Raw genomic sequence first — 115,343 nt, 5'->3', positions numbered from 1 at the left:
AATGCACCCTGGCGTGCCTCGATACGCCGCCCCAGCTCCCAGTACCACATGCCATTCATCGCCAGGTGCAGCCAGCCGAAGTGGATGAACATCGGTGTGATCAACCGCCACCACTGCCCTGCCTCCATGCTGTCCAGCCAGGGCACGAAATACAGGTATTGGCCCTGTATGGAGTAGTCCTGGAACGTCAGCCAACTCACGCTGACAGGGTTATCGCCCAGCGACGTAATGCCCGCCACGATCAGGGTGAGCAATAGCATCAGCGCCGTCATCGGACTGCTACGCAACTGCCTGACCACACCTGCGCCAGCGGGCCGTTTCTGCAGGGGCGGCAGATCGTCCGGCTCGCCGCCCTGCGGATAGCGCGCATAGAGCTCGCGCACGCCGCCTGCCAGTTGTTCATCAGGTACCCAGAGCACCTGCTCGCCGGACTCTTCGCTGACCCGGTGCGGCACCTGCAGCCTGCGCAGCAGGGTGACAAAACCACTCAGGTCTTCATTCAAGGGCCGGCGTAACGCCGCCACTCTGCTCATCGTGGTGCCTCCGGCGGGTCGACATCGACCCAAACGAACTTGTCTGGCTCGATCCGGCTTTCCTGGTCGAGCCGGTAGGCCACCAGTTTGCCGGCCATTACCGCGCTGTAGTCCAGGCAGGCCAGGTTCGGGTGAATGGGGGATGGTGTGCCGCGGCGCCAGTAATGACCGACAAACAGCATCGGCTCGTCGAGGCCGTATTGCAGCAGGCGGCCCCGGTCCGCCGGGGACAAGGGCGTGCGCGCTACGTCGGCCGGCAAGCCGTCGGGCTGGAACACCACGTCACCATAGGTTTGCGGGTTATCCGCCCAGAACTTGGTGCGGAAGAAGGCGCGGGTAAAACCCTCCTCGCTGGTCAGCGTCAGGCCTTGTGGCAGGCGCATGTCCGTACCACGCAACAGGCGTTCGAAAACGCGATTGGCAAAGCTGCCCGGCACGGCCGAGGCTTTGACGAAGGGCTCATCGATGCGTCCATCCGGGTGCGTGACGCGCAGCGCTGTGATCAAGTCATGGTCCCAGCAGGCATGCACCACACGAAAACGCCCGGCATCGATGAACAACGGCAACTCGTAGAACCAGTTGAGAAAATCATGCCAGTCCGCCGGGTGGCTGGCGAACTGCGCTAACGTCTGCTGCAACAGCCGCTCGTGACGTGGCGTGTGCTCGCGAACGAACTGCTTGTCACTGGATGTGGGCGCCGGCGTGCTCCAGCCCAGGGCGTTGTATTCGTGGTTACCCATGATGCACAGCGCTTGCCCGGCCGCGACCATGTCGTGCACCAGATGCAGCGATTCGCGGATATGCGGGCCACGGTCGATCAGGTCACCGAGAAACAGCGCCATGCGCGTCGGATGACGCCAGACACCCGCATGGCGCCGATAGCCCATTTGTTCGAGCAGACGCGCCAGCGTATGGGCACAACCGTGCACATCGCCAATCAGGTCATAGCCGCGAGCCGGGTCCATACTCACACCGTTCTCAATCGTGACTCCACTGCCGGCCATTCCAGCCGAGCTTGGTTCGACAGGCCTCGTAGTAGTTGTGTTCCAGCGGATGAATCAGGCGCAGCTTCTGCGGTTTCTTCGACACGGTAATGGTGTCGCCAGGCGCGCAGGTGAAGTGGTTCTGCCCGTCGCAGGAAATCAGCGGGTACACCGGCAGATCGTCGGCCACCACGACCTTCAACTCACTGTTGCCATCGACCACGATCGGCCTGCTGGAAAGCGTGTGTGGGTACATCGGCACGATGACGATGGCATCCAGGCGCGGATGCATGATCGGTCCGCCGGCAGACAACGAATAGGCTGTGGAACCGGTCGGCGTGGCGATGATCAGGCCGTCGGCCTTCTGGCTGCAGACGAAATGCCCGTCGATATACAGTTCGAACTCGATCATCTTGGTCGACTTGCCAGGGTGCAGCACCACGTCGTTGAGCGCGTCGCCCTGGCCGATGGGCTCCCCATGACGACGGACCTCGGCCTGGAGCAGAAAGCGACTCTCTTCGATGAACTTGCCTTCGAGTACCTCGGCGACCCTCACCTCCAGCTCATCCGGCTTGATATCGGTGAGAAAGCCCAGGCTGCCACGGTTGATGCCGAGCACCGGTATCTTGTGACGTGCCAGCGCACGGGCCGCGCCCAGCATGCTGCCGTCGCCGCCGACCACGATCACCAGATCACAGACTTCACCCAGGATCTTGCGCGAGGAGGTCTGCAGACCATGCCCCGGCAGCACTTCGGCGATGGTGTCCTCGAGGATCACGTGCAAATGCCGCGCGATCAGAAAGTTCTTCAGACGGCGGATGGTATCGAGAACGTGGGGGCTGCCCAGGCGACCGATGATGCCGATATTGCGGAATTGCTCCATGGGGCGCTCTGCAACGGGAGGAATTGCCAGGATTATGGGCGAAACGGCTATACAGCAGCAAACCGCGCTCAGCTATGCTCGGCACATGGACGGCCAGTTCCCCGATGACCTGCTTGGCCAATTGCGCATCCCAGCGGTGCGGGACCTTGCCTGGGTGCTGCTCTCACCTGGCCTGCTCGATGCTCAAAACCTGCCCGTACGCCACCCACTCACAGCCAGCGAGTGGTCCACACAGCCTCACCAACTCCATGACTGGCTATTGCGGCAGGAACACGATAGCAGCCATCTGCACGCCTGGCTGGCCGAGGGTAGCAATCGACGCCTCGGCCGCTACTACGAACGGCTTTGGCAATTTGCCCTGTGCCAGGCTCCGGGTGTCGAGTTGCTCACGGCCAACCTGCCGATCCGCGAAAACGGCCACACGCTCGGTGAGCTCGACCTGGTGGTGCGTGACGGGCAAGGAACCCATCATCTGGAGCTGGCAATCAAGCTCTACCTGGGACCGCAACAGACAGCCGGCTGTGATCCACAGAACTGGATGGGGCCAGGGAGCCAGGATCGCCTCGGCCTTAAGCTGCAGCATCTGCGTCAGCATCAATTGCCACTCTCAGCCAGCCCGCAGGCGCGCACGGCACTGATCGGGATCTCCGAGGATGACGTGCAAGCCAACCTCTGGATGGCCGGCTACCTGTTCTACCCCTGGCCAACCCACTGCGCAGCGCCTCTGGGCAGCAATCCTCAGCATCTGTCCGGGCAATGGCTGCATCACCGTGACTGGCCTGCCTTTTATTCGGAGCACGGCACAGGCCACTGGCAGCCCTTGCCGCGCAGCGCCTGGCTGGCAAAAGCACGCTTGGATAACAGTCGGATCTGGGACAACGTACAACTGACGGAATGGTTGGCAGCCCTCAGTGAAGAGGCTCCCGCTCAGTTGATGGTCAGGCTGGAACGAACCAGCGCGGGCGACTGGCTGGAGGCGGAGCGCATCTTTCTGGTCAATGATCAGTGGCCGCAACCAGCAACTGCGACCTCAGCAATACGCGAACGTGGCTGACACTCAGCCACTGCGCTCGGTGCGCCCACCTGAGCGCGCCAGATAGCCAGGCCCGCTCTCGCAGAGCAATCCGTCACGCTGGATAGCCGGCAGCGCATCGACACCATCACGTAAGGCATAGGCACTGAAGCCCAACTGGGACAGCAGAAACACCGCACTGGCGCTTCTTTTCCCGCTGTCGCAATAGCACAGGTACGTGCGCGCCTTGTCCAGCAACCGGGTTTTCAGGCGCAACAGGTGCAACGGCATGTTCAGCGCCTGCAAGGCATGGGAACGCTCGTACTCTTCTTGCAGGCGCACATCGAGCCACTGCGCACCACTCGACAGCATGCGGGCAGCTTCACCGAAGGACACCTCATCGACTACCGGCGCCTTGAGCAGGGAAAAGAAATCCTGACGGTCGAGACGCAGCACCACGCCAGCTTCGATCAGGGTGACGCTGGCATTTCGCGGTTGATCGGAGAGCAGGGCCTCCTCGCCGAAACAGGCACCGACCTCCAGCTCGGCCAGTACCTGGCGATCACTGTCCATTCCTCGAATGACTTCGGCACGACCGCTCTTGAGAAAATAGCAGCAGTCACCGCCCTGCCCCTCCACCAGCACCCGACTTCCGGCGGGCAAGTCGATTGGATGCAAACGCTCGAGCATGGCGCGCACGTTGCCGGGCGGCACCTTGCTGAACAGCGGATTTTCCAACAGGCGGGCCAGCCATTCCGTGTCCTCTCCGTTACCGCCCAGCTCTACCAGAAGATCCTGATAGGCCAGGCGCCAGGTCACGAGGCGCCCGAGCAACGCGCTGTCCAGCGCCAAAACGCTGACATCACTTACCGCCAGCGCTTCCTGCTGGCGTGGCAGGCTGGGTGAGAGTGGATGGCAGCTGGCAGCGGTGCCCGCATGCAGACGCTCCTCGCTACCATCGGCCGAGCGCAGCAGGAGTTCACCGGATAACAGGTAATAGGTCGTGCGCCCCTGATCACCCTGGCGAAACAACAGCTGTCCGCCCAACAGAGGCAGCGGCACCAACTGGCTGCGCAACTCACGCCATTGCTGTTCGGACAAGACATTAAGTGGAGTAAAGCTACGCAACTGCTCGGGATTCAGCGGCTCACTCATCAGAACCTGTCCTTATCATTATTTCTGCTGGCTTCACTGCTCATGACACGGCCAATACCTGCAACTGCCCGGCCAGGGCTCGACGCCCCTGCAGGCCACCGGTATGCAGAAACAGCAGGCGCGTGCTGCGGGCAAAGTAACCGGCCTCAACCTCCGTGCGCAATGCCAGCAACGCTTTCGCGGTGTAAACAGATTCCAGTGGCACACCGGACTCCGCCTCTGTCGCCAGAATGAAACGCGCCAATTCGGCGTCCAGCCGGGCAAAGCCGCCTCGACTGGCATCCAGCAAGCGATAGCCCGTCATGGCCTGCGCGCCCAACAATTCAGCCAGGTTGCGCTCGACCCCATGCCCAACCGGTACGGCCAATGCTCCGTGTACCATCCGTTGCCCCCCTTCAGCCAGAACCAGGCCAGCCAAGGTGGTACCCGTTCCTGCAGCCAGCCACCAGCCGTCGTAGTCATTCCAGCCCAGTTGTGGCAACTGCTCTCGGGCCATCTCGACTATCAAGGCACAGGCCTGCGCTGCCGCCAGGCTGCAACCGCCTTCGTCGACCGGATACAAGTGCGGGTAACGGGCCAGCCAAGGTTGCCAGAAGTCAGCCTGATGACGAGCCCGATAGCCGCCATAGCCAAGCCAGTGCACGTGCATGCCGAATGCCTGCAAGTCACGAACGGTTGGGGTGTCCTGCGCCTCACCTCGCAGCAACCCCACCGTCTCGAACGAGAAACGCTGCCCCGCAGCCGCCAGCGCATGCAGATGATTGGAGTGCGGCCCACCCAGGCTGATCAACCCTTTCGAGCCCGCTAACTCAGCAGCCTGAAAATGCGGCAAGAGCTTGAACCACTTGTTGCCGGATAGCAGGGGATCGAGCAGGTCCAGGCGCAGTACCGCGACTTCGATGCCAGTGCTATTGAGCCAGCCAAGACGCAGGGGTTGCAGGGGCGCACAAGGCGCCCACTGCGGCACATTCACCGTCATTGGTTGACGGTGCGCAGGCGGCTACCTGTCTTGTGCCGGGCGCAGCAATTGGAGTCGCCGAGAATAAAGCGGCTGGGCGTTTCCACCCGATCGATGGGGGTCGCGCAGCGCTCACCGGACGGCAAAACAGCCTCGCAGACCGGCTGCTGATAATGCGCGAGCCACTGACGATACTGAGCCTCGGTGACAAAGCACTTGGCCGCCGCATAGCTCAGCGGATTGTCCTGATAGCGGGCAATATCCTGCAGCGGAATCGTCAGGTGTCCTGCGCCGGGGTGATACACCACGAACACCACGCCAAGCTTGGACAGGCGCTCGAGGATCTGCTCGCCTCCCTGGCTGGCAAACTCGTCGCGCTCACGTTGCACTCGCTCAAGCTCACGCTGCGAGCCGACTTCCTGCTCGGCGCGGTAGGCCAGCTCCATATCGCGGATTGCAACCTGCTCCTTGAGCTCAGCCACGGCAGCAGCCACCTTGGCCTGCAGTTCACCCTCGAACTGGGCACGCAGAATATCCGTCTCGGTTCGCGAATGCCGCTCCAGTGCACGCAACTGCTGGGTCATGTCTTCACGGTTTTTCTGGTAGTTGGCGCCCTGCTCGACCAGTTGCTTCTTGAGGGTAGCGTTCAATTCTTCCTGCTGACGCAGGGCGTGCTGCAGTTTGTGAATCTCGACCTGCGCCCCACGTTGCTGCTCGGCAATTCCCAGTTTGAGACGTGCCACTTCCTCTTCGTACTGCTTGCCCAATGTACTGATACGCAGGCGCTGCTGCTTGATCAGTTGAGCTGTCTTGAGCCTATGCTCCTGATCCTTCTGCTCTGCGAGCTTTTCGTTTGCAGCTCGCGCGGGGTCAGGCGCCTGCCATGTTTCCTCCGCGACCATCTGCAGACGCTCAGGCATCACCACGGAGGCCGAGTCATCCTCCACCAACATACCCAGGGCATTGCGCCTGACCGCATCACGCAACAGCACCAGATCGTTCTTTCCTGGTGCCAGGCTGGGGTCCCACAGGTGCATCTGGTGCCAGGAGACCGGACACTGACTGCGGCATGCCAGGCGAATCGGCCCGGCGCCCATGTCCGGACCACGCCCTGCGTTGTCTGCCAGATGCCGTAGTGGCAGATTCCAGCCTGAGTCGGCGGCACCCTTTTCATCGAAATCCAGGTAGAAGAACACCACAGCGCGGATCATCAGCCGCGGATTGATCAGCAGATACGCCATGCGCATCTGTTCGTCAGCAAACTCCGGCATGCTAACCACGCCATCGAGCAAGGCTTCGAATTCGGGGAAGAACATCTCCTTGCAGATGCCGCGTTCATTGAAGAACATCACGGCTTCGACCATCTGCGGTTTGTTCTGCATGCTTGTGTATTCCTCGCAGGCACAGGATGACAGTCGCTGCATAGCGGGCAGAGCCCGCCTGCACTTATCACCTGTGGCCCTGCTCAAGGCGTGCCGGACAAGCCGAACCGACAATCACGAGCAGGCCCCTGGACAGGTGCCATCCATTGTTTGGCCAAGTCTAGGGGAAAAAGCGAAGCGGGCAATGTGACTGGGTTGGCAGACGACCTGCCGCTGGCGCCAGATGCGCCAACGGCAGGGTCAAACTGTGATGCGGTTTTGCGCTATGCCGTGAGTCAGGCAGGTTTGGCTGTCAGAAAAGGTGCCAGACGCCGGCCCATTTCCTCGCCGAGTGCCTGCAGGCCGCTCATGGGGCGGACCATCACTTCGAACTCGACGATCTTGCCCGCATCGTCGAAACGGATCATGTCGATGCCTTTGAGCTCTCGCTCGCCGACCCGGGCGCTGAACTCCAGGACCAGGTTGAGACCATCATCGCTGACCAGCTCACGGTGGTAGACGAAGTCCTCGAAGACCTTGACCACGGTATTGAGAATCAGATTGACCGTTTGCGCGCCTGGGTAGGGAGTGTGCGCCATCGGCGAGCGGAAGACCGCCTGCGGGTGCAGCAGCTCACTCAACTGGCTCAGGTCGCCGGCAGCAACCATCTGGTGCCAGCTTTCAACGCTCGCGGCCACGGCCGGCGCGAGTTGCTTGGATGTGCTCATGGCAATTTCCTTGTTTTTATCAGCCCAAAGAAAACGCCCCGCACGAGGCGGGGCGCAGGTGATTCAAATTTCCGCAGCGAGGCGTGAGCCCTGGTTGATCGCGCGTTTGGCATCCAGCTCGGCGGCCACATCCGCGCCACCGATCAGGTGCACGCTTTGCCCGGCGGCAACCAGGCCGTCCTGCAACTCACGCAATGGGTCCTGGCCCGCGCAGACGATCACGGTATCCACCGGCAACACCTGCGGCTCGCCCTCGCCAATACGAATGTGCAGGCCGGCGTCATCGACCTTGAGGTACTCGACCGAATTGAGCATCTGCACATTCTTGTTCTTCAGGCCGGTGCGGTGGATCCAGCCGGTGGTCTTGCCCAGACCGTCGCCGACCTTCGAGGTCTTGCGCTGCAGCAGGAACACCTGACGCGCCGCCGGGTGCGGATGCGCCTGGATGCCGGCGATACCGCCACGGGCTTCCAGATCGGCATCGATGCCCCACTCCTTCCAGAACTCGTCGCGGTTGAGGCTGGTCGCTTCGCCCTGATGGGTGACGAACTCGGAGACGTCGAAACCGATACCACCAGCGCCGATGACCGCAACCTTCTGGCCGACCGGCTTGCGCTGCAGGATGGCATCCAGATAACTGATCACCTTGGCGTTTTCGATACCTGGGATCGCCGGCGTGCGCGGAGCGATACCGGTGGCCAGGATGATCTCGTCATAGCCGCCCTTGGCCAGGTCATCAGCCGAGACACGGGTATTCAGGCGCAGGTCGACACCGGTGGTTTCCAGCTTGCGCTTGAAGTATCGCAGAGTCTCGTAGAACTCCTCCTTGCCCGGTACGCGCTTGGCCACGTTGAACTGGCCGCCGATTTCGCTGGCCGAGTCGAACAGGGTCACGCTATGACCACGCTCCGCCGCGACGGTGGCAGCAGACAGGCCAGCAGGGCCGGCACCGACCACGGCGACCTTCTTCACCTTGGCGGTGGGGATGTAGTTCAGCTCGGTCTCGTGGCAGGCACGCGGGTTGACCAGGCAACTGGTGAGCTTGCCGCCGAAGGTGTGGTCCAGGCAGGCCTGGTTGCAACCGATGCAGGTGTTGATTTCATCGGCGCGGCCTTCGGCTGCCTTATTGACGAAGTCCGGATCGGCGAGGAATGGTCGGGCCATGGACACCATGTCCGCGTCCCCCTCGGCCAGCACCTGTTCGGCAACTTCCGGGGTGTTGATGCGGTTGGTGGTGATCAGCGGAATGCTCACTTCACCCTTGAGCTTGGCGGTCACCTTGGTGAACGCAGCACGCGGCACCTTGGTGGCAATGGTCGGGATACGTGCTTCGTGCCAACCGATACCGGTATTGATGATGGTGGCGCCGGCTTTCTCAATGGCCTTGGCCAGCAGGACGATTTCGTCCCAGGTGCTGCCACCTTCGACCAGGTCGAGCATCGACAGACGATAAATAATGATGAAGTTCGGACCGACCGCCTCCCGTACACGGCGGACGATTTCCACCGGCAGGCGCATGCGGTTTTCGTAGCTGCCGCCCCAACGGTCGGTGCGGTGATTGGTGTGGGCAGCGAGGAACTGATTGATGAAGTAGCCCTCGGACCCCATGATCTCGACGCCGTCGTACTCGGCCTGTTGGGCCAGGACGGAGCAGGTGACAAAGTCCTGAATCTGCTTCTCGATGCCGTCCTCGTCCAGCTCACGCGGTTTGAATGGATTGATCGGCGCCTGGATCGCACTCGGCGCAACCGACTTCGGGCTGTAGGCATAGCGACCGGCGTGGAGGATCTGCATGGCGATCTTGCCGCCAGCTTCGTGTACCGCGCGGGTGACGATCTTGTGGTTCTCGGCTTCCTCGGCGGTGGTCAGCTTGGCCGCACCGGAATAGACGCCACCTTCCACGTTCGGGCCGATGCCGCCGGTGACCATCAGGCCGACACCACCACGGGCACGCTCGGCGAAGTAAGCCGCCATGCGCTCGAAGCCGCCCGGTTTCTCTTCCAGGCCGGTATGCATCGAGCCCATCAGGGTGCGGTTCTTCAGGGTGGTGAAGCCGAGGTCGAGCGGAGCCAGCAGATGCGGGTATTGAGCAGACATGGATCTCTCCAGAGCAGACATGCAATTCACGGGACGCCGTAGCCTCAACAGGACCACGATCAGTTATGGGGCAGACGATAAAGAGCAGTCGGCTGCGGCTCAATGATCGAAACTAACAACTTATTGATCAAAAGTAGCAGCACGACTTGGCATTGCCGATCGACTCCCCTACCCTGAGCAACGAACCCAATGACACGTCCGGTTATGCGCAAACTGCTTATCCTGCTTCTCGCCGCTGCCTTTATCGGCGCCGGTACAGCCTATGCCTTCTGGCTCCGCGAAATGCCGGTCAGCCATTACCTGTCCGACCTGGGTAGCACAATCAGCGAGCCGGGCAATGCGCCAGGCGATACTGGCAACCTGCTCGCCCTGAATCCCGCATTATTTCCCAGCGATTATCAGGATCCGGAACGCCTGCGCCTGAAGCTGTCCAGCGCACTGGACAATGCTCGTGCCCAAGGGTTACTCACCAACGACACCCTGGTCGCCCTCCCTGAACATATCGGTACGTGGCTGATGCTGCGTAACGAGAAACCAGAGATCTATCGCGCTCGTTCACTTAGCGAGGCGCAACCGCTGCTGATCCTGAGCAACCCTGTGGCCTTACTACGCACGTGGCTGTTCAGCGATAAAACGTTGCCATTGAGTGACCTGATACTGCGAATGAAAGCGCGGCAGGCTGCAGCCGATTACCAGCAACTGTTCAGCAGCCTGGCTGCGGAATACCGCGTCACCCTGCAGGCCGGCTCGATCCTGCTTCCAGAGCCCAGCCTCAAGAATGGCAAGTTGCACACGGGCTATGGCGCGCTACGCAATGTCGGCATGGTCTTTAAACCCGACGGCACATTGGCCAGCCCACTGCTAGCCCTGCCCTGGCCGGTGACGACCGATAGCGAGCAGACAACGGTACAACTGGGGGAACGACACCTTCTGCTGACGCATCAAGGTATCCAACTCGATATAGCAGGACACAGGGCGCTGGCCGCATCGTTCCTGCAAGGTCGGTTGTGGCCATTACCACTCGAGCAGCACACGTTCCAACTGACGCCAGATAACGATCCGCGCAGCCAGACCGTGCTCGTCAATCGCTGGTTGAGCGAGGGGTGAAGGCTCCACGTGTTCGCCTGGGTGACCTATCCGTAGGGTTTATCCATGGCCTGGCCGACGCCATCAGAGAAGCGGGACAGAATCCCACGCCGCTGCTCGATCAGTTCGGTCTTGATGCAGCACGCCTGGCCGAACCACAAGGCCGCTTGTCGATACCCCGCTACATGCGCCTCGGTCATGCGGCTATCCAGCTCTGTGGCAATCCGGCACTGGGCTTGGCCATGGGCCGACTCAGTCACCTGGGGCAGCTCGGCCTCGCCGGCGTTACCGCAGCCCAAGCGCCTACTGTCCGTGAAGCAGCACGCTGCCTGACTCGCTTCGAACTGCTCTATGCCCGCAACTACCGGGGGCAATCGAGCTTTCATGAAGACAGCCGTGGGGCCTGGTTGCGCTTCTACTCGATCAGCCCTTACAACGCCTACAACCGGTTTGTCGTCGATGCAGTATTGGCCGGCTGGTATCGCCACCTGAGCCAGTTGAGTGGCGGCCCTGTCGTGGTGGAAAAGGTCGAAGTCGAATTCGCCGCCCCCGTCTATGCCGACCGCTACAGCGAGCTATTCGACTGCCCGGTAGAGTTTTCCGCAGCGGCCAATCAATTGCGCCTAAGTCAGCCAACGCTTGGCCGTCGAAGTCAGCAGCACTGCCCGAGCACCTGGCAGCAGCTACTTGGCCTATGCGAGGTTGAGCTTGAACAGCTGACCCGCACACGCAGCCTGCGCGAGCGTATTACGCGCCTGCTAGGGCCTCTTCTGCATGGACAGGAACCGGACCTGGAAGAGATCGCCACACGCCTGCAACTGCCCGTATGGACACTGCGGCGCAAGCTGGCGGAAGAAGGGACGCAGTACCGAGCGATTCTCAACGATACCCGGCGTGATCTGGCGATGGCATATATCAGGGATACTGAACTGGCGTTCAGCGAAATTGCATACTTACTGGGTTTTGCCTCGGCAGAGGCTTTTCAGCGGGCCTTCAAGCGCTGGAGTGGGCAGACTCCTGGAGAGTTCCGCCGCCACCAGCGCCTACAGGCCTAAAGGACTTCACAGCTCTGTAGCATCTTCGGCCGGCTCGGCCGGGTCACGCTCAACTGCGTGGAACTCAAGTAACTCTTCAACGTAATCGTCCATAAGGTTTCCTCCTGTTATGACGTTATGGCCTACCTAATGACCACGACAGTAGCCTGAAGATTCCCTATGACAGGCGTATGACACGGGAAATTGCTCCCGACAGCCCATTACGCGCCTTCCCAAGTCCATTCATGCCAGCACTGGGCCGTGCATCCATGACCGTACATTCACAGCCTGAAGCAGCTTGGTCTGGCACATTAGGTCACTATAATCCTTGGCCCGGTCTATGGAGATCAACATGGCAGCCATTCATATCAAGTCCCCTGCTCTCAACTTTCGGGCGGGCAAGCGCGCGATCGCACACATCCGCGAAAATGGTCTGCGGCCTGAGGATGTCGGGATTCTGCCTGGCGCTGCAGGTGGGCCCAAAGGGCTTGGGATCCAAGGGCTGGACATGGCGCTGTTCGGAGACTGGCTTCCACGTGCGCCTCGTGTACGAACTCTGATTGGTGCATCGATTGGCTCCTGGCGCTTTGCCAGCGCTTGCCTGCCAGATGCGAGCGCGGGTATTCGCCGCCTGGGCGAGCTCTATACCAGCCAACGCTTTGCCAAAAATGTAAGCATGACCGAAGTCTCCCGCAGCTGTGTGCAACTGCTCGAGGAGCTTCTGCAGGGGCAAGATGCAACGATCCTGGATAATCCGCTCTATCGCCTGAACATCGTCGTAGTCAGGAGTCACGGCCTATTGCAGCAGGATAAAAAAGGACATCTGGGGCTCGGTCTGTCTTCTGTGATCGGTAACAACTTGCTGAGTAGACAGCGGCTGGGCAAGCACTTCGATCGGGTGATTCTGCACGATGCCCGGCAAGCCCCTCCACTCAATGAACTGACAGACTTCAGCTCAGAATTTCATACCCTCAACACACTCAATCTTCGCCAAGCGCTGCTGGCCTCAGGTTCGATTCCGATGGTGATGGAAGCTATCCGGGAGATACCAGGATTGACCCCAGGTGCCTACCGCGATGGCGGGCTGCTCGACTATCACCTGGACCTTCCCTACAAAACGGATGGGATCGTTCTTTATCCACACTTCACCGATAAAGTGGTCCCTGGATGGTTCGACAAAGGCCTTCCCTGGCGCCGAGGTGATCAGCAACGCCTGCAGGATGTCGTACTGCTCTCCCCCTCCAGCAGCTACTTGTCCGGCCTCCCCCACGGGAAGTTGCCAGACAGAAGCGATTTCAAACGCTACCTGGGCAATGACAACGGACGCGAGCAGTACTGGAACAAAGCAATGGACGAAAGCCAGAGACTGGGAGACGAGTTTCTCGAACTGGCTGATACCGATCGTCTCGTAGAGCGTCTGCAACCCCTTTGATAGCCATATCAAGATAGGTAGAGCTGGTAAACTTCGCCGCTTTGGTTGCCTGTCGCAACCGTCTGCAGAGCCCCAAAGATCGTGGAATTGTTCAAAGAGTTCATCTTCGAGTCGGCACATCGGTTGCCGCATGTCCCCGAGGGTCACAAGTGTGGCCGCCTACATGGCCACTCCTTCCGAGTGGCAATCTATATCGAAGGCGATGTCGATCCACATACCGGCTGGATTCGCGACTTCTCTGAGATCAAGACCATCTTCAAACCTATCTATGATCAGCTTGATCATAACTATCTGAATGACATCCCAGGTCTTGAAAACCCGACTAGTGAAAACCTGGCGAAATGGCTATGGCAGCAAGTCAAACCGCTCTTGCCGGAGCTATCCCGTATTCGTATTCATGAGACCTGCACAAGCGGCTGTGAATACCGAGGGGATTGAATCCGATTGTCTAGTCCTGAAATAGGTTTACACCGTTTCAGCTAGATTTGCGGCACCTAGAGCGCCCGATGCACCGCATCGGGCGTTTTGTATTTCAGGGCCCTATGCGGCCGCTCCGTGTTGTAGATTCTGACGGCCTCGCTGACCATTAACCTGGCCTGCTCCAAGTCATTGGGGCTTCGCTGCAGTAGTTCGTTCTTCAGGATTCCATTCACCCGCTCTGCAAGCGCGTTCTGATAGCAGTCGTAGCCATCGGTCATCGAACACCGCACGCCATGGCGCTTGTGCAGCTCCTGATAAAGCGCCGAGCAATATTGGACTCCACGATCAGAGTGATGGATGAGCCCATGGTTAGTGCGGCGACCGCGCAAGGCGTGTCGAAAGGCAACGGCCACAGACTCGGCATGCAAGCCCTCGTGAACGTGATGACCGACGATCTTCCGTGAGTAAGCATCAGTGACCAAGCTCAGATACAAAGGACCACTGCGCGCCGGCAGATACGTAATATCCGCCACCCACACATGCTCGGGCGCTGCCGCTGTAACTTGATCGGGCCCCGGCTTCAGCCGGTTCGGATGCCGATAGAAACGATGAAAGCTATGCGTGGTCTTGTGATACGCGCGCTTGGGTAAAACCAGCAGGCGACGCTCACCCAGGATCGAAAATAGCCGGTCACGACCTACCTTCAGGCTGTCATTGGGCTGGTTGTGCAGAAGATGATGCAACTTACGCGTGCCGATCCGCGGCTGGCGCACCCTTATGAAACTGACGTACTGAGCGACCTGTTCACCCTGCCTATGGCGCTGGTCAGCAACACGGTTGCGCTTGTAGTAAGCCTGGCGGCTGATGGAAAGAAACTGGCAAGCCCTGACAACGGTCAGCCCTTGGATTTGCTCTTGCGAGAGGACTTGCCGGGTCGCTTTTTTACGATCGAAACACCGTAATCCTTCTTCAACACATCGACCACAGCCTCAAAGAACTGGGCCTTCTGGCTCATGAGCTGCAATTGCTGCTCTAGCTCCTTGATGCGTTGCTCAGGCGTCAGGTCTTTGGGATCGGTCACAGCTTCACTCCTATCGGCTCGAATCGATGCCCCCTGGCTCCAATCCTGCCGACCATGCTTACGCAACCATACCAAAATGGTAGACCTGCCCTGGATGCCATACCGTGCCTGCGCCTGTTTGTAAGTCAGCTCGCCCTTTTCGACCTGATCAACCACAGCCAATTTAAAAGTCAGCGAGTAATCACGCTGCGTACGCTTAACACCTTGCTCCATCGAGCTCTCCAGATTCTCGGGATAAAGGTGTAAACCTTATTCAGGACGGGACAATCCGATGGATAATAAAAAGCCACCCTAGGGTGGCTTTTTATTTGCTCTGTTTATTCGAGCGTAGGTTCCGCTCCTGCAAGGGTTGAGAGAGGCTTATCCCTCTTCAGTGCTTCCAGCTTGCTCACCAATTTTTCCGTCGCGCAAAGCCAAACCCCCAACCCGATTACTCGGATTGGGGGTTTGGGGATAGGAGCTTGACGATGACCTACTCTCACATGGGGAAACCCCACACTACCATCGGCGATGCGTCGTTTCACTACTGAGTTCGGGATGGGATCAGGTGGTTCCAACGCTCTATGGTCGTCAAGCAATTCGGTTGCTGTATCGGTGTTTAGTCGCTACAGCGAATTGGGTATGTGATGTGGTGGTATTGCGTGTTCAGGCAAATTTTCGGTTTGTTTGTCGACTTCAACCATCGAGCACACAAACAGCAAATTGTTTGGGTGTTATATGGTCAAGCCTCACGGGCAATTAGTATTGGTTAGCTCAACGCCTCACAGCGCTTACACACCCAACCTATCAACGTCGTAGTCTTCGACGGCCCTTTAGGGAGCTCAAGGCTCCAGTGAGATCTCATCTTGAGGCAAGTTTCCCGCTTAGATGCTTTCAGCGGTTATCTTTTCCGAACATAGCTACCCGGCAATGCCACTGGCGTGACAACCGGAACACCAGAGGTTCGTCCACTCCGGTCCTCTCGTACTAGGAGCAGCCCCTCTCAAATCTCAAACGTCCACGGCAGATAGGGACCGAACTGTCTCACGACGTTCTAAACCCAGCTCGCGTACCACTTTAAATGGCGAACAGCCATACCCTTGGGACCGGCTTCAGCCCCAGGATGTGATGAGCCGACATCGAGGTGCCAAACACCGCCGTCGATATGAACTCTTGGGCGGTATCAGCCTGTTATCCCCGGAGTACCTTTTATCCGTTGAGCGATGGCCCTTCCATACAGAACCACCGGATCACTAAGACCTACTTTCGTACCTGCTCGACGTGTCTGTCTCGCAGTCAAGCGCGCTTTTGCCTTTATACTCTACGACCGATTTCCGACCGGTCTGAGCGCACCTTCGTACTCCTCCGTTACTCTTTAGGAGGAGACCGCCCCAGTCAAACTACCCACCATACACTGTCCTCGATCCGGATAACGGACCAGAGTTAGAACCTCAAAGTTGCCAGGGTGGTATTTCAAGGTTGGCTCCACGCAAACTGGCGTTCACGCTTCAAAGCCTCCCACCTATCCTACACAAGCAAATTCAAAGTCCAGTGCAAAGCTATAGTAAAGGTTCACGGGGTCTTTCCGTCTAGCCGCGGATACACTGCATCTTCACAGCGATTTCAATTTCACTGAGTCTCGGGTGGAGACAGCGCCGCCATCGTTACGCCATTCGTGCAGGTCGGAACTTACCCGACAAGGAATTTCGCTACCTTAGGACCGTTATAGTTACGGCCGCCGTTTACCGGGGCTTCGATCAAGAGCTTCGCTTGCGCTAACCCCATCAATTAACCTTCCGGCACCGGGCAGGCGTCACACCCTATACGTCCACTTTCGTGTTTGCAGAGTGCTGTGTTTTTAATAAACAGTCGCAGCGGCCTGGTATCTTCGACCGGCATGAGCTTACGGAGCAAGTCCTTCACCCTCACCGGCGCACCTTCTCCCGAAGTTACGGTGCCATTTTGCCTAGTTCCTTCACCCGAGTTCTCTCAAGCGCCTTGGTATTCTCTACCCAACCACCTGTGTCGGTTTGGGGTACGGTTCCTAGTTACCTGAAGCTTAGAGGCTTTTCCTGGAAGCATGGCATCAACCACTTCACGCTCTAAAAGAGCGCTCGTCATCAGCTCTCGGCATTAAGACCCCGGATTTACCTAAGATCTCTGCCTACCACCTTAAACACGGACAACCAACGCCGTGCTGGCCTAGCCTTCTCCGTCCCCCCATCGCAGTAACTAGAAGTACAGGAATATTAACCTGTTTCCCATCGACTACGCATTTCTGCCTCGCCTTAGGGACCGACTAACCCTGCGTCGATTAACGTTGCGCAGGAAACCTTGGTCTTTCGGCGTGCGAGTTTTTCACTCGCATTGTCGTTACTCATGTCAGCATTCGCACTTCTGATACCTCCAGCCAGCTTCTCAACTGACCTTCACAGGCTTACAGAACGCTCCTCTACCGCATCACTTACGTGATACCCGTAGCTTCGGTGTATGGTTTGAGCCCCGTTACATCTTCCGCGCAGGCCGACTCGACTAGTGAGCTATTACGCTTTCTTTAAAGGGTGGCTGCTTCTAAGCCAACCTCCTAGCTGTCTAAGCCTTCCCACATCGTTTCCCACTTAACCATAACTTTGGGACCTTAGCTGACGGTCTGGGTTGTTTCCCTTTTCACGACGGACGTTAGCACCCGCCGTGTGTCTCCCATGCTCGGCACTTGTAGGTATTCGGAGTTTGCATCGGTTTGGTAAGTCGGGATGACCCCCTAGCCGAAACAGTGCTCTACCCCCTACAGTGATACATGAGGCGCTACCTAAATAGCTTTCGAGGAGAACCAGCTATCTCCGAGCTTGATTAGCCTTTCACTCCGATCCACAGGTCATCCGCTAACTTTTCAACGGTAGTCGGTTCGGTCCTCCAGTTAGTGTTACCCAACCTTCAACCTGCCCATGGATAGATCGCCCGGTTTCGGGTCTATACCCAGCGACTAAACGCCCTATTAAGACTCGCTTTCGCTACGCCTCCCCTATTCGGTTAAGCTTGCCACTGAATATAAGTCGCTGACCCATTATACAAAAGGTACGCAGTCACCCAACAAAGTAGGCTCCCACTGCTTGTACGCATACGGTTTCAGGATCTATTTCACTCCCCTCTCCGGGGTTCTTTTCGCCTTTCCCTCACGGTACTAGTTCACTATCGGTCAGTCAGTAGTATTTAGCCTTGGAGGATGGTCCCCCCATATTCAGACAAAGTTTCTCGTGCTCCGTCCTACTCGATTTCATTGATAAGAGATTTTCGCGTACAGGGCTATCACCCACTATGGCCGCACTTTCCAGAGCGTTCCGCTAATCTCAAATCAACTTAAGGGCTAGTCCCCGTTCGCTCGCCACTACTAAGGGAATCTCGGTTGATTTCTTTTCCTCAGGGTACTTAGATGTTTCAGTTCCCCTGGTTCGCCTCTTGCACCTATGTATTCAGTACAAGATAACCATCTTATGATGGCTGGGTTCCCCCATTCAGAGATCTCCGGATCAAAGTCTGTTTGCCGACTCCCCGAAGCTTTTCGCAGGCTACCACGTCTTTCATCGCCTCTGACTGCCAAGGCATCCACCGTATGCGCTTCTTCACTTGACCATATAACCCCAAGCAATCTGGTTACTGTCTCAAACGTGAAGACGACATTCGCCGAAAATTTGCAATATAGAGAACACGCAAATTTTACCTTGACTTGAATAACTACCAGTGAAAGTAATTATCCAGTCTACTTCTATCACATACCCAAATTTTTAAAGAACAGTTCTGGCGCAAAGACCAGAACTCAACACCCCAACCCCTACGGGCAGATGCTCAGTTCTGAGCTTTCAACGATTATCGAGTTAATGGTGGAGCCAAGGAGGATCGAACTCCTGACCTCCTGCGTGCAAAGCAGGCGCTCTCCCAGCTGAGCTATGGCCCCATTTACGGACTTGGCCACATCCCTTGACAATTGGTGGGTCTGGGCAGATTCGAACTGCCGACCTCACCCTTATCAGGGGTGCGCTCTAACCAACTGAGCTACAGACCCAATCGTCTAACTCTCGGGTGTAAACCCAATCGCTTTTCGCAAGTGAATCAAGCAATTCGTGTGGGAGCTTATGATAAAGCTGATGTCGTCGATTAAGGAGGTGATCCAGCCGCAGGTTCCCCTACGGCTACCTTGTTACGACTTCACCCCAGTCATGAATCACTCCGTGGTAACCGTCCCCCTTGCGGTTAGACTAGCTACTTCTGGAGCAACCCACTCCCATGGTGTGACGGGCGGTGTGTACAAGGCCCGGGAACGTATTCACCGTGACATTCTGATTCACGATTACTAGCGATTCCGACTTCACGCAGTCGAGTTGCAGACTGCGATCCGGACTACGATCGGTTTTATGGGATTAGCTCCACCTCGCGGCTTGGCAACCCTTTGTACCGACCATTGTAGCACGTGTGTAGCCCTGGCCGTAAGGGCCATGATGACTTGACGTCATCCCCACCTTCCTCCGGTTTGTCACCGGCAGTCTCCTTAGAGTGCCCACCATAACGTGCTGGTAACTAAGGACAAGGGTTGCGCTCGTTACGGGACTTAACCCAACATCTCACGACACGAGCTGACGACAGCCATGCAGCACCTGTGTCTGAGTTCCCGAAGGCACCAATCTATCTCTAGAAAGTTCTCAGCATGTCAAGGCCAGGTAAGGTTCTTCGCGTTGCTTCGAATTAAACCACATGCTCCACCGCTTGTGCGGGCCCCCGTCAATTCATTTGAGTTTTAACCTTGCGGCCGTACTCCCCAGGCGGTCGACTTAATGCGTTAGCTGCGCCACTAAGATCTCAAGGATCCCAACGGCTAGTCGACATCGTTTACGGCGTGGACTACCAGGGTATCTAATCCTGTTTGCTCCCCACGCTTTCGCACCTCAGTGTCAGTATCAGTCCAGGTAGTCGCCTTCGCCACTGGTGTTCCTTCCTATATCTACGCATTTCACCGCTACACAGGAAATTCCACTACCCTCTACCGTACTCTAGCTCAGTAGTTTTGGATGCAGTTCCCAGGTTGAGCCCAGGGCTTTCACATTCAACTTGCTGAACCACCTACGCGCGCTTTACGCCCAGTAATTCCGATTAACGCTTGCACCCTTCGTATTACCGCGGCTGCTGGCACGAAGTTAGCCGGTGCTTATTCTGTCGGTAACGTCAAAATTGCAACGTATTAGGTTACAACCCTTCCTCCCAACTTAAAGTGCTTTACAATCCGAAGACCTTCTTCACACACGCGGCATGGCTGGATCAGGCTTTCGCCCATTGTCCAATATTCCCCACTGCTGCCTCCCGTAGGAGTCTGGACCGTGTCTCAGTTCCAGTGTGACTGATCATCCTCTCAGACCAGTTACGGATCGTCGCCTTGGTGAGCCTTTACCCCACCAACTAGCTAATCCGACCTAGGCTCATCTGATAGCGCAAGGCCCGAAGGTCCCCTGCTTTCTCCCGTAGGACGTATGCGGTATTAGCGTTCCTTTCGGAACGTTATCCCCCACTACCAGGCAGATTCCTAGGCATTACTCACCCGTCCGCCGCTAAATCAGAGAGCAAGCTCTCTTCATCCGCTCGACTTGCATGTGTTAGGCCTGCCGCCAGCGTTCAATCTGAGCCATGATCAAACTCTTCAGTTCAATACTGCTTGGGTTTTGAGAAAACCCTAAACTTGGCTCAGCAATCGCAAATAAACTCTCGAATTCACGAGTGTTACTTGTGTTGCTGACAATCATTTGACTATCAGTCTTACATCACAAGCACCCACACGAATTGCTTGATTCAAGTTGTTAAAGAGCGTTTCGATCAAGCCTTTCGTCTCAACCGAGGCCGCGCATTCTACAGCAGCCTTTCAATCTGTCAAGCTGTTTTTGAAGAATTTTTCGTTTCTTCTCAACCACTTGCGCTTCGGATCAGCAGAGCCTCTCGTCAGCGGGAGGCGCATTCTACAGCGTTACAAACCGCTGTCAACACCTCCTTTCCAGCATCTTCAGTCGCTTCCGACTGAAGCGCTGACAGGTCTAAACCACCACCCTGTCAGCCCGGCGCATTCTACTTGAATCCGCCACCGTTGCAACCTTTATTTTCGTCTAACTTCTTGTTTATCAAGGAGTTTTTCGATCCGGCTGCACCGGAAGTGGTGCGCATTATAGGGGACCAAAATTTAACGTCAACCCTTAAATGACAGGTTTTTGCCATATCAGTCAGAAAACCTTCATCAAGCCTGCATAGTCCACCCTTCCACAGCCATGGCAGCCTGGCGCAATGCCTCTGAGCGAGTAGGGTGCGGGTGGCAGATGAGGGCAACGTCCGCAGAAGACGCAGCAAACTCCATCGCCACGCAATACTCGCCAATCATCTCGCTCACGCTAGGCCCGATCATGTGAACGCCCAGGATTTCATCGGTGCGTTCGTCTGCCAGGACCTTAACGAACCCATCCGTCTCATGATTGATCTTGGCTCGACTGTTCGCCGTAAACGGGAACTTGCCGACTTTATAAGAGCGTCCTTCAGCTTTGAGCTGCTCTTCACCCTTACCCACGCAGGCCACCTCAGGCTTGGTATAGATGACGCTAGGGATCACATCGTAATTGACCTCCACCCCTTTGCCCGCGATTCGCTCTATACAAGCAATCGCCTCCTCTTCCGCCTTATGGGCAAGCATCGGCCCTGAGGTCACATCACCAATGATCCAGACTCCATCAGCCGCGCTGCGCGAGCGATGGTTTTCCAGAACGCCTCTGGCATTCGGCTCAAGCCCAACGCTTTCCAATCCGAGCCCTTCTATATAAGGGCGCCGACCGATCGCTACCAGGACGTAGTCAGCCTGAAGCGATTCCACTGCGCCGCCACCAGCGGGCTCGATGGAAAGCTCCACTCCGTCCTCACCAACTGCAGCGCCTGAAACCTTGCTCCCGAGCTTGAATGTCACACCTTGCTTGGAGAGTGAACGCTGTAGCGCCTTGCCGGTTTCCTGATCCAGGCCCGGGCAAATGCGATCCAGGTATTCGACGACCGTGACCTGGCTACCCAAACGCCGCCATACCGAGCCCAACTCCAGACCAATGACGCCGGCTCCAATAACCACCAGATGACGGGGGACCTCCGGCAATGAGAGCGCCCCAGTCGAATCGATAATGCGCTGGTTATCGATGGTCACCCCTGGTAACGAGGTGGGCTGTGATCCGGTTGCGATAACAATGTCCTTGGCCTGCAGCTCGACAACAGCCCCATCAGCCGCCGTCACCACAACACGCCCCAGACCATCAATGCGACCCCAGCCCTTGATCCAGTCAACCTTGTTCTTGCGGAACAGGAACTCGATGCCCTTGGTAAGGGAGGCAACGCTTTCATCCTTCTGCTTCATCATCTGCGCAAGGTTGAGTGATGGCTTGACCTCGATCCCAAGATCCGCAAATTCCTTGCCTGCCGCCGCTTCGTATAACTCCGAAGCATGTAGCAGCGCCTTGGAAGGCATACAGCCAACATTGAGGCAGGTGCCACCGAGCGTTTCTCGCCCTTCGACACATGCGACCTTGAGTCCTAGCTGACCAGCGCGAATGGCAGCGTTATAGCCGCCCGGGCCACCACCGATGATCACAACGTCATAAGCACTCATCTAATCCCTCCTCATTCAGGGAAGCTTGGCGACAACAGGTGCCACGGCAGCACCCGCGCGACGCAATAAATGAAAGGCCGTGAAAGCAGACAGGGCAAAAATCACATGCAGTAGCACCATAGGCCATGCCGAACCGTCCTGCTGCATGCTCAGCAGCAGGCCAGCGCAGGTAGCCCCGAGCATTTGCGCAAACCCCATCAGGCCCGCAGCGAGTCCCGCGCGGTAGGCGTTGGGCATTACCGCTCCCGCTACCGAAGCGGGTAGCACCATCCCGCCACCTAGCGTAACCAGAACCTGCGGCAGGGACAGACCAATAATCGACAGGCCGAACACCTTGTAGATAGCTAGCGTCAGCAGCCCGCCAGTGGCCACGAAGATCACACCGATCCCAACGATCCGCTCCGGTCCCAGTTTGATGATATTGCGTCGGGTAAATACCGCCCCGGCGATCAGGCCGGAAACGATCAGGCCGAAGGTAGCCCCGTATTCCATCGCGCTCAGATGCAGCAGCTGCATATAGGTGAAAGAGGATCCCGAGATGATCGTGAACATCGCCCCATAGGTCAGCAATAGCGCCGCAGCGAAAGCCCTGCTCGAGCGCGACCGAAGCAGGTCGATGTAACTGCCCGCCAGGTGTTTCAGTTGCCCTGCCTGAGGATCGAGTTGGCGATTGCTTTCCTTATAAAGGATGCAAACCACCACCAACGCGCCCGTCCCGATAAAGAGCGCTGTCATGACCGGCGCCTGCCACCCGCCATATGCAGTGAGCAAGCCACCTATCACGGGCGAGATGGCGATGGCGAACAGCATGCCGATCACCGTCAGTGCCAACGCGGGAGCCGCTTGGGCCTGCCAGACATCCCGCACGATGGCCCGCGCCAGCACAAGTGCCGCACAGGCGCCAAGCCCCTGCAGAACGCGAGCTGCGATGAACTCATTCATGCTGTGGGCAAACAGCATCCACACGGTGGCTAATAGATAAGTCAGCAAGCCTGCAATCAACACCGGACGCCGACCGATACGGTCTGACAGCGGCCCCAGCACCAGCTGCCCCAAACCAAATGCCGCCACGAATGCCGACAGGGCTATCAAGCTGCTGCCAGGGGCCGCTACAAAAGCGGCTTCGATGGCCCCCAGGCTGGGAATGATCAATTGCGTCGAGATTTCACCTAGCGCCGTGAGAACGACCAGAAGCAGCAGCAAGCTTCTGGATGGGGCTGGATAAACAGGCATGAGCGGCTCCGTTCAATCAGGGCTGGACTTAACATTTCAACCGTAATATATAATTGAATTACGATCATAATCAAACGAATTCACCACCGTACAAGGACACCCTGATGACAAGCATTAACCGAGAAGAAAAACTCAACGCCTGGATCGCTGCAGAAAAGGCCCGCCGCAGCACGCTTGCTGCTCCCGGTACCTTGACCCTGGCCGAGGTCAGCGCGCTGTCCCCGCAGGAATTCTTCGACGGGATCGGCAGTGGTCAGCTGCCTTGCCCGCCCATTGGCGAGCTGCTCGACTTCGTGCCCATCGAATGGACACCTGGCACATTCACCTTCCAGGGCACACCCGACACCCGCCACTACAATCCGCTGGGCAGCGTGCATGGTGGCTACGCCGCCACGCTGCTGGACTCCTGCATGGGTTGCGCCGTGCACACGCTGCTCAAACCGGGCCAGGGCTACACGACCACGGACCTGCGCATCAGTTATGTACGCGCCTTGCACGCCAAGGTCGGCCCGATTCGTGCCGAAGGACGCATCGTCCATCTGGGCCGCAGTACGGCACTGGCCGAAGGCCGCATTTATGACGTTGATGACCGTCTGTACGCCGTGGGCTCCACCACATGCCTGATTCTTGACATGCGCCAGTGAGAGAACGCGCGCCATCCATGATGGCGCGCATCAGCACATTCTTATTCAGTTAAATTACAACCAACATCTATACGATCATTTAAATTACACATATCATTTTAACCGACAGGACCCGTCCTGCCCTCGTCACCTGAAGGATTAATCGCCATGACCTCTATTGTGATAGCCGGATTTGCCCGCTCGCCTTTCCAGTTCGCCAAGAAAGGGGCACTGATCAATATTCGCCCTGACGACCTCGCCGCTCAGGTTTTGAAAGGGCTGGTCGGAAAGCTGGACCTCGATCCCGCCGAGATAGAAGACGTGATCATGGGCTGCGCCTATCCCGAAGCCGAACAAGGTATGAACATCGCCCGCATTGCCAGTTTCCGTGCCGGCTTTCCGGAAACCCTGGGGGGCGCCACGGTCAACCGCTTCTGTGGGTCATCGATGACGGCGGTGCATTTCGCTGCCGGGCAGATCATGCTCGGGGCCGGCGAGGCCTTCATCTGTGCAGGTATAGAATCCATGACCCGCGTGCCCATGGGCGGTTTCAATATCTCGCCCAACCCGAGCCTGATGAGCACCTTTGCGCAGGTCTACATGGCCATGGGGCATACCGCGGAAGAAGTGGCCAAGCGCTTCTCGGTCAGCCGGGAAGAACAGGAAGCCATGGCGGTTGAATCCCATGCCAAGGCCGCCCGCGCGCGTGAACAAGGGCTGTTCGTCGACGAAATCATCACCATCGAAACTCCGGATGGCCGTGTCGAAGAAGACGGCTGTATCCGTCCCGGTACCAATGCCGAAGCCCTGGCAGGACTCAAGCCTGCATTCGGCGGCAGCGTGACCGCTGCAACCTCCTCGCCGCTGACCGACGGCAGCGCTGCGGTGCTGGTGTGCACCGAAGAATTTGCCCGCAGTCGCAACCTGGAAATCTTCGCGCGAATCAAGGCCGTCGCAGTCGGGGGTTGTGCACCAGACATCATGGGCATGGGGCCAGTGGTCGCCACCCGCAAGGTGCTGGAACGTGCCGGCCTGAACATCGGCGACATCGACCTGGTGGAAATCAACGAGGCTTTCGCTAGCCAGTCGATTGCCTGCGTACGCGAACTGGGCCTGGACATGGCCAAGGTCAACCTCGACGGTGGCGCGCTTGCCTTGGGTCACCCGCTGGGTGCAACAGGCGCACGCATTACCGGCAAGGCCGCGTCATTGCTCAAACGCACCGGTGGTCGCTATGCCATTGCCACCCAATGCATTGCCGGTGGCCAGGGCGTTGCCACGCTGTTGGAAGCGGTCGACAAATGAACAGCCAGCCGTCGTTGATGAACAGCCATCCGCACCGCCTTGCCGTGTTGCTGCCGATGATCGCCCTGCTCGCCCTTGCCGGTTGTAATAGCAAGGCCGACAGCGCCGCGAACACGACGACAACATCGCCGCGACTGGTGCTCGCGGCCCAGGTGGAACCCGCCGCACAACACGCGGCGGTGTACACCGGCGTGGTGGCTGCGCGAACCGAGAGCAACCTGGGTTTTCGCGTTGCTGGCAAAGTGATCGAACGCAAGGTCGACCCCGGCATGCGGGTGGCACGCGGTGATACCCTGCTGGTTCTGGATATCGAAGATTTCGAGCTGGCCCTGCGTGCGGCGAACAACCGCGTACAGGCCGCTCGGGCCGAGTTGAATCAGGCCCGGGATGATGCCCAGCGCTATCAGCGCCTGGTCAGTAGCGGTGCCATCTCGAAACAGATCTTCGACCAGTCAGCGACCCGGCGGCGCATTGCCGAGGCCGACCTGGCAGCTGCCAGTTCCGATGCCAACCAGGTGAAAAACCGGCGCAGTTATTCGGTTCTCAAGGCCGATGCCGATGGTGTGGTTACCGAGGTACGTGTTGACCGCGGCCAGGTCGTGGGTGAAGGCCAGGTGGTTGCCCGACTTGCCCATGACGGCGCCCGCGAGGCAGTGATCGACATCCCTGAAACCCAGCGCAAACTGGCCAGCAATCCTGCCCAGGCAGCGTTGTTCAGCTCACCTGCGGTCAGCGTTCCCGCCCGACTGCGCGAACTATCCGCAGCAGCCGACCCAGCCACTCGCACCTTCCGTGCCCGCTACATTCTCGACGGCGCCAGCGAGCCCTTCCCCATCGGCTCGACCATTACCCTGCGCCTGGCCAGCGATGCTGCCGCGCAGCAGGTCCGCGTGCCGCTCGGCGCGCTGTACGACGCTGGCCAGGGAAGCGGTGTCTGGTTGATCGACGACGAGGAGCATGTCCGCTTCAAGCCCGTGCAGGTGGTGCGACTGGAACAGGAGCATGCCCTGCTCAGCGCTGGCGTGAGCAGCGGCCAGCGCGTCGTCGCCCTTGGCGCGCACCTGCTGCATGAAGGCGACCCGGTTCGACTGCAGCCAGGCCAGGCACTTGCCCTGGCCAACGCTGCGCAAGGAAAACCCTGACATGCGCGGCCTCAATCTCTCCGAAATCGCGGTACGCAACCCAGCCGTCACGCTGTTCCTGATCATCGCCGTGCTGGCCTCGGGCATCTTCGCTTTCGGCAAGCTGGGACGCGCCGAAGATCCATCTTTCACCGTCAAGGTCATGACCGTGACCGCCGCCTGGCCCGGTGCCACGGCCAGGGAAATGCAGGAGCAGGTGGCCGATCGCCTGGAAAAACGCCTGCAGGAACTCGACTACTACGACCGCGTCGAGACCATTGCCCAGCCAGGCTTCGTCTCGATGAAGGTGTTGTTTCTCGACTCCACCCCACCCAGTGCCATCCAGGACGTGTTCTACCAGACCCGCAAGAAACTCAGCGATGAAGCCAGCCGGCTGCCCCAAGGCGTGGCCGGCCCCTTCTTCAACGATGAATACTCCGATGTGTACTTCGCCCTCTATGCACTGGAGGCTGAACAACTGCCGCACCGGCAATTGGTGAACATGGCCGAAGACCTGCGCCAGGGCTTCCTGCGTCTGCCCGGCGTGAAGAAGGTCAACATCCTCGGTGAACAAGCCCAGCGCGTGTTCGTCGAGTTTTCCTATGAACGCCTGGCCACCCTGGGCATCAAGCCCGAACAGATCTTCGACGCGCTGGCCAAGCAAAACAGTGTCGCGCCGTCCGGCTTTGTCGAAACCAGCGGACCACGCGCCTACATCCGTCTCGACGGTGCCTTCGACAGCCTCGAACAGATCGAGAACGTCCCCGTGGCGGCCAACGGCAAAGTCCTGCGCATCGCCGATGTCGCCAGCGTGCGTCGCGGCTACGAAGACCCGCCCACCTACCGTATCCGCCACCAGGGCACGCCAGCACTGATGCTCGGCGTGATCATGGAGAAACACTTCAACGGCCTCGACCTCGACAAGGCACTCCAGGACGAGGAGGCCCGCATCCACGCCCAGCTGCCACTGGGCGTGACCCTCGATAAAGTTGCCGATCAGGCCAGCAAGATTCGCCTGGCGGTGAACGAGTTCATGATCAAGTTCTTCGTCGCCCTGGCCGTGGTCATGTTCATCAGCCTGCTGGCCCTGGGCTTTCGCGTCGGCGTGGTGGTCGCTGCAGCCGTGCCGCTGACCCTGTCGATCGTCTTCGTGATCATGCTGATGAGCGGCCGCGAATTCGACCGCATCACCCTCGGCGCGCTGATCCTGTCCCTTGGCCTGCTGGTGGACGACGCCATCATCGCCATCGAGATGATGGTGGTGAAACTGGAGGAAGGCCTCGACCGCATTTCCGCCGCCACCTATGCCTGGAACTCGACCGCCGCGCCGATGCTCACCGGCACCCTGGTGACCATCATCGGCTTCCTGCCGGTGGGGTTCGCCAAATCCGGCGCCGGCGAGTACGCCGGCAATATCTTCTGGATCGTCGGCTTCGCCCTGATCGCCTCCTGGCTGGTGGCCGTGGTGTTCACGCCCTACCTGGGGGTGAAGCTGCTGCCAGCGATCAAACCGGTCGCTGGCGGGCATGACGCGATCTACGCCAGCGCCGGCTATGCGCGGCTGCGGCGGATAGTTGAAGCCTGCGTGCGTCATCGCTACCTGGTTACCGGCCTCGTGATCGGCGCCTTCGTGCTGTGCATCCTCGGCATGGGCGTGGTGAAGAAGCAGTTCTTCCCCAACTCCGATCGCTCCGAGCTGATGCTCGAGGTCTACATGCCGCCCGGCAGTGCCTTCAAGGCCACCGAAGCGGTGGTCGAACAACTGGAGCACGCGCTGCAGCAGGAACAGCAGGCAAAGGTGGTGGATGCCTATATCGGTGGTGGCCCGCCGCGTTTCTTCCTCTCGCTCAACCCCGAGCTGCCCGACCCGGCATTTGCCAAGCTGGTGATCCAGACCGATAGTGCAAAAGACCGTGAAGCCCTCAAGTTGCGCATGCGTGAGCGCATCGCCGCCGGTGAATTTCCTGCCGCGCGGGTACGGGTAACCCAACTGCTATTCGGCCCGCCCGTGCCCTTCCCGGTGGTGTTCCGCCTCTCGGGTCCGGATGTCGACGTGCTACGCACCATCGCCGCAGACGTACGTACCGTCGTCGATGCCAACCCACTCACCCGCGACACGTTCATCGACTGGGGCGAACGCAGCAGCGGCTACCGCCTGGTACTCGATCAGGATCGCCTGCGTCTGCTCGGCTTTACCCCGGCCGAAGTGAAATCCCAGGTCAACGCCCTGCTCAGCGGCAACCCGATCACTCAGGTTCGCGAAGGCACCCGCAGCGTCTCGGTGATGGTCCGCGCCCTTGGCGTGCAGCGTGAACAGCTGGGCAGCATCGATGACCTGACCATCACCAACGCCGCCGGCCTGTCCGTGCCGCTGCAACAGGTGGGACACTTCCTGCCGGTGATGGAGGACCCCATCCTCAAGCGCCGCAACCGCGAAATCACCTTCGAGGTACGTGCCGATATCGTCGATGGGACCCAGCCGCCGGACGCCGAACTGTCCGCCTATGCCGACCTGCAACCGCTGATCGCCGCGCTGCCGGCTGGTTATCACCTCGCCATCGGCGGCCCGGTGGAAGAAAGCGGCAAGGCCAACAAGGCACTCGCTGTGCTGTTCCCGATCATGATCCTGCTGATGCTGGTGGTGATCATGTTCCAGGTACGCTCGTTCGGTGTGATGTTCATGGTCTTCGCCACGGCGCCGCTTGGCCTGATCGGCGCGGTGCCGACCCTGCTGCTGTTCAACCAGCCGTTCGGCTTCAACGCCATCCTCGCGCTGATCGGCATTGGCGGCATCCTGATGCGCAACACACTGATCTTTACCGACCAGATCCACCAGAACCAGGACCACGGCATGCCGATACGCGAAGCGATCATCGAAGCCACCGTGCGCCGTGCCCGCCCGGTGATCCTCACCGCGATGGCCGCAGCCCTGGCGTTCATCCCGCTGACCTTCTCGGTGTTCTGGTCATCGCTGGCCTACGTACTGATCGGCGGCGTGCTGGTGGGGACCGTGCTCACCCTGTTGTTCCTGCCCGCCCTGTGCACCCTGGTGCTTGCCCGCAAGAAGCAGCCCGGCACTTTCACAGAGCAGGCGAGTCTCAGCCCATAAGCAGGTAAGATGACGGCCAGCATTCCAACTTTCTCGAAGGAGCTCAGCCATGCGCTACTCGGAAGACCACAAAGCCAAGACCCATCAACGCATCATCGAGGAGGCAGCACGCCTGTTTCGCCAGGATGGCGTCGGGGCGACGGGTCTGCAGCCGCTGATGAAAACCCTGGGGCTGACCCATGGTGGTTTCTATGCCCACTTCAAGTCCAAGGACGAGTTGGTGGAAAAGGCGCTGGGCCATGCCGTGGAGCGCCTGAATACATCACTCGCGATTCAGTCGCAGTCGTTGCCGGCCTTCATCAAGTACTACCTGTCCTCGGCACACCGTGCCGACCCGGGTACCGGCTGCCCACTGACCACCCTGTGCGCCGAGCTGGGGCAACGGGGCCAGCCCAGCGAAATCACCGATTCGATGGTCAACAACAGGCTGGCCATGATCGAAGCTGCCCTGCCGGAAGACGAGCATGCCGACGAGCAGGCCGTACTGATGTTCTCGGCCATGGTCGGCGCCCTGCTCCTGTCCCGCAGCGTCAGCGACCCGGCCCTGTCCGACCGCCTGCTGAAAACCACGCGTAAGCTGCTGATCGAGCAAGCCGAGGCCAGCGCCGAAGCCTGAAGCCACAGGATGTACACCAAAGCCCTTGCCCTTACCGACAAGGGCTTTTTTGTGGCTGCGTGCCCGTAGATGAGGCAAGTGCCTGCATAGGATATCGACCCATGGGCAACCTCAGAGCCGGTACACACGGCAAACTCTACAGTCGAGTTATTGAGTGTCGCGGCATGATGAAGAACTCACTGGCCGCTCTATCTCGCAGATCTTCCCGCCACGCCTAAGCTAATTCCCAAAAAGTATTTATTTTTTGTTTTTTAGATCGTTTAGCTTCTCCCCACCGGACAACCGGAGCGTGTCATCCACTCATTACGACCCGTGATCCGGCCACCTTGGATGGCCATCGCCCGCCTGGAGCACTGCCATGATCCACACCCTTTTTGCGCGTCGCCTGCTTGCCGCCTTGACCCTCGGTAGTCTGGCGTTGACCGCGCAGGCTGCCGACTTCACTGTTGCTTACCAAACCACCGTGGATCCGGCGAAAGTAGCCCAGGCCGATGGCGCCTATGAGAAAGCCAGCAACGCCAAGATCGACTGGCGCAAATTCGACGGTGGTGCCGAAGTCATCACCGCCGTGGCCTCCGGCGATGTACAGATCGGCTACGTAGGTTCCAGCCCGCTGGCCGCTGCTGCCACCCGGCAACTGCCTGTGCAAACCTTCCTGATTGCCACCCAGATCGGCGCCGCCGAAGCATTGGTCGCCCGGTACGGCAGCGGTATCAGCAAACCCGAAGACCTGATCGGCAAGAAAGTCGCCGTGCCCTTCGTCTCCACCGGCCACTACAGCCTGCTCGCCGCGCTCAAGCACTGGAATATCGACCCAACCAACGTACAGATTCTCAACCTCGCACCGCCAGCCATCATCGCCGCCTGGAAGCGTGGCGATATCGACGCCACTTACGTGTGGGACCCAGCCCTTGGCGTCGCCAAGGAAAACGGCAAGGTGCTGATCACCTCCGGTGAGCTGGGCAAACTTGGCGCCCCGACCTTCGACGCCTGGATCGTGCGCAAGGACTTCGCGCAGAAGCACCCGGAAGCCGTACGTGCCTTCGCCAAGGTCACCCTGGATGCCTACGCCGACTACCGCAAGGATCCGCAAGCCTGGCTGGCGAATCAGGACAACATCGCCAAGGTAGCCAAACTGTCAGGCGCCAAGGCCGAAGACATTCCCCTGCTGCTGCAAGGAAACGTTTTCCCGCTGGCCGCCGATCAGGTCACCGCCCTCGGCGCACCGACGACCCAGGCCATCACCGACACCGCCACCTTCCTCAAGGAGCAGGGCAAGGTTGATAGCGTGCTGCCGGACTACACCAGCTACGTCAGCAACCAGTACATCACCAACTGATCGAGCATCGGGCCCTCACCTGCTCGCAGGTGAGGTTCGAGGGCGGGCAAGGACGCCCGATCTCGTCACCACCTGAACCGCGCCGCAAACAGACGCGCACAGGCAATCAGCAGAGAGCGACATGGCCTTATTAGAACTGGAGCGCATCAGCGCACAGTACCCCGGCACGGCCGAGCCGGTACTGACCGACATATCCCTGAGCCTTGGGCCACAGCAACTGCTGGTGGCCCTTGGCCCTTCCGGCAGCGGCAAGACCACCCTGCTCAACCTCATCGCCGGCTTCGTCGCTCCCAGCGCTGGCAGCATCACCCTTGACCGCCACCCCGTAAGCGGCCCCAGCGCCGAGCGCGGCGTGGTGTTCCAGGATGATGCCCTGCTGCCCTGGCAGAACGTGCTCGACAACGTCGCCTTCGGCCTGCAACTGGCTGGCGTGGAGCGCGGCAAACGTGAGGCCCGTGCCCGCGAGCTGCTGAGTCTGGTCGACCTGGCCGGCTTCGAAAAACGCCGTATATGGGAATTGTCTGGCGGACAGAAACAGCGTGTCGGCCTGGCCCGCGCACTGGCCGCCGACCCGCGCGTGCTGCTGATGGACGAACCCTTTGGCGCACTCGACACCTTCACCCGCGAGCAAATGCAGGAACTGTTGCTGCAAGTGTGGCAACGCACGGACAAGCCGGTATTCCTGATCACCCATGACATCGAGGAAGCGGTCTTTCTCGCCACAGACCTGGTGCTGCTTTCGCCCAATCCGGGACGCATCAGCGAGCGCCTGCACCTGGACTTCGGCCGCCGCTATGCCGCCGGCGAAAGCGCCCGAGCGATCAAGTCCGACCCTCGCTTCATCGAAACCCGCGAGCATGTCCTGGCGGAAGTCTTTGCCGAACGCCAGAGGAGACGCGCATGAGCAGCCTGGAAATTCCCTTGGCACAACCGGCACCCCAAACCAACGCGCCGCGCAAAGCCAAGCGCGAGGTGAGCCTGACCCTGATCAGCAGCCTGACCATCGGCAGCCTGCTGTTCATCTGGTGGGCGGTGACCACTGCTGGCCTGATCGAAGCGCTGTTCCTGCCCAGCCCGCAAGCCGTGGCCACACGTGGCTGGCAACTGCTGACCGAAGGCTACATGGGCAGCAGCCTGTGGCAGCATCTCGGCGCCAGCCTGGAGCGCATCGGCCTGGGCCTGGTGGCGGCGGTATTGACCGCCATTCCGCTGGGCATCGCCATCGGCCGCAACCGCATCGCCCGCGGCATCTTCGATCCGCTGATCGAGTTCTACCGGCCGATCCCGCCACTCGCCTACCTGCCGCTGATCGTCATCTGGTGCGGCATTGGCGAGTTGTCCAAAGTGCTGCTGATCTACCTGGCGATCTTCGCCCCTATCGTCATCGCCACGGCGACCGGGGTGCGCAATGTCGACCCGACCAAACTGCGGGCAGCGCAGTCGCTTGGCGCCACCCCGAGCCAACTGATTCGCCATGTGATTCTGCCCAGTGCCCTGCCCGACATCCTCACAGGCGTGCGCATCGGCCTGGGCGTCGGCTGGTCGACCCTGGTCGCCGCCGAACTGATCGCCGCCACCAGCGGCCTCGGTTTCATGGTGCAGTCGGCCGCGCAGTTTCTGGTCACCGATGTGGTGATCCTCGGCATCCTGGTGATTGCTCTGATCGCCGTGGCGCTGGAACTGAGCCTGCGCGCCCTGCAACGCAAACTGGTGCCCTGGAACGGGCAAAGCCACTGAGCCATAACCTGTAGGAGCCTGAGGCGCACCTAGCGGGGCACGCCTAGTGGGACACGCCCAGCCCTGGCTCCTTAACGTCTTCGCGAGACCTCTGCCATGAGCCTGCACATCACACCCTTGAGCCCGTCCATTGGTGCCCTGATCGGCGGCATCGACCTGCGCCAGCCGCTGTCCGATGCCGACCAGCAGGCCATCGACCAGGCCCTGCTCGCCCATCAGGTGCTGTTCTTTCGCGCCCAGCCGATTAACCCGCAGCAGCAGGCCGCATTCGCCGCTCACTTCGGCGACCTGCATATCCACCCGATCTACCCCAACGTACCCGAGCAGCCTGAAGTGCTGGTACTCGATACCGCCGTTACCGATGTCGCCGATAACGCCATCTGGCACACCGACGTGACGTTCCTGCCGACCCCGGCGCTCGGCGCTGTGCTGGCCGCCAAGCAATTGCCCGCCTATGGTGGCGACACCCTGTGGGCCAGCAGCAGTGCAGCTTACGAAGCGCTCTCCAAGCCGCTGCAAACATTGCTCGACGGCCTGACCGCGACCCACGACTTCACCCGTTCCTTTCCACTGGAACGCTTCGGCAATACCGAAGCAGACCTGGCGCGTTACCACGAGGTGCAGCGCAAGAATCCGCCCCTGTCGCACCCGGTGGTGCGTACCCACCCGATCACTGGGCGTAAGGGATTGTTCGTCAACGAGGGGTTCACCAGCCGCATCAACGAACTGCAACCGGCGGAAAGCGATGCGCTGCTGCGCTTCCTGTTCGCCCACGCCACCCGCCCCGAGTTCACCATTCGCTGGCGCTGGCAAGAAAACGACGTGGCGTTCTGGGATAACCGCATCACTCAGCACTATGCGGTGGACGACTACCGCCCCGCGCGGCGCGTGATGCACCGCGCGACCATTCTGGGCGATGCGCCCTTCTGAGTGACGCCCGCAAAGTGCGTCATGCGCACTGGAGAGCAATGCCTCGCCCTGAGGACGGCCCGATCAAGCGTCCTTGGCGGGTGACGCCTCTTCGAAACGGCTGACCCGACGCAGGCTCTTGAAGCCCCACATCCAACCGCCTACCACACCCAGGGTGCACAGGCTGCCCAGCACTGCCGCCGGCACGGCGCCGAGCCAGGCGGCGCTGGTGCCAGCGCGGAACTCACCCAATTCGTTGGAGGAGCCGATGAACAGCATGTTCACCGCATTCACCCGGCCCCGCATGGCGTCCGGGGTGGAGAACTGCACCAGCGACGAGCGAATGTACATGCTCACCATATCGGCCCCACCCGCTACCAACAGCGCCGCGAACGACACCCAGAACAGCGTCGACAGGGCAAACACCAGATTGGCCACGCCGAAGATCGCCACAGCAATGAACATCACCATGCCGACATTGCGGTTGAACGGGCGCAGGCTCAGGTAAAGGCCGACGCCGACCTCACCGATGGCCATCGCACTGCGCAACAGGCCCAGACCGGCAGGCCCCACTTCGAGCACTTCCTGCGCGTAGATCGGCAACAGCGCCACCACACCGCCCAGCAATACGGCGAACAGATCCAGGGAAATGGTGCCGAGAATGATCGGCCGGCTGCGAATGAAGTGAATGCCTGCGGTAAAGCGCTTCCAGGCAGTGGCCTCCAGCGCCTGCATCTTCTCGGCATAGCGCACCGGCACCAGCGGCAGCATCAGCACACCGGCAAGGAAGCAGAACAGGCATACCGCATAGGTCAGCCCACCGCCGCCCAGCGCATAAAGGCCACCGCCAAGCACCGGCCCGGCAATGGTCGAGGCCCGTACGATCATACTGTTGGCCGCAATGGCAGCCGCCAACTGCTCGCGGGGGACGATCTGCGGCAACAGGCTGGACAAGGCCGGCCCGGTGAATGCACGCCCACAACCGTAGAGCACCAGCACACCGTAGATGGCCGTCACCGGCCCGTGGGTCAACGACAGCCACAGCAATGCGGCGGCGCAAAACGCCTCCAGCAGCCAGCTCAACGCCAGAATTCGCTTGCGGTCGTAGCGATCGATCAGGTCACCGGCCGGCATCAGCAACAGCAACATCGGGATGAACTGCGCCAGGCCAACATAGGCCAGCGACAGCGCATCGCGCGTCATGTCATACACCTGCCAGGCCACCACCACGGCCAGAATCTGTACGGCAAACATGGCCAATACGCGGCTGACAAGAAAAGCCAGGAAACCGGGCTGACGATAAACGGACGTGCTGGGCACTGCGGAGCTGGCGGACACGAGGATGGCCTTGAGATGGAGGCGGCATGCAGGATGCCGAAGACTGCGGGTTGGCAAATTTACCGGATACCAGGCACTGCCGGCAAACCGGGAATGCGGCAATTGCCCCTACTTTTGCGCACCGTTAATCTCGAACGCGTCCATCTACCCCGAATCGAAAATCAGGTACACGAATGTTGCCCTCCAGAATTCCCTTTGGGCTTAGCCAGGAACAGTTCCGGCAACGCTATCAGCGTTGCCTGGGTCGGGCCTCGGCGCATCTGATCCAGCAACTGCGCGAACTCATTACGCGCCCAGTTCCATCCACTATCAATGCGGCTCAGGTCCAGATATTCCTTGAGGAGGAAGGGCAGCGAAGGCCCAGCATATGGGTGTACTTCCAAGGTGAAAACAACAAGGTAGACCCGGCGGATCAGTCCATCTTCCCTGGTCGCTCACTGGAAATTTCAACAGGCCTAGTACGGATGGACGCGTTCGACGAGCACTACTTCTCTGATCCTGAGTTCGCCGGCACCGATCTGATCGCGAACATTCTGAAAGCCTGGTTCGCCGAGTGTTGGTGGAAAGCAGGGGGTTGGAGCTACGCCGTACCAGCAACCGTCTGGGTACATGACAGCCTGGGAGACGGGCAAAGCATCGAACTCTCCGAGCCGCGCTAAACAACCTTGATTGCACAGCTTGCCAATACCCCAGAGGCTTATGCTCATGAGGACGGTTGCGCCCCACACGGTTTGAATTAGGATATCCGCTTACATTCAACTAGTTGCCGCGACCTCCTCGTACGGTTTGCTCCAGACGCCCCCCACTCGATCAATCGACACGCCCATGCCTAGACATCTTTTCCCCCTTTTCCTTCTGCTGCTCTGGAGCCCGCAGGGGCTGGCCGAAGATTGCGAGAGCGGCGCCGCCAACATGGCCGAGGTGCGCGCCTGCCTCGATCGCCAGAACGAAAATGAGGTCCAGTCGGCCTACTCTGTTCTCCTGAGCAAAGTGAAAGTCCATGCTCCCGAGTCAGCCTCGGCACTGGAAACTGCCCAGGCAAGCTGGCAGCAGTTCGCTGGAGACTCCTGCAACTTCTACTCTGCATTCAACGCCGAGGACTCGAACCCAGCAGACCTGCAAGTAAACTGCTGGGCCGATTTCTCCAAGGCACGCGTCAAGGTTCTCAATGCCTGGGAACACCAACTCGACAAGCGTCAGCAATAAGTACCTGCACACCGAGTTCCCTGCCTGCCAATCGTGTTGTCGATGGGCAGGGATGCCCGCACCATGTGACGAGCTGGGCCATCGCCGTATCACCAAGCCGTCTGCAGGCCTTGCAGCCATAGCACCTGCCCCTTTCGAAGCGAATACCTGATGCCTATCCCGACAGTCGATGCCAACTACCGCTTCATTGCTGCATACCAAGAGGTAAATGCCCGCGTGGCCCAGCGGCAACACGCCCTGGCGCTGTATGTAACGCTAATCGTCAGCCTGCTTGCCGCGCTTGTAGCGTTGCGCCCGTCAACATCGGAACATCCAGCGCCTATCGAATGGTTGATCCTGGGCTTTCCTGTTGCGGCCATCTGCTTCGCCTTCCTGAATTACAAAGCAGAGCGCGCGATTACCAACTTGCGGACGTTTCTCTCCACATTGGAGCGACTGGGTGATGCCAATGAACATTTACCCAGCTATAACACGGACCCCAAATGGTCCTACAGCGCCAACAAGGCCCGCCGCTTCCATGATTACGCTGCCGCAGTACTGGTAGCAGGAGGTAATCTCGTGGGACTTGGCGCGGCCCACTCCATTTACCCACAGCGCATCGCCGCGGAACCGGTCTTCATCTATGTCGCCGTGGTGCTTGCCATAGGTTCATTCGTGGTGGTTCTGCTCACCCCGAAATGGCGCTACTCACCCGGAAACGCATAATTGGTCCGCAGGGATAAGCATTGAAACGCGCGCTTGTCGTTCAACGCTCTGAATTGCCAGCTGCACGGCTGATCGAATAGCTACCCCACGGTAATCACCACATGCCTATCGTTCGTCCCTTCGAGGCCTCCGAATGGCCCCTCTACAAGACGCTGCGTCTGCGCGCCCTTGTCGAGAGCCCTGATGCGTTTGGCAGCACATTCGCCGTAGAGGCTTTGCGCACCGACGAGCAGTGGGCAGAACGGCTCACGATAGCCAGCACGTCGGGGCAAGACCTCCCGCTTATTGCGCTATCCAACGGTGAGCCCGCCGGCCTGACATGGGCCAAAGTGGAGGCAGCCAACCCGACAAACGTCAACCTGTTCCAGATGTGGGTCGCACCCGAGCATCGCGGCCAGGGCATTGGCCGAATGCTCCTGGACGCGGCCATCCACTGGGCCCGACAGAGGTCGTCAGCCTGGCTGAGCCTTGGCGTCACCTGCGCGGACACGCCGGCCTTGTATCTCTACCGCAACGCTGGCTTCGTCATCGTCGGCGCGCCGGAGCCGCTTCGTGATGGCGCTGAGCTTCAGGTGCAGAACATGAGGCTGGCGCTCACTCCAGGCTAGAAAACCACGCACAAAACAAAGCCCCTGCTCCTCGCAGAACAGGGGCCTTGTTCATGGCCGTCTTAGCGTCGCTGGGCGAGCCGCTGCACGGTACTTACCAGCAGATCGACTTCCGCTACCGTGTTGTAGAACGCCAGCGATGGCCGCACCGTGGCTTCGACGCCAAAGCGCCGCAGAATCGGCTGCGCGCAGTGGTGGCCAGAGCGTACGGCGATACCCTCGCGGTTGAGGGCCGCGCCGACTTCCTCGGTACGATAGCCAGCCAGCACAAAGGACAGCACGCTGGCCTTGTGTGCAGCCGTGCCAATCAGGCGCAGGCCGGGGATGCCCTGCAGCCCACGGGTGGCATATACCAGCAGGTCATGCTCGTAGCGGTAGATGTTTTCCAGGCCGATACGCTCGACATAGTCCAGCGCCGCACCCAATCCCACCGCGTCGGCAATGTTGCCGGTCCCGGCCTCGAAACGCGCCGGAGCAGGTTGGTAGACCGTCTTCTCGAAGGTGACATCGGCAATCATGTTGCCACCACCCTGCCAGGGCGGCAGCGTGTCGAGCAGGTCCTTCTTGCCGTAGACCACGCCGATTCCGGTCGGGCCGAACACCTTGTGCCCGGAGAACACGAAGAAGTCCGCATCCAGCGCCTGCACATTGACGCGCATGTGCGACACCGATTGCGCACCGTCCACCAGCACCCGTGCACCCACCGCATGCGCCAGGGCGATGACCTCGTTGACCGGGGTTACGGTGCCCAGGGCATTGGAAACCTGGGTGATGGACACCAGCTTGGTGCGCGAGCAGAGTAGCTTGGCGTACTCCTCCAGAATGATCTGCCCGGTATCGTCCACCGGAATCACGCGGATCTTCGCGCCGACTTCAGCAGCCAACTGCTGCCACGGCACGATATTGGCGTGATGCTCCAGCTGCGAAACGATGATCTCGTCGCCAGCGCCGATGTACTTGCGGCCGAAGGTGTTGGCCACCAGGTTGATACCTTCGGTTGCACCACGCACGAAAATGATCTCATCCACCGAGCGTGCCCCGAGGAAGCGTGCGGCTTTGCTGCGCGCCCCTTCGTAGGCATCGGTCGCCCGTGCCGCCAGTTCATGCGCGGCGCGGTGGATGTTGGAGTTCTCATGCTCGTAGAAGTAGCTCAGGCGCTCGATCACCGCCTTCGGTTTCTGCGTGGTAGCCGCGTTGTCGAACCACACCAGCGGCTTGCCATTGACGCGCTCGGCGAGAATCGGGAAATCCCGACGCACCGCCTGTACATCGAAGCCGCTTTGCGCCTGGCTCTGCCCACCTGGCTCGGGGGCCTTCTCCAGGCGCGGCGCCGCATTGTGCTCGAGAAAGTAAAAGTGACCGCTGCCCTGCCCACTCTGCGCTGCCGGCGCAGGTGCCGAAGAGCGGCTGATGATCGATTGCACGATCGCCCCCAGCTCATCGCCTCCCGGCAAGCCATAAGGCTGGGCATCCACGCGATTTTCCCGGGCACGAGCCGGCTCGCCATCCACCTGCGGCGCTGCAGTGCTCGTGGAACTGGGCGCGAAGCTGTCGTCCACGTAGTAGTACGGAGAAGAGGCAGGTGCCCCGCCGCCCGCTGGCGCCAAGGTGGCCGCACCGGGATACACCTGCGGGATCGCCGCGGTGTAGGCCTGGGGCGAGCCGAGGTCCAGACCATCCAGGGTGCCGGCTGGCGGTGTTGCCGTCAGTGGCGCCTCATGGGCGGTCAGGGTCGGCGTGGCAACAGCGGGTGCCGAAACCGGAAAGCGCTCAGGGCCTCCACCCGGCAGGCTGGCGAACAACTGGTTGGCCAGTTGCGCGAGCGCGCCGACATCAGGCAATCCGGCCGGCGACCCTGCGGACGGCGTTCCAGCGCCCGGCAATCCCTGCGGGTCACTTGCCTGCGGATTACTTGTAAGTGTCTGGATAGTCATGGTACTTGCCGACCTCCACGTCATCGAGCACTGCCAGGGCGTCTTCGGTCAGTACCGCCAGCGAGCAGTACAGCGAGATCAGGTAGGAGGCGATGGCATTGCGGTTGATACCCATGAAGCGGACCGACAAGCCCGGGCTCTGCTCGCCAGCCACGCCCGGCTGGTACAGGCCGATCACGCCCTGGCGCTTGTCGCCCACGCGCAGCAGGAGGATCTTGGTCTTGCCGTCTTCGTCGATTGGCAGTTTGTCCGACGGGATCAGCGGCAGGCCGCGCCAGGTGAGGAACTGCGAGCCGAACAGGCTGATGGTGGGCGGCGGCACGCCACGACGGGTGCACTCGCGGCCGAAGGCGGCGATGGCCAGCGGGTGGGCGAGGAAGAAGGCTGGCTCCTTCCAGACCTTGGTGATCAGCTCATCGAGGTCGTCCGGGGTCGGCGCGCCGGTGAGCGTGGAAATGCGCTGGGTCGAATCGACGCTGGCCAGCAGGCCGTATTCGGGGTTGTTGATCAGCTCGTTTTCCTGACGTTCCTTGATGGTCTCGATAGTCAGGCGCAGTTGCTCACGGATCTGGTCGTGCGGGCTGCTGTAGAGGTCGGAAACGCGGGTGTGCACGTCGAGGATGGTGCTGACCGCGTTGAGGAAGTATTCCCGCGGGTGTTCTTCGTAATCGACGAAGGTCTGTGGCAGTACGGCCTCGTCGCGCTGCGAACACGCGACCTGCACATTGAGCGGGTTTTTCACCTTGTTGAGACGGAAGATACCTGCTTCTACCGGCGTCCATTGCAGCAGATGGACCAGCCAACGCGGGGTGATGGTGGAAAGTTGCGGTACGGTTTTTGTCGCGTTGGCCAGTTGGCGGGCGGCATTGTCGCCAAGCGCCAGACGAGCGTCCTGATTGTCAGCCATTAATCGATCCCCAAGATAAAGTTTCAGGCCAGACGGGTACGAGCGGCCACACCGTAGAGCCCCGGACACTATGTGTTCGGGTCTCCAGGCATCTGCCAGATCGACACGCTGGTTGTTTTCGTAGAGCCGGTTACTACCGGGCCGCCAGGTTCATCAGAACGATTACCCGGCGTTGCCTGGCTGGTGTTGCAGGGTGGCCTGGCTGACATTGCTTCCCGCAGGCACGCTGCGGGTCAGCCAGACGTTTCCACCGATGGTGGACCCTTTACCGATGGTGATGCGCCCGAGGATGGTGGCCCCGGCGTAGATCACCACGTCGTCTTCAACGATCGGGTGACGAACCTGGCCCTTGTGCAACTGGCCGGTTTCATCGGAGGTGAAGCGTTTCGCACCGAGCGTCACCGCCTGGTAGATGCGCACGTGATCGCCGATTACCGCTGTTTCACCGATCACCACACCGGTGCCGTGATCGATGAAGAAACTCTTGCCGATTTGTGCGCCCGGATGGATGTCGATCCCGGTGGCCGAATGCGCCAGCTCCGCGATGATCCGCGCCACCAGCGGCAATCCGGCGTTGTACAGATGGTGGGCCAAACGGTGATGAATGATCGCCACGACACCGGGATAGCACAGCAATACCTCATCAACACTGCGCGCCGCCGGGTCACCGTGATAGGCCGCCAGCACATCGGTATCGAGCAACTGGCGCAGGGCTGGCAGTTCCTGGGCAAAGGCCTGAACGATCTGCACCGCCCGCCCCTGGATATCCGCCTCGGTCTCGCCCCGTTGCCGGGCCACGTAACGCAGCTCCAGGCGGGCCTGAACCAGCAACGCATTGAAGGCGGCGTCCAGGGTATGGCCAACATAGAAATCTTCGCTTTCCTCGCGCAGATCGTTCGGCCCCAGGCGCATCGGGAACAGTGCACTGGCCAGTTGTTCGACGATCACCTCGATCGAGCTGCGCGATGGCAGCTCGCGGCCACCCAGCTCCCGTGAGCGCCCAGTCTTCTGCCGCCACTCGCTGCGGGCACTGCGCAATCCCTCGACGATCTGGCCAAGCTGCCAATTGATCGGATTGCGTTCGCCACCTGGCTTCCCATCACTCATCACTTTCATCCGGCTATGGCGCCCATCTTCGGCAGCACGTCCTGGCATCCGAGCCTGGCACTGCGTACTCACGGCAACCGTTGGCTATGGCAACGCTGAGCGGCCCGCTTGTTTCCAGCGCAAACCGCTTGCATGGGGGGTTAATCGTATGACCATAAATGATCCGCAAATATGTCGATCAGTCCTGTACCCAGGGTAGACCCCAAAGCTTCCAACCGCCCTGCTCGCCCCGCTGCTGCTGGGCATCGAGATCGCCTTCGAAGCCTTCCAGAACATTGAACACCTGGGAAAAGCCGGCCTTGGTCGCCGCCTCGGCGGCTGCCGCGGAGCGCTTGCCGCTGCGGCACAGGAGGACCAGCACGGCATCGCGACCAGCCTTGTTCTCCAGCTCACGCAAGAAGCGCGGGTTCTTGATCATCGCCGGACCGGTTTGCCAGGCCACATGCAGGCTATCTGGCACATGGCCGACGAACTTCAGTTCCTCGGCAGTGCGCACATCCACCAATGTGACCGCACCGGCCTGCACCAGCGCCCAGGCCTCGGGGGGGTAGAGGCTGCCAGCGTATGGCGTGGCAGCGTCCTGACCGCGACTGCGAGCGCGTTCCAACAGCTCTTCGGAACTGCTTTCGAGCACGGCGCGCAGGTTGTTCGGACGTTGTGTGGGATGGGCAACAAGGGCAGCGGGGGCAAGGGCAGGCATGAGGTGTCCTCTAGTTGGCTAGTCGGGGGCCGGCAGAAATCTGCTGTGCCGCATGCAAGCCACTCTATGCCTGTCGCATATTCCAAAAAAATAATTAATTCTTTTATTTATCAAACTTTATGGAATAAGAGATCATTTAACACCGAACACCTGTAAGGCCTCGGCGAAGCGTTGACCGCAGAGATAGCATCAGGACTCTGACCCCTGATAAAAGAATGGCCCGGTGCTGGTGAACAGCGCTAACAACCCCCCAGCACGAGCAGCCCAAATGGCGCTTGCCCTGCAACGAACGCCTGAGCGCGCTTCATCTCTTCAACCAGCGCGCGTTTGCGCCTGGATGCCGGCCAACTCACGCAGGTAGGACCAGGGATAAATCCCCCGCTCATGGCCATCGTCGAAACGCAATTGCACGCCATAGCCCTGTGCCTGAATGTCCGTCAGGCGTACTCCGGCGGCGACCAAATCGATGCGCTGTTGCAGGCGCCCCGCTCGGCATTGCGAGCACGGGCAGGCTGCGCGAAGCTGCCCATGGCTGAGCTGCTGCATGTGGCCATCGGGCCACTCCACCCGCAATACGGCCTCGGCAATGCTGTTACGCAAGGCGCGCGGGGCAACGTTCATCGCGCGGTACCCTGCAACTGAGCCAAGGCGATACGCACGGATTTGCGCACTTCGGGATCGCTGTCGTTTTCCACGGCCTGCAACGCTGGCAAGGCCGCAGGGTCTGCCAGTTCGCCCAGCGCCAGGGCCGCTTCCTTGCGCAGGTTGCTGATGCTGTGGCCGAGCAGTTCGATCAGCCCGGCAAGACCACCCGAGAAACGCAGTTTGCCCAATGCACGGGCGGCACGCAGGCGCACCTGCCAGTAGCTGTCCTCCAGCGCGGCCACCAGCGCCGGGCCGGCGTCAATATGGCCGACCTTGCCCAGGGTCGTGGCGGCCTCCTCGCGCACCTGCCATTCGCGATCACGCAGTGCGGCCTGCAATGCCCGCAGCACACTGGCGTCGCTGGCCAGGCCGAGGGCACCGGTGGCAGCGCGGCGCACTTCGGTATCCGCATCATCGCTGGCCAGGCGCGCCAGTGCCGGCAACGCGTCGGCCTGTTTCAACCAGCCGAGGATGCCGACTGCCTCGCGCCGGACGAAGGCATCGGGATCGCTCAAGGCCTGCAGCGCAACGGGTGCGCCATCGGGCAGGCGCAACTCGCGCAAGGCCCGCAGGGCGCTGGCGCGGACGAAGGCGTCGGCGTGCGTGGCCCAGGGCAGTACCACGCGCCCGGCTTCAGCGGTTTTCAGTTCACTGAGGCTCTGTGCGGCAGCCGAACGTACACGCACATCGGCATCGGCCAACGCGGCGCAGAGGCCGTTGACCACCTCGCCCTCTTCCCAGGCTTCGAGCAGGCGCGCGGCCTCGGCGCGGACATCGGCAGACAGGTCATTGGCCAGGGTATGCACCAGCCAAGGCAAAGCGTCCGGATCTTCCAAGTCAGCCAGTTCGATCAGGGCAATGCGCCGTACCCCGGCATCTTCATCCTCAAGGCGGGGTTGCAGGTCGAGGATATCCGGGTTGTCGGTGGCCAGGTCGGTCAGGGAAATATCAGTCATAGCGCAACTCGCAGTGGCGGGTAATCGGTGGGTAGGCCAAGCGGGGTCAGACGCGGCAGTTCGCGGCCTTCCTCGTGGCGCAGCAGTTCCAGGCAATGGCGTTTGAGCTGGATGAAGCCAGGGCTGGTCAGCAGGCTGGCGCGACGCGGGCGCGCAAAGTCCAGGCGCAGGTCTTCGATGAAGCGCCCTGGGCGCGGGCTCATCACCAGGATGCGGTCGGCGAGGAACAGCGCCTCGTCGATATCGTGGGTGACGAACACCACGGTGGTGCGAATGCGCGTCCAGATATCCAGCAGCAGTTCCTGCATCTTGCTGCGGGTCTGCGCATCCAGCGCGCCGAAGGGTTCGTCCATCAACAGCAGGCGTGGGCGGTTGATCAGCACGCGGGCGATCTCGGCACGCTGCTGCATGCCGCCGGAGAGCTGGTCAGGCCAACGTTCGGCAAAGTCCTGCAGGCCCACCAGGCGCAGGAACTCGGCGGCCTGGCGGCGCCGTTCAATCTTGCCCAGGCCCTGCATCTTGAGGCCGAAGGCGACGTTGTCGAGCACGCTGCGCCAGGGCAGCAGGGTGTGATGCTGGAAGACCATGCCACGCTCGGGCGACGGCCCGTCGACCAGCACGTTGTCGACGCGCAAGGTGCCAGCGCTCGGTTGCAGGTGGCCCGCCAGGGCGCCGAGCAAGGTCGACTTGCCGCAACCGGACGGCCCGAGGATGCACACGAACTCGCCGGGTTCGACGCTGAAATCCAGCGCCTGCACGGCCTCGAAGGCTTCACTGCCCTGCCCCAGGCGGATCGACAGTTTCTGTCCGTCGATGCGGCCCGGCTCCACGGCCTTTTCATAGACGCTCATCAGCGATTCCCCTTGACCCGGTACCAGGGCGTGAGCAAGCCGCCGAGGCGTTTGACCAGGCCACTGCTGCCCATGCCGAGCACGCCGATCAGCAGCATGCCGACGATGATGTCCGGGTAGTTCTGGATGGTGTAGGACTCCCAGGTGTAGTAGCCGATGCCGAACTGCCCGGAGATCATCTCAGCGGTGACCAGGCAGAACCACGACGTGCCCATGCCGATGGCCAGGCCGGTGACGATGCTCGGCGCCGCACCTGGCAACACCACTTCACGCAAGATCGCCAGGCGCCCGGCACCCAGGCTGCGCGCCGAAGCGACCAGGCGCGGGTCGACACTTTCGACGCCATGGACGGTGTTGAGCAGGATCGGGAACAACGCGCCGGTGAAGGTGATGAAGATCATCGACAGCTCCGACGAGGGAAACATCAGTATCGCCAGCGGAATCCAGGCCACGGCGGGAATCGGCCGCAGCACTTCCAATGGAGGCAGTAAGCTGTCCTCGGCCCATTTCGAGCGGCCGATGGCCAGGCCCAGCAATACGCCGACCACGGCCGCCGCCAGGTAGCCGGCGAACACCCGGCTGAGGCTGCTGCTCAGGTGCTGCAGCAGCTTGCTGGAATGCAGCAGTTGCCAGGCAGCGTCGAGCACAGAGGCAGGCGTCGGCACATAGGTAAAGGTCACCAGGCCCAGGTCTAGGCGCTGGGTCGACGCCACCTGCCAGAACAGCAGGCAGGCGGCGAGCGAGGCCAAACGCAGCGGCCAGCGGTACAGATTCGTCATGGCAATTCCTCCGACCCGCAAGGTGCGCGAGGGAGAACAGCCTGATCTCCCTCGCACCACCCTACGAGCACATCAGTGCTGCGCCACCAGCTTCTGGTTGGCCGTGGTGAAGTCCAGCGCGGTACCGCCATGTTGCTGGGCATACTGCTCGGCCTGGGACTTGAGCAGGAAGGCATTCAGTTCGCCCTTGCCGTTGCGCACGAACCAGGCCTGGTTGGCCAGCAACTTGATCCCGCTGTCGGCGGCCTGGGCGTAGATGGCGCGGATGTCCTTGCCCTCTTCTTCCAGAGTGGCCAGCGCCTGCAGCGCTGCTTCTGGCGAGGCGTAATGACGGACCTTGTCCTCACCACGCACCCAGATCTGCGCCAGGCGCTTGAAGTCGGTGATCGGCTTGCCGGTGACCGCGTCATTGGCCTTGAGCGGCAGCGCTGCGTAGTTGGCCAGTTGCTTGTCGTAGTCCAGACCGGACTGTTTGAAGGCCGCACGGATGTACTGGTCGTCGACGAACTTGTCCACGTCCAGTCCGCGACCGGTCCTCTTCAGCAGCTTGAGGGTGTCGATGGACGTGGCGACCGCCTGGCGATACTCCGGCTTCCACGACAGATCACGGGTCTGCAAACCGAGCGGACCATGGAACAGGTAATTCACCTCGGCTTCGATCCCGGTGACCTTTTCGATCAGCTCGCTGTATTTCTCCGGCTCGGCGGCCAGCAGTTGATCGGCCTCGATGCCGGCACGCAGGTAGGCGGTGACGATCTCCGGGTACTTCTGCGCGTACGAGGCATCCACCAGGGCGCCGTGGAAGGTTGGCGCGTTGGCTTGCGAGCCGTCGTAGATCTTGCGGGCGAAGCCGCGGTTGGGGAACAGCTCGGCAAACGGCACGAAGTCGGCATGCGCTTCGATGCGGTTGCTGCGCAATGCCGAGCCGGCGATTTCCGGGGCCTGGGCAATGATGCGCACGTCCTTCTCCGGGTCCCAGCCTTGTGCGGCGATGGCACGCAGCAACATGCCGTGGGCGGTGGATGCGAACGGCACGGAGATGGTCTTGCCCTTCAGTTGATCCAGCGACTGCACACTGGACGACGCCGGTACCACGATGCCGTTGCCGCTGCCCTTGATGCTGCCCGACAGCACACTGATGAACAGGCTGCGCTTGTTGGCATCCAGGTGCGCCACGCCGTTGAACGAACCGGGGAAGTCAGCCATGGCACCGAAATCGAGCTTGCCGGCGACCATCTCGTTGGTCAGCGGTGCGCCGCTGGTGAAGTTCTTCCACTCGATGTCGTACTTGGCGTCCTTGTACTTGCCGTCGTGCGGCAGGTACTTGTCGAGCAGGCCCAGCTCACGGATGAGCAGGCCGCCGGCGGCGCAGTTGATGGTGGTGTCCTGGGTGCCGATGGCGATGCGGATGGTTTCGGCACTGGCCTGGGCGGAAGCGATGGCCAGCGCGAGGCCGGCAAGTGTGGTGCGCAAGAGCATGGGTATTCCCCTCGAATCAGTAGTTGTGCAGACCGTGGGAAAACTGCTGCGCTCGGTTAAGCGGCGTTGAAACCCAGCTTCAAAATGCTCATTGGCTACAGCCAACTGCGCTTTTCACTTGGGTTTCGCCTTGCTTACCCTTCGCTCGCTACGTTTTCACTCGGTCTACTGGAATCGTCTCCGCCATGCGGTTGGCTGGTGGGAAACGAGGGGCTTGGTGGTGCGGCGTCCGGGGTGTCCGGATGGCATTTGTAAGGCGGATGAAACCCGCGCGGGTTGCGCCTGCCCTACGGTTATTCAGCGCTGTCGTAGCCAGGATGGAGCGCAGCGATGCCCAAGTTGAGTGACACTCACCGCAGCAGGTAAGGGATTTCCACCTTTACCGCGCCTGTCGGGCAGTCCTTCTCACAGGGCATGCAGTACCAGCATTCGTCGAAGGCCATGTAGGCCTTCTGCGTCGACGGATTGATGGCCAGCAAGTCCATCGGGCAGACCTCGACGCACACCGTGCAGCCCTTGTGGGCGATGCACTTGTCCTCGTCGATGGTCACCGGCGCGTTGCTGCGGAAGAAGATTTCCTGCGGTTGAAAAGCCATGTCACGGTGTCCTTGGAGCCTGTGGCTCTCGCATTCTTTACAGTCCCGCCGGCACGCTCCGGCGGTCTTCTTGCCGATGGTTCCCACGCTCCAGCGTGGGAACCTCTGTGAGGACGCTCCGCGTCCGTGCCAGCAGACGCGGAGCGTCTGAGGCGGCATTCCCACGCGGAGCGTGGGAACCATCATCAAGCCGCGGCGCTCTTCACCCGCAGGCGGTTGTAGGCCTGCTGCTCATCGTCATCCAGCGCGATCAGATACGGCTCGACCGGCTTCTTGAAGCTGACCATCTGGCCGTTCTCATCCTTTTTCAGGTGGCAGTGCACGAACCACTCGGCGTCGTTGCGCTGCGGGTGGTCGACGCGGTGGTGGTACAGGCCCCAGCGGCTTTCCTGGCGGAACAGCGAGGCGCGCGCGGCCATCTCGGCGCAGTCGCGGATCACCGACACTTCCAGGGCGCGCATCAGCTCGTGGGCGTTGTTGGCCTTGAGCTCGTTCAGGTCAGCCTCGATGGCGGCGAAACGGTCCAGGCCGATCTCCATCTTCCTGGTCACTTTCGGCGGCTGCAGGTAATCGTTGACGAAGCGGCGTAGCTTGTACTCCACCTGGGCCGGCGGCAGGCCGTGATCACGGTGCAGCGGGGCGTAGACGCGTGCCTTCTCTGCTTCGATCTGCGCCACATCCAATTCGCTGTAGTCACGCCCGGCGACGTAGTCCGCCGAGTTGGTGCCGGCGAACCAGCCGTAGGTGAAGGCGCCCAGCATGTAGTTGTGCGGCACGGCGGCCATGTCGCCGGCCGAATATAGGCCCTTGACCGAGGTTTCCGCCCGCTCGTTGACCCACACGCCCGAGGCGCTATGGCCGGAGCAGAAGCCGATCTCGGAGATGTGCATCTCGACCATGTGCTGGCGGTAGTCGGTGCCGCGCCCGGCGTGGAACTGGCCACGGCTGGGGCGCTCGTTGCTGTGCAGGATTTCCTCGATGTTCTGGATGGTTTCCTCGGCCAGGTGGTCGAGCTTGAGGAACACCGGGCCATTGCCACCTTCGAGTTCCTGGTGGAACTCCCACATCATCTGGCCGCTCCAGTAGTCGCACTCGATAAAGCGCTCACCCTTGTTATTGGCGGTGTAGCCGCCCAGCGGGCCGGTGACATAGGCGCAGGCCGGGCCGTTGTAGTCTTTGATCAGCGGGTTGATCTGGAAGCACTCCAGGTTCGCCAGCTCGGCGCCGGCATGGTAGGCCATGGCATAGCCATCGCCGGCATTGGTCGGGTTCTCGTAGGTGCCCATCAGGTAGCCCGACGATGGCAGACCGAGGCGGCCGGCCGCACCGCAGCAGAGGATCACCGCCTTGGCCTTGATCACATGGAAATCGGCCGTGCGGCAGTCGAAGCCCATCACGCCGTTGACCGTGCCTTCGCTGTCAATGAGCAAACGCGTGGCGATCAAGCGGTTGGTGATCTCCACCCGTGCGCGCTTGAGCTGGCGGTACAGCACCTTCTTGATGTCGTGACCCTCCGGCATCGGCAGCACGTAGGCGCCCATGTGGTGGACCTTCTTAACCGCGTAGTCGCCGGTCTCGTCCTTTTCGAATTTCACGCCCCAGCGGTCCAACTGCTCGATGGTCTCGAAGCTGTGGGTGGCATAGGCGTACACGGCGGCCTGGTTGACGATGCCGTCGTTGGCGACGGTGATTTCCTTGGTGTACTGCTCGGGCGTGGCGTGGCCGGGGATGATGGCGTTGTTCAGGCCGTCCATGCCCATGCTGATGGCGCCGCTGCGCTTGACGTTGGCCTTGTCCACCAGCAGCACGCGCAGCGCCTTGTTGCGTTCCTTGGCCTTGATCGCGGCCATCGGCCCGGCAGTCCCGCCGCCGATGACGACGATGTCGTATTCCTGCTCCAGAGTCTGATAGCTGCTCATTGGTGCGCGCCCTTCTGCCGGTCGATGCGCAGGCGATACTGGAAGGCATCGCCGCGGTAATAGAGGTGTTCGAAGTCCAGTGGCGTGCCGTCGGCGGCGTGGGTCAGGCGCTCGATGCGCATGATCGGCGAGCCCTCTTCCACATCCAGCGCCTGAGTCAGCTCGCTGTCGGCAAGCACCGCGTCGATGGCCAGGTCGGCATGGCCGAGGGCGATGCCGCAGTCGTTTTCCAGGATCAGAAAGATGTCGCGGGTGACCAGGTCGGCCTTCTCCAGCTTCTCGCCGACCGCCTGTGGCAGCCAGGTGATCTCCAGCGAAATCGGCTCGCGGTTGATCAGCCGCACACGGCGGATCTCGGTGACGGTGCTGCCCTCTTCCACCTGCAGGCGCTCGGCGACCAGCGCCGAAGCCGGCAAGAAGCGGAAGCTGCGCAGCTTGTTGAGCACTTCGTAGCCCATCTGCGTCATCGACTCGGCCAGGCCCTGCAGGGTGCTGACGTTCTGGAACGCCTTCGGCTTGGCGACGAAAGTGCCCTTGCCGTGGATCTTGAAGATCAGCCCTTCCTTCTGCAGGTCGCCCAGCGCCTGGCGCACGGTGATGCGGCTGACACCATGGGCCTGGCCCAACTCGTTCTCCGACGGCATGCGGCTGTGCGGCGCGTACGTGCCATCGAGAATGCGCCCGCGCAGCAGCTCCTTGAGCTGGCTGTACAGCGGCACCGGGGAAAGGGGAAGCAGTTCGGCCATGTTCGGGTCTCTTGATTTCTAACTTGTCATAACAAGTTGTGACCAGAAGATAGCGGATATAAAAAAGGAATCGGAAATATTTTTATTGCATAAGCATATGGCCGGGTGAGACCTGGTCAGCGTGCATCAAAACCCAGCCCGTAAAATGGCATGTAACCCCAGCACCACCAGCCCGCCGAAGAACAGCTTGCGAAAGGTCTGTTCGCTAAGGCGCTGGCGCACACGCTGCCCCACTTCCAGGCCGATCAGCGCTGGCACCAGCATCAGCCAGGAAAGCCCCATGCCTTCGATCTGCAAACCGCCCTGCATCAGCAGGCCGATTCCAAGGGCGATGGTGGAAACGGTGAACGACAACCCGAGGGCCTGGATCAGGCTGTCCTTGTCGAACCTCAATGCCTGCAGATAAGGCACCGCCGGAATCACGAATACGCCGGTGGCTCCGGTGATCAACCCGGTGAGCAGGCCTACCAGCGTAGAACGGGTGGCTTCGCCCTTGCCTGAGACTCGCCAGCGCCACGAACGCAGCCCCATGACGCCATAGGCGACCAGGCACAGGCCCAGGCAAACCGATGCCCACTGACTGTCGCTGGCCACCAGCCAGGGCGTGGTCAGCAATGTTCCCAGGCTCAGTGCCAATAACATCGGCCACAGCCGCTTGATCAGCGGGAGCAGGGCCGGGCCGCTGAACAGTTGCCAGAAATTGGTGATCAGCGAAGGAATCAGCAGCAACGCCGTGGCCTCCCCCGGTGAGACGACGATCGCCAGCAAGCCCACGGCCACGGTCGGCAGCCCCATGCCCAGCACGCCCTTGACCATGCCTGCCAGTAGAAAGACCAGCAGCGAAAAAACCATCACCATGCCCCGACACTCCTGCGAAATTTCCGTTAGGGTGCGTGAGCATTAGCCATGGCAGAATCTGTATTTACCGAGCCCAGGCTCAGGCCTGCACGAAACCTCACGCAAATGGGTGGACCATGCGTTTCGATCTGATTGACCTGAAGCTGGTCCTGGCCATCGCTGAATCCGGCAGCATCACCGGTGGTGCCGAGCGCAGCCATATGGCGCTGGCTTCGGCGAGCGCTCGGGTCAAGGGCATGGAAGACACCCTTGGCACACTTCTGTTCGAACGCCAGCGCCACGGTGTAACGTCCACGCCGGCCGGCCGCGCCCTCATCCACCATGCCCGCACGGTGGTGCAGCAACTGGAAATGATGGCCAGCGAGCTCGGCGACTACGCCGCAGGGCTGCGTGGTCGTGTGCGTCTGCTGAGCAATACCACCGCGCTGGTCGAACACCTGCCCGCCGCGCTCGGCGAATACCTGGTGGCCCACCCGCAGGTCGATCTGGATATCGAGGAAAAGCCCAGCCATGCCATCGTCCACGCCCTGGTCAGCCGGCAGGCCGAACTCGGCGTACTGGCGGACAGTGCCGACATGAGCGGCCTCGAATGCCGACCCTATCGCGCCGACCCGCTGTACCTGATCACAGCCCGCGGCGCCAACGCCAATTCGTCCCTGGCGCCGCTCTACTTCGACGAGGTACTGGACCACGCCTTCATTGGACTGGACAGCCACAATCCCCTGCAGGCGCACCTGGCCGGCAAGGCCCTGAAGGTCGGCCGGCACTTGAACATGCGGGTTCGGGTGAACAGCTTCGAGGCCATCTGCAGCCTGGTCGCTCGCGGCGTGGGCGCCGCCGTCATCCCGCTGGCGGCGCTGGAACGCTCGCCATCGCGCGGCCAGTTGCAGGCCACGCCCCTGAAGGATGCCTGGGCCATGCGCACGCTGCACCTGTGCACCCTGCGCTTCGCCGACCTGTCGCCCCATGCGCTGGCCCTGGCTGACTGCATCCTGGCCTCGGGACACAATGAAACAGAGACTTCTACCTCCTGCCCCACGCGTTAATGGCCACCCTCGGTGTCACGGTGGAAGGCGACGCGCAGCGCCTCAATCGCCTGGCGTGCCGACGGATTACCCGAGAAAGTGCCTGATAGAAGCTGCACGAAAGCGCCGTGAAGCGGATAATGCCGGGGCTGCATGCCTCCCAATAAGAAACACCCCCTGTCCCTGCCCAATATTGCCGATACCTTTCTTCCTGAAAGGTGCGCTGCGTAGCTCTTTATCTGCGGCACCGCCGCCAACCGAGACACCTGTCAGATGAGTTCGAGATCCCTGTTCTCCTTGCCCCTGTTGGCGCTGGCCCTTGGCAGTTTTGTCGTAGGCAGCAGCGAGTTCATCATCATGGGCTTGCTGCCCGAAGTCGCCGCCGACCTGCGGGTGAGCCTGGCCGATGCCGGCTTGCTGGTCAGTGCCTATGCCATGGGCGTGGTGATTGGTGCACCGCTGCTCGGGCCATTGCTCGGGCGCCTGCCCCGTCGACGCGCCCTGCTCTGGCTGATGTCCGCCTACACACTGGGCAACCTGGGTTGCGCATTGGCGCCGGACTACAACTGGCTGATTTCGATGCGCATGCTCACGGCCATGAGCCATGCCGGCTTCTTCGGTTGCGCCACCCTGCTGGCCTCCGAGCTGGCACCGCCTCATCGCAAGGCCTCGGCCATGGCCCTGGTGATCAGTGGCCTGACCATCGCCAACGTGCTGGGCGTGCCACTCGGCGCCTGGCTGGGACAGGCTACCAGTTGGCGTATGACCTTCTTCGCCGTCTCCGCCTCCGGCCTGCTGGCATTACTCGCCCAAACGCTATGGCTGCCCACTATTCCGCTGGCACCGCGCTCGCAAGGTGGCGCCTGGAGCGGCATCCTGCGCCGCCCGGTGCTACATGCCCTGTCGGTGTGCTGCCTGTCGTCCATCGCCCTGTTCAGCGTGTTCACCTACATCAGCCCCCTGCTGCGCGACATCGGCGGGTTCAGCCCGTCGCACAGCAATGCCGCGCTGCTGATATTCGGCATCGGCCTGACCCTGGGCAACCTGCTGGGCGGGCGCATGGCCGACAAGGGTTTCCGCTACGCCCTGCCGCTGGCCTTCGGTTGCAGCATGCTGTGCCTGCTGGGCTTGTACCTGTTCATGCATGTGGCACCGCTGGTGCTGGCCACCCTCTTCGTCTGGGGCATGGCCAGTTTCGCCATCTCCACACCCCTGCAATTGCTGCTGGTGGAACAGGCCGGCGAGTCGGCCAGCCTGGCCGCGACCTTGAGCCACGCCGCCTTCAACCTAGGCAATGCCGGCGGTGCCTATTTCGGTGGGTTGTGGCTGAGCCAGCAGATGGGCCTGGACCACTTGCCGCTGCTGGGCGTCGGCCTGCTGCTGTTGAGCCTGCTGGTCTGCCTGTCACTGCCACGCCTGCGTGCAACGCGCGAGCGATTCGAGCGGCAGTGACGTCGTGCAAAGCAGGCTGATCAGCCTGCTTTCTGGCGTGAATAGGTGCACTCCAGATTACCAATTGCAGAGGCCCGGCAACGCCCCGCATCGGCTTGCATCCAAGGCTGGCATTGGCGCTTCATCGGCTTGCGGCCAGGAATCCAGATCCCCAGGTAATTGCCAAATTCAGCGCAATAGAGTCAAATTGCAAGTAATTATCATTACCGACCGTTCGCCATGTCCGTCAACGACAATGCTCTGCATTTCGCCGTCCATGAACTTTACAACACCCATAGCAGTTGGCTGCGCGGCTGGCTGCGCAAGCGCCTGGGTTGTAGCAGCGATGCCGCAGATCTTGTCCAGGACACCTTCGTCCGGGTGATCAAGACACGCCGGGCGCTGGAGATTCGCGAACCGCGACAGTACCTGAGCACCGTAGCCAAAGGTTTGGTGATCGACCTGTTTCGCCGCCGCGCACTGGAGCAAAGCTACCTCGAAGCCCTCGCCGCGCTGCCTGTCGAGGCCTACCCCTCGCAAGAAACACAAGCCATCGTTCTCGAAACCCTGATGGAAATCGACCGCATGCTCGACGGCCTGGGCGACAAGGTCAGGCAGACGTTCATCCTGTCTCAGTTCGAGGGCCTGAGTTATCCGAAGATCGCTGAGCGCCTGGGTATCTCCCTGCGCACGGTGAACAATCACATGGCCAAGGCCATGGAGCATTGCTGCCTGATGCGCATGGGCCTGTTGTGACAGCGTTGCGCCAACCCTTGAAGCCAGCGGAACGCGAAGCGCTGCGCAGCGCCGCGCAGTGGTATGCCCGGCTCTCCTCCGGGCTGGCCCCGGCCGCCGAGCAGCAACGCTGGCAGCACTGGCACGACGCCGACCCGCTGCACCAGCAAGCCTGGCAGCAGGTCGAGGCAGTTCGGCAGTTGGTGGAATACGTACCGGGGAATGTCGCATCACCAGCCCTGCAGCAGGCCGGTGAATCGCGACGCAGGGTGCTGCGCCAGTTGCTGGTGCTCGCTGGCGTCGGGGCGGTCGGATGGACGGGCTGGGAAAGCGACTGGCGGACAGCGATGGCCGCCACCCATCACACCGGTGTCGGCGAGCAGCGCGGCGTTGTGCTGGAGGATGGAAGCCGGGTCTTGCTGGACAGTCGCTCATCGCTGGACGTGCGCTTCGACAACAATCGTCGAGTCGTACGTCTGCTCAGCGGACGGGTAATGGTACAAACCGCCGCGGACTCGCTGGCGCGCCCCTTCCTGGTGGAGATTCCCCAGGGCCAGGTGCAGGCGCTGGGTACGCGCTTCACCGTGCAAACCGACGAGCGCTTCTGCGAAGTCGCCGTACTGGAGAAAACGGTGCAGATCCGGCCTGTGAATAGCGGCGATACGCTGCGCCTGGATGCCGGCCAGCAGGTGCGTTTCGACCGCACACAGTTCGGCGATCCTTGGATCAGCGATGCCTCGGTGGCCTCCTGGCGCACGGGCAACCTGATCGCTATCAAGCGCCCGTTGGGTGATCTGCTTGAAGAAATGTCGCGCTATCGTCGCGGCTGGCTGCGTTGCGACCCCTCCATTGCCAGGCTACAGATCTCTGGTGCCTTTCCCCTGGATGATACTGATCGCGCGCTCGCCGCACTGGAAAGCGGTTTCGATCTGCGCATCGTGCGTCGTACCGACTACTGGGTCAGCGTCATGCCCAAGCACGGCTGACGAGTTGCGAAATAACTTCGGCAACGTTGCACTGTTTGCTCATGTTGTTCGGCCAATCCTCAGATATGTGCCGTTTGATCGGTTTTATTTGGGGAGAAACACCATGATGTACCCGTATACGCGCGGGCTGAAGCCGTTGGCCGCAGCCCTTCGACTACGCCTTTGCGCCCTCACCCTCGTCAGCCTGCCAAGCATTGTCTGTGCTGCCGAGATCAGCGACCTGCGGCATTACCAGATCCCTGCCGGTAACCTCACCGAAACGCTCAGCGCCTTTGCCTCCGCCTCAGGCAGCGCCCTGTCGTTCGACGCCGCGTTAACCGAGGGCCGCCAGTCTGGCGAACTGCAGGGTCGCTACAGCGTCGCCCAGGGGTTTGCCGTATTGCTGCAAGGCACAGGCCTGCAAGCCGTTGCGCAAAGCAATGGCAGCTATGCACTGCGCCCGTTGATCAACAAGGAAGGCTCGCTGGAACTGGATACCACGACCATCTCGAGTCAACGCCTGGACCCAACGTCGGAAGCCACCAACGCCTATGCCGCACGCGCGGTGACCATAGGCAAGGGCGTGCACACGCTGCGCGAAACGCCCCAGGCAGTAACCGTTCTGACCCGCAAGTACATGGATGACCAGAACATCAACACCCTCGACCAGGCCATGGAGAAAACCCCTGGTATCGCGGTGTACGAGTCACCCATGGGCGGCAAATACTTCTACTCCCGCGGTTTCATGATGCAGGGGCAATACCAGTACGACGGTGTGCCTCTGGACGTAGGTGGTGAATACGTCCAGGCCAGCAGCTTCTCTGGCGATATGGCCTATTACGACCGCGTCGAAGTGCTCAAGGGCGCAGCCGGCATGATGAAAGGCTCAGGCGGTTCCGCTGGCGGAGTCAATTTCGTGCGTAAACGCGGGCAAAGTACCCCGGCTACCAACCTGACACTCTCGGCCGGTTCCTGGGACAACTACCGCGGTCAGGTGGACACCGGCGGCCCGCTTAACGAGTCGGGCACCCTGCGTGGTCGTGCGGTAGCGGCGCTGCAGGATCGCCAGTACTTCTATGATCTGGGCAAGCGCGACGACCAGATCCTCTATGGCGCCCTGGACTATGACGTAACGCCAGATACCACGGTAGGTCTAGGCGTTGCCTACGAGCGATTCGATGCCCGGCCCTGCTGGCACGGCCTGCCGCGATACAGTGATGGCAAAGACCTGAAACTCAGTCGCTCCACCTGCCTGGGAGCTTCCTGGAACACCTGGGAGAGCGAGCGCACCACCGTATTCGCCGACCTGAGCCACCAGTTGAACGATGACTGGGCCGTGAAGGTAGCCGGCGTCTGGACCCATAACGACCAGGACATCAAATACGCCCTGTCGGAGACCCCAGGCGGCGTCACCCCTGGCGCGAGCACTGCCCCCTCTTCGGTGTACTCCGGCCTGTTCGACTATGACCAGACCGACTACGGCTTCGACGCCTATGTGAATGGCAAATTCGACGCCTTCGGCCTGCAACATGAACTGGTGGTCGGGGCCAATGCCAGCCGGGCGAAAACCCGCGACCACTGGGCGCTGATCAACATGACCGGCTTGCTCGGCACCTCCCAGGACCCGCTCAACCCCAACCCGCACATTCCCGAGCCCAGCGATGGTTTCTACCCGCCCAACTCCTACCGCGGCGGCCCGGTCCCGACCGAATCGGACACCAAGCAGTACGGCACCTACGCCACGCTTCGGCTGAAGCTTGCCGAGCCATTGACCGTCGTACTGGGCTCACGCGTCAGCTGGTATCGCAACAGCCGCGACTCCTATACCCGGGCCTGGGACTACTGGCAGCACGACAAGAGCCAGGAAAATGGTGAAGTCACGCCCTTCGCAGCACTCATCTATGACCTCAACGACAACTGGTCCGTCTATACCAGCTACGCGGATATCTTCCAGCCGCAAAGCACCTATACCGATGAATCCGGTAGCCCGCTGCAACCCAAATCGGGCGCCAGTTACGAAATCGGCATCAAGGGGGAACTGATGGATCGCCGTGTCAACACGGCCTTCAACCTCTTCCGTACGGTCGAAGCTCACCGGGCTGAAGCCAACTACAACTCCTCCTGCCTCGGCTCTTCGGACGGTTTCTGCTACAGCGATGTGGGCAAGGTCAGAGCACAGGGCTTCGAAGCGGAAATCAGTGGCGAAGTCGTTGACCGGCTGCAGCTGCTAGCGGGCTATACCTACACCCAGACCAAGTATCTGGATAGCGCCAACGACAATCCGCAGGAACCTGCGTTCTCGGTCACCTACTTCCCGCGCCACCTGTTCCGCGCCTGGGCAGACTATCAACTGGCGGGTGAACTGGATCGCTGGAATGTGGGAGCCGGTGTAACGGCGCAGAGCGACGTTTCATTCCGCGACGCGAACATGGCCCCTGCGGTGAAGTCGGTGCAATCCGGTTATGGCATCTGGAGCGGGCGCATCGGCTATCGCATCGACGATAACTGGTCGGTGGCACTCAACGGCAACAACCTGCTCGACAAGAAGTACTACCAGAGCGTCGGCGCCGTGTCCTGGGGCAACTTCTATGGCGAGCCGCGTAACTTCATGGTGACGCTGAAAGGCAATTTCTGATAACTCGCACGAGAGTGCTGGCCGGGCTGTGGCGCAAGACAAAGCCCGGTCAGCAGGTAGAGAGGGCCGATGCCGGCCTACCTGTCCCTGTCCCGCCTGCTTGCATGCAACGTGCAAGCGGTTTGGGCGGCAGTGACATCACCCAACTCACATGCGCCACATCGCTATAGCTCACTGGATTTTCCGCACTCTCCTGGCTCATCCCGGCCCCAGGCACTCTCGTAACAGGTCCACTCACTGAGGCTCACACAGAGCGTATTGGACATGGAGCGGACTACGCGAAAGCCAGGGCAATTCAAAGAGGCCTGCCAGAGGAGATTCAGTAACTGCCCCCACATCATGAAGGTGACTAATACGTCAGTGAAATCAATTCATTTTCGCTCATTCAGTGCCCGACATAAAATAACGCTTAATTAAAGGGAAATAAATATTACCAAACGGATAAATCAGAAAGAAACTTGAACGTACTGAACTCAAGACATTTCGGGTTTATCTCGGCAATCAGGGCAGCAGATCATCATGAGCAACGATTTCACATTCACCATCAAGAGCCTTTGTTTCGACGAGAATTATCACCCCTCCGAAAACACGCGCATCACAACCAACTTCGCCAACTTGGCCAGAGGCGAGAGCCGCCAAGAGAATCTGCGCAACACCTTGAGGATGATTGACAATCGCTTCAATGCCCTGGCGCATTGGGACAATCCTAAAGGCGACCGTTATACCGTCGAACTTGAAATCATTTCCGTTGAAATGAACATTGATGCTGGAAGCAATGGCGCCCCTCTCCCGCTGATTGAAATATTGAAAACCCATATCATCGACCAAAAAACCAATGAACGCATCGAGGGCATTGTAGGAAATAATTTCTCCTCTTACGTACGTGACTATGACTTCAGTGTGCTATTGCTGGGACACAATAAGAATCAGCCTGAATTCAGCACGCCAACTGACTTTGGCGACCTCCACGGTAAGCTCTTCAAGTGCTTCTTGAATTCGAGCACCTACAAAGAAAACTTCAGTAAACCACCTGTTATATGCCTGAGCGTTTCGAGCAGCAAAACCTATCATCGAACTGAAAACCAGCACCCTGTATTGGGCGTTGAATACCTGCAAGATGAATATTCGCTGACTGATGAATATTTCGGAAAAATGGGGTTGAAGGTTCGTTACTTCATGCCTCCAAATAGCACTGCACCGCTGGCCTTTTATTTTTCCGGCGATTTGCTTGGTGACTACACTAATCTTGAGCTTATCAGCACCATCAGCACGATGGACACCTTCCAAAAGATTTACCGGCCTGAGATTTACAATGCCAACTCTGTAGCAGGTAAATGCTACCAGCCAAGCTTGAACAACCAAGATTACTCGGTCACTCGCATTGTTTATGATCGAGAAGAACGGAGTCGGCTCGCTATCGAGCAGGGGAAGTTTGTTGAGGAGCACTTCATCAAACCGTATCAAGCCGTTCTTGAGCAGTGGTCCGCCAGCTACGCGGCTTGAACAACCAAAAATACAAGGCCATTTATTGTGAAAAAACTGTTACCCACTTCAACTGCTGGCAGCCTGCCAAAACCCTCTTGGCTTGCACAACCCGAAACACTTTGGTCGCCCTGGAAACTGCACGATGAGGCATTGATTGAGGGCAAACACGACGCGTTGCGTTTGTCATTGCATGAGCAACAACAAGCCGGCATTGATATTGTCAGTGATGGTGAACAAACACGCCAACACTTCGTCACGACGTTTATTGAGCACCTCAGTGGCGTTGATTTTGAGAAGCGCGAGACCGTCAGAATTCGTGATCGCTATGATGCAAGCGTACCGACGGTCGTGGGCGCTGTTACTCGGCAAAAGCCAGTTTTTGTCGAGGACGCCAAGTTTTTACGTCAGCAAACCAAGCAACCCATAAAATGGGCGCTGCCAGGTCCCATGACGATGATCGATACGCTTTATGATAGCCATTATAAAAGCCGCGAAAAGCTGGCTTGGGAATTCGCCAAAATTCTCAATCAAGAAGCCAGGGAACTAGAGGCTGCTGGTGTTGATATTATCCAGTTCGACGAGCCCGCCTTTAACGTTTTCTTTGACGAAGTGAATGACTGGGGCGTTGCCACCTTAGAAAGGGCAATTGAAGGCCTTAAATGTGAAACCGCTGTGCATATTTGCTATGGCTATGGCATCAAAGCCAATACGGATTGGAAAAAGACGCTGGGGTCCGAGTGGCGCCAATATGAAGAAGCCTTTCCCAAGCTGCAAAAATCCAGCATCGATATAGTGTCGCTGGAATGCCACAACTCTCATGTCCCCATGGAGCTGATTGAACTCATTCGCGGCAAAAAAGTAATGGTAGGGGCCATTGACGTGGCCAACCATGCAATTGAAACACCAGACGACGTTGCCAATACCCTACGAAAAGCCCTTCAGTTTGTAGATGCCGACAAGCTCTACCCTTGCACCAACTGCGGCATGGCTCCTTTGCCTCGTCGAGTCGCGAGAGGCAAGCTAAATGCTTTAAGTGCAGGCGCAGAAATCGTCCGAAGAGAACTCTCGAACCCGTGTTGAACTAACGTCGGGAGTGGTGTGTGGAGAGGATTGAAACGGTTGATTGAAAACTACCTAACGGCTTCACGCCTTCATACGCACTCTCGAGTTCTGCCCAATATTCAGGATCTACCATGTCGCGCTCCAGTACTGCCATCGAGCCATTGAGCTTTCGCGAAGCGCTCGGGCACTACGCATCCGGTATCACGGTAATTACATCGCACGTTGATGACGAGCCGATTGGTTTCACGTGCCAGTCGTTCTATAGCGTTTCGATGAACCCACCGTTGGTGTCATTCAGCGTAATGTCCAGTTCCGCCAGCTATCCCAAAATCCGCCAGGCAGGTCGGTTCGCAGTCAATATCCTCTCAGGTGAGCAGGTCAAGATTTCCAACCAGTTCGCTCGGCGAGGTACCGACAAGTGGCACGGGGTCGAATGGCAGCAATCACCGTTGGGTAATCCGCTCATTGCCGGCAGCCTGCACTGGCTCGACTGCGAAATTCACGCCGAACACGCAGCAGGTGATCACATGATCGTGATTGGTGAGGTGAAAGCGTTAAACCTGCAAGAAGCGGCTGCTACGCAACCATTGCTGTATTTCAAAGGACAATATTGCAACCTCGCCGCGCATAGCGCGGTTTGAGCGCTTGCCTGCGCTGCCCTCATCGAAACCTGATTGCCATGCAGGCGGATGATGATCGACAGATCGTAGAAAGCCCCTAGCGCTTTACACAAACAAACAACGCATTCCCTGACACCCCATTCCACGGGGTGATCTTCTCGTAGTCATGTTCGAACACCTGCACATCGAACTGCTGTTCTAGCAGCGCCTGCAACTGCAAAAAGCTCAGCGCGACCATGGCGTGTTCGTCCTGCCAGGCCTGGGTCTGCCCTGCCGTGGTCTTCTCGATGCTCAAGCGCAGCGCCTGGCGTTCGCCTTCGCCGCCGTAGTACCAGCCGGAGCCGAAGGCGAAGTGGCTGCCTTCGTGCTCCGCGGTGTGCCGTACGAAGGAGGCGTTGTCGATCTTGCGCTTGTCCACGGCGTTGAAGCAGAACACCCCGCCCTCCCCGAGCGCCGCATACACACTGGCGAGGCACTGCTGCAGCTTGTCCAGCCCGGCGTTGTAGTGAATGGAGTAGAGAAAGCAGGTAATCAGGTCCAGTGGCTCGGCCACCGTGAAGTCGGCCATGTTCTGGCGAATAAAGCGCGCCTCGGGGTTGCGCTGCTGAGCGATGTCGAGCATCGGCTGGTTGATGTCCAGGCCAGCACTGTCATAGCCGAAATCAATGAAGTGGCGTACGTGGGGTCCGGTGCCGCAGGCAAGGTCCAAGTGCTTGCGTCCCGTGGTGCCGAACAGCTGGTGCAGCCGGCGTACGCTGTGGCTTTGCGCCTGATAGTCGATGTCGGCGCACATCAGGTCGTAGTAGGCAGACAGGTCGGTGTACAAGGCGTTGGAGGACATGGAAAACCAGGACAGGTTGAGCCGAGAAAATTCGGCGCGGCATGGTACCTCAAGCCGCGCCCTCCCCCTGTAAACAAAAAACCGCCGCTACAGCAGTGTCGCCCCCATCGTTGCCTACCTGCTCCTTAAAGCACTTCCCGTAGGACGCACCGCGCGCAGCAAAGGCTTCAACGCGCACGTCGGTGCGCATGGCGCGCCCTACGGAAGATTACGCACTGGCATAGCGACCAGCAGGCCGTGCCAGACCGAGGTTGTCACGCAGGGTCTTGCCTTCGTATTCGCTGCGGAACAGGCCACGGCGCTGCAACTCGGGCACCACCAGGTCGACGAACTGGTCCAGCCCTTCAGGCAGGAACGGCGGCATGACGTTGAAGCCATCCGCTGCGCCGTGGGTGAACCACTCCTCCAGTATGTCGGCGACCTGCAGCGGTGTGCCGACCACGGTGTTATGGCCACGGGCACTGGCTATCTTCAGGTACAGCTGGCGGATGGTCAGGTTCTCGCGGCGAGCCAGGTCGATAAACAGCGCCTGGCGACTCTTCATCGCGTTGCTTTCCGGCAGCTCGGGCAGCGGCCCATCGAGCGGATACTGCGACAGGTCGAAACCACCCGACATGCCAGCCAGCAACCCGAGGCCAATACGTGGGTCGATCAGGTCCTGCAGCTCGGCGAATTTGTCCTCCGCCTCGCTCTGTGTCGCACCCAGCACCGGCGAAATGCCCGGCATGATCTTCAGTTGCTCGGCATTGCGCCCGTAACGCGGCAGGCGCGCCTTCAGGTCAGCATAGAAAGCCTGGGCGCCCTCAAGGGTCTGCTGGGCGGTGAACACCACCTCGGCAGTGCGCGCGGCGAGTTCCTTGCCCGGCTCGGATGAACCCGCCTGCACCAGCACCGGGTAGCCCTGCGGCGAGCGCGGAATGTTCAGTGGCCCACGGACCCGCGGGTAATGCTCGCCACGGTGATCGAGCACGTGCACCTTGGCCGGGTCGAAGAACTGGCCGCTGGCTTTGTCGCGCACGAAGGCATCATCGTCGTAGCTGTCCCACAGGCCGGTGGCGATATCGATGAACTCCTCGGCTCGCGCATAGCGGTCCGCGTGTTCGTCGATGCGCTCCTGGCCGAAGTTCTGTGCTTCCAGGTCGACCGCCGAGGTCACCAGGTTCCAGCCGCTACGCCCTGCCGACAGGTGATCGAGCGAGGCGAAGCGACGGGCCAGCAGGTAGGGGTCGTTGAAGGTGGTCGACACGGTGCTGATCAGGCCGATGTGTTCGGTGACTGCTGCCAGGCCTGCAAGCAGGATCAACGGGTCGAATACATCGCCGCCGGTGGTCAGGCTGGACAGCGCAGGCGGACCCAGGAGTGCCAGGTTGTCAGCGAAAAAGATCGCATCGAACTTGCCGCGCTCGGCGGTCTGCGCCACCCGTTTGAAGTGGGCGAAATCCAGCCCGCCGCCCGCCCAGGCCCTTGGATGGCGCCAGGCAGCCAGGTGGTGCCCACTGGCCATCAGAAAGGCGCCAAGGCGCATCTGCCGTGGAGAAGTGCTCATGAGTTGATTCCGTCATCGAGTGCCATTCACCCAGCCTGGTCAGGCCGGGTGAATGCAGAGAGGCAAGGTCAGAAGTCGTAACGCAGACTCACACCCGCAGTGCGCGGCTGGCCCAGGTAGCCCACATAGAGGCCGTTCGAGTTGTTGGCGGTGGTCAGGTAGTACTCCTTGTCGAAGGCATTGCGCACCCACAACGAGGCATCCACTTGCCCGCCACTCAGGTCCTTGCGCACCCCCACACTGAAGTTGGCCAGACCATAGCCGTCGATTTCCGAAAGTTTGGAGTTGTCCAGGGTGCCCGGCGTATCGCTGCGGTAGGCGTAGTTGCCCGATACATACGGTTCAAAACCACTCTCCAGGTTCCAGCGGTACTCGGCACTGACGTTGCCGATCCACTTTGGCGCCCCGGCGGCACGCTGCCCGCTCAGATCCTGGGTGGGAACAGCGCTTTCAGCCGGCGCCTGGGCATCCTTGAAGGACAGGTAGGTAACGTCGTTGTACGAGCCCGTGAAATTCAGGGTCAGGCCGCGAATCGGCAGCGCGGTGACATTCAGCTCAAGCCCGCGGGAGCGCAGCTTGCCGGCGTTGGTCAGGAAGAACACGCCCGGCGCCGGGTTCGGCGAATAGCCCGTGGCCTGGTAGCCATGGATGCCGGTCCAGAACAGGTTGGCGTTGACCAGCAGGCGGTCGTCGAGCCACTGGCTCTTGATCCCCAGCTCCGCATTGTTGGCCCGCTCGGGCGCCACCAGCAGGCTCTCGGCACCGAGCGTCGGCGCCTGGCTGACGTTGAGGTTCACCCCGCCTGACTTCTCGCCGTGGGACAGAGACACATAGCCCAGGAAGTCATCGGTGAACGTGTAACTCAGCCCCAACAAGCCAGAGGGTGAGAAGTTGTACAGGCTGAGATCGCCGGAGTCGTAGGCGCCGGTCTGATTCTGGCGAACGGCTGCAGCCGTCCCACCAACCGCGACCCCACCGGTCGGGGCAAAACGCTTGACCCGTGCCTCGCGCTCTTCATAAGTACCACGAACGCCTGCGGTGAAATCGAGCTGCTGAGTCAGGTGCCAGGTGCTCTGGGCGAACAGGGCGAAACTCTTGGTCTCGCTCTTGCCGTTGGTCTTGGTTTCGACGTTGTTCAGTGCATTGAGACCCAGCCCGTTAAGCGGTGCGGGCAACAGGTACAGGTCGGCCAGCGGGCCCAGCTTGGTGAAGTTGCGGTTGCCCAGATCCTGCTTGAACGCATAGGCACCGAGCACATAATCGAACGCCCCACCAGTGGGCGATGCCAGGCGAATCTCCTGGGAGAACTGGCGATCATGCACCTCATAGCCGAGGTCGCGAATCACTGGTACATCCAACTGATCAGCGTCGTTGGCCGGGTTGAAGTGCCAGTAGCGATAAGCACTGATCGACGTCAGGGTATAGCCGCCCGCCAGGTTCCAGTTGGCCTCCAGGGAATGGCCATTCTGATGCACGCTGACGTTCTGTCGGCCATCGATATTGCTGCGACCGACGCGCTGGGTCGAACCGACCAGCGCCGCACGGTCCCAGAACTGCTTGGTGCCGCCGTAGATCACCCCACTGCCCTGGCTGGAGTTCTCCTGGTTGTACTCGCTGATCCAGCGCAGGCTGAAATCATCGTTGGGCTGGAACAGCAGTTGCGCCCGCAGCCCCTCACGCTCGCCGCCGAGCAGGTCGCGACCATCATGGTCGTTCTTCAGGTAACCATCATCACGGCTGCGGTAGAACGACACGCGACCGGCCAAGGTATCGGTCAACCCGCCGGAGACGGAGCCCTTACCTTGGAAATAACCATCCTGGCCGCCTGATACTTCGACGCTGCGCTCGGTGGTAAAGGTCGGTTTGCGCGTGGTGATGTTGAGTACACCCGCCGTGGTGTTCTTGCCGAACAGGGTGCCTTGGGGGCCGGAGAGCAGGTCGATCTGCTCGATATCCAGCAGATCGAAGACAGCCATACCTGGGCGCCCCAGGTAGACGTTGTCCAGATAGACTCCGGCGCTGCTTTCCAGGCCATCGTTGGCCGGGTTGTTACCGATGCCGCGAATGGCGAAGCTGGATACGCGCGAATGCATGTGAGCGATGTTGACACTCGGCAGCACCTGCTGCAGGTCCTGAATCTTGTACAGGCGCTGGGTCTCCAGGGTCTGTCCGGAGACGGTGGTGATTGCAGCCGGGACATCCTGAGCATCCTCGGCGCGACGCCGTGCGGTTACCGTGACCTTGCCCAGAGCCGTCGCCTGCTTGCCATCAGCCTGTTGGTCCTGGCTGGCTTGTTCCTGGGCCTCGTCCGTGGGCGCTTCCGCTGCCACGGCAACGTGCTGCATGGCCAGCAACAGGGCCAGGCCCAGGGGTTTCAGCACAGCACCGGCGAGCGCCGGTCGATGATGCAGGTACGTCATGAATACTCCTCGTCCCTTACGGGCACACTCGGCGGCGTGATCAGTGGTGGCGAATCGCTGTTCGCCTTGGGCCGGAATGCTAAGCGCAGGCTCGAAAAGAAAATGGGCTTTGTCGGACAAGCCATAGTCCGCGGCGGACAATGATCAGACCGAAGGGTGTCGTGCAGCGATCATCGAGCTAGCAGGGCGCGCCATGCTAAACGATCTCGCTGCAGAAAAATCAGTAGAGCGCGTGTAGTTGAACGGCTTTATTTCACGCGTACAGAACACACGCTAGAAGCCAGGGATAAACCTCTACGTAAGGGGCTGCTCAAGCCGTGCGCACCGGTAAGTAACGGTGCGCATCGCCCTCCGACAGCGGTGAGATCCGAACCCACAGACCTCCCGCCTCGCGGTGCATCCTAGATGACGCCGTTGCTCACACGCCTCAGAACTCCAGGGTGCTGGACAGCTGCACCTGGCGTGGATCACCCAGGGACACGTTGAGGTTGTTCACTGCCGAGCTGTAGTAGGTCTTGTCGAACAGGTTCTTCACGTTGAGCTGGAAGCGCACGGTATTTTCCCGCAGGCGCGTCTCGTAGCTGGCGAAGGCATCGGCGACCGTGTAGTGCGGCAGCTCGAAGGTGTTCTGCGCGTCGGCCTCGCGCGCGCCGACATAGCGCGCCCCGATACCTGCCCGTAGGCGATCGGCACCAAACAGCTCGCCAAAGTCATACACCGTCGACAGCGACGCTGTGTGCCGGGCCACGTTCTGCAGGGCGTTACCTTCAAGTAGGCGGTCCTTCGTCACCTCGGCATCGGTAAAGGCGTAGGTGCCGATCAGGCTGATGCGCTCGGTGACTTGCCCAGTGACGTCCAGCTCCAGGCCGCGCGAGCGCACCTCTCCAGCAGCGGTGGCGATGCTGTTGGCGGGCACGGCGGTATCGGGAATCAGCACCAGCACATTGGTCTTGGTGATATCGAACAACGCCAGGGTGCCAGTGATGCGCCCCGGAATATCCAGCTTGGCACCGATTTCCCAGGACTTGCCCTCCTCCGGCGCCAGGCCGTTGATCGTGGCGCCGTTCGCCAGCGGCGCGATGGTCGAGTTGGGCTTGAACGACTCGGTGTAGCCGCCATACAGCGACAGCTCGTTGCTCAGCTTGTAGACCAGACCAACACGGGGAACCCACAGTTGGCCGTCGATATCGGTGTTCTTGTTGAAAGGGCGGCCGCGACCGGACAGTTGATCGTAGAGCTGATAACGCGCCCCGGCGACGAATATCCAGCGGTCGGTCAGGTGCACCGAATCCTGCACGAAGGCCGATTGGGTCACCACCCGGTCGGTCTGGTCGCTGTCATTGGCCACTACCGTGGTCGGCACCGGATCGAGGCCATAGATGGGGTTGTCGTAGTTCAGACGGCGCGTGGTGTTCTGACGGATCAGGTCGGCGCGGTAGAACTTGCGGTATTCGTGGTCGACGCCTGTCAGCAGATCGTGCTGCATACCGGCCAGTTGCACGGTGCCTTCCAGGTTCAGGGTAGCGAAATGCGAGGTACTGACGGCACCACGAGTGCCGTCGAGGCGGCGGCCGACCGTATGGTTGATGGTGTTCACGCTGGTGACCCGCGCCTGGTAATCGTCATAGCGATCACGGTTGTAGCTGTAGGCGAAGTGCAGTTTCCAGTCGTCATCGAGGCGGTGGTCGATGCTGAGGATGGTCAGGTTCGAACGCCCTTCGGTGGTGTTGTAGGGTTCATCCAGACGACGGTCGGCCGGGATATCCAGGCGCTTGCCATTGACGAAGATCGTGCCACGGTCGAAGGGCACCGAGTATTCACGGTACTCGTGGCTCAGGTTCACCGTGGTGTCCTCGCCGTACCAGGCCAGCGAGGGAGCGAAAGTCTTGTCGCGACTGTTGCCGAACGAGCGCCAGTAATCGGCATCGTCGTAATCGGCGATCAGGCGGTAGGCCAAGCCGGTGTCACCCAGCGGGCCGGTGAGGTCGAACTGGCCACCACTGCCATTGTCGCCATGGCCATAGGTCGAGGCCCGCGCAGTGATCGAACCGAAGGATTCCAGCTGCGGCTTCTTGCTGACCACGTTGATCACGCCGCCCGGATCGAGAATGCCGTAAAGCATCGACGACGGTCCCTTGAGCACTTCCACCCGCTCCGCCGAGGCGGTGAAGTTGCGGCCCTGGATGGTACGCATGCCATCACGCAGGATCGAGCCGTCGCGGTTGTCACCGAAGCCACGCTTCATCACCGCATCCAGCGTGCTGCCCAGGGTGTTGGCCTGGGTAATGCCGCTGACATTGGCCAGGGCGTCGTCGAGATTTTGTGGCTGCTGATCTTGCAAGACCTGTTGCGGCACCACGGCAACGGCCTGGGGAATGTCCAGTAGCGGGGTTTCGCTGCGCATCAGTGAAGTCACGGGCGGTGGCTGATAACCCTGTGCCTGCCGCGATGCATCGATGTTCACCGCATCGATACTCAGCGCCCCGCCAGTGGCCAGCGGCTCCAGAGTCACGGTGCCGGCGCCAGCCTGGCGGTAAGTGAAGCCTGACCCGGCAAGCAACCTGCTCAGGGCCTGTTCAGCACTCATCCGCCCGCTGACCGCTGGTGCGTTCAGGCGATATGGCGCCTCGGCGGTGTACACCACGCTGAGCCCGGTGACCCGACTGAAGGCATTCAGGGCCTGCGGCAGCGGCTGAGCGGCAAGCGCGAAATCGTATTCGGCGGCATAGGCCCCTGCAGAACCCGGCTCGGAGGCCTGGGCCAGGACTGGCAGGCCCACCGGCCCCAGCAACAGTGCAGACGCCATGCCCAGGCCCTTGAGAACGGCGGCATGCACGGGAGTGATCCGGTATTTCATGAAGTGTATGACCCTTGTCGTATTGGCTTCTCGTTTGCGAAATACTCGCATTTCAAGCACTACACGAACGCCAAGGGCATGTACCTCACCACTCAGGCGAAATCTTTTTTTCTTATCGACGTCAGTCTGCTCAGTATCTCAACGCAGGATGATCAGGCGACCGAGCCACTCACTCTGCTCGAAACCCACCACCGCTTGCAGTGATGCCAACACCGCTGCCGGATCATTACTGGGGAAGCTACCGCTAATGCGCCGGCCGGCCAGCGCCTCGTTGAGCAACAGGATGCGTCCGGGGTAATAGCGCTCGAGCGTAGCCAGCACATCACCCAGTGGCGCCTTGTAGAAGGTCAGCCGCTCTTCACGCCAGGACAACTGCGCCTGGGTATCGACAGTCTGTGGTTGCGCCACCTGGCCACCGGCAAAGTGTGTGCGCTGCCCGGCGGTCAGCACGTGCTGCACACCACTCTGCTGCGCCCGGACACCGACCCGACCATGATCCACGGTGACCTGAGCACCCTCCGCCAGCAAACGCACCTCGAAGGCGGTTCCCAGCACCCGTGCTTCACCACCATGGGCGCCAACCACGAAGGGCACAGCGCCCGGCGTGACCTGGAAGAATGCCGCGCCACGACGCAGCTCGATATGGCGCTCGTTCTCCCGATACTCCACCGTCACCGCGCTGTCGGCATCGAGCAGCAGGGTCGAGCCATCGGCCAGGGTCAATGTGCGAATTTCGCCCGGAGGCGAGACATGATCGGCGCGCAGATCCTCCAGCCAATGCAGGGGCTGCCACCCCCCCGCCCAAATTACCAGTAGCAGACAGGCCGCCATGCTCAAGGCACCAGCCCAGCGCGATAGGCGTCGCCCGGCGGGTTGCACAGGGACCAGGTAGCGCTGCAGTGCCAGCGCCTCCTGAGCTGCCATTTCAGCCGCAGCAGGTTGGCTGAGCTGCCACAGATCACGTGCCCGGACGAAGGCATCGACATGCGCAGGCGCGGCGTACAACCACTGCTCGAACTCGGCACGCAACGCCGGCTCCGGCTGCCCCTGCAAACGCCCGAGCCACAACCAGGCCTGCTGCTCCAGGGCAGACGACGCAGCGGTGGCTTGCAGGTGATCGAGGCTCATGAGCTGGCGCTTCCGGGTGAGGACACGGTATCCGCAAGGCTGGCTTTGCAGACGTCGAGGGCGCGCATCATATGTTTTTCCACGGCACTCTGCGAAATCACCATGCTCCGGGCAATCTCGGCGTAGGTGCGACCATGGATACGATTGAGCAGGAAGATATGCCGGGTGCGCTCCGGCAACGCCTGCAATGCTGCCGACACCGAACGCAGGTCGTGGCTGGCCTGCAGTGTCACTTCGGGGGGCGGATGTTCATCCTGCTGCGTCTCGGGGAACAAGCCACTTTCATTGCGGGTACGTGCCCCTTCGCTGCGCAGATGATCAATCGCCATGTTGTGGGCACTGCGCAACAGGTAGCTGCCCAGGTCTTCGACCACCGGCGTCGGCCGCCGCCAGAACCGCAGGAACAGGTCCTGCACCAGATCCGCCGCCGTGGCCCGGCAGCCAACCCGACGCGTGACCAGCGATTCCATCTGGCTGCGCCGCGCCAGGAATACACGCAGCAACGTCTCGTTGCGCGCCGATTCGGGCACGCCGTCAGAGGGAATATCGACCAATGAATCGAGGTCTGGCATGGAGCTCACTGCATGAAGGCGTAGCCCTGAAATACCGGGCAGCAAGCAGCGAATGATAATCCCTATCAATAAAATCCGATAGCGATCACCCCACCACTTCAGTGGCGATGACATGTGGCCTCGTTGCGCTCACGCCCCTCTCCCTGTGGACGCACATCGATTGCCTGCGACTGATCAGACGGCCAGCGCCGGCGCCCAGCTGGAGAAATCCACTGGCCGCTCGCGTGCCACCACCGGCAATGCCAGCACCGACGCGCTGGCGCGTTCCTGCGCCTGGGAGCTGCGCCATTGCCCTGGCGTGGTTCCTGTCCAGCGGCGGAAGGCCCGGTTGAAGCTGCTTGGTTCATTGAAGCCCAGGCGATAGCACGCCTCGTTGACCGAGCAGTGCGGCTGACGCAGGTAATCGAAGGCCAGTTGCCGGCGGGTATCGTCGAGCAACTCCTTGAAGCTGGTGGCGTGCTTGAGCAGATGACGGTGCAGGTTACGCACGCTCATGCCCAGCTCGTCGGCGACCGCCGTCTGCTGCACCTCGCCTTGCGGCAGTTGGCGAACGATGACACTGCGCACCTGCTCCGGCAGGTTGTTGCGTTGCAGACGCTGCAAGTAGCCCATCAACACCGTGTCCAGGCTGCTGGCCAGTTCGCTGTTGCCGGTACGCAGCGAGCGACCCATGAATTGTGGGGCGTATTCGATGGCATTACACGGCGCCTCGAAGCGTACCGGGCAGCCCAGCGAGCGCTCCCATTCAGCCGGATTGGCGGGTACCGGACGCGACAACTCGACGGCGATGATCGGGTTCAGTTCGCTCCAGCTCTGCCGGGTGAACCGCACTGCCGAGGCGATCAGCGCTTCGGTGGCGATCTGTTCGGTCTGCACCGCCGACGATGGCCGATAGAGCATCAGGCAGCGACCACCCTCGCGCTGCAACTCCATGTTGGCCGAGGTCGTGATGATGTGGGAAAAGCGCACGACGCGCTCGAGGGCATCCGCCACCGTGAGGCTGGTCTGCAGGGCGAACAGCAAGCCGTGGAAATCCGTGGGGCAGGCATGCTCGGCAACACGCAGGCCGAAGCACTCGTCACCGGTCACTCGGCGCACCGCACGCCACAGGCAGCTCATGGTGCTGACAGGAATGCGCTGGTTGCTGTCGTGCAGGTGGTCCGGGCTGATGCCCGCCTCCTGCAAAAGCGCCCGGCTCGAGTAACCGCTTGCATCAAGCGCACGGGTAACAGCCTGCGCCCAGGTGGCGATGGTGCTGATCGTCTGCATCCGTGGGTGCTCCAGCCACGTCCCGGTGGGCTGCCGCGAACTATCTGCGCAGATCGCCACCCGTGACGCGAGAAATAAAAAGGGGGCAGACCCTGTTTCCAGACGCCCCGAAACTGTAGTGGTGCGGCGCAATCATCCGGGGCAGCCACTTATTTCATAAAGTAACTTTTAAATATTTTTTAATATCCAATGCGCATATAAAAATACTAAACCATTGAATTTATAGAAGTTATTTGAATTCAATTCTATTCAGGCATGGAAAAAATGCACAAAAAGCATTGAGCGCATTCATCGCTGCCTCTGCCCACCCCGGCAAAGCTGCTGTTGCCAGATGAACAGCTAACGCGAACCTTCTTATTCCATATTTGAATTTTTATATTTTCCATAATTCTTTTGAGGAATAAAAAACCAGTCGTATAACTGGCCGCACGTTCTTACAGGCGCGCGAATATGCTCCAGTCGTTCTCCTCATCAGTCTCGGCGCTGCACGCCCAGCAACTGTTGCCAGGGCAACAGCCAAGCAACAAAACACCTATTGCATCAACAGCGCAGCGCGGCGAAACCAGCTGGATCCCAGTAAACCCGGGCCTATCAGTGTGGTACAGCTCTTGCTCAAGCCTGTGTACCGCTCTGCCCACAGAGCACCACCACAGGACCCAGACATGACTGCAGCACTCAACGTGGTCGCCGTTTCCGGCGGCGCCTATCGCCCCTCCCGCACCCTGGCACTGACCGAGGCCATCGTTGCCGAGCTGGGCAATCACTTGAACATCGACGCTCGCCTCATCGAGCTGAGCGAAATCGCCCGGCCGCTGGGCAATGCCCAGTCGCGCAGCGAGCTGCCCGATGCGGTGGAGCAGCACCTGCAGGCCATCGAGAATGCCGATCTGCTGATCGTCGCCTCCCCGGTCTATCGCGGTTCCTATCCGGGCCTGTTCAAGCACCTGTTCGACCTGGTCGGCCAGGACAGCCTGATCGACACCCCGGTGTTGCTCGCCGCTACCGGTGGCAGTCCGTTGCACGCACTGGTCATCGATCACCAGTTGCGCCCGCTGTTCAGCTTCTTCCAGTCCCTCACCCTGCCCATCGGCGTTTATGCCAGCGAAAGCGACCTGCGCGACTACCAGATCAGCAGCGACGCCCTGCAGGCACGGATACGCCTGGCTGCCGAACGTGCCCTGCCGCTGTTCACCGCCCACGCGCACACCGTGCGCAAGATCGCCTGAGGAGCGGACGATGAATGTATTCTGGTTTCTGCCCACTCACGGCGACGGCCACTTCCTCGGCACCAGCCAGGGCGCCCGCCCGGTCAGCCTCAATTACCTGAAGCAAATAGCCCAGGCTGCCGATGGCCTTGGCTACTACGGCGTGCTGATTCCCACTGGACGCTCCTGCGAGGACAGCTGGGTCGTCGCCTCGGCCCTGGCACCGCTGACAGAGCGCCTGCGTTATCTGGTGGCGATCCGTCCCGGCATCATCTCGCCGACCGTCTCGGCACGCATGACCGCCACCCTCGACCGCCTGTCCGGCGGACGCCTGCTGATCAACGTGGTCACCGGCGGCGACCCCGATGAAAACCGGGGTGACGGTATCCACCTCAGCCACAGCGAGCGCTACGAAGTCACCGACGAATTCCTGCGTATCTGGCGTCGCGTGCTGCAAGGGGAATCCGTGGATTTCACGGGCAGGCACTTCAAGGTGGAGAACGCCAAGGCGCTCTACCCGCCCGTGCAAAAGCCCTATCCGCCGCTGTATTTCGGTGGCTCGTCCGACGCCGCCCATGACCTGGCCGCCGAACAACTGGATGTCTACCTGACCTGGGGCGAACCGCCTGCCGCCGTCGCCGAGAAGATCGCCGATGTGCGTGCCCGCGCCGCCCAGCACGGGCGCACGGTGAAGTTCGGCATCCGCCTGCATGTGATCGTGCGCGAGACCGCCGACGAAGCCTGGCAGGCGGCCGACCGCTTGATCGCACATATCTCCGACGAAACCATCGCCGCCGCGCAGCAATCCTTCGCCCGCTTCGACTCCGAAGGCCAGCGGCGCATGGCCGCCCTGCACGGCGGCCGCCGCGACCAGCTGGAAATCGCCCCCAACCTGTGGGCCGGCGTCGGCCTGGTGCGCGGCGGTGCCGGTACCGCGCTGGTCGGCGACCCACAACAGGTCGCTGCACGCATCAAGGAATACGCCGACCTCGGCATCGACAGCTTCATCTTCTCCGGTTATCCGCACCTGGAAGAAGCCTACCGCTTCGCCGAACTGGTCTTCCCGCTGCTGCCGGAACCCTACGCCAGCCTGGCCGGACGCGGCGTGACCAATCTCACCGGACCGTTCGGCGAAATGATCGCCAACGATGTGCTGCCGCGAGCGCAGAACGCATGAGCCCTTCATCCGTCATCTGCCCCGCAGCCACCCCAGGACAATCGAGGAAATCCGCGTGAGCGCACACCACCCACAACCCACTGTACTCAGCCCCTTGCAGACCGCGCGCAAGCTGGCCGCCGAGTTCGCCGAAACCGCCACCGAACGTGACGAACGGGGCGGTACGCCGAAGGCCGAGCGCGATGCCATCCGCCAGAGCGGCCTGCTCGCCCTGAGCATTCCCACCCAGTTCGGCGGCATCGGCGCCAACTGGAGCGACACCCTGAACATCGTGCGCGAGTTCGCCAAGGTCGACAGCTCCATCGCCCATGTCTTCGGCTTCCAGCACCTGATGCTGGCCACCGTGCGCCTGTTCGCCCGCCCGGAACAGTGGCAACCGTGGTTCGAGCAGACCGCGCGCAAGAACTGGTTCTGGGGCAACGCCCTGAACCCGCTGGATACCCGCACCGTGGTCAGGAAGTTCGATGGCTGGCGCGAGTTCTCCGGCAAGAAGAGCTTCTGCTCCGGCGCCAGCGACTCGGAAATGCTGATCGCCTCGGCGGTCGACGAAAGCGCCGGCGGCAAGCTGCTGATCGCCGCCATCCCCAGCGGTCGCACCGGCATCACCCTGCATGGCGACTGGGACAACATGGGCCAGCGGCAGACCGACAGCGGCAGCGCCACCTTCGAGCGCGTGCGCGTCGAGGAGTCGGAACTGCTGCTCGATCCGGGCCCGTTGAGCACACCGTTCGCCTGCCTGCGCCCGCTGATCGCACAGCTGCACTTCGCCCATATCTTCCTCGGCATCGCCGAAGGCGCGCTGGAAGAAGCCCGCCAGTACACGCTCAAGGAAGGCCGGCCGTGGTTCAAATCCAAGGCCCAGCACGTCAGCGAAGACCCCTACATCCTGCGTCACTACGGCGAGTTCTGGGTGGGCCTGGAAGGCGTAAGGCTGCTGGTCGAACGCGCCTCTACCCAGCTCGACGAAGCCTGGAGCAAGGAGCACAACCTCGGCAGTGAAGAGCGCGCGCAACTGGCGCTGTCCATCGCCGCCGCCAAGGTGGCGGCGACCCGTACCGGGCTGGACCTGTGCAGCCGCCTGTTCGAGGTGACCGGTGCCCGGGCCACCCATGCGTCGCTGCGCTTCGACCGTTACTGGCGCAACCTGCGCACCCAGACCCTGCACGACCCGGTGGACTACAAGATCCACGAATTGGGCGAGTGGGCACTGAATCAGACGCGCCCTACTCCGTCCTTCTACTCATAAGGGATGCCCATGCAACTGTTGACGCTTCCTCCATCCCCGACACTGGCCACCTCGATCCGGGCGACCGCACAGGTCTTCGAAGACCCCAAATCGCAGGCGCTTCTCGCTCACTTGCAACAGGTCGCCCCCAGTGAGGCCAGCGTCCTGATCATTGGCGAAACCGGTACGGGCAAGGAACTGGTGGCGCGACACATCCACAACCTCAGTGGCCGGCGCAGCGGGCCGTTCATTGCGGTCAACTGCGGGGCGTTCTCCGAATCGCTGGTGGAAGCCGAACTGTTCGGCCACGAGAAAGGCGCCTTCACCGGTGCCCTGGCGGCCAAGGCCGGCTGGTTCGAAGAGGCCAACGGCGGCACCCTGTTTCTCGACGAGATCGGCGATCTGCCCATGGCCATCCAGGTCAAACTGCTGCGCGTGCTGCAAGAGCGCGAGGTGGTGCGCCTGGGCTCGCGCAAGAGCATCCCGATCAACGTACGGGTGCTGGCCGCCACCAACGTGCAGCTGGAAAAGGCGATCAACGCCGGGCATTTCCGCGAGGACCTGTACTACCGGCTCAACGTGGTCAGCCTGCAGCTCTATCCACTGCGCGAGCGGCCCGGCGACATCCTGCCGTTGACCCGCCACTTCATCGCCAGCTACAGCGGGCGTCTCGGTTATGGCGAAGTGCGCCTGAGCAGCGAGGCCGAGCACAAGCTCGCCAGCTACGACTGGCCGGGCAACATCCGCGAGCTGGAAAACGTCATTCACCACACCCTGCTGATCTGCCATGACGGTCTGATCCGCAAGGAAGATTTGCGTCTGTCCAACCTGCGTATCGAACGACCGGAAAGCACCCCACCTCTCGACGAATCCGCCGACGCCTTGCTGCAACGCGCCTTCCAGAAACTCTTCGAAGAAGAAAGCGGCGCTCTGCACGAGAAAGTCGAAGAAGCGCTGCTGCGCAGTGCCTACCGTTTCTGCCATTACAACCAGGTGCATACCGCCAGCCTGCTCGGCCTCAGCCGCAACGTCACCCGCGCCCTGCTGATCAAGATTGGCGAGCTGGTGGTGAACAAGCGTCGGCCGGCGCAGAGTTCGAAGGGAGGACGGGTAATCAATCTGTCGATCTGAACCAGACTTGCCCAAGCAAGCGTGAATTGACATGCCCTGCGTTGCACGCACCGCCGCTCGCCAAGCGCGGCGGCCCATTTTCCTGCAACGAGTAAAACGCCATGAGCCTCGATATTTTCTGGTTCCTGCCCACCTCCGGCGACACCCGCTACCTCGGCCATTCCGCCAGCGGGCGCCCGGCCACCAACGCCTACATGCGGCAGATCGCCGTAGCTGCCGAGAACCTCGGCTATGACGGCATCCTGATTCCCACTGGTAGCAGTTGCCTCGATCCCTGGGTCACCGCGGCCAGCCTGGTGCCGGTGACCCAGCGCCTCAAGCTGCTGGTCGCCCTGCGCACCTCGCTGGGCAACCCGACCGCCTCGGCCCGCCAGGCCGCCACCCTCGACCAGGCCAGCGGCGGCCGCCTGCTGCTCAACGTGGTGCCCGGTGGCGATGCCACGGAGCTGGCGGCCGATGGCGTATTTCTCGATCACGACCAGCGTTACGCTGCCGCGGACGAATTCCTTAGCGTCTGGCGTCAGCTGCTCAGTGGCGAAACGGTCGACTTCCACGGCGAGCACCTGCGGGTTGAAGGCGCGCAGAACTTCTTCCCGCCGGTACAGCAGCCCTACCCGCCGCTGTTCTTTGGCGGTTCGTCGCCGGCCGCCCACGAGCTGGCGGCCAAACACGTGGACGCCTACCTGACCTGGGGCGAGCCGCCCGCAGCCGTGGCCGAGAAGATCGCCGACGTGCGCGCCCGCGCCGCCAAACACGGTCGCACGGTGCGCTTCGGCGTGCGCCTGCATGTGATCGTGCGCGAGACCAACGAGCAGGCCTGGGCCGCCGCCGACGAGTTGATCAGTCATCTCGACGACGACACCATCGCCGCCGCCCAGGCCAACTACGCCAGCATGGACTCCGAAGGCCAACGACGCATGGCCGCGCTGCACGGCGGGCGCCGCGACAGGCTGGAAGTCTCGCCGAATCTCTGGGCCGGGGTCGGCCTGGTACGCGGCGGCGCCGGCACTGCCCTGGTTGGCGATCCGCAGACCGTGGCCACCCGCCTGCAGGAATACGTCGACCTGGGCGTGGACCGCTTCGTGCTATCGGGCTATCCACACCTCGAAGAAGCCTACCGCTTCGCCGAACTGGTGTTCCCGCTGCTGCCCGGCAAGGGCAAGGTCACCGTGGAGGGCGCCTTTACCGGCGGTGCCTTCGATGTGCGTGCCGGCAAGGAAAAATCGCATGACGGTCATTGATCGGCGCTGATAACGACTCGTCAGAGCATCGAAACGCATCAATGTACGCGGGCGACGACACTGCTGGTTATCGCCCGCAGCTATTGACCGGTAATTTTTCGTTCTTTCAAAAACAGAAACCGCTCAGGCACTCTGCCGCTCCGGTGGAGGCCTTCGCCCGGCGTACGTTTGTCCGCACCCAACGTAGAGCCCCTGCACACTCTCGCCCGTCGCCCTGTGAACCCTCAATGACCGCCCCCGCTCCTTCGCTCGATAGCTCTGCGCAGGCCACACGCATCCCGCAACTGCCCGCCAGCCCGCTGCGCTTCACCCTGCAGTTCGCCCGGCGCTTTCGCGGGTGGTACCTGCTGATCACCACCCTGCAAGTGCTGTCATCGATCAGCGCCGTGATGCTGCCCTATGCCCTCGGCAAGGTGGTCGGGGTGATTGGTGAAGGCATACCCGGTTCCGAGCTGTATAGCGCGCTGGCCATGCCGCTTGGGCTGTTCCTCGCGCTCAGCCTGGCCGAAGTGGTTTTTGGCCGCAGCGCAGGTTTCTGCCGTGTCTATGTCGCACCGCTGCAGCGCACACGCGTGTCGGCCGAGCTATTCGCCTACCTGCAGCATCACTCGCAGCGCTATATCAGCAGCAATTTCGCCGGTGCCCTGGCCTCGCGGGTATCGGAGACAGCCATGGGGGTGAACATGACCCTCTGGGCACTGATCTTCGATTTTCTGCCGGTGCTGGTCACCATGGCCGTGGCGGTCATCCTGCTGGCCACGGCCAGCGACATCCTGGCGCTGTTCGCGCTGCTCTGGTCCTTGCTGTTCGTCGGCGCCTCCTACCTGTTGGCGCGACGCTGCCAGCCCTATTCCAAAGCCTTCGCCGCAACACGCAGCGAGACCACCGGACGCATCGTCGATGCCATCGGCAACCTGTCGGCGATCCGCTTGTTCGCCCGCATCGGTTTCGAGCGGCGCTTCCTCCAGGGCTTTCTCGACAAGGAAGTGAAGGCCGCGCGCAACGCCTTCTACTACAACGAGAAGATCGTGCTGTTCCAGTTCCTCGCCGCATTGGTGCTCAAGGTCGGGCTGCTGTTCTTCGCAGTATGGCTGTGGCGCCAGGGACGCATTGATGTAGCCGGTTTTGTCATGAGCACCAGCCTGTCGTTCGTGGTGATCGCCGAGGCGCGCAACATCAGCCGGCGCTTCCTCGATCTGTTCGAGTACATCGGCAATATCGAGAACGGCGTGCGCACCATCATCCGCCCGCATGACATCGTCGACGCCGAGGGTGCCCGCGACATCGAGATCGAGCAGGGCAGCATTGAGCTGCAGAACGTTGGCTTCGCCTATGAAAGTGGACAACAGGTGTTCGACGGCCTCGACCTGAAGATTCCGGGCGGCCAGCGGGTCGGCCTGGTCGGCTATTCCGGCTCCGGCAAGTCCACCCTGCTCGGCCTGATCATGCGTCTGCACGACCCGCAGCAAGGTCGCATCCTGGTCGACGGCGAGGATATCCGCAGCTTTCGCCAGCAGTCGCTGCACTCGCAGATCAGCCTGATCCCCCAGGACCCCAGCCTGTTCCACCGCAGCCTGCTGGACAACATTCGCTATGGCGATCCGGAGGCCGACCGCGACGCGGTGGAGTCCGCCGCGCGCCAGGCCTATGCCCACGACTTCATCCAGCAGATGCAGCAACAGTACGACTCGCTGGTCGGCGAGCGCGGCGTCAAGCTCTCCGGCGGCCAGCGCCAGCGCATCGCCATCGCCCGGGTGATCGTCAAGAACGCGCCGATCCTGATCATGGACGAAGCCACCTCCAGCCTCGACTCGCTGACCGAGAAGGCCATCCAGGATGCCCTGGAAGAGGTGATGCGGGGCAAGACGGTGATCGTCGTCGCTCACCGCCTGTCCACCGTCGCCAGCCTGGATCGCATCCTGTTCTTCGACAATGGCCGCATCATCGAAGACGGTAGCCCGCAGGAACTGCTAAACCGCCCAGACGGCGCCTACCGCCGCCTGTGGGATCAGCAAGTCAACGGTATGCTACCCGAACACCAACCCACCCCCGTCGCTACGCAGGACGAAGACGGCGAACTCGGCCATCAGTCCGGCGCCCATACGTCCAACGCCCTGCCCTGAGGAGCCTGCCATGCCTGTCCAGACCCTTAACATTGCCACCGCCGATGGCCAGCTCGATGCCTGGCTGCATACACCGGAGGGCCCCGGACCTTGGCCAGGCGTGATCCTGCATACCGATATTCGCGGCGTGCGTGAAGCCTTCCAGAACAAGGCAGCCGCCCTGGCCGCCGAGGGCTACGCGGTGCTGCTGCCCAATCTCTACTACCGGGTGGCGCGCACGCCGGTGGCCGACCCGCAACTGGGCCTGAGCAGCGAGGAAGGCCGCAAATTGTTCTTCGGGCTGAAGGACACCCTGACCCAGGCCGGCCTGAAGGCCGACCACCAGACTCTGCTCGACTGGCTACAGGCACAGCCGCAAGTGCGCGCCGGCCAGGTGGCGGTTGTCGGCTATTGCATGACGGGGGCCATCGCCCTGCACGCTGCCGCGGACTTTCCCCAGCGGATTGCCGCAGTCGCCTCGTTCCACGGCGGCCACCTGGTCACCGACAACAGCGACAGCCCACACCTGCGTGCGCCTGAGTTGAAGGCAGCGAAACTGCACTTCGGCCACGCCAAGGACGATGCCTCGATTCCCAGCGAAGCCATCGATCGGCTCGACCAGGCACTGCGTGCCGCTGGCGTCACCTTCAGCTCGACTCGCCATGACGCGCGCCACGGCTTTGCCGTCGCCGACAGCCCGGTCCATGACGAAGCCGCAGAGCGTCAGCACTGGCGTGAATTGCTCGAGCTGTTGCGCAGCAGCCTGGCAGGCTGAGCGGGCCGCTACCCGGACAGCCAACGGTGCATGAGCCGATTACAACAGCAACAGCTGTTGTCGGGTCGGCATCAGCACACCTTCCAACTCGAGCAGCGCCTGCTTGCGCTCCATGCCGCCGGCGTAACCGGTCAGGCTGCCATCGGCGCCGATGATGCGGTGGCACGGCACGATGATCGCAATCGGGTTGACCGCATTGGCCCGCCCGATGGCCCGAGCCGAGGTCTTGCGTTCTAGGCGGTTGGCCAGGGCGCCATAGCTCAACGTGGTGCCATAGGGCACATCGCGCAAATGGCGCCAGGCCTCTTGCAAAAAGGCATTGCCCTGAGCTGCCAGCGCCACCTCGAACACCCGCCGCTTGCCGGCAAAGTACTCGTCTAACTGGCGCACCACCTGTGCCAGCGCCGCCTCATCGCGCCGCCACTGCCAGCCCATCCAGAGCTCGGGTTCCGGCTGGTCCGAAGGCAGGAAATCCAGGCGCAATAAACCGCCCTGCTCGTTCATCAGAGCGATCATCCGCCCCAATGGCGTCTCGAACAGATCGCCCCGGACGTGTTCATGCAACATCTCACCCTCTCCACTGTCTGAGCCAAGCCGCTTCGGCGAAGGCACTGGATCGTAGCAGCCGGCAACGTCTACAGTGCGCCATCTTTCATGAATGCCCCGACCATGCTCGACACCTTGCCTCCCGCCTCACCGCTTGCTGCCTACCACCATGCGCTGGAATACGACGGTTTTCACGCCGATGCTGCGCAACTGCATGCCGTCGAACAGCTCGAAGCCTGCTATCAGGCCCTGCACCGGCAGCCGTACAAAGCTACCCAAGGTGTCTACCTGTGGGGCCCGGTAGGCCGGGGCAAAACCTGGCTGATGGATAGCTTCTACAACAGCCTGCGCATTCCGGCACGGCGCCAGCACTTCCATCATTTCATGCAGTGGGTGCACCAGCGCCTGTTCCAGCTCACCGGTACCGCCGAGCCGCTACGCGCCCTGGCCCGTGAACTGGCCAAAGAGGTGCGCGTGCTGTGCTTCGACGAGTTGTTCGTCAACGATATCGGCGATGCCATCGTGCTCGGTGGCCTGATGCAGACGATGCTCGAGGAAGGCATGGTGCTGGTCGCCACCTCCAACCAGCCGCCGGACCAGTTGTACGCCGGTGGTTTCAACCGGGATCGCCTCCTGCCAGCCATCGCCGCCATCGAACACTACATGCAGGTGGTCGCGGTGGATGGTGAGCAGGACCACCGCCTGCACCCCGGAATCCCATTGCAACGCTACTGGATCAGTCATCCCGGCCAATCCAGCGCCCTGCGCGAGGTATTCGCGCAGCTGGTTGGCAACCAACCGACCGCGACCACACCGATCGAACTGGGCCATAGGCCGGTCCATGTGCTCGGGCACGGCAACCGTGTGCTCTGGTGCCGCTATGCCGACCTGTGCCAACAACCCCTAGCGGCACTGGACTTCATTGCCCTGTGCGACCAGTTCCGCCATGTCCTGCTCAGCGACGTGCCACGCCTTGGCGGCCAGCAACGTGAAGGCCGTATCGCCCGCGGCACCGAGGATGGCGTCGAACAGGTGGTCGCCGGCGACCGTGAACTGCCGATGCTGGCACCCGAGGATGACAGCGTGCGGCGCTTCATCGCCCTGGTCGACGAGTGCTACGACCGGCGTGTGCCGCTGTACCTGGAAGCCGAAGTGCCAATGGAGGAGCTGTACTTGGAAGGCTACCTGGCCTTCCCGTTCCGCCGCACCCTCAGCCGGCTACAGGAAATGCAGCAGGCGCGTTACGGCCAGGGCTGACCTGTTCGGCACGGTCCGCCACCTGGCGGGCCTGCTCCAGCAACTGCTCGAACGCGCTCGCAGGCGCCTCCACCCGAATGCGCAGGCAGCCGAGGGTGCGCCCCTGGATGCGCTCCAGATTGCCCTGCACCAGACTGGTCTTGTAGCCCAGCACGCGGATGATGGCCGAGAGGCCCGGCTCATGACCGCTGGCACCGGTGTAATGCAGATCGAGCACCAGATCCGTCGACGCACGTGACTCATCGACAGCACCCGGCAGCAGGGTATGCAGCAGCGTTCTGGTCACCTCATGCTGCGGATTACCGAAGACCTGCCACACCTCGCCCTGCTCCACCACTTCGCCCCGTTCCAGCACCACCACCCGGTCGCACAGGTCGCGGATGATTTCCATCTCGTGGGTAATCAGCACGATGGTCAGGCCCAGGCGACGATTGATATCGCGCAACAGGGCCAGGATCGACTGGGTACTTTCCGGATCGAGCGCCGAGGTGGCTTCGTCACACAGCAACAGGTCCGGCTGCAACACCAGCGCCCTGGCAATCCCGACCCGCTGTTTCTGGCCACCGGACAACTGTGCGGGATAGGCATTGCGCTTGTCCTCCAGCCCCACCAGTTGCAGCATTTCAGCCATCCTTCGCTCGCGCTCGGCACCGGCAATGCCCGCCAACCTGAGCGGCAGGGCGACATTCTCACCCACGGTTTTCGCGGCCATCAGGTTGAAATGCTGGAAAATCATGCCGGTACGCTGACGCTGGCGCGCCAGCCGGGACGTGTCGAAATCGGCGATATCCTCATCGTCGATCAGCACCTGGCCGCTGCTGGGATGCTCCAACCGGTTCAGCGAGCGCAACAGTGAGGACTTACCCGCACCGCTGCGCCCGATGATGCCGAAAACCTCGCCACGGCGGATCTCCAGGTTGATGTCACGCAAGGCATGAACACCCTGCTCGTGCCCTGGGTAATGCTTGCCGAGCCCCACCAGGCGGATATGCACGGCGGCAGCCAGCGGCTGCGGGTTGAAACTGACCATGGAAAAGGCCTGCGGTGACAATGAAAAACCGCGCTGCGAGGCAGCGCGGATCATGAGGGCCGATCAGAAGCCGGGAGCGATCTGGCCCTTGTAACGGGTCAGGATGAACTCGCGCACTTCAGGCGAATTCAGCGCCTTGGCCAGCTTCTGGATACGCGGATCGTTGATGTTGTCGGGACGTGCCACCAGGAACTCGACATACAGGTCCTTGCCCTTCTCGACGATGAGCGCACTGTTGGTGTCGATGCCAGCTTCCAGCGCGTAGTTGGCAAAGATGAATGCCAGATCAACCTGGTTCACTGCACGGGCCAACAATGCTCCTTCCAGCTCACGAATCTTCAGTTTCTTCGGGTTGGCCGCGATGTCCCGCTGGGTCGCCAGGGTGTTGCTCGGGTCCTTCAGGGTAATCAGCCCAGCCTCATGCAACAGCACCAGAGCACGGCCGGTATTCACCGGGTCGTTGGGGATCGCCACGCTGGCGCCTTCCTTGAGCTCGGAGAGGTTCTTGATGCGGGTCGAATACGCGCCGAAGGGTTCGATATGCACGCCAACAACGGGGACCAGATCGGTCTTGCGGGTGGCATTGAACTCATCGAGGAATGGCCGGTACTGGTAGTAGTTGGCATCGAGATTCTTCTCGGCCAATTGCAGGTTCGGCTGGATGAAATCGGTGAACACCTTGATGTCCAGATCCACCCCTTCGGCGGCCAGCGTCGGTTTGACGAACTCGAGGATTTCCGCGTGAGGAACCGGGGTTGCGCCTACCACCAGCTTCTCGTTGGCGTGGGCGGATAGCGACAACACAGCAGCCAGTACGGCCAGGGTCTTCTTCATGGTCTTGCTCCTGAACAGTTGATACATGGCCGTCGTGGGGTGGACGTGGGCCGGCGGCAGCGAAACCCGGCTGCCGCTGACGGGAAAGGGAAAATTCAGCGCCGGGTGAAGTGGCGCACCAGGCGATCACCACTGACCTGCAGCGCCTGCACCAGCAGGATCAGCAGCAGCACGGTGACCACCATCACGTCGGTCTGGAAGCGCTGGTAGCCGAAGCGGATCGCCAGGTCGCCCAGGCCGCCGCCGCCGACTACGCCAGCCATGGCGGTGTAGTCCACGAGGACGATGGAGGTCACCGTGATAGCCGCGATCAGCCCGGTACGTGCTTCAGGCAGCAAGGTGTGCCAGACGATCTGCCAGGTGCTGGCGCCCATCGATTGGGTCGCCTCCACCAGGCCACGGTCGACTTCACGCAAGGCGGTCTCCACCAGCCGGGCGAAGAACGGCGTACAGCCGATCACCAGGGGCGGAATCGCACCCGCCACGCCGAGCGACGTGCCGGTGATCAGCGTGGTCAGCGGAATCAGCACGATAAGTAGAATGATGAAGGGCATCGAACGCAGCACGTTCGCCACCACAGACAGTAGGCGATACACCAGCGGTGAAGCCAGCAACTGACGCTGGCCAGTCAGGTACAACAACACGCCAAGCGGCAACCCCAGCAGCACGGTGAAACCGAGTGCAGCACCGAGCATGCTCAGGGTGTCCAGGCAGGCCTGCCCGATCTCCGACCAGTCGATGTTGACCAGCAGCTCGTTCATCGAATCCGCTTCCCGTGCAAGGCTGCCGGGTGCGGTGCCGCCAGCCGATTGCCCGCGCCGAACAGCTTGTTACGCAGGGTGCCCTCGGCGTAATCACGCTTGAACAAGCCACGCGCCTGCAACTCCGGCACCAGCAGATCGACGACAGCTTCAAAGGTTTCCGGCGCCACTACGCTGGCCAGGTTGAAGCCGTCCACATCGGTCTCTTCGACCCACTCCTGCAACTGGTCGGCAACCGTCTTCGGAGAGCCGACCAGCACCGGGCCGTCACCACCGATGGCGCAGTAATCGGCGATCTCGGCCGTGGTCCAGGTCCGGGTCGGGTCTGCGCGGGTAAAGGCTTCCACCGCCGACTGAATGGCATCGCTTTGCACCTCGCGCAGCACCTGATCGGGTTGGTACTGGGCGAAGTCGATACCGGTCCAGCCGGACATCAACGTCAATGCACCGGTGGCGCTGGCGTACTCGCGGTATTCACGCAGCCGCGCAAGAGCCGCCTCGTCGGTCTCGGCGACGATCACCGTAAGTTGTTCCAGCACCAGAATGTCATCAGCAGCGCGACCTGCAGCCACGGCGGCGGCACGGAACTCCGCCACCTGCTTTTTCAGCACGGCCTTGCTCGGCGCCGCCACGAATACGCACTCGGCATTGGCCGCCGCGAACGCCTTGCCACGTGTAGAAGCGCCCGCCTGATAGAGCACCGGCGTGCGCTGTGGCGATGGCTCGCACAGATGGAAGCCGGGCACCTGGAAGAACTCGCCCTGATGGTCGATGCCATGCACCTTGGCCGGGTCGACATAGACGCCCGCTTCCGGGTCGGCGCGCACCGCATCGTCCTCCCAGCTCGCTTCCCACAGTTTGTAGCAGACCTGCAGGTACTCCTCGGCCAGGGCATAGCGTTGATCATGGGACAGCTGCTCGCGCTGCCCCAGGTTGCGTGCTCCGCTGGACAGGTACGAAGTGACGATGTTCCAGCCGGCGCGCCCACGGGTCAGATGGTCCAGCGTGGACATGCGCCGGGCAAACGGGAATGGATGCTCGAAGGACACCGAGGCAGTCACGCCAAACCCCAGGTGTTCGGTCGCAGCCGCCATCGCCGGTACCAGTTGCAGCGGATCATTGACCGGCACCTGGGCAGCCGTGCGCAGCGCCTCGTCGGCGTTACCGCCATAAACGTCGTACACGCCCAGCACATCGGCGATGAACAAGCCGTCGATCTTGCCGCGCTCCAGGGTCCTGGCCAGCTCGGTCCAGTAGTGGATATCGGTGTAACGCGTGGCCTGGTCACGCGGATGGCGCCACAGGCCGGGCGACAGATGGCCAACCGTATTCATGGCAAAGGCGTTGAGACGGATCTGCTTGGTCATGGCGACGGCCTCAGTTCCAGTCGTGACGGGGTGGCTTGACCCCGTTCAACGCCCAGTTGCCGACCAGGTGATACTTCCAGCGCACCGGGTCATGCAATGTATGCACGCGGGCGTTGCGCCAGTGACGGTCGAAGTTGTGGCGAACCTGGGTCGAGCGCGTGCCGCCCAGCTCGAACAGACGGTTGCTGGCTTCGATTGCCACCTCAGTGGTCAGCACCTTGGCCTTGGCCACGGCGACCGACGCCTGCGCCACGTTGTCCTCATCCGGTGCGGGCTTGGCACGGTCGAGTACCCAGCCCGCCCGTTCCAACAATGCTTCGGCTGCTTCCTGGCGAATCTCCAGCGCGCCAATCTGGACAATGGTCAGCGGATCTTCGCTGGCCTTTTCCACACCCGCATCGATCCACGGCCGAGCCTGCTCACGGATGAATGCAATGGCATCGACCAACGCCGCACGACCAATGCCGGCATCGATGGCGGCCGTTGTCAGTTGCGCGAACGGCCCGGCCAGGGTCGGGCTTTCGTAGGAGCGATAACTGGGGAACAGGTTGAAGGCCGGAACGAACAAGCCCTCTGCCAGCACCGTACCGCTGGAGGTGGTGCGCTGACCGATGTTGTCCCAATCATCGACGATCACCAGGCCGGGCGTATTGCGCGGCACAAATGCCAGCTGTGCACGGTCTTGCTCGTCCAGTGCCAACACACCAAGCCAATGGGCATACAGCGAACCGGTGCAATAACCCTTGCGCCCGTCGATGCGATAACCATCCCCTTCGGCAACGATGCGGGTGCGAATGTCCTGCACGTTCTTGCCGCCGGTTTCCGACAGCGCATTGGCGAAGCGATGGCCCTGGAGCACCAGGTTGAAGAAGAAACGCTTTTGCTCGTCGCTGCCCTGCAGGCGGATGTCTTCCAGCAGGCAGTAATGGTTCTGCGGGATCTGCCCCAGGGAGGGGTCGGCAGCGGAAATGATGGCGATGACTTCAGCCAGGGTCGCAAAAGACACCTCGGCGCCGCCATAGGCCTTCGGGACGGTGATACCCCACAGGCCACTGTTGGAGAACGCGTCTACCACGTCGGCGGGTACTTCACGGCGGCGGTCACGCTCGGCAGCGCCATCGCGCAATAGAGCGGCAATCCGATGAGCAACGGCGATGGCTTCAGCATCGTCACGGATGACATGAGCATCCGGCTGGCGAATGTCGTAGTGGGCGGAAGCAGTGGATGTATACATGACTCATCTCTTACGTACACGGAGTTGATACCTGTAAAAGCACAACCCATGCCACTTAATTTAATGTTTAAAAACAGCTACTTATGTAAATTCATCAACAGCTTAAGTACATGGGAGGCAACAAAGTGTTGGGTAACTGTTCACACAGCAACAGTTACCGAGCGAACAGCTACCTCCCGGGCACTCAGAATGTCTTGCCGACTTCTGCTACCAGCGTGGCGCCACACAGATCGTCATAGCCGCTGTAGGACAGGCATTCGGATTTGGACAGGTTGGTGTCGATGTAACTGGCCTTCCAATCCAGCCCCAACCAGGCGCGCGAAAGAGAGACCTGCCAGTCGTCATAGCGACTGCGGCCCTTGCCGGAGGTATTGAAGAAGACCTCATCCTTGTAGTCGGAGCGGGCGTAGCGCAGATCCAGCGTCGTCTCGAAAGGCAGCGCCACGGAATACCCCAGGTAGCCATAGAAATAGGATTCCTTGTCGGCCAGGTCATCCGAGTAATGAGCGCCGAGGGTCACGCCATACGCACTGAGCGAGCCGTAGTATTCGCTGTAATTCTGCACACTCTCGCCGTGGTACTCGTACTTGGCCCAGCCCAGGTCGAGCGCCACTTCGTCAGCGAGGGGAATAGTCCAACCAGCAATGTAATCCCACTCGCGAGTGGCCTTGCCCAGGTCGTAGTTGGAGGTGAATAACGCCAGGTAAGCGCCGGACTCGTGGCTGAGCACGGACGTCACTTGCAACGCCGGATCACCCAGCGTCTGCGAGATCCCCCGCGAGCGGTAATCGCTGAGCGCCGTCAGCGTCGTGTCCAGTGAAAAGCCGCTATCGGACAACGGCAAGGCAGTGGCGTGAGTAGCGGCCAGGCATAACGCCGCGGCAGTGATGATGCTCCCTGAAAAACGCATGAATTCCCCTTGATGGATGGCAGATTGAAAGGTCTGGTGTCGGCCGAGTGAAACCACTGCAACGCAACACCAGAACAGCCTTATCAAGTTTCAGGCCACTCAGGAAAATCCTTATATTTCAATTAGATAAATAGAAATCAGAGAAAGCATCAATGTGCCATTAACCGGCAATCTTCTGATCATCTGTTGATCAGGCAACAGTTTGAGGATGGTGTGCTCGGCCCGATAACAACGCGCCGCCTCGATCACCGTAGTTACTTTGAGAGAATTTGGCCCGGGGTTAATTTGTGCTTAGTGTCGTGGCTGGAGATGACTGCTTCCGGCCCAGAGTGTGTAAAAACACTTTCGCATCTCGTATGCCTCAGCCCAGTGCTCCTGGGCGAGGCGGTTTCCCAAGCAAATATCCACGCTCAGCACCAATAGTGCGTCAGAGCGTTTAAGAAGCCCTTCGACACCCCTTGGAGCAGCGAAAGCTGGGGCTTTTACGTCGTCATCGCCTTCAGCAAGTGTTCAGTACCGATGATTTTCATGACTCGTTTCATGTTGTAGGCGAGCACGTTGAGGCTCATCTCCGCGCTGACACCGACCAGTCTGCGTGTAAGGAAATGCGTGGAGCCCATCCATTGTTTGAGCGTTCCGAAGGGATGCTCAACAGTGCGCTTCCGGACTCGCATCATGTCCGGCATATGGTTCAACCGGCGCTGCATTTCCTCCAGCACCGCTTCATGTTCCCAGCGCCTTACTCGACGATTTGTGCTTGGCGTACACTGCGGTTTCAACGCGCATTTCTGGCAGTTTGAACTCCAGTAACAGTGCATATTCATGCCCTTCTCAACGCTGGAGAAGCGCCAGATCAATGCCTCGCCAGCCGGGCAGATGTATTCGTTTTTCGTCGCGTCATAAACGAAGGCATCTTTGTTGAACCGTCCATCTGCCTTGGCGCTTGAAGTCATCGGCTTTGGCACATAGGCGGTGATATTCGCGTCGTGACACGCTAGTATTTCTTCACCTTTGAAGTAGCCTCTATCAGCCACGACCGACAGCGTTTCTGAGCCGATGACTTCCCGCGCCTGCTTCGCCATAAAGCTGAGCTGGTCACGGTCGGAGCCGACGTTGGTAACCTCGTGAGCAACGATCAGATGATGCTGGGTGTCGACCGCCGTCTGTACGTTGTAGCCGACGATTCCGCTGCCGCGCGTCATCATTGAGCGAGCATCAGGGTCGGTCAACGAAACCTGTTTGTCAGGCGAATTGTTGAGCTGAGATTCGATCACCTGAAGCTCTTTCATTTGATTTCTGAGCTGGGCAATTTTATCTGCCAGACGCGTAGCGTCTGGTTCGGAAGCGGTTGGCACCTTCCGGTCGGCCGCATCAAGCGCGACCAGGTAACGGTTGATGCTTGACTCGATTTCCTCCATTCGCCGCTTCAGTTTGGCGCTGGTGAAGTTGCGGTCGCGGTTGTTCACCGCCTTGAATTTGCTGCCATCGATGGCGACCAGGTTTTCTCCGAAAAGCCCCAACTGTTGGCACAGCACAACGAACTGGCGGCAGACCCCGCGAATGGCCTTGCTGTTGTCTTTTCGGAAATTGGCGATGGTTTTGAAGTCAGGCATTAAGCGCCCGGTTAACCACATCAGCTCGACATTGCGCTGGGCTTCTCGCTCAAGGCGCCGGCTCGACTGGATGCGGTTTAGGTAGCCGTAGATATAGATCTTCAGCAGGATCTCAGGGTGGTAGGCAGGTCTGCCGGTATCGGCTGGAATGACGCCATCAAAACCCAGCATGGCCAGATCGAGCTCATCGACGAAGACATCGACCACGCGCACCGGATTGGTATCGCTGACGTAGTCGTCGAGGCTCTCGGGAAGTAAGGTGCTTTGACCTCGGTGTTCACCCTGGATAAACCGTTTCATGGGTTTCCCTTGCGATGAAATTCTCAGAAATCATAGCAAGGGTATGTCCTGACGTTTTTACACACTCTGGGCCGATTGGTGCCGGTGGTCGATATCTGCAATCGGCCAGTTGCAGCCGGTCGTGGGCGGCTACTATTGCCTTTAGCGTCCAAAAATAAATCTGTCCCCATTTCGACTCAGCCATGGTCACGCTGGCCTGCAGCCTACGCTGTATGAGCCGATACTTTTCGTACAAAACCTAGAGGTTCCCTACCGGCGCGACGAAGTGGCACCGCCGGTGAAATGCCTGGTGCCGCTGAGCATCGCGCTGGTGGCCCAAGGGGCCAAGCAGATGTGGGCGGGCGGCGAGGGTTTCCCCTATGACACGGGGCGTTTTCTGGTGGACGTCGCTGGACCTGCCGGCCAACTCGGAAGTCACCCTGGCCAGCCCGGAGCAGCCTTGCCTGGGCCTGAGCGCGACATCATGGCCTTGCGGGAGCGGGCGCTGGTGTCCTGACGCCGGGCGAGGGCGCCGCTACCTCACTGAACACCACCCCCATCTCGGTCAGCAACTCGGCGCGGGTGGCGGCCGAAGAGTCGCGGTAACCGCTCAGGTCACGGTATGCCGTCAGCGTCTGGGTTGTGGCCAGATCCGTTGCCCCTTGGCGCCATAGCCAGGGCAGCAACTGCAATCGGGCCTTGATCCGGTCAGAGGGGCGGTCGGCCGGCAGATGGTCGATCATGGCCACGGCTTGGGGCAGCAGTGCTGGCTCGGGCTGTTTCAGGCCCGCTTGCCGGGCCAGGTCCACAAGCTTGACCAGGGTGCTGATGTCTTCAAGGCTGCGCGGCCTGCCGGCGGCGGGTTCCAAGGCCTGGAATGCCTGCCGGTAGCTGGCGCTGAAGTCTTGGTGGGCTTGCCACTGCAGTTGAGCCACCTGCTGCCAGGCGCTGGCCTGTTCCAGCGCAGATTGCTTGATCGGGCGTTCGGCGAAATAGCGCGCGGTGGGCAGGTCATTACGCTCGCTGGCATCCTTGATGAGCTTTGGCCACAAGCGGGCGCCGTAATGGGTGTTGCCGTCCTGGGGCGCCGCGGCGAGCAGCGCATAGGCTTGGTCCGGGGCGCCAGTGATAGCCAGGCGGGTCATGTTCAGATAGGGCGTCAACGGCTCTGGCAGCGAGGCTCCGCCGGCTTTGAGCGCCAGCAGGTTGAGCTGGTTGAGGACGAAGCCTTTGCGCGAGTCGCGCAGTTGACCGGTGGCCTCGATTCCTTGGGCGACAAAACCCAAAGCCTGGGTCTTGTCGCCCATTTTCAAGGCCAGCTCGGCGAGGCTGAGCCAGTTGAAGGCGGCCATTTCCCGATCGCGCGCAAGTGCCTGGGTCACCGGGCTGATCATCCAACTGCGGGTATGCTGTGGGCTGCGCCGCATCGCGTAGATCATCCGGTCGTAACTGTCGAGCTTGTGCGCATACTCCAGCGCCAAAGCAAACAACGCACGGGCCTGAGTCTCGTCGCCCGCGCCGCAGTAGTGCACTGCCAGCCACATGAAGGCCCCGGCGCCGACGGTGCTGTCGCGCTCGGCCTGTTGCCGGGCAATGTCCAGCGCCTGATCCAGCAACGCTTCACGGCGCGCCGCGCTTACCTGTGGCAGCTCTGCCACTTCCACCAGCCGATAGGGCTGCGAGCCAGCATCAAGACCGGCGATGGTTTTGAGGGCGTCATCGACAAAACCGGCCCTGGCCTGGACCAGCGGCAGTGATGAATCGATATTTTTCTCCTGGCCGGCCTCAAGCAGGACGGCACGGGCCGCCTGATGCCAGTCGTGGCGGGCCATCAGGGCCTCGGCATTGCTGGCATGGGCAAGCAGTGGCAGGCAGGTGAGCAGCAGGGTGGTCAGCGTCCGTGCGAGGGTGTTCAACAGCGGGTCTCCGAAGGTTTAACGGGTAGGGTGGCAGGCTAGGTTTTGTACGTAAAGTGCCTGCGCTCGGCCATGCTGCGTTAAAAACCGGCTCGGAGTGCTCATTTACTCCAGTAAAGTCGGCCGCGACGCCGACCGTTCCTCGCCTGTTTTTGCCTTGCCTGACCTTCGCTCGCCGACTTTCCGTACAGAACCTAGCGTCAAGCCGGCGGGACTGCCCACCGCTCACCGATTTAACTGGCTCGCAAGTGACCGCTTTTGGCCCAGAGTGTGTAAAAACGCTGAGCTAAAACTGAAGTGCGCGCATCTACGCGAAATCTGAAATTTATCGGTGGTTCAGCAGATATGGATTTCGCGTAGAAACGCATTTTTCAGCCCGACTTTTGGCCTTTGCTGCGCTTGAAAACGTTTTTACACAGCCTGGGCCGATTGCAGCCCTTCACACACTCAGCTGATGGCCACTCACAATAAGCTCTGAAGACCGGAGAGATCGCACACCCAGAAGCGCCCTGCTCCTGACTTAGCAGAGACCGAACTCCAAGCGGCCACAGAAACAGGTTAAACCAGTGATAACCGACCTGTTTCTGGAATCGCAACGGCAGTTTTCAGCGAGCCGTCATAGAAGCCCTTCAGCCTTCAACGCAGCCTGCACGGCCGGGCGCGCCAGCCAGCTCTCATGCAGCTTCTTCACCGCGATGAGCTGCTCGAACGGTCCACCGATACGGGTGAGCCAACTGGCGAATACACCCAGGTAGGCATCGGCGATGGTGTAGCGCTCGCCCACCAGCCACTGGCGGTCCGTCAGGTGACGTTCGATATGCTCGAAGGCCTTGAGCAGTTGCACCTGAGCCTGGGCACGAATGCCCGGATGCGCCGCTTCGTCAGCCGAGTAACGCTCGGGGCGGTTCAACGGGCGGAAGGAGGCGGTGTGCACTTCGGCGGCCAGGTAGCCGATCCAGCTCTGGATCTGCGCGCGCTCCAGCGTGCCGGCTGGTGCGAACAGTGAGGTGCCGGGTTTGAGGTCGGCCAGGTAAGGCAGTACGGCGCTGTTCTCGGTCAGTACCCCGCCCTCTTCCACCTGCAGCGCTGGCACGCGGCCCAGCGGATTGATGCGGTGGATGGGCGAGTCGCTGGTGCGCAGCGCCACTGTTTCGATGTGGATGGGCAGGTCCAGCTCACGGACCACAATATGCGACGCCAGGGAGCAGGCGCCGGGGGCGATGTACAGAGTGCTCATATGCTTTACCTATTTGAGTGTTCCCACGCTCTGCGCGGGAAGCATCGAACCAGGGTCTGTTGAGGTTTCGCTTCAACTCGTTGAATCGGATGGAAACATCCTTCCAATCCAGCCCTTCGAACGGGCCTCTTTGAGGCAATGGCAGACGTTCGACTTTTGCGTTTCATGACGCACTGGTTGGTGGGCTGAAGCCCACCCTACAGAGTTACACCCCCGCGTAGGGTGGGCTTCAGCCCACCGTTGCGGTGTCCGCTTGCGCCTCGATCCGGCCATCCACATCGAAACGGCGGAATAAAAAAGAGCCGCTCCCCTGCCAAGGCGGAAGCGGCTCAATAAGTCTTGCTCAGCGTGCGGTGATGACAGCGAGCTTGGTGATGCCGGCACGTTCGATGGCGGCCATGGCCCGTGCCACTTCGCCGTAGTTGACGCCGTCATCGGCTTGCAGCTGGACACGGATCTCGGCATCCAGCGCCTTGGCTTCGGTCAGGCGCGCTTCGAGCAGGTCTGGCTGGATTTCATCCTTGTTGATGTACAGCTTGCCGTCACCGTCGATGCTCACCACCAGCGGGTCTTTCTGGTCTGCCGGGGCGACCGCTTCGGTCTTCGGCAGGTTGATCGGGATCGAGTTGGTCAGCAGCGGCGCGGTGACGATGAACACCACCAGCAGCACCAGCATCACGTCGACCAACGGGGTCACGTTGATCTCACTCAGTACTTCATCGCTGTCTTGGGTCGAGAAGGCCATATCAGGACGCCTCTTTCACAGGCTGGTTGCCAGTTACGCTACGTTTGCCAGCCGGGTGGACGATGACCTTGAAGGCACTCTTCTGCGCCAGGCTGTAGAAGTCATGGGCGAAGTCGTCGAGGTCCGCAGCAGTGAGCTTCAGGCGACGCAGGAAGTAGTTGTAGACCAGTACCGCAGGCACCGCGACAGCGATACCCACGCCGGTGGCGACCAGGGCCGCACCGATCGGGCCGGCAACGGTTTCCAGGCTGGCGGAGCCGGCCAGGCTGATGCCTTTCAGTGCCTCCATGATGCCCCAGACGGTACCAAACAGACCGATGAAGGGCGACGTCGAGCCAATCGAGGCGACAACCGCCAGGCCCGACTCCAGGGAACGGCGCTCACGCTGGATCTGCTGGCGCAGGGCGCGCTCGAGGCGGTCCTGATGGTTGATGGCCTGGCTCAGGTCGCTCGGCTGGCCGTCCGGAACCTGGATGGCGGCGAAGCCGGCCTGGGCCACGTGGGCGACGGCGCCGGACTGGTTCTGACCCAGCTCGGCAGCCGAGTCGAGGCTGGTGGCGCTCCAGAACAGTTTCTGGAATTTGCGGTCCTGGTGACGCTGGCGGGCGAACTGGATGCCCTTGATCAGGGCCAGGCCCCAAGTCACCACGGAAAAGCCGATCAACAGCCAGATGACGCTGTGTTCCACCGATTGCAGAGGGGAGTCGACAAGCAGGTTCATGATGCATTCCTCGGGTAAAGCGCTCGGATAAAGCGAAAGTTCGGTTCAGGCGCCCGGCATACCAGGCGCATCAGTAATCAGTTCAGGTGCACATTCAGTTCAGGCGGAAGTCCAGCGGTACGGTGACCCAGCCTTCCTGAGCCTGGTCGCCACGCTTGGCCGGCACGAAACTCCAGCGCTTCACGGCGCGGATTGCGGCCTGGTCCAGCAGGTCACGACCGCTGCTCTTCTGTACCTGGATCTCGGCCGGCTTGCCGCTGGCCAGAACGCGGACCCGCAGCAGCACCGTGCCTTCCCAACCGCGACGCTGGGCCAGCGACGGATATTCCGGCGCCGGGTTCTTCAGGTACGCCGCGTTGGCCGACGGCGGTGTTTCCGTTACCGGCTTCGGCGCTGGCGGTGCAGGCGGAGTCGGTGGTGTTTCCGCTTTCGGCGGCTGAGGCTGCGGCGGCTGCTCGACCGGTTTCGGCACGGGCTTGGGCTTCGGCGGTTGCGGCTTCGGCGGTACGGGCTTGGGTGGTGGCGGCTTGACGGCCAGCTCCTCTACCACGGGTGGTGGCGGCTCGATCACCGGCTCGGGCGGCGGTGGCGGGCTGGTGAATTCGATGGTCATCGGTGGGATTTCCACCGGTACTTCCGGCAATACCGGTTCTGGACGCTGGCTCAGCCAATACAGCACCGCACCATGCAGAACCAGCGCGAACACGCCGAGCAGAATGCCCTCACGACGACCCAGTACCGGCTTGCCGGTAGCAGGGATCAGGCGCTGCAGACCCAACGCCTGGCGCAATGGCACACCCAGGTCGAACACCTCGCCCGGATGGCGCAGGTCACGCCACAGCGCCTCGGCAGGGGTATCGGCTTTAAGGATATTGCCCATTGGCAAAAAACTCCTGAAACAGGATCGGCCTTCGCGGTCCGATCGGTTTGATCATTGCACCTGTCCGTCGTGGCAGCCTGAGGCTTGAGCCAGAGCGGTTCGGCTTGGTCGCGATGATTGGTTTTTCTGCTTATCCCATAAAGTAATTTTTAATAACTTTGTAATTTCTTTTTGGAATATTAATTATTAAGTCATTGTTTTAATTAGATTTATTTTTTTCGATGCATTTTAGGCATTGAAAAAATGCAGCAAAGGCATTGAGCGGGCACGCCGCTGATCCTCCACTTGCCCTCCAGCACTCTTCACCGGCATGAAAAAGCGGCGCCTCCAACGGAGAGCGCCGCCATGGGATGTCACGACTGGAGCTGCTGATCAGAACGGACGGCTGCCCGCCAGGCTGATGCGTTTCAGCCTGCGCCGCTGGGTCGCCGGGAAGGCATTGCGGGCATGCAGTGTGGCCTGGTTGTCCCAGTAGACGATGTCGCCCACCTGCCACTCATGGGTGTAGGAAAACCGTGGGTTCTGCAGGTGCTCACGCAAGCGCGCGATAAGCGCCTGGCCCCGCTCCGGCTCGTAGCCGACCAGCTCCACCTCGGTATGCACGCTGAGGTAGAGCAGGCGCTTGCCACTTTCCGGGTGGGTGCGCACCAATGGATGTTCGGTGCCCTGGACCGGCTCGATATCCGGCGTTCGATAGGTGATGAACTTGCCTCCGCTGTAACCGCCATTGCGAATCCGCACGAAGGGGTTGTAGTTGATCAGGCGCAAGCCATCGATCTCGCGCTGGGTTGCCTCATCCAGGGCACTGTAGGCCAGCGCCAGGTTGGTCCAGATCGTCTCGCCGCCCTCCTCCGGCACCTCCAGGGCATACAGCAACGAGCCGCTGGAAGGAGTCGGCGTCCATTGGTGGTCGGTGTGCGCCGGCAGGGCAAAACTGCCCAGTTCGCCATCCTCGGTATTGGCCACCTTGACGATGTCCGGCGCCTTGCCATCCGCACCGGACGACAGCACCGGGAAGTCCGGATGCGGCTGGAACACCGAGCCGAACCAGGAGGTGAAGCGCAGGAACTGCACGTCATCCAGTTGCTGGTTCTTGAAGATCAGGATGTGGTTGTCGCGCAGGGCTTGCTTGAGCGCGAGAATCTGCTTGGCACTCAGTGGCTGACGCGCATCGAGACCATAGACCTCGGCGCCCAGTGGCCCAACCAACGGCACGATGCGCAGGCTGCCGGGCTCGGCTGCCGGGCGGATTGAAGTAGCGGCTTGACTCATGCTCAGGACTCCTCGGGATCGGTGATGTTCAGGCCTTGCTGATGGTTTGGCTGCGGCGCCCGTCGAGGCCGACCGGCACTTCGCCGGCCAGGGTCACGCGGCGCACGATGCGGGGCTGGTCACCATAGTCGTCCACCGCATAGTGCTGGGTGGAGCGGTTGTCCCAGATCGCCACATCCCCTTCACGCCAGCGCCAGCGCACGGTGTTCTCCGGACGCGTGACATAGCTCTGGAAGATGTTGAGCAGCCCGCGCGAGTCGGCCTGTGGCAACCCCTTGAGGTGTTTGACGAAATGCCCGAGCAGCAGGCTGCGCTCGCCACTGATCGGGTGCACCCGCACCACGGGATGTTCGGTCTCGTAGACGGTGGAAGCGAACACCTTGCGATAGGCCTCGAGCTTCTCCGGATCGGCCTTGGGCTTGAGCGCGGCGTAGTCGTACTGGTTGCTGTGCACGGCCCAGAGCTTGTCGGCCAGCTCGCGCAGCTCCTGCGGCAAATCGTTGTAGGCCTCGGCGGTATTGGCCCAGACGGTATCGCCACCCGCCTTGGCCGCTACCACCGAGCGCAGGATCGAGGCCTTCGGGTACGCCTCGACGAACGTTACGTCGGTGTGCCAGGAGTTGGCTCGGTGGCCACTGGCGCCATCGAGTTCCAGCAGGTAACTGGTGCCATCGCGTACCGGCACCGTGGGATGGGCAATCGGCTCGCCCAACAGTTTGGCGAACGCTTCCTGAGCCTGGTCGTCGAGCTGACGCTGGTCGCGGAAGAAGATCACCTTGTAGCGGACCAGCGCCGCCTGGATCGCGTCCACGGTGGCGGCATCCAGATCGCCAGACAGGCGTACGCCGTCGATCTGCGCGCCGATACGACCGGCGATGGGTTGAACCTCCAGCTCGGCTGGCTGGGTGCGGTAATCACGTGCGGCATGGCTCATTTCGGTTGCCCTCAGGCTTGGGGATGAATACGGGACACGCCCGCTCAGAAGTCGTAACGCAGGGTCACGCCAGCGGTTCGCGGGGCCCCGACGGAGGCGCTGTAGGCGCCGTTGATGTAGGCGAAGGCCGCCAGGTAGTAATCGGTGTCAGTGGCGTTCTTGACCCACACGGAGGCATCGAGCTGGCCATCGCCCAGGTCGCTGCGTACACCGGCAGCCAGGTTGAGCAGGCCGTAGCCGTCGATGCGCGACAGCTTGGAGTTGTCGAGCGTGCCCTCGGCGGCGGAGCGATAGGAGTAGCCGGCATCGATATACGGACGAATGCCATTGGCCAATTGCCAGGTGTATTCGCCGTACAGGTTGCCGATCCATTTCGACGCGCCGACCACCCGTTCGCCCGTCAGGTCGCAGACGGCGTTGGGATTGACGGTGCTGACCTCACCGGGGCATGGCGCGTCCTTGAACGACAGGTACGTGACATCGTTATAGGAACCGTTGAAATTCAGCGTCAGGCCGCGGATCGGTAGCGCCGTGGCTTCGAATTCGAGGCCGCGCGAACGCACGCTGCCGGCGTTGGCCAACACCTGGACCAACTGCGCGGAGCCGGGTGCCTGGTACAGCGTGGTGGCCTGGTAGCCGTGGATGCCGGTCCAGAACAGGTTGGCGTTGAGTTGCAGGCGACGGTCCAGCCAGGTGCTCTTGAAGCCCAGCTCGGCGTCATTGGCCCGCTCCGGGCCGACCAGCAGCGAATCGGCTCCGGCAGTCGGCGCGCTGCTCACCGCCAGGTTGACCCCGCCGGACTTCTCGCCATGGGACAGGCTGGCATAGCCGAGCAGGTCATCGGTGAAGCGATAGCTCAGGCTGAGCAAACCGGAAGGCGCGGCATTGTGCAGGCTCAGGTCGCCCGAGTCGTAGGCACCCAACTGCTGGTTACGCAGCCCCTGCCCCAGCGCCCCAACAGGCGACCCGCCTTGTGGAGCAAAGCGCTCGACCTTGGCTTGTTTCTCTTCATAGGTGCCGCGCAACCCGGCGGTGAAATCGAGACGATCAGTGATGTGCCAGGTACCCTGGCCGAATAGCGCATAACTGTCGGTCACCACCTTGCCGTTGGCCTTGCTGCTGGCATTGCTGAGCGCACCCGATGCATTGAAGGCCGCAGGCAAGAGAAACAGATCGGCCAGCGGCCCGTATTCGGTAAAGGTCTTGTTGCCGAGGTTCTGGTTGAACACGTAGGCGCCGACCACGTAGTCGAACGCGCCTCCGGTGGGCGATGCCAGACGCAGTTCCTGGGAGAACTGTCGGTCATGCACCTCGACACCGGTGTTGAGGATCACCGGCACGTTCAGTCCCTCATCATTGGCCGGCGTGAAGTGCCAGTAGCGATACCCACTGATCGAGGTCAGCGTGTAACCACCGGCCAGGTTCCAGTTGGCCTCCAGCGAGCTGCCACCCTGGTGCACGCTGACACTCTGCCGGCCATCGATATTGACCTTCTTGTCGTCCGGGTTGCGCAGCGGGGAGGCCCCGACCAGCGCGGCGCGCTGCCAGTACAACGCCGGAGCGCCGTAGACGACCATGGTGCCGTTGCTGGAATCCTCCTCGTTGTAGTCGTTGATCCAGCGCAGGCTGAAGTCGTCGCTGGGCTCGAACAGCAACTGCCCCCGCACGCCTTCACGCGAGCCGCCATTGAGAGTGTCGCCGTTATGGATGTTCTTGATGAAGCCATCGTCTCGCGTGCGATAGGCCGACAGCCGCCCGGCCAATGTTTCAGTCAACGCACCGGACACCGTGCCCTTGCCCTGGAAGTAACCATCCTGGCCACCCGAGACTTCGATGCTACGCTCCGGCGTGAAGGTCGGTTTGCGGGTGCTGATGTTGAGCACCCCGGCCGTGGTGTTCTTGCCGAACAGCGTGCCCTGCGGGCCACGCAACAACTCGAGCTGCTCGATATCCAGCAGGTCGAACACCGCCATGCCCGGCCGGCCCAGGTAGATGTTGTCCAGGTACACGCCGGCGCTGCCTTCCAGGCCATCGCTGGCCGGGTTGTTGCCGATGCCGCGTACCGCGATGCTCGACTGCCGGGCATGGACATAGGCCACGTTGACGCTGGGCAGGACCTGCTGCAGGTCCTGCACCTTGTAGATCTTCTGGGCCTCCAGGTTCTCCCCACTGAGGGTGGTGATCGGTGTCGGCACGTCCTGCGCATCCTCTGCGCGGCGGCGGGCCGTTACGGTGACCTTCTGCAGCGCCACATCATTTTCGGCCGTAGTAGAAGCACCAGATGTATTAGAGGTCGGCTTTTCAGCGGCCTGCAGCCCAGTGCCGGGCGCGGCCATGCCCAGGGCCAGCAGCAAGCCCAGAGAAGCCAGTGGATAAGGTGGGCGGGCAATAGCGGGCAATAACTGTGTGACGCTCATGATTTCCTATCCTTCCATCAGGCCTGCCCACGAAATTCAGGCAACAGCAGGCCGTGTCACGCCGATGTGACCGTTATCGAGAAACACGTTTTTTGGGGGGAGGCGCAACAGCGCGAGGTCGCTGCCGGCTACTCGCTATCGTTTAGCGACAACGACACATGAGCCTGTGATGAAGAAGGGGTGAGGCACGGGTAACACTGCAGTGCATGGCTATCTCCCTGAATGGCTGATCATATCGATATTCCATTAAGATCTAGTTAAGCGAATAAACTTAGATTGACGGAATAAGAGCCTGCATTTAAAACCAGCACCCTCGGCATCGCAAATGCCTTGGTCCTATATTTTCAATGCTGGGAATGCATCATGGATCTGCGTCAACTCCGCTACTTTCTTGCCCTGGCAGAACACCGCAGCTTCGTCCGTGCGGCCGATGCCATGGGCATTACCCAGCCGGCATTCAGCCGCAGCATCCAGGGATTGGAGAACGAACTCGGTTGCCAGTTGGTCGACCGTGGCAGCAAGGACCTGCGCCCCACACCGGAAGGCCAGGTGGTGCTGCAACACGCCCTGAGCCTGGTTCGTGGCGCCAGCAACCTGACCAATGAAATCAACCAGATGACCAAGCTCGACGCTGGCGAACTGCACTTCGGTTGCGGCCCGGCGCTGGCAGCCAAACTGGTGCCGGACAGCCTGGTGCATTTCATGGCGCAGTACCCGCGCGTGCGCACCCGCTTCGAGGTCAACAACTGGGAAAACCTCAGCCGCAGCCTGAGCCGTGACGAGATCGAATTCTTCATCGCCGACATTCGCCAGTTCGAAGCCGACCCGAGCTTTCAGACCCGCGCCCTGACACCTCGCAGCGGGCTGTTCTTCTGCCGTGCCGGGCACCCCCTGCTGGGCAAGGAAAGCCTGTCGACCAACGACCTGTTCGACTATCCCCTGGCCGCGACACGCATCCCCATGGGCGCGCGCAAGGTTCTGGCCAACCTCAGCGGCAAGGCTAGTTTCGAACTGCATGTGGAATGCGAGCAGTTGTCCATTCTGGAACAGATCGTGCGGCAGACCGATGCCATCGGCATCGCCACCTTCGAGTCCCTGCGCAGCCAGTTGGCCAGCGGAGAACTGGTGCAGTTGTACCTGCGCAACCTGCCGCAGAACCTGGAAAGCCTGAATGCCCGTTGCGGCATCGTGACCCGCACCGGCTACCGCCTGTCGCCCGCGGCACGGGCAATGATCGAGCTGCTGGTGCAACTGGATCGGGAGCAGGCAGCCGCTGCCGCGGCTTGATGCAGAGCTGTTTACGCTCTCTTGAATTAACGCCAGACAAGGCGCAACGACCAGCGGGGTAACAGCCACAGGCTGGCCAGAAGGGGGAGCGCCCGCGAATCAAATTAGCCGAGGAAACGCAGTTTACGATCGGTAAATGAGCATTCCGGGGCTCGTTTCAACGCTGTATGGGCGACAGCCAGGGAATCGTAGACAGGCTCTCAGTTTTCGGTGAGGGTCATGAGGATATCGGCATACCAGGCACAGTTCAGACCAAGCGCTTCGTCCTGATCCAGATCGCGCGTGCCAACGTCCAGCCGTGCCGAGTGCACCCCGAGCAACAGCCAGGGCAAGTCGCCCTGTCGCCCATCGACGTTGGGGTTGCGCATCACCACCGGTGCACCGCTGGTACCCCGATGGGTGCGGGCATCGGTAAGAAAGTAGCCCTCCCCCTGAAAACGCAGGCCGAATGACGACGCCACCACCGCCTGGCGCGCCACCGGCATGTGGTGCAAGTGGTCATGAAAGCCCAGCGGAAAACCCACCACCAGCAACGACGAGCCGATCTCGACCGCATCGAACGAGCTCAGCAGATGGGCTGGCGTAAAGGCGCGGTACACCAGAGCTGATGGCAATGCTGCACGCTCGATTTCGATCACCGCCACATCGATCTCGCCGGCCGAATCGAGGCCTTGGCGCCAGACGCTCTGGCCGTCGCGGTACAGCGGCATGGAAAAGCCGATGGATTGCGTGAGGTTGTCCGGGTCGATATGCAGCTCGATCTCGATGCGATCTGGAAAATGCCCACTGGGCTCGTCGATCAGCACATGCCGACTGGTCGCCACGAACAGACGCCCGTCGCGTTCGAAAAAGAAGCCGCTGGCATTGGTCAGTCCGCGCTGCTGCTCGAACGTGAGGATGCGCGCGGCACTGAGCAGAATGGATTCGATCATGCCTACCTCGGCTGCCAATACAGAAAGGAAGGCTGCCCGACGGCAGGCCTCATGGTGCGCTGCCGTGAATCACGAAGCGCTCATGCATCTCGACGGTCAAGCGCTCGATACGTTCGGTGAGTTGGCGAGTCATTTCAGTCAGCTCGGTGTTCTGCTGCAACAAGGTCAGCATCTGCTGGGAATTGAGCGCCGCAGCAGCCAGGCGTGTCTCGTTGGCCACTGCCAGCGCCTCGCGGTGCTGCGCATCGGCATCGGCGTGGGCCTTGTCGCGGGCCGCCTGGCGCGTCTGCGCCAGCAAAATCAATGGTGCGGCATAGGCCGACTGCAGGCTGAATGCCAGGTTGAGGAGAATGAAAGGGTACAGATCGAAGTGCACCAGACCGGCCATATTGCAACCGACCCACAGCACCACGATCAGCGTCTGCGCCCCCAGGAACAACGGTGTACCGAAAAAGCGCGCAAAGGCTTCAGCCCGCAGGGCGAAACTGTCATTGCCAAAGGGGCCGGACAAATGGGCGAGCGATCGATGAAAGCGGAAATGATCGGACGTGTGTTGAGAGGTCGGCTTTGCCGGGGATGAGCTCATGTTGCCTCCAGGGGTCCATGCACGGTTGCAGAACCACTGTGCCCTATTCCATCCGATCAGGCATGTGCCATCGTCATCTGAAGGAACCATGGACTGGTCGTAGGGTGCGCCGCCCTGCACGAGCCTGACGGCGCACCCTGGGTCAATGGGCCTGCTACCAGCAGCGCGCCCCGAAACTGTCGAGCAGACAACAAAAATATCGCCATAAAAAACCGCAGCCAAGCTGCGGTTTTCATGATCACCGAAGATGACTCAGCGGGCCGCCGCGACCGGGGCCTGTTGCAGTGCCGCATCCAGGTATTTCGGGTCGGCCCAATCGCTGACCTTGAAGCCCTTGCGGATCAGCCGCTGCTCAGCAGCCAGGTCGACCCCGGCCTGCAGGTGCGCCAGGAAGTCCGGGTCCAGCCGTGGGTCGAAGATGCGGCTGAAGCTGGCATTGTCCAGGTCGGCCTGCAGCAGCACCTGCGGGTAGCTGGAAAGCCCGGAGACCAGTTCGACGTAATCCTGCTTGTGCTCCTCACTGCGCAGCCATTGCACGGCCTTCTGCTGGGCCTTGATCAAGCGCGCGGTGACATCCGGGTATTTTTTGACGAAGTCACCGGTGCCGAGCAGTACCGCCTGCATGCTGCCCACGCCCTTGAGGTCATCGGTATTCAGCGGCAATTCAGCCAGGCCACGTTGCTGCAAAGCGATCAGGTTGGCCGCGCCCCAGGTCGCGTCGATCTGCTTGGCCGCGAGGGCAGCGGTCGAGGCATTGAAGTCGAGGTTGATCACTTGCAGGTCGCGTTCCTTGAGGCCTTGGCTGGCCAGGGCGGCGGCGAACGACAACTGGTTGGCCGTGCCGCGGAACACGGCTACACGCTTGCCCTTCAGGTCCGCTAGGGTCTTGATGCCGGAGCCCGGCACCACGCCCAGGTACAACCGCACATCCCGCGCCGTGGCACTCAACAGGCGCGTGTCCAGGCCATTGGCCTTGCCGATGATCGCCGCCAGGTCGCCCAGGTAGGCGAAGTCCACCTGACCATTCGCCAGCGCTTCATTGACCACCGGGCCGGCGCCTTTGAAGAAGCTCCACTGGATGCGGATACCGTCGGCGGCAAACTCCTCTTCGAAGATCTTCTGCGAGCGCAGCACGTCGACCACACCGCCACCACTGCTCTGCCTGCCGGCGCTCAGGTCCGGCACGGCGATACGGATTTCCTTGGGCGTCTCGGCAGCGTGCACCACCGGCGGGAATACGGCCAGCAGGCCAATCAGGGCTGGTGTGGCGAATAGCCCCAGCACGGTATCGAACACACTTTTCATAAGGTGGCGCTCCTGGCGCAAGCGATGTCGAGCCGCCGACCGGTAGCTCGTTGCGCGCAAGATAGGCACAGCAGGAAAAGTTAAATAAATAATAAAAGATTATTTTTTAATATCTTAAATGCATAAATCAGCCACTACGCCGCGCGCCAATGCACATGCCCGACAGGCATAAAAAATATTCAGCAAAGGCATTGGATCGAGAGGGCCTGCGCTCTCTTTAATGGCCTCCCTTATCACTTAAAAGCATTGATATGCCGTTTTATATACCCGTTAAGCGCATTACTTCTAAGCACCACACCGGCGCCGCTGAAGCACGACGCCCTGCGCCTGGCGGATACACGCTGTCGCACCTGCTTTCATCGTCACAGAGGGGCTGAACATGTCTCACGCTGTATCGCTCAGTCCAGCCTCGCCGCCACTTTTCGCTGGGGCGCTCGGGCGAATCGGCGACCACGTGCAGCCGTGGCTGGTACCTCTCGGCCTGTTGCTGCTCTGGTACCTGGCGAGTCGTTTCTCATGGATGAGCGAGCAGGTCCTACCGGCCCCGGAGCTGGTCTGGAAAACCCTGCTGGAGCTGAGCCAGGACGAGCTCTGGCAGCACCTGGCGATCAGCCTGCAGCGTTTGTTCTGGGGCCTGCTCGGCGGTGTCTCGGCGGGCATCCTGCTGGGTGCCTTGCTTGGCTCAAGCCCGCGCGCCGAACGGCTGATCTTCCCCACCTTCGCCGCCCTCGCCCAGGTACCGACCCTGGCCTGGATACCGTTGTTCATGCTGCTGTTCGGCATCGGCGAAGCACTCAAACTGGTGGTGCTGATCAAGGCCATCATCGTCCCGGTCACGGTGCATACCCTGGTCGGCGTGCGCGATGCTCAACCGCGCCTGCGTGAGGCCGCCGCCGTGTTGCGCCTGCCTTTGCACCTGCGCCTGTGGCGCCTGACCATTCCCGCCGCCCTGCCCTCGTTCATGGCGGGCCTGCGCCTGGCTCTGGCCACCGGCTGGGCCTCGCTGCTGGCCGTAGAGTTGCTGGCCTCCAGCGAAGGCATCGGCTACCTGATGGTCTGGGGCCGCCAGCTGTTCATGCTGGATATCGTCTTCGTCTGCATCCTGGTGATCGGCCTGTTCGGCATCGTGCTCGACCGCAGCATCCAATACCTCGACCGCCGCCTGCTGCACTGGCCACACCCGGCAGCGGCCGAGCTGCGCCGCGGCCCCGGCGGCCAGGGCTGGCAACGCGTGCAGCCGTGGCTCCTGCCAGCTGCCCTGCTGGTGCTGTGGCAACTCAGCACACAGTTGCACTGGATCGACAGCAACATCCTCGCCGCACCGCTGAGCGTCCTGCACGCCACCTGGCTCGGCCTGCTCGACGGCAGCCTGCTCGATGCCATGGCCCGCAGCCTCGGGCGCACCCTGGGTGGTTTGCTGCTGGGCGGTGGCCTGGGCTTGCTGCTGGGTATCGTGCTCGGCCTGTGGCGCCCGGCCGAACGCCTCTTCGGCCCAACCCTGTCGGCCCTGCGGCAGATCGCCATTTTTGCCTGGGTCCCCCTGCTCACCGCCTGGTTCGGCCTGGGCGAAGGAGCCAAGCTGGTATTCGTCGGCCTGGCCACCTTCTTCCCGCTGTTCGTCGCCACCCAGCGCGGCATCGCCAACCTCTCGTCACAGCTGGACGAGGCGTCCCGTGTGCTGCGCCTCAATCGTCGGCAACGCTTGTGGCGCCTGGTCCTGCCCGGCGCCGCGCCGGCTATTTTCGCCGGCCTGCGTCTGGCACTGATCTATGCCTGGCTCGGCACCATCGGCGCCGAATACTTCATGCCCTCAAACGGCGGTATCGGCAGCCTGATGATCGGCGCCCAGCAACTGTTCCGCATGGACCAGGTGCTCGCCGGCATGCTTCTGGTCGGCCTTACCGGCGCCCTGCTCAACACCCTCGGACAACGGATAGAAGCGCGTGCCACGCGCTGGAGAAACGCATGAACAGCCTGACCCTGAGTGACACCCGTATTTTCCAGGGCCTGCCGCCGGCGCCACCCATCGTCAGCTTCGAGCAGGTCAGCAAGCACTTCCCTGTGGACGGCGGTGAACTGGAAGCGATCCGCGAATTCAGCCTGGATATCCGCGAGGGCGAGTCCATCGCCATCCTCGGCTCCAGCGGCTGCGGCAAGTCCACCCTGCTGCGCCTGCTGGTCGGCCTGGACCGCGACTACGCCGGCTACATCCGTGTCGATGGCCAGTTGATCGACGGCATCGGCGGCGAGCGCGGCATCGTGTTCCAGGAGCACCGCCTGTTCCCCTGGCTCACTGTCGAGCAGAACATCAATCTGGGCCTGGTCAACGAGCGCCTGACCCAGGCCGAACGCTTTCGCCGGGTCGACGAGTTCATTCAGCTGGTGGGGCTCGACGGCTTCCAGCGTGCCTACCCGCACCAGCTTTCCGGCGGCATGGCCCAGCGCGTGGCCATCGCCCGTGGCCTGGTCGCCAGCCCGCGTATCCTCCTGCTCGACGAACCTTTCGGCGCACTCGATGCCCTGACCCGCCAGCAGATGCAGGACGAACTGCTGGCCATCCGCGCCCGCGCCGGTATCACCAGCCTGCTGGTCACCCACGATGTCGAGGAGGCGATCTTCCTCGCTGACCGTGTGGTGGTGATGGCGCCACGGCCGGGGCGGATCAAGCGCATCGTCGAGATCAACCTGCCGCACCCGCGTGACCGCAGCAGTTATGACTTCCACCAACTGCGCGAAGAACTGCTGCACGAACTGACCGGCGACGGCGACTACCGCGCGCCACCGCCACGCCTGCAAGACCTGCCGCTGGCCTCCATCGCCTATTGACCCGCCGCCCGCCGGCTGCTCCGGCGGGCTTCACTCCCTTCGCGAGACGCGCATGAGCAAACGCCCGAACTTCCTGCTGATCGTCGCTGACGACCTCGGTTTCTCCGACCTCGGCGCCTTCGGCGGCGAAATCGAGACACCCCATCTCGATGCGCTGGCCCTGCAGGGACTGCGCCTGACCGACTTCCACGCCGCGTCGGCCTGCTCGCCAACCCGGGCGATGCTGCTCACCGGCACCGATCACCACCTTGCCGGCATCGGCGCGATGGCCGAATTCAGCGACGAAACCATTCGCCGCAACCCTGGCTATGAAGGGCACCTCAACCAACGCGTGGCCGCCCTGCCCGAGCTGTTGCGCGACGCCGGCTACCACACGCTGATCGCGGGTAAATGGCACCTCGGCCGGACAGCAGAGACCTCAGCGGCCGCACGCGGTTTCGAGCGTTCGTTCATCCTCGAAGGTGCGGCGCACAACCACTACGCCTGGTCGCCGAACGTTCCGCCGCACAAGATGCCGCGCCTGCTGCATGCCGTCGAAGGCACCTACCGCGATGGCCTGGAGCCGGTGACCGAGCTGCCGAAAGAGTTCTACTCGTCCGACGCCTTCACCGATCGCCTGCTCGACTACCTGGGCGAGCGAGCGGCCGATGACACCCGCCCGTTCTTCGCCTACCTGCCGTTCTCCGCCCCGCATTTCCCGCTGCAGGCACCGGCCGAGCTGATCGCCAAGTACAAAGGCTGCTATGACGCCGGCCCGGACGCACTGCGCGAGCAGCGTCTGGTACGCCTCAAGGAGCTCGGTCTGGTGGCCGCCGATGTCGAGGCTCACCCGGTGGTGGCCGATACACCGAACTGGCACGAATTGGACGAGGATGGCCGCCGCCAGTCCGCGCGCGCCATGGAGGTGTACGCCGCCATGGTCGAGCGCCTGGACTGGAACGTCGGTCGCGTGGTCGAGCACCTGCGCGGCACCGGCGAGCTGGCCAATACCGTGATCCTCTTTCTCTCCGACAACGGGGCCGAAGGTGCAGCCCTGGAGGCCCTGCCCATCGTCGGCAAGCGCGCCCAGCGCTTCATCGGCAAGCACTACGACAACAGCCTGGATAACGTCGGTCGCGCCAACTCCTACGTCTGGTACGGCCCGCGTTGGGCCCAGGCGGCGACCGCGCCGTCACGCCAGTTCAAGCTGTTCACCAGCCAGGGCGGCATCCGCGTGCCGGCCTTTATCACCTGGCCGGGCCTGCGCCTGCAGGGGGCAATCAGCCATGACTTCGCCACGGTGATGGATGTCGTGCCGACGCTGCTGGAGCTGGCCGGCACGAGCCATCCCGGCACCCGCTACCAAGGGCGCGACATACTGCCCATCCGTGGGCGCTCGCTGCTGCCTTACCTGCAAGGCGACGAGGCGCAGCCCCATACGCAGGACGAGACCACCGGCTGGGAGCTGTTCCGTGCCCGCGCCATCCGCCAGGGCCAGTGGAAGGCGCTGTACATCCCCAAACCCGACGGCCCCGGCCGCTGGCAGCTCTACGACCTGTCTCGCGACCCTGGCGAAATCCACGACCTCGCCGAAACCGAACCGGAACGCCTGCGCGCGCTGGTCGGCCACTGGCAGCGTTATGTCGATGAAACCGGTGTGCTCGATTTCAGCTTTGCCGGGCGCCTGTTTCGTGAGCTGGCCCGCGGGCTGCTGCGCGTCTTCACCCGCCAGCCACGGACACTCTGACCATGGGCAAACGAACCAATACCCTGCGCCATGGCCTGTTCGCCGCCCTGCTGCTTGCCCTGGCTGGAGCGGCCATGACCGCCGCGCAAGCCCAAACAGATCCGCCCACGGTTGATGCGCCCAAGGCCAGCGCTCCAACAGTGATTCACCTGGGCGTGCCGGATGCCGCTGTCGGGCCGCGCTCCAGCAGCGGCACGGCCACGGTGGATTACGCCTATGTACACAAGTTGTTCGAGCAGGAGTTCGCCAAGGAAGGCATCGAGATCCGCTGGGCCTTTTTCAAGAACGCCGGCCCGGCGATCAACGAAGCCTTCGCCAACGAACAGATTGATGTGGCCTTTCTCGGTGACCTGGCGGCGATCATCGGTGAGTCGGCCGGCAATGAAACCCGCCTGCTGGCGGCGAGCAGCCGCGGGCTCAACGGCTACCTCGGCGTGGTGCCGGGCAGCGGCCACGACAGCCTCGAATCACTGCGCGGCAAAACCCTGGGCGTCTGGCTCGGCACCGCCAGCCACCTGTCGCTGAATGCGGTGTTGGCGCGCAATGGCTACAGCGCCAAGGACTTCCGCCTGATCAGCCTGGATGGTGGGGCGGCCCTGGCCGCGCTGGCAGCCAAGCGCGTCGACGCGGTCTGGAGCGCGGCCGGCATGCTCGCGCTGCGTAATCGCGGGCTGGCCGAGATTCCCCTGAGTACCCAGGGCGGTGATGGCACCGGTACCATCGCCGTGACCATGCTCGGCGCCAGCGCCTTCGTCGAGCGCTACCCGGACATCACCGAGCGCCTGGTGCGCGTCGTGGTGCAGTCCGCGCACTGGGGCTCTGAACCGGGAAACACCCAGGCGGTGATCGACCTGCTGACCCAGCAGACCAACCTGCCCAAGGAGCTGATGGCGCAGGAGCTGCAGGGCGAAGCGCTGTCACGGCGCAATTCGCCGCTGCTCGATGACTACTTCCTCAAGCACCTGCAATACGGTGCCAACGCCGCCCTGGAAGCCCAGCTGATCCGCACGCCGGTGGATGTGCAGCGCTGGGCCGAACCGCGCTTCCTGGCACAGGCCCTGAAAGAGCTCGACCTGCAGAACTACTGGCCGCAACGGGAGGCTTATGTCGATCCTTGGCACTGAACGTCTGCGCAGCGCGCCCAGGCGTTACACCTGGGCGGTTCCCCCGGCCCTGCTCGGTCTGCTGGTGCCGCTGGCGCTCTTGCTGCTGTGGTCGCTGGCGTCGAGCGAACGCTGGATGCCCCGGCAGATTCTTCCACCGCCGTCGCTGGTCTGGCAGACCGCCGTCGGGCTCTGGCACAGCGGCGCGCTGGCACAGCTCGGGGTCAGCCTGGCGCTGCTCGCCAAGGGCCTGCTGTTCGGCGTGATCGGCGGCGTGCTGATTGGCGTGGCCATGGGCCTCAGCCGCCGTGCCGAGGACATCATCGCGCCGAGCTTCTACGCCTTTGCGCAGATTCCCTCGCTGGCCTGGATTCCGCTGCTGATCGTCTATCTCGGCATCGGCGATGCGCTGAAGCTGTTCCTGATCTTCAAGGCCGTGGTGGTGCCGGTGGCCGTGCATGTGCAAACCGGTGTGCGCGATGTGCCGCCGCAACTGCGCGAGTCGGCAGCAGCCTTGCGCCTGTCCTGGGCCCTGCGCTTCTGGCGGCTGACCTTGCCAGCCGCGTTGCCGGCCTTTCTGACCGGCCTGCGCCTGGCGTTGATGGCGGCCTGGATGACGCTGATCGCCGTGGAGCTGCTGGCGTCGAGCGAAGGCATCGGCTACCTGATGGTCTGGGGCCGGCAGTTGTTCCAGCTCGACCTGGTATTCGCCTGCATCGTCATTATCGGCCTCACCGGCTGGCTGATGGATCGCGGCATCCAGGCCCTCGACAGCGCGTTGATCCGCTGGCCGCGACCGGCACTGGCAGCCTTCAGCCGACGCGCGCCGCGCCATGGCCGGGAATGGCTGGCAACCCAGGCGCGGCACTGGGCGATCCCGCTGCTGGTGCTGTGGGGCTGGAGCGCGCTGGTCAGCAGCGGCAAGGTCAACCCGGCGATCCTGCCGTCGCCACTGGGCATCGTTTCGACCGGCTGGGCCGAGCTGGCCAACGGTACGTTGTCGGCGGCACTCGGCTGGAGCCTGTTGCGTTGCCTGCTCGGCCTGTTGCTGGGCAGCGCCATCGGCATTGTGGTGGGCCTGTTGCTGGGCCTGTATCGCCCGTTGGAACGTCTGTTCGCCCCCAGCCTCGCTGCCTTCCGCCAGGTTGCCCTGTTCGCCTGGGTACCGCTGATCACCGCCTGGGCTGGCATCTATGATTTCGCCAAGATCGTGTTCATCGCCCTCGCCGCCTTCCTGCCGGTGTACCTCGCCACCTGGCGCGGCGTGACCAACCGCTCGGCGCAGCTCGATGAAGTCGCGGACACCCTGCGCCTGAACGTCCGCCAGCGCCTGTGGCGGCTGATCCTGCCGGCGGCCATCCCGTCGATCTTCGCCGGCCTGCGCCTGGCGCTGATCTATGCCTGGCTGGGTTCGCTCGGCGCCGAGTACTTCATGAACTCGGGGATCGGCATCGGCAGCTACATGATCGGTGCACAGCAGAAGTTTGAGATGGCCAAGGTCTTCGCCGGCATGGTCCTGGTGGGCGTGCTCGGCGCGCTGCTGGCCACCCTCGGCCAACGCCTGGAGCAGAGCGCCAGCCGCTGGCGCCAGAGCGGCGGGCGAACATGAACACCTTAAGCTCTACCCATTACCGCCTGAGCGGACCACTGCCGGGCATTCCACAGGTCCACGACAGCTTGAGCGCCTCATCATGTCCAGAGTGAAATCCCGCCCCAATTTCCTGGTGATCGTCGCCGACGACCTGGGCTTTTCCGACCTCGGTGCCTTCGGTGGCGAGATCGCCACGCCGAACCTCGACGCCCTGGCCACTGCCGGCCTGCGCCTGACTGACTTCCACACCGCACCGACCTGCTCGCCAACGCGCTCGATGCTGCTCACCGGCACCGACCACCATATCGCCGGCATCGGCAGCATGGCCGAAGCCATCGCCCCCGAGCAGATCGGCAAACCGGGCTACGAGGGCTACCTCAACGACCGCGTCGTCGCCCTGCCCGAGCTGCTCCGTGAAGCCGGCTACCAGACGCTGATGAGCGGCAAGTGGCACCTCGGCCTCACCGCCGAACTGGCACCGCACGCCCGTGGCTTCGAGCGCTCCTTCGCCCTGCTCCCCGGCGCCGCCAACCACTACGGTTTCGAGCCGCCGTACGATGAAACGACGCCGCCGGTGCTCAAGGGCACACCCGCGCTGTACATCGAAGACGACCAGTTCATCGAACAACTGCCCGAGGATTTCTATTCCTCCGATGCCTTCGGCGACAAGCTGCTGCAGTACCTCAAGGAGCGCGACCAGAGTCGGCCGTTCTTTGCCTACCTGCCCTTCTCCGCGCCGCACTGGCCATTGCAGGCACCCGCTGACGTGGTCGCCAAATACGCCGGCCGCTACGACGCCGGCCCGGACGTGCTGCGCCAGGAGCGCCTGGCCAAGTTGCAGGAACTGGGTCTGTCCGAAGCTCAGGTCGAGCCCCATCCGGTGCGGGCCTTCACCCAGGAATGGGACAAGCTGACGCCCGAGAAACGCGCGATCTCGGCGCGCACCATGGAGGTGTACGCGGCCATGGTCGAGCGCATGGACTGGAACATCGGCCGCGTCGTCGACTACTTGCGTCAACAGGGCCAGCTGGACAACACCTTCATTCTGTTCATGTCCGACAACGGTGCCGAAGGCATCCTGCTCGAGGCCTTCCCCAAGTTCGGCGACAATCTGCAGACCTTTCTCGACCAGCACTACGACAACAGCCTGGAGAACATCGGCCGCGCCAACTCCTACGTCTGGTATGGCCCGCGCTGGGCCCAGGCGGCAACCGCGCCGTCGCGCCTGTACAAGGGCTTCACCACCCAGGGCGGGATTCGTGTGCCGGCCCTGGTGCGCTACCCGGAATTCGCCCGCCAAGGCCAGATCAGCCACGACTTCAGCACGGTGATGGACATCACTCCGACCATCCTCGACCTGGCCGGTGTGCGCCATCCCGGCAAGCGCTGGCAAGGCCGCGAAGTGGCCGAGCCGCGCGGCAAGTCCTGGCTGGGCTACCTGTCGGGTGAAACCGAGCAGGTCCACGACGAGCAGACGGTGACCGGCTGGGAACTGTTCGGCATGCGCGCCCTGCGCCAGGGCAGCTGGAAGGCCCTGTACATCCCCGCGCCCCTCGGCCCGGCAACCTGGCAGCTGTATGACCTGAGCGTCGACCCTGGCGAAATCAACGACCTCGCCGCCCAGCGCCCGGACAAACTCGCCGAGCTGACCGGACACTGGCAGCAGTACGCCGAGGACACCGGCGTGGTGCTGGGGCGTTCACCGTTCAGCAAAGGCTGAAGCGTTTTTCCCAGTGACCAGCCCTTCGTGGAAAGCCGCACACCGCTCAGCACCACTGAGCAGCAAAATTGAGGTCGATCTTCCACTGGGGTTTCGTCGTGAAAAAAACCGCCATGTACAGGCTCAACTCGAATAGTCAGGTTTGGCGCATATGAGGTTCAGCATGGCGGTCACCGAGCTTTCCACGGATTTCACATCACCTGTCGTTATGAGGTCCAAAAAGTAACCGCGGGTCGCAGCCAGGATCAATCGCGCCCGCTGATGTGCGTCCTCCTCATGAAACCCTACCTTCATGAAAAGTGCCGCCAAAACATCAACCCAAGGCTGCACAACACCCTCCAGAAACTCCTCGCACTCTTCACGATGGCGAAGCGCATAGCTGTATGTTTCAAAGTGCAGTTGATAAAACGGCAAGAACTCGCCTGTTCTATAGCGCTGTCCGAACGCCTCAAGAAAATCCCTGAGATCAGCAGCTGAATTCACGTGCTCTGTTTCAGCCATGAACAGCTTGCTCTCTGAGCCACGCACCTCATTAATAATTGCCGACCAAAGCCCGTGCTGGCTACCAAAGTGGTAAATGAGCATTCGATGGCTAATCCCCGAGGTTTCTGCAATCGCTCTCAATGAGCGGAAGGCATAGCCATTTTTAAGCGCATCATTTACCACTTTTTTTAATACATCAGCTGGTGGGTGTTTGATCGCTTGCTTCCTAACACCAGAGTCTTCGTTGCTCACTAACGCTCCTTAATACAGACGTCTTTAGCTTAATCGAGCTGATAACTGGCGGCCCTCTCTTCACTACAGCGTAACCCAGGAAGGTGTGAAAGGTCAGCCAACGTAAATGTGAATCAGCGGCCATCCGAGTTTCTGGCTTGCCGTTGCTAAAAATACGCGCTTTAAGCCGTGTTCTACCTGGAGAACCCTACTCATCAAGCCAAAGCCTAGCGCACAAAAATCAATAAAACACTTAAAAATCATAAAGATATGCATGATTGACAGACCCAATCGATCACCGCTACGATGTGCGTACCAAATGGTACATGCCGACATAAAGCGACATCGGCACTATCTCTTTGAAACAAAGGCTGCCTACTAAAACCAACAAAACAGGGTGTGTCATGAAAGAACGA

Annotated in this window: 93 protein-coding genes, 2 tRNA genes, 3 rRNA genes and 1 pseudogene (1 of these 99 cut by a window edge); 42 read left to right on the top strand and 57 right to left on the bottom strand. The window is 61.4% G+C overall.

All coding sequences use genetic code 11. The features are described from left to right. The 3 genes in view from ACWPW0_RS08915 to ACWPW0_RS08905 are tightly spaced (at most 13 nt apart) and all read right to left on the bottom strand, a layout consistent with a single transcriptional unit that may run on beyond the window. Positions 1-533: the 5' portion of a rhomboid family intramembrane serine protease gene (locus ACWPW0_RS08915; protein ID WP_454255096.1), read on the bottom strand. 331 nt of this gene lie to the left of the window's left edge; only the first 533 of its 864 coding nucleotides appear in the window; its start codon is at positions 531-533; the stop codon falls past the left edge of the window. Next, positions 530-1,498, bottom strand: coding sequence for a metallophosphoesterase (locus tag ACWPW0_RS08910; protein ID WP_447595608.1), 969 nt, complete (start codon positions 1,496-1,498; stop codon positions 530-532). The genes ACWPW0_RS08915 and ACWPW0_RS08910 overlap by 4 nt, the downstream gene beginning before the upstream one ends. A 13-nt stretch (positions 1,499-1,511) precedes the next feature. Next, positions 1,512-2,399, bottom strand: coding sequence for an NAD(+) kinase (locus ACWPW0_RS08905; RefSeq protein WP_447590937.1), 888 nt, complete (start codon positions 2,397-2,399; stop codon positions 1,512-1,514). 34 nt (positions 2,400-2,433) lie between these two features. On the opposite strand from ACWPW0_RS08905, the gene ACWPW0_RS08900 reads away from it, so the two are divergent. After that, positions 2,434-3,453, top strand: a complete 1,020-nt coding sequence (locus tag ACWPW0_RS08900; protein ID WP_454255095.1) for a DUF1853 family protein — start codon at positions 2,434-2,436, stop codon at positions 3,451-3,453. A 3-nt stretch (positions 3,454-3,456) separates the two neighbouring features. Here ACWPW0_RS08900 and ACWPW0_RS08895 read toward each other — a convergent pair whose 3' ends face one another. The 5 genes from ACWPW0_RS08895 to ACWPW0_RS08875 form a co-directional block, all read right to left on the bottom strand. Then, positions 3,457-4,566 carry a cyclic nucleotide-binding domain-containing protein gene (locus tag ACWPW0_RS08895; RefSeq protein ID WP_454255094.1) on the bottom strand — a complete coding sequence of 370 codons (1,110 nt, stop codon included), beginning with the start codon at positions 4,564-4,566 and terminating at the stop codon, positions 3,457-3,459. A gap of 40 nt (positions 4,567-4,606) precedes the next feature. After that, positions 4,607-5,545 carry a 1-aminocyclopropane-1-carboxylate deaminase/D-cysteine desulfhydrase gene (locus tag ACWPW0_RS08890; protein ID WP_454255093.1) on the bottom strand — a complete coding sequence of 313 codons (939 nt, stop codon included), beginning with the start codon at positions 5,543-5,545 and terminating at the stop codon, positions 4,607-4,609. Continuing rightward, positions 5,542-6,906 (bottom strand): chromosome partitioning protein ParA, encoded by a 1,365-nt coding sequence (locus ACWPW0_RS08885; protein ID WP_454255092.1) that lies wholly within the window; start codon positions 6,904-6,906, stop codon positions 5,542-5,544. Before ACWPW0_RS08885 ends, ACWPW0_RS08890 begins: the two co-directional genes overlap by 4 nt. A gap of 275 nt (positions 6,907-7,181) precedes the next feature. After that, complete coding sequence (locus ACWPW0_RS08880) at positions 7,182-7,613, bottom strand: nuclear transport factor 2 family protein (RefSeq protein WP_447590932.1); 432 nt, start codon at positions 7,611-7,613, stop codon at positions 7,182-7,184. A gap of 63 nt (positions 7,614-7,676) precedes the next feature. Beyond that, positions 7,677-9,710, bottom strand: a complete 2,034-nt coding sequence (locus tag ACWPW0_RS08875) for an oxidoreductase (RefSeq protein WP_454255091.1) — start codon at positions 9,708-9,710, stop codon at positions 7,677-7,679. Positions 9,711-9,914: 204 nt separating this feature from the next. On the opposite strand from ACWPW0_RS08875, the gene ACWPW0_RS08870 reads away from it, so the two are divergent. From ACWPW0_RS08870 to queD, 4 genes are all read left to right on the top strand, one after another. Further along, positions 9,915-10,817 carry a hydrolase gene (locus ACWPW0_RS08870; protein ID WP_454255090.1) on the top strand — a complete coding sequence of 301 codons (903 nt, stop codon included), beginning with the start codon at positions 9,915-9,917 and terminating at the stop codon, positions 10,815-10,817. Further along, positions 10,814-11,851 carry an AraC family transcriptional regulator gene (locus ACWPW0_RS08865; protein ID WP_447590929.1) on the top strand — a complete coding sequence of 346 codons (1,038 nt, stop codon included), beginning with the start codon at positions 10,814-10,816 and terminating at the stop codon, positions 11,849-11,851. Before ACWPW0_RS08870 ends, ACWPW0_RS08865 begins: the two co-directional genes overlap by 4 nt. Before the next feature lie 331 nt (positions 11,852-12,182). Beyond that, positions 12,183-13,262, top strand: coding sequence for a patatin-like phospholipase family protein (locus ACWPW0_RS08860; RefSeq protein WP_454255089.1), 1,080 nt, complete (start codon positions 12,183-12,185; stop codon positions 13,260-13,262). 81 nt (positions 13,263-13,343) lie between these two features. Beyond that, positions 13,344-13,700, top strand: a complete 357-nt coding sequence (gene queD, locus ACWPW0_RS08855) for a 6-carboxytetrahydropterin synthase QueD (protein WP_447590927.1) — start codon at positions 13,344-13,346, stop codon at positions 13,698-13,700. Positions 13,701-13,756: 56 nt separating this feature from the next. Here queD and ACWPW0_RS08850 read toward each other — a convergent pair. The 8 genes from ACWPW0_RS08850 to ACWPW0_RS08815 all read right to left on the bottom strand — a co-directional run bounded on the left by ACWPW0_RS08850 (position 13,757) and on the right by ACWPW0_RS08815 (position 23,644). Beyond that, positions 13,757-14,976 (bottom strand): IS3 family transposase gene (locus tag ACWPW0_RS08850; RefSeq protein WP_454255088.1). Its coding sequence is split into 2 segments (ribosomal slippage): positions 13,757-14,608 and positions 14,611-14,976, totalling 1,218 coding nucleotides; the frame shifts between segments, so codons are not numbered across the junction. A gap of 246 nt (positions 14,977-15,222) precedes the next feature. Further along, positions 15,223-15,338 (bottom strand): 5S ribosomal RNA (gene rrf / locus ACWPW0_RS08845). A 142-nt stretch (positions 15,339-15,480) separates the two neighbouring features. Beyond that, a 23S ribosomal RNA gene (locus tag ACWPW0_RS08840) occupies positions 15,481-18,372 on the bottom strand. A 246-nt stretch (positions 18,373-18,618) separates the two neighbouring features. Next, positions 18,619-18,694, bottom strand: a tRNA-Ala gene (locus ACWPW0_RS08835). A gap of 31 nt (positions 18,695-18,725) precedes the next feature. After that, positions 18,726-18,802, bottom strand: a tRNA-Ile gene (locus ACWPW0_RS08830). Between the two features lie 93 nt (positions 18,803-18,895). Then, positions 18,896-20,432, bottom strand: a 16S ribosomal RNA gene (locus tag ACWPW0_RS08825). Together the 16S, 23S and 5S rRNA genes with 2 tRNA genes alongside form the textbook arrangement of a ribosomal RNA operon. A gap of 578 nt (positions 20,433-21,010) precedes the next feature. Beyond that, positions 21,011-22,411 (bottom strand): dihydrolipoyl dehydrogenase, encoded by a 1,401-nt coding sequence (lpdA, locus tag ACWPW0_RS08820; RefSeq protein WP_454255087.1) that lies wholly within the window; start codon positions 22,409-22,411, stop codon positions 21,011-21,013. 15 nt (positions 22,412-22,426) lie between these two features. Continuing rightward, the gene (locus ACWPW0_RS08815; protein ID WP_454255086.1) at positions 22,427-23,644 is read right to left on the bottom strand and encodes an MFS transporter; all 1,218 of its coding nucleotides are present in this window, start codon (positions 23,642-23,644) and stop codon (positions 22,427-22,429) included. A gap of 104 nt (positions 23,645-23,748) precedes the next feature. On the opposite strand from ACWPW0_RS08815, the gene ACWPW0_RS08810 reads away from it, so the two are divergent. The 9 genes from ACWPW0_RS08810 to tauD all read left to right on the top strand — a co-directional run bounded on the left by ACWPW0_RS08810 (position 23,749) and on the right by tauD (position 34,424). After that, positions 23,749-24,288 carry a PaaI family thioesterase gene (locus ACWPW0_RS08810; protein WP_454255085.1) on the top strand — a complete coding sequence of 180 codons (540 nt, stop codon included), beginning with the start codon at positions 23,749-23,751 and terminating at the stop codon, positions 24,286-24,288. A 147-nt stretch (positions 24,289-24,435) separates the two neighbouring features. Next, a complete protein-coding gene (locus tag ACWPW0_RS08805; protein WP_454255084.1) occupies positions 24,436-25,572 on the top strand; it encodes a thiolase family protein in 1,137 nt (378 codons plus the stop codon). Positions 25,573-25,589: 17 nt separating this feature from the next. Further along, positions 25,590-26,714 (top strand): efflux RND transporter periplasmic adaptor subunit, encoded by a 1,125-nt coding sequence (locus ACWPW0_RS08800; protein ID WP_454256715.1) that lies wholly within the window; start codon positions 25,590-25,592, stop codon positions 26,712-26,714. Between the two features lies 1 nt (position 26,715). Further along, positions 26,716-29,802 (top strand): efflux RND transporter permease subunit, encoded by a 3,087-nt coding sequence (locus ACWPW0_RS08795; RefSeq protein ID WP_454255083.1) that lies wholly within the window; start codon positions 26,716-26,718, stop codon positions 29,800-29,802. Between the two features lie 49 nt (positions 29,803-29,851). Beyond that, complete coding sequence (locus ACWPW0_RS08790; protein WP_454255082.1) at positions 29,852-30,418, top strand: TetR/AcrR family transcriptional regulator; 567 nt, start codon at positions 29,852-29,854, stop codon at positions 30,416-30,418. A 358-nt stretch (positions 30,419-30,776) separates the two neighbouring features. Then, complete coding sequence (gene tauA, locus ACWPW0_RS08785) at positions 30,777-31,757, top strand: taurine ABC transporter substrate-binding protein (protein ID WP_454255081.1); 981 nt, start codon at positions 30,777-30,779, stop codon at positions 31,755-31,757. A 121-nt stretch (positions 31,758-31,878) separates the two neighbouring features. Continuing rightward, positions 31,879-32,661 carry a taurine ABC transporter ATP-binding subunit gene (tauB, locus tag ACWPW0_RS08780; RefSeq protein ID WP_454255080.1) on the top strand — a complete coding sequence of 261 codons (783 nt, stop codon included), beginning with the start codon at positions 31,879-31,881 and terminating at the stop codon, positions 32,659-32,661. After that, the gene (tauC, locus tag ACWPW0_RS08775; protein ID WP_447590918.1) at positions 32,658-33,494 is read left to right on the top strand and encodes a taurine ABC transporter permease TauC; all 837 of its coding nucleotides are present in this window, start codon (positions 32,658-32,660) and stop codon (positions 33,492-33,494) included. Before tauB ends, tauC begins: the two co-directional genes overlap by 4 nt. A 96-nt stretch (positions 33,495-33,590) precedes the next feature. Then, positions 33,591-34,424: a taurine dioxygenase gene (gene tauD / locus ACWPW0_RS08770; RefSeq protein ID WP_454255079.1), complete on the top strand. Its 834-nt coding sequence runs from the start codon at positions 33,591-33,593 to the stop codon at positions 34,422-34,424. Between the two features lie 63 nt (positions 34,425-34,487). Here tauD and ACWPW0_RS08765 read toward each other — a convergent pair whose 3' ends face one another. After that, entirely contained in the window at positions 34,488-35,741 is a 1,254-nt protein-coding gene (locus tag ACWPW0_RS08765) for an MFS transporter (RefSeq protein ID WP_447590916.1), read from the bottom strand. 173 nt (positions 35,742-35,914) lie between these two features. Here ACWPW0_RS08765 and ACWPW0_RS08760 point away from each other — a divergent pair, with 173 nt between their 5' ends. The 4 genes from ACWPW0_RS08760 to ACWPW0_RS08745 all read left to right on the top strand — a co-directional run bounded on the left by ACWPW0_RS08760 (position 35,915) and on the right by ACWPW0_RS08745 (position 38,260). After that, a complete protein-coding gene (locus ACWPW0_RS08760) occupies positions 35,915-36,400 on the top strand; it encodes a hypothetical protein (RefSeq protein ID WP_454255078.1) in 486 nt (161 codons plus the stop codon). A 166-nt stretch (positions 36,401-36,566) separates the two neighbouring features. After that, positions 36,567-36,947: a lysozyme inhibitor LprI family protein gene (locus ACWPW0_RS08755; protein ID WP_454255077.1), complete on the top strand. Its 381-nt coding sequence runs from the start codon at positions 36,567-36,569 to the stop codon at positions 36,945-36,947. A gap of 150 nt (positions 36,948-37,097) precedes the next feature. Further along, positions 37,098-37,652 carry a hypothetical protein gene (locus ACWPW0_RS08750; protein WP_447590913.1) on the top strand — a complete coding sequence of 185 codons (555 nt, stop codon included), beginning with the start codon at positions 37,098-37,100 and terminating at the stop codon, positions 37,650-37,652. Positions 37,653-37,753: 101 nt separating this feature from the next. Further along, entirely contained in the window at positions 37,754-38,260 is a 507-nt protein-coding gene (locus ACWPW0_RS08745; RefSeq protein ID WP_454255076.1) for a GNAT family N-acetyltransferase, read from the top strand. Between the two features lie 62 nt (positions 38,261-38,322). On the opposite strand, the gene ACWPW0_RS08740 is transcribed toward ACWPW0_RS08745, so the two are convergent. From ACWPW0_RS08740 to ACWPW0_RS08680, 13 genes are all read right to left on the bottom strand, one after another. Next, a complete protein-coding gene (locus tag ACWPW0_RS08740) occupies positions 38,323-40,194 on the bottom strand; it encodes a family 2A encapsulin nanocompartment cargo protein cysteine desulfurase (RefSeq protein WP_454255075.1) in 1,872 nt (623 codons plus the stop codon). After that, positions 40,169-41,101 (bottom strand): family 2A encapsulin nanocompartment shell protein, encoded by a 933-nt coding sequence (locus tag ACWPW0_RS08735; protein ID WP_447590910.1) that lies wholly within the window; start codon positions 41,099-41,101, stop codon positions 40,169-40,171. Before ACWPW0_RS08735 ends, ACWPW0_RS08740 begins: the two co-directional genes overlap by 26 nt. A 162-nt stretch (positions 41,102-41,263) precedes the next feature. Next, complete coding sequence (gene epsC, locus ACWPW0_RS08730) at positions 41,264-42,208, bottom strand: serine O-acetyltransferase EpsC (RefSeq protein ID WP_447590909.1); 945 nt, start codon at positions 42,206-42,208, stop codon at positions 41,264-41,266. Between the two features lie 178 nt (positions 42,209-42,386). Next, complete coding sequence (locus tag ACWPW0_RS08725; protein ID WP_447590908.1) at positions 42,387-42,908, bottom strand: rhodanese-like domain-containing protein; 522 nt, start codon at positions 42,906-42,908, stop codon at positions 42,387-42,389. 312 nt (positions 42,909-43,220) lie between these two features. Then, positions 43,221-43,529, bottom strand: a complete 309-nt coding sequence (locus tag ACWPW0_RS08720) for a DUF971 domain-containing protein (RefSeq protein ID WP_454255074.1) — start codon at positions 43,527-43,529, stop codon at positions 43,221-43,223. Then, entirely contained in the window at positions 43,526-44,509 is a 984-nt protein-coding gene (locus ACWPW0_RS08715; RefSeq protein ID WP_454255073.1) for a HEAT repeat domain-containing protein, read from the bottom strand. The genes ACWPW0_RS08720 and ACWPW0_RS08715 overlap by 4 nt, the downstream gene beginning before the upstream one ends. Beyond that, complete coding sequence (locus tag ACWPW0_RS08710; protein WP_454255072.1) at positions 44,506-45,360, bottom strand: ABC transporter ATP-binding protein; 855 nt, start codon at positions 45,358-45,360, stop codon at positions 44,506-44,508. The genes ACWPW0_RS08715 and ACWPW0_RS08710 overlap by 4 nt, the downstream gene beginning before the upstream one ends. Further along, the gene (locus ACWPW0_RS08705; protein WP_454255071.1) at positions 45,360-46,139 is read right to left on the bottom strand and encodes an ABC transporter permease; all 780 of its coding nucleotides are present in this window, start codon (positions 46,137-46,139) and stop codon (positions 45,360-45,362) included. Before ACWPW0_RS08705 ends, ACWPW0_RS08710 begins: the two co-directional genes overlap by 1 nt. Before the next feature lie 72 nt (positions 46,140-46,211). After that, entirely contained in the window at positions 46,212-47,618 is a 1,407-nt protein-coding gene (locus ACWPW0_RS08700; protein WP_454255070.1) for an ABC transporter substrate-binding protein, read from the bottom strand. A 350-nt stretch (positions 47,619-47,968) separates the two neighbouring features. After that, a complete protein-coding gene (locus ACWPW0_RS08695; protein ID WP_447590903.1) occupies positions 47,969-48,214 on the bottom strand; it encodes a 4Fe-4S dicluster domain-containing protein in 246 nt (81 codons plus the stop codon). 185 nt (positions 48,215-48,399) lie between these two features. Beyond that, positions 48,400-50,133 (bottom strand): fumarate reductase/succinate dehydrogenase flavoprotein subunit, encoded by a 1,734-nt coding sequence (locus ACWPW0_RS08690; protein ID WP_454255069.1) that lies wholly within the window; start codon positions 50,131-50,133, stop codon positions 48,400-48,402. Then, on the bottom strand, positions 50,130-50,879 hold the full coding sequence (locus tag ACWPW0_RS08685) for a GntR family transcriptional regulator (protein ID WP_454255068.1): 750 nt from the start codon (positions 50,877-50,879) through the stop codon (positions 50,130-50,132). The genes ACWPW0_RS08690 and ACWPW0_RS08685 overlap by 4 nt, the downstream gene beginning before the upstream one ends. A 126-nt stretch (positions 50,880-51,005) precedes the next feature. Beyond that, positions 51,006-51,737 carry a sulfite exporter TauE/SafE family protein gene (locus ACWPW0_RS08680; RefSeq protein ID WP_454255067.1) on the bottom strand — a complete coding sequence of 244 codons (732 nt, stop codon included), beginning with the start codon at positions 51,735-51,737 and terminating at the stop codon, positions 51,006-51,008. Between the two features lie 116 nt (positions 51,738-51,853). Between ACWPW0_RS08680 and ACWPW0_RS08675 the strand changes: the two genes are divergently transcribed. The 8 genes from ACWPW0_RS08675 (at position 51,854) to ACWPW0_RS08640 (ending at position 61,716) form a co-directional block, all read left to right on the top strand. After that, complete coding sequence (locus tag ACWPW0_RS08675; RefSeq protein ID WP_454255066.1) at positions 51,854-52,783, top strand: LysR substrate-binding domain-containing protein; 930 nt, start codon at positions 51,854-51,856, stop codon at positions 52,781-52,783. Between the two features lie 252 nt (positions 52,784-53,035). Continuing rightward, positions 53,036-54,214, top strand: coding sequence for an MFS transporter (locus ACWPW0_RS08670; RefSeq protein WP_454255065.1), 1,179 nt, complete (start codon positions 53,036-53,038; stop codon positions 54,212-54,214). 219 nt (positions 54,215-54,433) lie between these two features. Then, a complete protein-coding gene (locus ACWPW0_RS08665; RefSeq protein WP_454255064.1) occupies positions 54,434-54,949 on the top strand; it encodes a sigma-70 family RNA polymerase sigma factor in 516 nt (171 codons plus the stop codon). After that, entirely contained in the window at positions 54,946-55,914 is a 969-nt protein-coding gene (locus ACWPW0_RS08660) for a FecR domain-containing protein (protein WP_454255063.1), read from the top strand. The genes ACWPW0_RS08665 and ACWPW0_RS08660 overlap by 4 nt, the downstream gene beginning before the upstream one ends. Positions 55,915-56,017: 103 nt before the next feature. Continuing rightward, positions 56,018-58,528 (top strand): TonB-dependent siderophore receptor, encoded by a 2,511-nt coding sequence (locus tag ACWPW0_RS08655; RefSeq protein ID WP_454255062.1) that lies wholly within the window; start codon positions 56,018-56,020, stop codon positions 58,526-58,528. Between the two features lie 519 nt (positions 58,529-59,047). Then, the gene (locus ACWPW0_RS08650) at positions 59,048-60,031 is read left to right on the top strand and encodes a DUF1852 domain-containing protein (RefSeq protein ID WP_454255061.1); all 984 of its coding nucleotides are present in this window, start codon (positions 59,048-59,050) and stop codon (positions 60,029-60,031) included. 27 nt (positions 60,032-60,058) lie between these two features. After that, on the top strand, positions 60,059-61,093 hold the full coding sequence (locus tag ACWPW0_RS08645; protein ID WP_454255060.1) for a methionine synthase: 1,035 nt from the start codon (positions 60,059-60,061) through the stop codon (positions 61,091-61,093). A gap of 113 nt (positions 61,094-61,206) precedes the next feature. Then, entirely contained in the window at positions 61,207-61,716 is a 510-nt protein-coding gene (locus ACWPW0_RS08640) for a flavin reductase family protein (protein ID WP_454255059.1), read from the top strand. A gap of 76 nt (positions 61,717-61,792) precedes the next feature. Here ACWPW0_RS08640 and ACWPW0_RS08635 read toward each other — a convergent pair whose 3' ends face one another. The 7 genes from ACWPW0_RS08635 to ACWPW0_RS08605 form a co-directional block, all read right to left on the bottom strand. Further along, positions 61,793-62,536, bottom strand: a complete 744-nt coding sequence (locus tag ACWPW0_RS08635) for a class I SAM-dependent DNA methyltransferase (RefSeq protein WP_454255058.1) — start codon at positions 62,534-62,536, stop codon at positions 61,793-61,795. 208 nt (positions 62,537-62,744) lie between these two features. Next, on the bottom strand, positions 62,745-64,082 hold the full coding sequence (locus ACWPW0_RS08630) for an LLM class flavin-dependent oxidoreductase (RefSeq protein ID WP_454255057.1): 1,338 nt from the start codon (positions 64,080-64,082) through the stop codon (positions 62,745-62,747). A 68-nt stretch (positions 64,083-64,150) separates the two neighbouring features. Beyond that, the gene (locus ACWPW0_RS08625; RefSeq protein ID WP_454255056.1) at positions 64,151-66,502 is read right to left on the bottom strand and encodes a TonB-dependent receptor; all 2,352 of its coding nucleotides are present in this window, start codon (positions 66,500-66,502) and stop codon (positions 64,151-64,153) included. A gap of 427 nt (positions 66,503-66,929) precedes the next feature. Further along, positions 66,930-69,308, bottom strand: coding sequence for a TonB-dependent siderophore receptor (locus ACWPW0_RS08620; RefSeq protein WP_454256714.1), 2,379 nt, complete (start codon positions 69,306-69,308; stop codon positions 66,930-66,932). A gap of 189 nt (positions 69,309-69,497) precedes the next feature. Next, positions 69,498-70,487 carry a FecR family protein gene (locus tag ACWPW0_RS08615; protein ID WP_454255055.1) on the bottom strand — a complete coding sequence of 330 codons (990 nt, stop codon included), beginning with the start codon at positions 70,485-70,487 and terminating at the stop codon, positions 69,498-69,500. Next, the gene (locus ACWPW0_RS08610) at positions 70,484-71,059 is read right to left on the bottom strand and encodes an RNA polymerase sigma factor (protein WP_454255054.1); all 576 of its coding nucleotides are present in this window, start codon (positions 71,057-71,059) and stop codon (positions 70,484-70,486) included. The genes ACWPW0_RS08615 and ACWPW0_RS08610 overlap by 4 nt, the downstream gene beginning before the upstream one ends. A 174-nt stretch (positions 71,060-71,233) precedes the next feature. Continuing rightward, on the bottom strand, positions 71,234-72,328 hold the full coding sequence (locus ACWPW0_RS08605) for an AraC family transcriptional regulator (protein WP_454255053.1): 1,095 nt from the start codon (positions 72,326-72,328) through the stop codon (positions 71,234-71,236). A gap of 662 nt (positions 72,329-72,990) precedes the next feature. Here ACWPW0_RS08605 and msuE point away from each other — a divergent pair. The 7 genes from msuE to ACWPW0_RS08570 all read left to right on the top strand — a co-directional run bounded on the left by msuE (position 72,991) and on the right by ACWPW0_RS08570 (position 81,184). After that, positions 72,991-73,554: an FMN reductase gene (gene msuE, locus ACWPW0_RS08600; RefSeq protein ID WP_454255052.1), complete on the top strand. Its 564-nt coding sequence runs from the start codon at positions 72,991-72,993 to the stop codon at positions 73,552-73,554. Positions 73,555-73,564: 10 nt separating this feature from the next. After that, a complete protein-coding gene (gene ssuD / locus ACWPW0_RS08595) occupies positions 73,565-74,710 on the top strand; it encodes an FMNH2-dependent alkanesulfonate monooxygenase (protein ID WP_454255051.1) in 1,146 nt (381 codons plus the stop codon). Between the two features lie 55 nt (positions 74,711-74,765). Then, the gene (locus ACWPW0_RS08590; protein ID WP_454255050.1) at positions 74,766-75,956 is read left to right on the top strand and encodes an acyl-CoA dehydrogenase family protein; all 1,191 of its coding nucleotides are present in this window, start codon (positions 74,766-74,768) and stop codon (positions 75,954-75,956) included. Positions 75,957-75,965: 9 nt separating this feature from the next. Further along, on the top strand, positions 75,966-77,066 hold the full coding sequence (locus ACWPW0_RS08585) for a sigma-54 interaction domain-containing protein (protein ID WP_454255049.1): 1,101 nt from the start codon (positions 75,966-75,968) through the stop codon (positions 77,064-77,066). Positions 77,067-77,167: 101 nt separating this feature from the next. Continuing rightward, the gene (gene ssuD / locus ACWPW0_RS08580; protein ID WP_454255048.1) at positions 77,168-78,307 is read left to right on the top strand and encodes an FMNH2-dependent alkanesulfonate monooxygenase; all 1,140 of its coding nucleotides are present in this window, start codon (positions 77,168-77,170) and stop codon (positions 78,305-78,307) included. Between the two features lie 227 nt (positions 78,308-78,534). Further along, positions 78,535-80,430 carry an ABC transporter ATP-binding protein gene (locus ACWPW0_RS08575; RefSeq protein ID WP_454255047.1) on the top strand — a complete coding sequence of 632 codons (1,896 nt, stop codon included), beginning with the start codon at positions 78,535-78,537 and terminating at the stop codon, positions 80,428-80,430. A gap of 10 nt (positions 80,431-80,440) precedes the next feature. After that, on the top strand, positions 80,441-81,184 hold the full coding sequence (locus tag ACWPW0_RS08570) for a dienelactone hydrolase family protein (RefSeq protein WP_454255046.1): 744 nt from the start codon (positions 80,441-80,443) through the stop codon (positions 81,182-81,184). A 39-nt stretch (positions 81,185-81,223) separates the two neighbouring features. On the opposite strand, the gene ACWPW0_RS08565 is transcribed toward ACWPW0_RS08570, so the two are convergent. Then, a complete protein-coding gene (locus ACWPW0_RS08565; RefSeq protein ID WP_454255045.1) occupies positions 81,224-81,751 on the bottom strand; it encodes a methylated-DNA--[protein]-cysteine S-methyltransferase in 528 nt (175 codons plus the stop codon). Between the two features lie 87 nt (positions 81,752-81,838). Between ACWPW0_RS08565 and zapE the strand changes: the two genes are divergently transcribed. Continuing rightward, complete coding sequence (zapE, locus tag ACWPW0_RS08560) at positions 81,839-82,987, top strand: cell division protein ZapE (RefSeq protein ID WP_454255044.1); 1,149 nt, start codon at positions 81,839-81,841, stop codon at positions 82,985-82,987. On the opposite strand, the gene ACWPW0_RS08555 is transcribed toward zapE, so the two are convergent. The 7 genes from ACWPW0_RS08555 to ACWPW0_RS08525 form a co-directional block, all read right to left on the bottom strand. Continuing rightward, positions 82,941-84,071, bottom strand: a complete 1,131-nt coding sequence (locus ACWPW0_RS08555; RefSeq protein ID WP_454255043.1) for a methionine ABC transporter ATP-binding protein — start codon at positions 84,069-84,071, stop codon at positions 82,941-82,943. The genes zapE and ACWPW0_RS08555 overlap by 47 nt on opposite strands. A gap of 9 nt (positions 84,072-84,080) precedes the next feature. After that, positions 84,081-84,851, bottom strand: a complete 771-nt coding sequence (locus ACWPW0_RS08550; protein WP_447590875.1) for a MetQ/NlpA family ABC transporter substrate-binding protein — start codon at positions 84,849-84,851, stop codon at positions 84,081-84,083. Positions 84,852-84,946: 95 nt separating this feature from the next. Beyond that, on the bottom strand, positions 84,947-85,612 hold the full coding sequence (locus ACWPW0_RS08545; RefSeq protein ID WP_454255042.1) for a methionine ABC transporter permease: 666 nt from the start codon (positions 85,610-85,612) through the stop codon (positions 84,947-84,949). Further along, positions 85,609-86,979, bottom strand: a complete 1,371-nt coding sequence (locus ACWPW0_RS08540) for an LLM class flavin-dependent oxidoreductase (RefSeq protein ID WP_454255041.1) — start codon at positions 86,977-86,979, stop codon at positions 85,609-85,611. The genes ACWPW0_RS08545 and ACWPW0_RS08540 overlap by 4 nt, the downstream gene beginning before the upstream one ends. Before the next feature lie 10 nt (positions 86,980-86,989). Next, positions 86,990-88,213 (bottom strand): SfnB family sulfur acquisition oxidoreductase, encoded by a 1,224-nt coding sequence (locus ACWPW0_RS08535; protein ID WP_454255040.1) that lies wholly within the window; start codon positions 88,211-88,213, stop codon positions 86,990-86,992. A 184-nt stretch (positions 88,214-88,397) separates the two neighbouring features. Then, positions 88,398-89,123: a TorF family putative porin gene (locus ACWPW0_RS08530; RefSeq protein ID WP_454255039.1), complete on the bottom strand. Its 726-nt coding sequence runs from the start codon at positions 89,121-89,123 to the stop codon at positions 88,398-88,400. Positions 89,124-89,605: 482 nt separating this feature from the next. Then, a complete protein-coding gene (locus ACWPW0_RS08525) occupies positions 89,606-91,036 on the bottom strand; it encodes an IS1182 family transposase (protein ID WP_454255038.1) in 1,431 nt (476 codons plus the stop codon). A gap of 250 nt (positions 91,037-91,286) precedes the next feature. Between ACWPW0_RS08525 and ACWPW0_RS08520 the strand changes: the two are divergent. Then, positions 91,287-91,491 (top strand): annotated as a pseudogene (locus ACWPW0_RS08520) (AraC family transcriptional regulator); the annotation flags it as partial. Positions 91,492-91,497: 6 nt separating this feature from the next. Here the strand turns inward: ACWPW0_RS08520 and ACWPW0_RS08515 are convergent. The 8 genes from ACWPW0_RS08515 to ACWPW0_RS08480 all read right to left on the bottom strand — a co-directional run bounded on the left by ACWPW0_RS08515 (position 91,498) and on the right by ACWPW0_RS08480 (position 101,137). Then, the gene (locus ACWPW0_RS08515; RefSeq protein ID WP_454255037.1) at positions 91,498-92,931 is read right to left on the bottom strand and encodes a hypothetical protein; all 1,434 of its coding nucleotides are present in this window, start codon (positions 92,929-92,931) and stop codon (positions 91,498-91,500) included. Between the two features lie 616 nt (positions 92,932-93,547). Then, entirely contained in the window at positions 93,548-94,168 is a 621-nt protein-coding gene (locus ACWPW0_RS08510; protein ID WP_454255036.1) for a glutathione S-transferase C-terminal domain-containing protein, read from the bottom strand. Positions 94,169-94,511: 343 nt separating this feature from the next. Continuing rightward, a complete protein-coding gene (locus ACWPW0_RS08505) occupies positions 94,512-94,913 on the bottom strand; it encodes an ExbD/TolR family protein (RefSeq protein ID WP_447590866.1) in 402 nt (133 codons plus the stop codon). A 1-nt stretch (position 94,914) separates the two neighbouring features. Then, positions 94,915-95,634 (bottom strand): MotA/TolQ/ExbB proton channel family protein, encoded by a 720-nt coding sequence (locus ACWPW0_RS08500; protein ID WP_454255035.1) that lies wholly within the window; start codon positions 95,632-95,634, stop codon positions 94,915-94,917. Between the two features lie 94 nt (positions 95,635-95,728). After that, positions 95,729-96,514: an energy transducer TonB gene (locus tag ACWPW0_RS08495; RefSeq protein WP_447590864.1), complete on the bottom strand. Its 786-nt coding sequence runs from the start codon at positions 96,512-96,514 to the stop codon at positions 95,729-95,731. A 372-nt stretch (positions 96,515-96,886) separates the two neighbouring features. Continuing rightward, complete coding sequence (locus ACWPW0_RS08490) at positions 96,887-97,786, bottom strand: TauD/TfdA dioxygenase family protein (protein WP_454255034.1); 900 nt, start codon at positions 97,784-97,786, stop codon at positions 96,887-96,889. 28 nt (positions 97,787-97,814) lie between these two features. Next, positions 97,815-98,720, bottom strand: coding sequence for a TauD/TfdA dioxygenase family protein (locus ACWPW0_RS08485; protein WP_454255033.1), 906 nt, complete (start codon positions 98,718-98,720; stop codon positions 97,815-97,817). 44 nt (positions 98,721-98,764) lie between these two features. Then, on the bottom strand, positions 98,765-101,137 hold the full coding sequence (locus tag ACWPW0_RS08480) for a TonB-dependent receptor (protein WP_454255032.1): 2,373 nt from the start codon (positions 101,135-101,137) through the stop codon (positions 98,765-98,767). Between the two features lie 363 nt (positions 101,138-101,500). Between ACWPW0_RS08480 and ACWPW0_RS08475 the strand changes: the two genes are divergently transcribed. Continuing rightward, positions 101,501-102,424, top strand: coding sequence for a LysR family transcriptional regulator (locus ACWPW0_RS08475; protein WP_447590860.1), 924 nt, complete (start codon positions 101,501-101,503; stop codon positions 102,422-102,424). Between the two features lie 200 nt (positions 102,425-102,624). On the opposite strand, the gene ACWPW0_RS08470 is transcribed toward ACWPW0_RS08475, so the two are convergent. The 3 genes from ACWPW0_RS08470 to ACWPW0_RS08460 form a co-directional block, all read right to left on the bottom strand. Then, a complete protein-coding gene (locus ACWPW0_RS08470) occupies positions 102,625-103,356 on the bottom strand; it encodes a S1 family peptidase (RefSeq protein ID WP_447590859.1) in 732 nt (243 codons plus the stop codon). A gap of 49 nt (positions 103,357-103,405) precedes the next feature. Then, positions 103,406-103,942 carry a DUF1003 domain-containing protein gene (locus tag ACWPW0_RS08465; protein WP_454255031.1) on the bottom strand — a complete coding sequence of 179 codons (537 nt, stop codon included), beginning with the start codon at positions 103,940-103,942 and terminating at the stop codon, positions 103,406-103,408. A 252-nt stretch (positions 103,943-104,194) separates the two neighbouring features. Then, entirely contained in the window at positions 104,195-105,247 is a 1,053-nt protein-coding gene (locus tag ACWPW0_RS08460) for an ABC transporter substrate-binding protein (RefSeq protein WP_454255030.1), read from the bottom strand. Positions 105,248-105,626: 379 nt separating this feature from the next. On the opposite strand from ACWPW0_RS08460, the gene ACWPW0_RS08455 reads away from it, so the two are divergent. From ACWPW0_RS08455 to ACWPW0_RS08430, 6 genes are all read left to right on the top strand, one after another. After that, the gene (locus ACWPW0_RS08455) at positions 105,627-107,216 is read left to right on the top strand and encodes an ABC transporter permease (protein ID WP_454255029.1); all 1,590 of its coding nucleotides are present in this window, start codon (positions 105,627-105,629) and stop codon (positions 107,214-107,216) included. Further along, the gene (locus ACWPW0_RS08450) at positions 107,213-108,073 is read left to right on the top strand and encodes an ABC transporter ATP-binding protein (RefSeq protein WP_447590855.1); all 861 of its coding nucleotides are present in this window, start codon (positions 107,213-107,215) and stop codon (positions 108,071-108,073) included. The genes ACWPW0_RS08455 and ACWPW0_RS08450 overlap by 4 nt, the downstream gene beginning before the upstream one ends. Positions 108,074-108,125: 52 nt before the next feature. Continuing rightward, positions 108,126-109,799, top strand: a complete 1,674-nt coding sequence (locus ACWPW0_RS08445) for an arylsulfatase (RefSeq protein WP_454255028.1) — start codon at positions 108,126-108,128, stop codon at positions 109,797-109,799. A gap of 2 nt (positions 109,800-109,801) precedes the next feature. Beyond that, positions 109,802-110,923, top strand: a complete 1,122-nt coding sequence (locus ACWPW0_RS08440; protein WP_454255027.1) for an ABC transporter substrate-binding protein — start codon at positions 109,802-109,804, stop codon at positions 110,921-110,923. Next, a complete protein-coding gene (locus ACWPW0_RS08435; RefSeq protein ID WP_447590852.1) occupies positions 110,904-112,511 on the top strand; it encodes an ABC transporter permease in 1,608 nt (535 codons plus the stop codon). The genes ACWPW0_RS08440 and ACWPW0_RS08435 overlap by 20 nt, the downstream gene beginning before the upstream one ends. A 91-nt stretch (positions 112,512-112,602) precedes the next feature. Continuing rightward, on the top strand, positions 112,603-114,213 hold the full coding sequence (locus tag ACWPW0_RS08430) for an arylsulfatase (RefSeq protein ID WP_454256713.1): 1,611 nt from the start codon (positions 112,603-112,605) through the stop codon (positions 114,211-114,213). 123 nt (positions 114,214-114,336) lie between these two features. Here the strand turns inward: ACWPW0_RS08430 and ACWPW0_RS08425 are convergent, their stop codons facing one another. After that, positions 114,337-114,948 (bottom strand): TetR/AcrR family transcriptional regulator, encoded by a 612-nt coding sequence (locus tag ACWPW0_RS08425; protein ID WP_447590851.1) that lies wholly within the window; start codon positions 114,946-114,948, stop codon positions 114,337-114,339. Between the last annotated feature and the right edge of the window lie 395 nt (positions 114,949-115,343).

The organism is Pseudomonas sp. Marseille-Q8238 (genome assembly GCF_965111915.1).
The sequence above is the reverse complement of the archived record's forward strand: the minus strand, read 5'-3'. Positions and strand labels throughout refer to the sequence as shown.

Bases quoted from the DNA above. Each gene is read 5' to 3' on its own strand.
- ACWPW0_RS08550 (WP_447590875.1), bottom strand. From the start codon at position 84,851: ATGAAGAAGACCCTGGCCGTACTGGCTGCTGTGTTGTCGCTATCCGCC.
- ACWPW0_RS08450 (WP_447590855.1), top strand. From the start codon at position 107,213: ATGAACAGCCTGACCCTGAGTGACACCCGTATTTTCCAGGGCCTGCCG.
- msuE (WP_454255052.1), top strand. From the start codon at position 72,991: ATGACTGCAGCACTCAACGTGGTCGCCGTTTCCGGCGGCGCCTATCGC.
- ACWPW0_RS08500 (WP_454255035.1), bottom strand. From the start codon at position 95,634: ATGAACCTGCTTGTCGACTCCCCTCTGCAATCGGTGGAACACAGCGTC.
- ACWPW0_RS08905 (WP_447590937.1), bottom strand. From the start codon at position 2,399: ATGGAGCAATTCCGCAATATCGGCATCATCGGTCGCCTGGGCAGCCCC.
- ACWPW0_RS08610 (WP_454255054.1), bottom strand. From the start codon at position 71,059: ATGCCAGACCTCGATTCATTGGTCGATATTCCCTCTGACGGCGTGCCC.
- ACWPW0_RS08665 (WP_454255064.1), top strand. From the start codon at position 54,434: ATGTCCGTCAACGACAATGCTCTGCATTTCGCCGTCCATGAACTTTAC.
- ACWPW0_RS08795 (WP_454255083.1), top strand. From the start codon at position 26,716: ATGCGCGGCCTCAATCTCTCCGAAATCGCGGTACGCAACCCAGCCGTC.
- ACWPW0_RS08555 (WP_454255043.1), bottom strand. From the start codon at position 84,071: ATGATCCGCGCTGCCTCGCAGCGCGGTTTTTCATTGTCACCGCAGGCC.
- tauB (WP_454255080.1), top strand. From the start codon at position 31,879: ATGGCCTTATTAGAACTGGAGCGCATCAGCGCACAGTACCCCGGCACG.
- ACWPW0_RS08465 (WP_454255031.1), bottom strand. From the start codon at position 103,942: ATGAGCTCATCCCCGGCAAAGCCGACCTCTCAACACACGTCCGATCAT.
- ACWPW0_RS08725 (WP_447590908.1), bottom strand. From the start codon at position 42,908: ATGCCTGCCCTTGCCCCCGCTGCCCTTGTTGCCCATCCCACACAACGT.
- zapE (WP_454255044.1), top strand. From the start codon at position 81,839: ATGAATGCCCCGACCATGCTCGACACCTTGCCTCCCGCCTCACCGCTT.
- ACWPW0_RS08655 (WP_454255062.1), top strand. From the start codon at position 56,018: ATGATGTACCCGTATACGCGCGGGCTGAAGCCGTTGGCCGCAGCCCTT.
- ACWPW0_RS08635 (WP_454255058.1), bottom strand. From the start codon at position 62,536: ATGTCCTCCAACGCCTTGTACACCGACCTGTCTGCCTACTACGACCTG.
- ACWPW0_RS08510 (WP_454255036.1), bottom strand. From the start codon at position 94,168: ATGAGCACTCTGTACATCGCCCCCGGCGCCTGCTCCCTGGCGTCGCAT.
- ACWPW0_RS08875 (WP_454255091.1), bottom strand. From the start codon at position 9,710: ATGTCTGCTCAATACCCGCATCTGCTGGCTCCGCTCGACCTCGGCTTC.
- tauC (WP_447590918.1), top strand. From the start codon at position 32,658: ATGAGCAGCCTGGAAATTCCCTTGGCACAACCGGCACCCCAAACCAAC.
- ACWPW0_RS08650 (WP_454255061.1), top strand. From the start codon at position 59,048: ATGAGCAACGATTTCACATTCACCATCAAGAGCCTTTGTTTCGACGAG.
- ACWPW0_RS08760 (WP_454255078.1), top strand. From the start codon at position 35,915: ATGTTGCCCTCCAGAATTCCCTTTGGGCTTAGCCAGGAACAGTTCCGG.
- ACWPW0_RS08690 (WP_454255069.1), bottom strand. From the start codon at position 50,133: ATGAGCAGCTATCAGACTCTGGAGCAGGAATACGACATCGTCGTCATC.
- ACWPW0_RS08740 (WP_454255075.1), bottom strand. From the start codon at position 40,194: ATGACTATCCAGACACTTACAAGTAATCCGCAGGCAAGTGACCCGCAG.
- ACWPW0_RS08680 (WP_454255067.1), bottom strand. From the start codon at position 51,737: ATGGTGATGGTTTTTTCGCTGCTGGTCTTTCTACTGGCAGGCATGGTC.
- ACWPW0_RS08530 (WP_454255039.1), bottom strand. From the start codon at position 89,123: ATGCGTTTTTCAGGGAGCATCATCACTGCCGCGGCGTTATGCCTGGCC.
- ACWPW0_RS08895 (WP_454255094.1), bottom strand. From the start codon at position 4,566: ATGAGTGAGCCGCTGAATCCCGAGCAGTTGCGTAGCTTTACTCCACTT.
- ACWPW0_RS08470 (WP_447590859.1), bottom strand. From the start codon at position 103,356: ATGATCGAATCCATTCTGCTCAGTGCCGCGCGCATCCTCACGTTCGAG.
- ACWPW0_RS08540 (WP_454255041.1), bottom strand. From the start codon at position 86,979: ATGACCAAGCAGATCCGTCTCAACGCCTTTGCCATGAATACGGTTGGC.
- ACWPW0_RS08525 (WP_454255038.1), bottom strand. From the start codon at position 91,036: ATGAAACGGTTTATCCAGGGTGAACACCGAGGTCAAAGCACCTTACTT.
- ACWPW0_RS08495 (WP_447590864.1), bottom strand. From the start codon at position 96,514: ATGGGCAATATCCTTAAAGCCGATACCCCTGCCGAGGCGCTGTGGCGT.
- ACWPW0_RS08815 (WP_454255086.1), bottom strand. From the start codon at position 23,644: ATGCCTGTTTATCCAGCCCCATCCAGAAGCTTGCTGCTGCTTCTGGTC.
- ACWPW0_RS08640 (WP_454255059.1), top strand. From the start codon at position 61,207: ATGTCGCGCTCCAGTACTGCCATCGAGCCATTGAGCTTTCGCGAAGCG.
- ACWPW0_RS08620 (WP_454256714.1), bottom strand. From the start codon at position 69,308: ATGGCGTCTGCACTGTTGCTGGGGCCGGTGGGCCTGCCAGTCCTGGCC.
- ACWPW0_RS08750 (WP_447590913.1), top strand. From the start codon at position 37,098: ATGCCTATCCCGACAGTCGATGCCAACTACCGCTTCATTGCTGCATAC.
- ACWPW0_RS08490 (WP_454255034.1), bottom strand. From the start codon at position 97,786: ATGAGTCAAGCCGCTACTTCAATCCGCCCGGCAGCCGAGCCCGGCAGC.
- ACWPW0_RS08695 (WP_447590903.1), bottom strand. From the start codon at position 48,214: ATGGCTTTTCAACCGCAGGAAATCTTCTTCCGCAGCAACGCGCCGGTG.
- tauD (WP_454255079.1), top strand. From the start codon at position 33,591: ATGAGCCTGCACATCACACCCTTGAGCCCGTCCATTGGTGCCCTGATC.
- ACWPW0_RS08860 (WP_454255089.1), top strand. From the start codon at position 12,183: ATGGCAGCCATTCATATCAAGTCCCCTGCTCTCAACTTTCGGGCGGGC.
- ACWPW0_RS08630 (WP_454255057.1), bottom strand. From the start codon at position 64,082: ATGAGCACTTCTCCACGGCAGATGCGCCTTGGCGCCTTTCTGATGGCC.
- ACWPW0_RS08625 (WP_454255056.1), bottom strand. From the start codon at position 66,502: ATGACGTACCTGCATCATCGACCGGCGCTCGCCGGTGCTGTGCTGAAA.
- ACWPW0_RS08870 (WP_454255090.1), top strand. From the start codon at position 9,915: ATGCGCAAACTGCTTATCCTGCTTCTCGCCGCTGCCTTTATCGGCGCC.
- ACWPW0_RS08505 (WP_447590866.1), bottom strand. From the start codon at position 94,913: ATGGCCTTCTCGACCCAAGACAGCGATGAAGTACTGAGTGAGATCAAC.
- ACWPW0_RS08885 (WP_454255092.1), bottom strand. From the start codon at position 6,906: ATGCAGAACAAACCGCAGATGGTCGAAGCCGTGATGTTCTTCAATGAA.
- ACWPW0_RS08535 (WP_454255040.1), bottom strand. From the start codon at position 88,213: ATGTATACATCCACTGCTTCCGCCCACTACGACATTCGCCAGCCGGAT.
- ACWPW0_RS08475 (WP_447590860.1), top strand. From the start codon at position 101,501: ATGGATCTGCGTCAACTCCGCTACTTTCTTGCCCTGGCAGAACACCGC.
- tauA (WP_454255081.1), top strand. From the start codon at position 30,777: ATGATCCACACCCTTTTTGCGCGTCGCCTGCTTGCCGCCTTGACCCTC.
- ACWPW0_RS08810 (WP_454255085.1), top strand. From the start codon at position 23,749: ATGACAAGCATTAACCGAGAAGAAAAACTCAACGCCTGGATCGCTGCA.
- ACWPW0_RS08900 (WP_454255095.1), top strand. From the start codon at position 2,434: ATGGGCGAAACGGCTATACAGCAGCAAACCGCGCTCAGCTATGCTCGG.
- ACWPW0_RS08745 (WP_454255076.1), top strand. From the start codon at position 37,754: ATGCCTATCGTTCGTCCCTTCGAGGCCTCCGAATGGCCCCTCTACAAG.
- ACWPW0_RS08585 (WP_454255049.1), top strand. From the start codon at position 75,966: ATGCAACTGTTGACGCTTCCTCCATCCCCGACACTGGCCACCTCGATC.
- ACWPW0_RS08720 (WP_454255074.1), bottom strand. From the start codon at position 43,529: ATGAACGTTGCCCCGCGCGCCTTGCGTAACAGCATTGCCGAGGCCGTA.
- ACWPW0_RS08565 (WP_454255045.1), bottom strand. From the start codon at position 81,751: ATGTTGCATGAACACGTCCGGGGCGATCTGTTCGAGACGCCATTGGGG.
- ACWPW0_RS08460 (WP_454255030.1), bottom strand. From the start codon at position 105,247: ATGAAAAGTGTGTTCGATACCGTGCTGGGGCTATTCGCCACACCAGCC.
- ACWPW0_RS08800 (WP_454256715.1), top strand. From the start codon at position 25,590: ATGAACAGCCATCCGCACCGCCTTGCCGTGTTGCTGCCGATGATCGCC.
- ssuD (WP_454255051.1), top strand. From the start codon at position 73,565: ATGAATGTATTCTGGTTTCTGCCCACTCACGGCGACGGCCACTTCCTC.
- ACWPW0_RS08570 (WP_454255046.1), top strand. From the start codon at position 80,441: ATGCCTGTCCAGACCCTTAACATTGCCACCGCCGATGGCCAGCTCGAT.
- epsC (WP_447590909.1), bottom strand. From the start codon at position 42,208: ATGAGTGATGGGAAGCCAGGTGGCGAACGCAATCCGATCAATTGGCAG.
- ACWPW0_RS08685 (WP_454255068.1), bottom strand. From the start codon at position 50,879: ATGGCCGAACTGCTTCCCCTTTCCCCGGTGCCGCTGTACAGCCAGCTC.
- ACWPW0_RS08735 (WP_447590910.1), bottom strand. From the start codon at position 41,101: ATGGCTGACAATCAGGACGCTCGTCTGGCGCTTGGCGACAATGCCGCC.
- ACWPW0_RS08675 (WP_454255066.1), top strand. From the start codon at position 51,854: ATGCGTTTCGATCTGATTGACCTGAAGCTGGTCCTGGCCATCGCTGAA.
- ACWPW0_RS08615 (WP_454255055.1), bottom strand. From the start codon at position 70,487: ATGAGCCTCGATCACCTGCAAGCCACCGCTGCGTCGTCTGCCCTGGAG.
- ACWPW0_RS08670 (WP_454255065.1), top strand. From the start codon at position 53,036: ATGAGTTCGAGATCCCTGTTCTCCTTGCCCCTGTTGGCGCTGGCCCTT.
- ACWPW0_RS08910 (WP_447595608.1), bottom strand. From the start codon at position 1,498: ATGGACCCGGCTCGCGGCTATGACCTGATTGGCGATGTGCACGGTTGT.
- ACWPW0_RS08710 (WP_454255072.1), bottom strand. From the start codon at position 45,360: ATGAGCGTCTATGAAAAGGCCGTGGAGCCGGGCCGCATCGACGGACAG.
- ACWPW0_RS08605 (WP_454255053.1), bottom strand. From the start codon at position 72,328: ATGCAGACGATCAGCACCATCGCCACCTGGGCGCAGGCTGTTACCCGT.
- ACWPW0_RS08890 (WP_454255093.1), bottom strand. From the start codon at position 5,545: ATGACGGTGAATGTGCCGCAGTGGGCGCCTTGTGCGCCCCTGCAACCC.
- ACWPW0_RS08485 (WP_454255033.1), bottom strand. From the start codon at position 98,720: ATGAGCCATGCCGCACGTGATTACCGCACCCAGCCAGCCGAGCTGGAG.
- ACWPW0_RS08705 (WP_454255071.1), bottom strand. From the start codon at position 46,139: ATGACGAATCTGTACCGCTGGCCGCTGCGTTTGGCCTCGCTCGCCGCC.
- ACWPW0_RS08755 (WP_454255077.1), top strand. From the start codon at position 36,567: ATGCCTAGACATCTTTTCCCCCTTTTCCTTCTGCTGCTCTGGAGCCCG.
- ACWPW0_RS08575 (WP_454255047.1), top strand. From the start codon at position 78,535: ATGACCGCCCCCGCTCCTTCGCTCGATAGCTCTGCGCAGGCCACACGC.
- ACWPW0_RS08480 (WP_454255032.1), bottom strand. From the start codon at position 101,137: ATGAGCGTCACACAGTTATTGCCCGCTATTGCCCGCCCACCTTATCCA.
- ACWPW0_RS08715 (WP_454255073.1), bottom strand. From the start codon at position 44,509: ATGACTGATATTTCCCTGACCGACCTGGCCACCGACAACCCGGATATC.
- ACWPW0_RS08805 (WP_454255084.1), top strand. From the start codon at position 24,436: ATGACCTCTATTGTGATAGCCGGATTTGCCCGCTCGCCTTTCCAGTTC.
- ACWPW0_RS08790 (WP_454255082.1), top strand. From the start codon at position 29,852: ATGCGCTACTCGGAAGACCACAAAGCCAAGACCCATCAACGCATCATC.
- lpdA (WP_454255087.1), bottom strand. From the start codon at position 22,411: ATGAGTGCTTATGACGTTGTGATCATCGGTGGTGGCCCGGGCGGCTAT.
- ssuD (WP_454255048.1), top strand. From the start codon at position 77,168: ATGAGCCTCGATATTTTCTGGTTCCTGCCCACCTCCGGCGACACCCGC.
- ACWPW0_RS08435 (WP_447590852.1), top strand. From the start codon at position 110,904: ATGTCGATCCTTGGCACTGAACGTCTGCGCAGCGCGCCCAGGCGTTAC.
- ACWPW0_RS08700 (WP_454255070.1), bottom strand. From the start codon at position 47,618: ATGCTCTTGCGCACCACACTTGCCGGCCTCGCGCTGGCCATCGCTTCC.
- ACWPW0_RS08880 (WP_447590932.1), bottom strand. From the start codon at position 7,613: ATGAGCACATCCAAGCAACTCGCGCCGGCCGTGGCCGCGAGCGTTGAA.
- ACWPW0_RS08455 (WP_454255029.1), top strand. From the start codon at position 105,627: ATGTCTCACGCTGTATCGCTCAGTCCAGCCTCGCCGCCACTTTTCGCT.
- ACWPW0_RS08445 (WP_454255028.1), top strand. From the start codon at position 108,126: ATGAGCAAACGCCCGAACTTCCTGCTGATCGTCGCTGACGACCTCGGT.
- ACWPW0_RS08440 (WP_454255027.1), top strand. From the start codon at position 109,802: ATGGGCAAACGAACCAATACCCTGCGCCATGGCCTGTTCGCCGCCCTG.
- ACWPW0_RS08545 (WP_454255042.1), bottom strand. From the start codon at position 85,612: ATGAACGAGCTGCTGGTCAACATCGACTGGTCGGAGATCGGGCAGGCC.